Source organism: Nostoc sp. JL23, assembly GCF_017115065.1.
GTDB classification, from domain to species: Bacteria; Cyanobacteriota; Cyanobacteriia; order Cyanobacteriales; family Nostocaceae; genus Nostoc; species Nostoc punctiforme_A.
In genome coordinates this window covers 1-84,324 of the sequence record NZ_JABXKN010000041.1, presented here as the reverse complement: position 1 = coordinate 84,324, position 84,324 = coordinate 1, and the positions used below count along the sequence as shown (strand labels likewise).

At 42.6% G+C, this 84,324-nt stretch carries 75 protein-coding genes and 3 pseudogenes; 44 read left to right on the top strand and 34 right to left on the bottom strand.

Features of this window, described 5'->3' with window-relative positions; all coding sequences use genetic code 11:
* The 3 genes from HWQ42_RS08640 to HWQ42_RS08630 all read right to left on the bottom strand — a co-directional run.
* Positions 1–1,544 (bottom strand): tetratricopeptide repeat protein (locus HWQ42_RS08640; protein WP_292810996.1); only part of this gene is annotated, 1,544 nt, incomplete at its 3' end.
* 60 nt (positions 1,545–1,604) lie between these two features.
* The gene (locus HWQ42_RS08635; RefSeq protein WP_292810994.1) at positions 1,605–2,039 is read right to left on the bottom strand and encodes a hypothetical protein; all 435 of its coding nucleotides are present in this window, start codon (positions 2,037–2,039) and stop codon (positions 1,605–1,607) included.
* A 109-nt stretch (positions 2,040–2,148) separates the two neighbouring features.
* The gene (locus HWQ42_RS08630) at positions 2,149–3,531 is read right to left on the bottom strand and encodes a cytochrome P450 (RefSeq protein ID WP_292810992.1); all 1,383 of its coding nucleotides are present in this window, start codon (positions 3,529–3,531) and stop codon (positions 2,149–2,151) included.
* Between the two features lie 262 nt (positions 3,532–3,793).
* Here HWQ42_RS08630 and HWQ42_RS08625 point away from each other — a divergent pair, with 262 nt between their 5' ends.
* From HWQ42_RS08625 to HWQ42_RS08615, 3 genes are read left to right on the top strand one after another with little or no spacing between them, the layout of a single operon-like run.
* Positions 3,794–4,426 carry a ParA family protein gene (locus HWQ42_RS08625; protein WP_099102086.1) on the top strand — a complete coding sequence of 211 codons (633 nt, stop codon included), beginning with the start codon at positions 3,794–3,796 and terminating at the stop codon, positions 4,424–4,426.
* Positions 4,427–4,428: 2 nt separating this feature from the next.
* Positions 4,429–5,079, top strand: coding sequence for a hypothetical protein (locus tag HWQ42_RS08620; protein ID WP_292810990.1), 651 nt, complete (start codon positions 4,429–4,431; stop codon positions 5,077–5,079).
* A gap of 16 nt (positions 5,080–5,095) precedes the next feature.
* A complete protein-coding gene (locus tag HWQ42_RS08615; protein WP_292740728.1) occupies positions 5,096–5,485 on the top strand; it encodes a tautomerase family protein in 390 nt (129 codons plus the stop codon).
* 250 nt (positions 5,486–5,735) lie between these two features.
* Here HWQ42_RS08615 and HWQ42_RS08610 read toward each other — a convergent pair.
* Positions 5,736–6,629 (bottom strand): annotated as a pseudogene (locus tag HWQ42_RS08610) (alpha/beta fold hydrolase).
* A 303-nt stretch (positions 6,630–6,932) separates the two neighbouring features.
* On the opposite strand from HWQ42_RS08610, the gene HWQ42_RS08605 reads away from it, so the two are divergent.
* The 6 genes from HWQ42_RS08605 (at position 6,933) to HWQ42_RS08580 (ending at position 14,237) form a co-directional block, all read left to right on the top strand.
* Entirely contained in the window at positions 6,933–7,244 is a 312-nt protein-coding gene (locus HWQ42_RS08605; RefSeq protein ID WP_094352432.1) for a BMC domain-containing protein, read from the top strand.
* Between the two features lie 81 nt (positions 7,245–7,325).
* Positions 7,326–7,673 carry a carbon dioxide-concentrating mechanism protein CcmK gene (locus tag HWQ42_RS08600; protein ID WP_094352433.1) on the top strand — a complete coding sequence of 116 codons (348 nt, stop codon included), beginning with the start codon at positions 7,326–7,328 and terminating at the stop codon, positions 7,671–7,673.
* Between the two features lie 1,063 nt (positions 7,674–8,736).
* Positions 8,737–9,924 (top strand): HetZ-related protein 2, encoded by a 1,188-nt coding sequence (locus HWQ42_RS08595; RefSeq protein WP_292810988.1) that lies wholly within the window; start codon positions 8,737–8,739, stop codon positions 9,922–9,924.
* Between the two features lie 224 nt (positions 9,925–10,148).
* The gene (locus tag HWQ42_RS08590; protein WP_292810986.1) at positions 10,149–11,417 is read left to right on the top strand and encodes a pilus assembly protein PilB; all 1,269 of its coding nucleotides are present in this window, start codon (positions 10,149–10,151) and stop codon (positions 11,415–11,417) included.
* Positions 11,418–11,606: 189 nt separating this feature from the next.
* A complete protein-coding gene (locus HWQ42_RS08585; RefSeq protein ID WP_292740720.1) occupies positions 11,607–12,290 on the top strand; it encodes a Crp/Fnr family transcriptional regulator in 684 nt (227 codons plus the stop codon).
* A gap of 165 nt (positions 12,291–12,455) precedes the next feature.
* The gene (locus HWQ42_RS08580) at positions 12,456–14,237 is read left to right on the top strand and encodes a M61 family metallopeptidase (RefSeq protein ID WP_292810984.1); all 1,782 of its coding nucleotides are present in this window, start codon (positions 12,456–12,458) and stop codon (positions 14,235–14,237) included.
* A 93-nt stretch (positions 14,238–14,330) separates the two neighbouring features.
* On the opposite strand, the gene pyk is transcribed toward HWQ42_RS08580, so the two are convergent.
* The gene (gene pyk, locus HWQ42_RS08575; RefSeq protein ID WP_292810982.1) at positions 14,331–16,100 is read right to left on the bottom strand and encodes a pyruvate kinase; all 1,770 of its coding nucleotides are present in this window, start codon (positions 16,098–16,100) and stop codon (positions 14,331–14,333) included.
* A gap of 380 nt (positions 16,101–16,480) precedes the next feature.
* Here pyk and crtR point away from each other — a divergent pair, with 380 nt between their 5' ends.
* Positions 16,481–17,371 carry a beta-carotene hydroxylase gene (gene crtR, locus HWQ42_RS08570; RefSeq protein ID WP_292811028.1) on the top strand — a complete coding sequence of 297 codons (891 nt, stop codon included), beginning with the start codon at positions 16,481–16,483 and terminating at the stop codon, positions 17,369–17,371.
* Here the strand turns inward: crtR and HWQ42_RS08565 are convergent.
* On the bottom strand, positions 17,346–17,558 hold the full coding sequence (locus tag HWQ42_RS08565; protein ID WP_292810980.1) for a DUF433 domain-containing protein: 213 nt from the start codon (positions 17,556–17,558) through the stop codon (positions 17,346–17,348). The two genes, crtR and HWQ42_RS08565, sit on opposite strands and share 26 nt — an antisense overlap.
* 194 nt (positions 17,559–17,752) lie before the next feature.
* Between HWQ42_RS08565 and HWQ42_RS08560 the strand changes: the two are divergent.
* Positions 17,753–17,938: pseudogene (locus tag HWQ42_RS08560) on the top strand (hypothetical protein).
* A gap of 29 nt (positions 17,939–17,967) precedes the next feature.
* Here the strand turns inward: HWQ42_RS08560 and HWQ42_RS08555 are convergent.
* Positions 17,968–18,519, bottom strand: coding sequence for an opioid growth factor receptor-related protein (locus HWQ42_RS08555; protein WP_292810978.1), 552 nt, complete (start codon positions 18,517–18,519; stop codon positions 17,968–17,970).
* 67 nt (positions 18,520–18,586) lie between these two features.
* Positions 18,587–18,682 (bottom strand): annotated as a pseudogene (locus HWQ42_RS08550) (chorismate mutase); the annotation flags it as partial.
* 163 nt (positions 18,683–18,845) lie between these two features.
* On the opposite strand from HWQ42_RS08550, the gene HWQ42_RS08545 reads away from it, so the two are divergent.
* Entirely contained in the window at positions 18,846–19,319 is a 474-nt protein-coding gene (locus HWQ42_RS08545; protein ID WP_292740709.1) for a TspO/MBR family protein, read from the top strand.
* A 90-nt stretch (positions 19,320–19,409) separates the two neighbouring features.
* Positions 19,410–19,883: a TspO/MBR family protein gene (locus HWQ42_RS08540; RefSeq protein WP_292740707.1), complete on the top strand. Its 474-nt coding sequence runs from the start codon at positions 19,410–19,412 to the stop codon at positions 19,881–19,883.
* 5 nt (positions 19,884–19,888) lie between these two features.
* Here the strand turns inward: HWQ42_RS08540 and HWQ42_RS08535 are convergent, their stop codons facing one another.
* Positions 19,889–20,596 carry a M15 family metallopeptidase gene (locus HWQ42_RS08535; RefSeq protein ID WP_292810976.1) on the bottom strand — a complete coding sequence of 236 codons (708 nt, stop codon included), beginning with the start codon at positions 20,594–20,596 and terminating at the stop codon, positions 19,889–19,891.
* A 110-nt stretch (positions 20,597–20,706) separates the two neighbouring features.
* On the opposite strand from HWQ42_RS08535, the gene HWQ42_RS08530 reads away from it, so the two are divergent.
* The 5 genes from HWQ42_RS08530 to HWQ42_RS08510 all read left to right on the top strand — a co-directional run bounded on the left by HWQ42_RS08530 (position 20,707) and on the right by HWQ42_RS08510 (position 25,955).
* Positions 20,707–22,176 (top strand): aminotransferase class I/II-fold pyridoxal phosphate-dependent enzyme, encoded by a 1,470-nt coding sequence (locus HWQ42_RS08530; protein ID WP_292810974.1) that lies wholly within the window; start codon positions 20,707–20,709, stop codon positions 22,174–22,176.
* Positions 22,177–22,371: 195 nt separating this feature from the next.
* The gene (locus HWQ42_RS08525; RefSeq protein ID WP_292810972.1) at positions 22,372–23,355 is read left to right on the top strand and encodes a choice-of-anchor A family protein; all 984 of its coding nucleotides are present in this window, start codon (positions 22,372–22,374) and stop codon (positions 23,353–23,355) included.
* 135 nt (positions 23,356–23,490) lie between these two features.
* Positions 23,491–24,510, top strand: a complete 1,020-nt coding sequence (locus HWQ42_RS08520) for an ABC transporter ATP-binding protein (RefSeq protein ID WP_292740701.1) — start codon at positions 23,491–23,493, stop codon at positions 24,508–24,510.
* Between the two features lie 119 nt (positions 24,511–24,629).
* A complete protein-coding gene (locus HWQ42_RS08515) occupies positions 24,630–25,517 on the top strand; it encodes an ABC transporter permease (RefSeq protein ID WP_292740917.1) in 888 nt (295 codons plus the stop codon).
* A gap of 39 nt (positions 25,518–25,556) precedes the next feature.
* On the top strand, positions 25,557–25,955 hold the full coding sequence (locus HWQ42_RS08510) for a hypothetical protein (RefSeq protein WP_292740699.1): 399 nt from the start codon (positions 25,557–25,559) through the stop codon (positions 25,953–25,955).
* Positions 25,956–26,019: 64 nt separating this feature from the next.
* Here the strand turns inward: HWQ42_RS08510 and HWQ42_RS08505 are convergent, their stop codons facing one another.
* Complete coding sequence (locus HWQ42_RS08505) at positions 26,020–26,460, bottom strand: peroxiredoxin (RefSeq protein ID WP_099101976.1); 441 nt, start codon at positions 26,458–26,460, stop codon at positions 26,020–26,022.
* 194 nt (positions 26,461–26,654) lie between these two features.
* Here HWQ42_RS08505 and HWQ42_RS08500 point away from each other — a divergent pair, with 194 nt between their 5' ends.
* The 4 genes from HWQ42_RS08500 to HWQ42_RS08485 all read left to right on the top strand — a co-directional run bounded on the left by HWQ42_RS08500 (position 26,655) and on the right by HWQ42_RS08485 (position 29,421).
* Positions 26,655–27,059 (top strand): Npun_F0494 family protein, encoded by a 405-nt coding sequence (locus tag HWQ42_RS08500; RefSeq protein ID WP_292810970.1) that lies wholly within the window; start codon positions 26,655–26,657, stop codon positions 27,057–27,059.
* Between the two features lie 264 nt (positions 27,060–27,323).
* A complete protein-coding gene (gene cobQ / locus HWQ42_RS08495; protein ID WP_292810968.1) occupies positions 27,324–28,808 on the top strand; it encodes a cobyric acid synthase CobQ in 1,485 nt (494 codons plus the stop codon).
* A gap of 100 nt (positions 28,809–28,908) precedes the next feature.
* The gene (locus HWQ42_RS08490) at positions 28,909–29,145 is read left to right on the top strand and encodes a 2Fe-2S iron-sulfur cluster-binding protein (protein WP_099101972.1); all 237 of its coding nucleotides are present in this window, start codon (positions 28,909–28,911) and stop codon (positions 29,143–29,145) included.
* 57 nt (positions 29,146–29,202) lie between these two features.
* Entirely contained in the window at positions 29,203–29,421 is a 219-nt protein-coding gene (locus HWQ42_RS08485; RefSeq protein ID WP_292810966.1) for a type II toxin-antitoxin system HicB family antitoxin, read from the top strand.
* Positions 29,422–29,653: 232 nt separating this feature from the next.
* Here the strand turns inward: HWQ42_RS08485 and HWQ42_RS08480 are convergent, their stop codons facing one another.
* The 4 genes from HWQ42_RS08480 to HWQ42_RS08465 all read right to left on the bottom strand — a co-directional run bounded on the left by HWQ42_RS08480 (position 29,654) and on the right by HWQ42_RS08465 (position 36,019).
* On the bottom strand, positions 29,654–30,097 hold the full coding sequence (locus tag HWQ42_RS08480; RefSeq protein ID WP_292786899.1) for an SRPBCC family protein: 444 nt from the start codon (positions 30,095–30,097) through the stop codon (positions 29,654–29,656).
* 62 nt (positions 30,098–30,159) lie between these two features.
* Complete coding sequence (zds, locus tag HWQ42_RS08475; protein WP_292810964.1) at positions 30,160–31,599, bottom strand: 9,9'-di-cis-zeta-carotene desaturase; 1,440 nt, start codon at positions 31,597–31,599, stop codon at positions 30,160–30,162.
* A gap of 277 nt (positions 31,600–31,876) precedes the next feature.
* Complete coding sequence (locus HWQ42_RS08470) at positions 31,877–32,053, bottom strand: CopG family transcriptional regulator (protein WP_292740687.1); 177 nt, start codon at positions 32,051–32,053, stop codon at positions 31,877–31,879.
* A 2,334-nt stretch (positions 32,054–34,387) separates the two neighbouring features.
* A complete protein-coding gene (locus HWQ42_RS08465; RefSeq protein ID WP_292810962.1) occupies positions 34,388–36,019 on the bottom strand; it encodes a hypothetical protein in 1,632 nt (543 codons plus the stop codon).
* A gap of 326 nt (positions 36,020–36,345) precedes the next feature.
* On the opposite strand from HWQ42_RS08465, the gene HWQ42_RS08460 reads away from it, so the two are divergent.
* The 3 genes from HWQ42_RS08460 (at position 36,346) to HWQ42_RS08450 (ending at position 37,658) form a co-directional block, all read left to right on the top strand.
* Complete coding sequence (locus tag HWQ42_RS08460; RefSeq protein WP_094352468.1) at positions 36,346–36,702, top strand: iron-sulfur cluster assembly accessory protein; 357 nt, start codon at positions 36,346–36,348, stop codon at positions 36,700–36,702.
* 86 nt (positions 36,703–36,788) lie between these two features.
* Entirely contained in the window at positions 36,789–37,211 is a 423-nt protein-coding gene (locus HWQ42_RS08455) for a hypothetical protein (RefSeq protein WP_292740683.1), read from the top strand.
* A 201-nt stretch (positions 37,212–37,412) separates the two neighbouring features.
* The gene (locus HWQ42_RS08450; protein WP_094352470.1) at positions 37,413–37,658 is read left to right on the top strand and encodes a hypothetical protein; all 246 of its coding nucleotides are present in this window, start codon (positions 37,413–37,415) and stop codon (positions 37,656–37,658) included.
* 102 nt (positions 37,659–37,760) lie between these two features.
* On the opposite strand, the gene HWQ42_RS08445 is transcribed toward HWQ42_RS08450, so the two are convergent.
* The gene (locus HWQ42_RS08445; protein ID WP_292810960.1) at positions 37,761–38,681 is read right to left on the bottom strand and encodes a TIGR01777 family oxidoreductase; all 921 of its coding nucleotides are present in this window, start codon (positions 38,679–38,681) and stop codon (positions 37,761–37,763) included.
* Positions 38,682–38,877: 196 nt separating this feature from the next.
* Between HWQ42_RS08445 and HWQ42_RS08440 the strand changes: the two genes are divergently transcribed.
* Complete coding sequence (locus tag HWQ42_RS08440; protein ID WP_289798874.1) at positions 38,878–39,225, top strand: hypothetical protein; 348 nt, start codon at positions 38,878–38,880, stop codon at positions 39,223–39,225.
* 80 nt (positions 39,226–39,305) lie between these two features.
* Here HWQ42_RS08440 and HWQ42_RS08435 read toward each other — a convergent pair whose 3' ends face one another.
* From HWQ42_RS08435 to HWQ42_RS08400, 8 genes are all read right to left on the bottom strand, one after another.
* Positions 39,306–39,794: an FHA domain-containing protein gene (locus tag HWQ42_RS08435; protein WP_094352473.1), complete on the bottom strand. Its 489-nt coding sequence runs from the start codon at positions 39,792–39,794 to the stop codon at positions 39,306–39,308.
* Between the two features lie 197 nt (positions 39,795–39,991).
* Positions 39,992–42,532, bottom strand: coding sequence for a cation-translocating P-type ATPase (locus HWQ42_RS08430; RefSeq protein ID WP_292810957.1), 2,541 nt, complete (start codon positions 42,530–42,532; stop codon positions 39,992–39,994).
* 203 nt (positions 42,533–42,735) lie between these two features.
* Complete coding sequence (locus HWQ42_RS08425; RefSeq protein ID WP_292810955.1) at positions 42,736–43,068, bottom strand: hypothetical protein; 333 nt, start codon at positions 43,066–43,068, stop codon at positions 42,736–42,738.
* A 57-nt stretch (positions 43,069–43,125) separates the two neighbouring features.
* A complete protein-coding gene (locus HWQ42_RS08420; protein WP_292740674.1) occupies positions 43,126–43,401 on the bottom strand; it encodes an NINE protein in 276 nt (91 codons plus the stop codon).
* An 801-nt stretch (positions 43,402–44,202) separates the two neighbouring features.
* Positions 44,203–45,777 (bottom strand): type II CAAX endopeptidase family protein, encoded by a 1,575-nt coding sequence (locus HWQ42_RS08415; RefSeq protein WP_292810953.1) that lies wholly within the window; start codon positions 45,775–45,777, stop codon positions 44,203–44,205.
* A gap of 853 nt (positions 45,778–46,630) precedes the next feature.
* Complete coding sequence (locus HWQ42_RS08410) at positions 46,631–47,068, bottom strand: DUF29 domain-containing protein (RefSeq protein WP_292810951.1); 438 nt, start codon at positions 47,066–47,068, stop codon at positions 46,631–46,633.
* Between the two features lie 81 nt (positions 47,069–47,149).
* Positions 47,150–47,824 (bottom strand): hypothetical protein, encoded by a 675-nt coding sequence (locus HWQ42_RS08405; protein WP_292810949.1) that lies wholly within the window; start codon positions 47,822–47,824, stop codon positions 47,150–47,152.
* 152 nt (positions 47,825–47,976) lie between these two features.
* Positions 47,977–49,905, bottom strand: a complete 1,929-nt coding sequence (locus HWQ42_RS08400; protein WP_292810947.1) for an alpha-amylase family glycosyl hydrolase — start codon at positions 49,903–49,905, stop codon at positions 47,977–47,979.
* 479 nt (positions 49,906–50,384) lie between these two features.
* Here HWQ42_RS08400 and HWQ42_RS08395 point away from each other — a divergent pair, with 479 nt between their 5' ends.
* The 3 genes from HWQ42_RS08395 (at position 50,385) to HWQ42_RS08385 (ending at position 54,247) form a co-directional block, all read left to right on the top strand.
* Complete coding sequence (locus HWQ42_RS08395) at positions 50,385–51,434, top strand: hypothetical protein (RefSeq protein WP_292810946.1); 1,050 nt, start codon at positions 50,385–50,387, stop codon at positions 51,432–51,434.
* Between the two features lie 411 nt (positions 51,435–51,845).
* Positions 51,846–53,660, top strand: coding sequence for a serine/threonine protein kinase (locus HWQ42_RS08390; RefSeq protein ID WP_292810944.1), 1,815 nt, complete (start codon positions 51,846–51,848; stop codon positions 53,658–53,660).
* 368 nt (positions 53,661–54,028) lie between these two features.
* The gene (locus HWQ42_RS08385; RefSeq protein ID WP_292740664.1) at positions 54,029–54,247 is read left to right on the top strand and encodes a hypothetical protein; all 219 of its coding nucleotides are present in this window, start codon (positions 54,029–54,031) and stop codon (positions 54,245–54,247) included.
* Positions 54,248–54,286: 39 nt separating this feature from the next.
* Here HWQ42_RS08385 and ribD read toward each other — a convergent pair whose 3' ends face one another.
* The 4 genes from ribD to HWQ42_RS08365 form a co-directional block, all read right to left on the bottom strand.
* Complete coding sequence (gene ribD, locus HWQ42_RS08380) at positions 54,287–55,504, bottom strand: bifunctional diaminohydroxyphosphoribosylaminopyrimidine deaminase/5-amino-6-(5-phosphoribosylamino)uracil reductase RibD (protein ID WP_292811026.1); 1,218 nt, start codon at positions 55,502–55,504, stop codon at positions 54,287–54,289.
* Between the two features lie 304 nt (positions 55,505–55,808).
* Positions 55,809–56,426, bottom strand: a complete 618-nt coding sequence (gene mreD / locus HWQ42_RS08375; RefSeq protein ID WP_292810942.1) for a rod shape-determining protein MreD — start codon at positions 56,424–56,426, stop codon at positions 55,809–55,811.
* A gap of 25 nt (positions 56,427–56,451) precedes the next feature.
* Positions 56,452–57,246: a rod shape-determining protein MreC gene (mreC, locus tag HWQ42_RS08370; protein ID WP_292810940.1), complete on the bottom strand. Its 795-nt coding sequence runs from the start codon at positions 57,244–57,246 to the stop codon at positions 56,452–56,454.
* Positions 57,247–57,347: 101 nt separating this feature from the next.
* Complete coding sequence (locus HWQ42_RS08365; RefSeq protein ID WP_292811024.1) at positions 57,348–58,355, bottom strand: rod shape-determining protein; 1,008 nt, start codon at positions 58,353–58,355, stop codon at positions 57,348–57,350.
* A gap of 373 nt (positions 58,356–58,728) precedes the next feature.
* Between HWQ42_RS08365 and HWQ42_RS08360 the strand changes: the two genes are divergently transcribed.
* Positions 58,729–59,091 carry a single-stranded DNA-binding protein gene (locus tag HWQ42_RS08360; protein ID WP_174711502.1) on the top strand — a complete coding sequence of 121 codons (363 nt, stop codon included), beginning with the start codon at positions 58,729–58,731 and terminating at the stop codon, positions 59,089–59,091.
* A 126-nt stretch (positions 59,092–59,217) separates the two neighbouring features.
* On the opposite strand, the gene HWQ42_RS08355 is transcribed toward HWQ42_RS08360, so the two are convergent.
* Positions 59,218–59,961 (bottom strand): SIMPL domain-containing protein, encoded by a 744-nt coding sequence (locus HWQ42_RS08355; protein WP_292811022.1) that lies wholly within the window; start codon positions 59,959–59,961, stop codon positions 59,218–59,220.
* 59 nt (positions 59,962–60,020) lie between these two features.
* On the opposite strand from HWQ42_RS08355, the gene HWQ42_RS08350 reads away from it, so the two are divergent.
* From HWQ42_RS08350 to sds, 6 genes are all read left to right on the top strand, one after another.
* Entirely contained in the window at positions 60,021–60,200 is a 180-nt protein-coding gene (locus tag HWQ42_RS08350) for a hypothetical protein (protein ID WP_292810939.1), read from the top strand.
* A gap of 147 nt (positions 60,201–60,347) precedes the next feature.
* Positions 60,348–61,826: a cation:proton antiporter gene (locus HWQ42_RS08345; RefSeq protein ID WP_292810937.1), complete on the top strand. Its 1,479-nt coding sequence runs from the start codon at positions 60,348–60,350 to the stop codon at positions 61,824–61,826.
* Between the two features lie 640 nt (positions 61,827–62,466).
* Positions 62,467–64,350, top strand: a complete 1,884-nt coding sequence (locus tag HWQ42_RS08340) for an N-acetylmuramoyl-L-alanine amidase (protein ID WP_292810935.1) — start codon at positions 62,467–62,469, stop codon at positions 64,348–64,350.
* 436 nt (positions 64,351–64,786) lie between these two features.
* Positions 64,787–66,703: an N-acetylmuramoyl-L-alanine amidase gene (locus HWQ42_RS08335; RefSeq protein ID WP_292810933.1), complete on the top strand. Its 1,917-nt coding sequence runs from the start codon at positions 64,787–64,789 to the stop codon at positions 66,701–66,703.
* Positions 66,704–66,832: 129 nt separating this feature from the next.
* Positions 66,833–67,699, top strand: a complete 867-nt coding sequence (gene murI, locus HWQ42_RS08330) for a glutamate racemase (RefSeq protein ID WP_292810931.1) — start codon at positions 66,833–66,835, stop codon at positions 67,697–67,699.
* Positions 67,700–68,901: 1,202 nt separating this feature from the next.
* Positions 68,902–69,873: a solanesyl diphosphate synthase gene (gene sds / locus HWQ42_RS08325; protein ID WP_292740644.1), complete on the top strand. Its 972-nt coding sequence runs from the start codon at positions 68,902–68,904 to the stop codon at positions 69,871–69,873.
* 554 nt (positions 69,874–70,427) lie between these two features.
* Here the strand turns inward: sds and HWQ42_RS08320 are convergent.
* A complete protein-coding gene (locus HWQ42_RS08320) occupies positions 70,428–70,901 on the bottom strand; it encodes a hypothetical protein (RefSeq protein WP_292810928.1) in 474 nt (157 codons plus the stop codon).
* 204 nt (positions 70,902–71,105) lie between these two features.
* Between HWQ42_RS08320 and hetZ the strand changes: the two genes are divergently transcribed.
* The 3 genes from hetZ (at position 71,106) to HWQ42_RS08305 (ending at position 75,945) form a co-directional block, all read left to right on the top strand.
* On the top strand, positions 71,106–72,311 hold the full coding sequence (gene hetZ, locus HWQ42_RS08315; RefSeq protein WP_094352496.1) for a heterocyst differentiation protein HetZ: 1,206 nt from the start codon (positions 71,106–71,108) through the stop codon (positions 72,309–72,311).
* On the top strand, positions 72,304–73,281 hold the full coding sequence (locus tag HWQ42_RS08310; RefSeq protein WP_292810926.1) for a PatU: 978 nt from the start codon (positions 72,304–72,306) through the stop codon (positions 73,279–73,281). The genes hetZ and HWQ42_RS08310 overlap by 8 nt, the downstream gene beginning before the upstream one ends.
* A 351-nt stretch (positions 73,282–73,632) precedes the next feature.
* Entirely contained in the window at positions 73,633–75,945 is a 2,313-nt protein-coding gene (locus HWQ42_RS08305) for a DUF3488 and DUF4129 domain-containing transglutaminase family protein (RefSeq protein ID WP_292810924.1), read from the top strand.
* A 113-nt stretch (positions 75,946–76,058) separates the two neighbouring features.
* Here the strand turns inward: HWQ42_RS08305 and HWQ42_RS08300 are convergent, their stop codons facing one another.
* A complete protein-coding gene (locus HWQ42_RS08300) occupies positions 76,059–76,256 on the bottom strand; it encodes a hypothetical protein (protein WP_292810922.1) in 198 nt (65 codons plus the stop codon).
* A gap of 295 nt (positions 76,257–76,551) precedes the next feature.
* Between HWQ42_RS08300 and HWQ42_RS08295 the strand changes: the two genes are divergently transcribed.
* A complete protein-coding gene (locus HWQ42_RS08295; RefSeq protein ID WP_292810920.1) occupies positions 76,552–77,886 on the top strand; it encodes a hypothetical protein in 1,335 nt (444 codons plus the stop codon).
* A gap of 141 nt (positions 77,887–78,027) precedes the next feature.
* On the opposite strand, the gene HWQ42_RS08290 is transcribed toward HWQ42_RS08295, so the two are convergent.
* The 3 genes from HWQ42_RS08290 to HWQ42_RS08280 form a co-directional block, all read right to left on the bottom strand.
* On the bottom strand, positions 78,028–78,465 hold the full coding sequence (locus HWQ42_RS08290) for a response regulator (RefSeq protein WP_292810917.1): 438 nt from the start codon (positions 78,463–78,465) through the stop codon (positions 78,028–78,030).
* A 170-nt stretch (positions 78,466–78,635) separates the two neighbouring features.
* Entirely contained in the window at positions 78,636–80,027 is a 1,392-nt protein-coding gene (locus HWQ42_RS08285) for a DUF3370 domain-containing protein (protein ID WP_292811020.1), read from the bottom strand.
* Between the two features lie 31 nt (positions 80,028–80,058).
* On the bottom strand, positions 80,059–80,580 hold the full coding sequence (locus tag HWQ42_RS08280; protein WP_292810915.1) for a peptidase C15: 522 nt from the start codon (positions 80,578–80,580) through the stop codon (positions 80,059–80,061).
* A 58-nt stretch (positions 80,581–80,638) separates the two neighbouring features.
* Between HWQ42_RS08280 and hisH the strand changes: the two genes are divergently transcribed.
* Both hisH and rsmD read left to right on the top strand, forming a co-directional pair.
* Positions 80,639–81,274, top strand: coding sequence for an imidazole glycerol phosphate synthase subunit HisH (gene hisH, locus HWQ42_RS08275; RefSeq protein WP_094352505.1), 636 nt, complete (start codon positions 80,639–80,641; stop codon positions 81,272–81,274).
* 84 nt (positions 81,275–81,358) lie between these two features.
* Complete coding sequence (gene rsmD / locus HWQ42_RS08270; protein WP_292810913.1) at positions 81,359–81,904, top strand: 16S rRNA (guanine(966)-N(2))-methyltransferase RsmD; 546 nt, start codon at positions 81,359–81,361, stop codon at positions 81,902–81,904.
* A gap of 187 nt (positions 81,905–82,091) precedes the next feature.
* Here the strand turns inward: rsmD and petG are convergent, their stop codons facing one another.
* Complete coding sequence (gene petG, locus HWQ42_RS08265; RefSeq protein ID WP_063721252.1) at positions 82,092–82,205, bottom strand: cytochrome b6-f complex subunit V; 114 nt, start codon at positions 82,203–82,205, stop codon at positions 82,092–82,094.
* Between the two features lie 209 nt (positions 82,206–82,414).
* On the opposite strand from petG, the gene HWQ42_RS08260 reads away from it, so the two are divergent.
* Entirely contained in the window at positions 82,415–82,789 is a 375-nt protein-coding gene (locus HWQ42_RS08260; RefSeq protein ID WP_099100046.1) for a cytochrome c, read from the top strand.
* A gap of 647 nt (positions 82,790–83,436) precedes the next feature.
* Positions 83,437–84,201, top strand: a complete 765-nt coding sequence (locus HWQ42_RS08255) for a peptidylprolyl isomerase (RefSeq protein ID WP_292740621.1) — start codon at positions 83,437–83,439, stop codon at positions 84,199–84,201.
* Positions 84,202–84,324: the final 123 nt, after the last annotated feature.

Below are 84,324 nucleotides of genomic sequence, written 5' to 3'. Positions count from 1 at the left end.
TTGTTGAGGCTAGTGGCAACATCTAGATGTTCTTCACCCAGCAGCTTGCGCCTGAGTGTTAAAACTTTTTGGTACAGGGGTTCAGCTTGGCTGTATCTGCCTTGGGAATCGTAGAGTGCTGCTAGATTGTTGAGGCTAGTGGCAACATCTGGATGTTCCTCGCCCAGTAGCTTGCACCAGAGTGCTAAAGCTTCTTGGTACAGGGGTTCGGCTTTACTGTATTTGCCTTGGGAATAGTAGAGTCTCGCTAGGTTGTTGAGGCTAGTGGCGACATCTGGATGTTCTTCTCCTAAACGTTTTTTGGTGATTTCTAGACACTGCTGACACCAAGATGCTGCCTGAGTATACAATCCTTGACCATTGTAAAATTTAATATTACCCATGAAAACCGAAATTGAATCTTCATCGCTAACGAATTGAATAAGATTATTCACTACTTCTGCTAGATGAGATATGGCGGGAGTAATAGCGGTGATTTCTTCAAGGGTAGGGGTTTGAGAAATCTCTATTGCAAGTGCTACCATTACCCGGCAAAGCGATCGCTTTAATTCCTCTGCCTGTTCTAAACCTGTAAGCTTATATTGGAAAAACTCCCGCAACAGTGGATGTAATTGGTAGATTCCCTTACCTTTGCGCTGAAGTAAATGCAAATTCAATAATTTATCATCCCGAATTTCCTCTAACTCTTCCTCATCTTCCTCTGGTAAACACTGTTTCACCAAATCCCAAGCTATAGGCGCGGCTGCAAATAAACTCAATAAACAGCCCAACTGCTTATCATCGTCGTTTAATTCCTGCCAACTCAACTCAAAGGCTGCTAACACACCCCGTTGTGCTGTCATGTCGCCTTCTGGTTTAACAAGTGCAGGTTGTTCTAGTCGCTTTTTCTCTAACCGTCGCAACATTTCTGTTAAAGAAAGGTCTGGTTTGCGCTTCAGATATCGCCCCACTAATTCCAAACCCAAAGGCAAATATCCCAACCACTCACACAACTGATTTGCAACAGCTAATTCTTGCTCAATTCGCTGCGATGTTTCTTTAAAAAACGACTTTAATAACTCCAGCGCCGCTTCTGGTTGCAATACATCCAGGGATAATTGCTTAATAGATGCTCCCAAGTATTGGCGCGTGGTAATCAACACTTTAAACCGAGAAGATGACGAGGGTAAATAAGGCTTAACCTGCTGAAATTGCCCAACATCGTCTAACACTAGCAGCACATTACCCTCGCGCCAATTCCGAAAGCAGTATTGCACTTGAGCAAGGATATCTAAACCTTCTGGTGGATTTAAATCAAGATGAGTTCTGACAAACTCCACAACTTGAATGCCCACATCACCAGATTTTGCCAGCAACCAGCAAATTCCACCCTTGTAAGTTTCGCGGTGATTCCTGGCATATTGTAGGGCAAGTTCTGTTTTACCAACTCCACCCATGCCAGCAACAGCAGCTATTATCACCTGTTCATTGTCCTGCAAAAACTGGTGGAGATTTTGCAGGTCTTTTTCACGTCCAAGAAACTCCACCACCCCACTTAAGGGCAAATTTTGCGGTATTTCGGTAGCGAGATTTGACTTTACCTGTTCTCCTCCAGGCGAATGCAGTCAGAAAATATTAGTACCAGTGAAAATACTTCCTTGAATGACGGTTTTAATAGACTCAGCTAACTTTGTAGAATTGATGATAGTTGCTGGTTGTGAGTTCAGCCCATTTGCTAAAGCTTGGACTTTTGACGCTATTTGAGGATCGGCGTTTGCTGCGGCTTCCACCTCCCGCACTGATTGAGCAATTTCGGTATCTGTGTCTGCTGCGGCTTTCAACTCCAGTACCGCTTTACCATAATCTAACGGCGGCTGTGTATTTTCTGGTGTCGCCTCTGCTAACAAGGGCAATTTATTTTTATTACGTAGCTGTGCGATTAATTTACCACTTGCTTCTAACCCTGCTTCCCCAAACTTTTCGCCAGTTTTTTCTAGCGCTTTAGTTAAAACTATAGTAGCGATCGCAGTTGCAACAGCCCTTAGTGTTACAGGTTCCATAATTTTATGAATAACAACCGAAATTCCACTGAAAGCTATTCTAGCCTAGTCTGATTGCCACATTATTACCCCATAGTAGGGTGGGCATTTTAATACCCACCCTACTTACCTAAACTAACGCTGGTGTATTCGCACGCTTAACTTGAGGTGTAGCAACCATCCTCATTCCGGCTGGTGCAGCTAAAGTTAACCCACGGCGCACAGGACGCACGGGACGTTTATTCACTAGCGAAACTTGGAATTCTGACAAAACAGTTGCCAAGACAATTTTCATTTCATACTGGGCAAATGCCATCCCAATACAGCGACGATTGCCGCCGCCAAAGGGCAAATATTCATAAAGTGAATATTGTCTTTCTAGAAAGCGTTCTGGTTTAAACTGCTTGGATTGTGGGTAAACTTCTTCCCGATGATGCGCTAAATAAATACTGGGGATTATTACCGTTCCCTCTCGCAGTTCGTAGCCCATAATTGTAATTGGGGTTTTCACAATCCGGGGAAAAGCAGTCATGACAATTGGGTAAAGTCGCAATGTCTCTTGGCAAACTGCTGTCAAATAGGGCAATTTACTTACACTACTCAAATCGTGGTTAACTCCAATGGTGTTGAGTTCCTGTAACAACTTCTCACGCACCTCTGGTAAACGATCGATCCAGTAAAAAGCCCACGTCAATGCCGAAGCAGTAGTTTCATGTCCCGCAACTAGCAGCGTCATTAACTCGTCGTGTAATTCTTCATCTGACATACCTTGACCATCATCGTAACGAGCCGCCATCATCAAACTTAGGATATCTTGGCGATTTTGATCGGCTTGCTCCCGACGTTCTCGAAGTAAAGCATAAATCAGTCGATCGATTTTTTGCCGTTGTTGCAGAACCCAACCCCACGGACTCCACGCACCGAAATCTTTTTGCATAAACTGGAAAAAGAAGGCGCTGGACATTACAGGCGAAGTGATGAAGTCTAATAAGTCACTTAGCGATCGCCTCAGTTCCTCAAACAGTTCTCCATCATTCAAACCAAATACAACCCGCAAAATAACACGCAAGGTAATTTCTTGCATCGACTCACGGATCTTAAAAGGCTTACCAATTTGCCATTCATTAGTCACCTGTCGGGTTATTTCCCGAATTTCCTCGCCGTAAGCCCGCATCCTTTCGCCATGAAAGGGAGGAGCTAATAATTGCCGTTGCCGTTGGTGGCGATCGCCATCCGCTAACATAAAGGAGCGATCGCCAAGTAAAAATCTTAGTCCTGTGTTCCCTCTGCCAACCTCAAAATGGCTGGAATCAGCAGTAAAAATCTGCTCCAGTGCTTGGGGTTGACTAAAATACACAAGATGGTTATCAGAGCTACTACTCCAGATCGTGAAAGTGTCACCGTAGATTTGGGCAAAATCATCCACATATTTCACTGGCTGAGTAATAAACTTGATCATCCGCAGCCAGCGCGGCATTTGAGGCCCATCAGGTAGATTGTAAGTAGTTGTCATAGAATTTTGTGGAGTTGTTGGCTTCTGAATTTTATTGTTACGACTTTTCATGTTACTTAAGGTTACAGAAAGCGGTATATTCATGATTGGGGACTAGAAACTGGAGACTGAAAACTGAAAAGAAGACAAAGAGGATAATAATAGCTCTTGTACAGACGCGATTAATCGCCTCTCTACTCCTAACTCAGCACTCAGCACTCCTAACTCAGCACGGGCTAAACGCCCCGCTACCGCTAAAAAAAGGCAGCATCGGAAGCAAGCAGTGCCAAAAATCATCGCTATTCTCAACGGTAAAGGAGGAGTCGGTAAAACGACTACCGCAGTCAATCTGGCTGCAAACTTTGCGAAGAAAAAAAAGGTGCTGCTGATTGATGCAGATATTCAAGGTTCTGCCAGTTGGTGGTTTGGGCGCAGTCAGCAGGGAATGGGATTTGATTTATCTCAAGAAACTGATCCCGCACTTTTAAGTGATTTAGCAAAGATAACAGGTTACGATTTAGTAGTGGTGGATACACCTCCCGCCCTGCGCTCTGAAGCATTAGTGGCGGTTGTTGCGATCGCAGATTATCTAGTTTTGCCGACACCCCCATCTGCAATGGATTTAGCAATCCTCGTGGAAACAGTCAAGGAAGCCGTCATCCCCTTGGGAACCCCCCATCGGGTATTGCTCACCAAAGTCGATACCCGCAGTTTGGGGGAAGCACAAGAAGCAAAAAACACTCTGACCCGCTTAGGTATTCCTACTTGTAATACCTTCATCCGTGCCTATAAAGCTCATGAACGAGCAGCACTTGAAGGTGTAGCGATTACCCAATGGCGAGGAGGAAACGCACGGGAGGCGGAATTAGACTACCGCCGTGCAGCTGATGAATTACAGCGTGATTGGAGAAAATAAGAATGGCTAGGAAACAAAGTCTCTCTGACTTACTACAAGAAGAGGCGCAAAAATTTACACCCTCAGAAGGTGAATCTGCGATCGAAGTTACAGCCGAAAAAATTGTCGAAGAACAGGCTGCATCTGATGAGGAATCGTTAGGGCAACCACTTGAGCCGACTTCTACTAAACGCAGTCCTACTAAGGCTGATTTAGAAGCAACTGTCAAAGAGTTGACAAGTAATTTAGAAACAAGCAACAAAAAAGAAGCATCTCTTGGACAAGAAATTGCTGATTTGCAATCAAAATTATCTAAACAAAAAACCTTTGCATCAGAACAAGAATCATTACTAGAACACCTAACAAAAGAACTTGATGAAACCAAAAAAACAGCACTGCAACTTGCAGAAGCAAATTCCCTGCTTATAGAAGAAATTAATTCTTTAAAACAAAAAGCAGAACAAAAAGCAGAACAAAAAGCAGAACAAAAAGCAGAAGAGAAATCTAAACTTGTTGTCAAAGAAGCTAGCGCGATCAAACCAGTAAAAGACCACTACAATCCGCTTAACTACAAAAAATCACATCGTTCATCGGAAACACTCGCTCAAAATCAACCTCAGAATCAACCAAATGAGTATCCTGATAGTTCTAATGAGATGTGGTTACTTGACTAGAGTCAGTTAAAGGTTAATGGTACAAATCAAAATCTATGGCACTGCTTCATTTATCCGTCATTCTCGCAGTGCCATTTCTGACACAATTCATTCTTGTGTTGTTGAAGCTTTAGCATATCCTCAAGACAAGCGTACCCATCGGTTCTTTCCTCTCGAACCCGATGATTTCATCTACCCTGTAGAACGTTCAGAGAAATACATCATCATTGAGATTAGTATGTTTGAAGGACGCACTATTGAAACCAAAAAGAAACTAATTAGGTTGTTGTTTTCTAGCTTATCTGAACAAGTTGCAATTGCACCTATAGATATAGAAATCACGATTACAGAAACCCCAAAACACAACTGGGGTATCCGGGGAACAACAGGAGATGAATTAAACCTAAATTACCAAGTGCAAGTGTAAATCTTTGGAGCTTGTAGGGTGGGCATTATAATGCCCACATTAATGCAAGACAGGTTTGCGTTAGCGTTCGCGAAGCGTCTCGTAGAGAAGCTCACCGAAGGTATCGCTCTAGTTACAGAGGTTTCTAAAATTATGTGAATTATGTGAAAATAACATGATCCAAGAGAAAAATAGTAGCTATAACAGAAGCCATTAACAACAGATAAAAAGCTTTCCAGATCCGTGTTACAGAAAATTATTGAGAGTTGGGCTATCTTTCAACTCGAAAGTCTAAAATATGCTGCGCGGTAATTTGTGGTTGTTCCAAGTGTGGAAGATGACCACAATCTTGAATCCAAGTGAGAGTAGTGTGTGGAATCGCCTTTTGAAACTTTGTGGCATCCTCAGTACCCAAAATTTTATCGGAATCGCCCCATAAAATTAGCGTTGGTTGCACAATTTGTGATAACATCTCCAGTCTAAAAGCACTGTAACCACCACTTTTAGTGAAAGAAATCAGAGCTTGATTCTAACTCGGCATTTGTAGATGTAATGCGCCACAACATAACGCATCGATAGAGGCAAGAGTTTGATTTTTATATCCAATGCGAGAAACGCGATCGCGCACTTTCATATTACTCAAAAATCGAGTTGCTAAATAATCTAATGGGGGAAACATAAATTTGCTCAATGGCGAACCACCTGCTAACCCCGCACTATCAATTAACACCAGCTTTTCTACCACTTCTGGATAAGCCAAGGTAAAATCAATCGCTGTCGCACCCCCCATTGAAGCGCCCACCAAAATTACAGGTTGGTTAATTAGGCTTTTCCAGAAATAATAAAGATGGGTTTTAATCGCTGTTGGGCTATAGGCAATTCCTGAGAGTCTATCTGTAAACCCAAAACCCAATAAATCCACTGCCCAAGTTTCATTATCTTCAGAAAGCAGTGGCAAAAGCCGTCGAAATTCTAATACAGAACTATCAAAGCCGTGAATTAATAAAATTGGAGTTCCACCATACCCTTGCTTGACAAATGCTGTGGTAACTGCTTGATTAGTTAAAGGAGTAGCGATCGCAGTTGTTTGAATACTCCGAGCTAGTGCGATCGAAGTAGGTTCTGTGAGTTGCTCAACTGCCGTAGGAAGAAAATTCGGAAACATAAATTTCAGTTTATTGTACTAGCTTGCTTCCACCCATAATTGATTTTGTTAAACAATAAAGTTACACAACCTAAGATGCTGAAGTATTATTTGTAATTTATATATAAAACATAAGCTAGGTAATATCAAAATATTCTAACTCCCAACAGACGCGATTAATCATTTACAGGACAGACATAATTAATCGCCTCTCTACTCTCCAAAAAAAATATGGCATCAAAGAAAGTTTTCCAAAATGTCAAAATGGGGACTAAAGCCACGTACAATTAAAATCGCTTATCCCTTAATCCAGGAGCTAATGCCATGCCAATGGCGGTTGGCGTAATTGAAACTTTAGGTTTTCCGAGTGTCTTAGCAGCAGCAGATGCAATGGTCAAAGCTGCCGCAGTCACAATTGTGTATTATGGTCAAGCGGAAAGTGCTCGCTTGTTAGTCGCCGTCCGGGGACACGTTTCTGAAGTAAATAGAGCTGTTGAAGCCGGAATCGTAGCTGGAGAGGAAGTAAAAGTTGGTACAGTAATTACCTACTACATCGTTCCTAATCCCCCAGAAAATGTGGAAACCATATTACCAATCCATTTCACTGAGGAATCAGAACCTTTCCGTATGTTCTAAGCAATTTTGCTATCAAAATCTGTAGCGAAGCTTCGTACAATTAACTTGTAGCCCCCAGTTTATTCATACAGGAGATTAATAATGTCATTACAGGCAGTTGGAGCACTTGAAACTAAAGGTTTTCCTGCGGTGCTAGCAGCAGCAGATGCTATGGTAAAAGCTGGTCGAGTTACCCTCGTTGGTTATATCAGAGTAGGTAGCGCTCGCTTTACAGTTAATATTCGTGGCGATGTTTCTGAAGTAAAAGCCGCTATGGCTGCCGGTGTTGAAGCCGCAGAAAATGTTTATGGCGGTACACTTGAATCCTGGGTAATTATTGCTCGTCCCCATGAAAACGTTGAAGCTGTTCTGCCAATTGGTTACACAGAACAAGTCCAAGGGTATCGAGAATCTGTAGAAAATCCCATTGTTAGAGCGAACAATCGATAGATTCAACCTCCTGCGGGGGAATTCAAAACAAAAAATTCCCATAAATGAATTTACAGAAAAGTTTATTGTCAGGCTTCTGACTATTAAAACTTTAGAGAAATGCATTCTTCCTGTTTTTAGATTTTGCATAAGTTGAATTTTGAAGCACAGGGAAAGTAACAGTCAGAGTCAATAGTCAAAACTAATATTGACTGTTGACTGTTCATTTTTAGGAATATATAAGTTTTAAGAATAACTTACCAATATGAAAGGTGTAGTTGTGACTGAAGCTAGTTTAAAAAACAGACACTTGCCTATCAATCTCTACTATTCAAAATAGCGTAGGCGTAGCCCGCTTCTCTACCAGACGCTGCGCGTAGCTTGCTTCCACAAAGTGGTACGGCAGACCTAAGTGACCATCGTAGACATCGCCACATAGGATACTCAGACTAATTCCACGCTATGGCGATAGTATTTATTTAAGATTTTATACAACGACTTAGCAAACAACCTTTTAAACGCTAATTACCGTATATACACTTAAACAAAATCATAAAAAATTAACTGAACACGATTCAGTTAAAGCCCAATCCTCCTTGAAAAGCAGAGAATTAAGCTAATTTATCTGAGGGGTTAGGGAATCTTCAGGGCAAAATCTCATTAACACTAAGGATATTGAGATTCAACTAAATATTCTACTACGTAATGCTTTGTACAGAGTTGAAACTTATACTGGTGGAATAACGTCCAACTTTAAGTTAAATTAGATTCGTTCTTCGGATCTGTTACAAAATGTCAGATTTACCTGATAAATTTTGTCAAAGGCGTATCCTCCCCACTTTAAGCAGATTTCTGTTCTCAACTAAAAAAAACATAACTTTACAAAAAGTTTAAATTGGCATAATGCTCTAAATGCTTGCTATATATTGGTTTTGGGCTTTTTCAAGTAAAAGCAAAACATCAATGTAGAAATTTCTGCATAATTCTAGTGAATTCAGACGTAATAAAAGTAGAATCACTGAGCTATTTTCATGAAATTCATGAAATCTGGCGCAGCTGCCAGTTAAACAATTAGGTGGGACGAATGGGGGTTGTGATGCAAACTTCAAAATTGAGTTTCGAGGAATGCAATCTCACTATGACAATAGATGTGGAAAAACTGGCTCTAGATTGGCAAAAGCGCTTGGCTGTAGAATGTCCAGACCAAAATGAAGCCACGAGGCAAAGCATTATTCTCTGGCTGTTGGGATCTGACTCAAAACGGTTCGATCTGTTTAATCCTAAAGAACTCGATATCGCCAAGCAAGCGATGGAATATCGCTGGAGAATTTTACGTCAACGCTACTTGGGGCTGGGGCGAGAACGTGCTTATCGCAACTTGATAACCCGATTGGGGAGTTTAGTAACATTACGAAATAAGATTCAGACTTGGGTTTCCCTCAGCCGCGATCGCCAGCGTAGTGTAATGGATGTGTTGCAAGAAGTACTCCAAGAATTACTCCAAAACGACAGCCAGATGCAACAGCAAATGGCTGATATTGCCAAATATACAACCGATAGACGATTGGGGGATGCTCTGCTATTTGCCAGTTTAGAAGAATATTGTCTGCGGCCAGTACGCAATCAACCCCTATTAGCTTACCGATTTGTAAATTATTTGCGTCGCACTCAGCGCGGTGGTTTAACCCAAGTGCCAGGGCGTGATTTGGTTCGACTAGTCTCAGAAGAAGTTCTTACAGACGACAGTGACAATCGAGTTAACTTAGTCGATAGTCAGGCGATCGCAGAATATCAAGAAGCACAACAAATAGAGGAACAACAGGTGCTGCGCCAGACAGTACAAAAAGAATTTGAAAATTATTTACAAGAAAATATCGGTACAGAAGCAGTGGAATGGCTACGGCTGTATCTGCAAGGTAAATCCCAGGAAGAGATCGCTAAAAGACTGAATAAGCAGACTAAAGAAGTCTACCGTCTGCGAGAAAAAATTAGTTACCATGCTGTACGTGTTTTTGCCCTCAAAGGTAAACCAGAACTCGTAGACAGCTGGCTCTCAATTTCCTTGCAAGAACATAACTTGGGATTAACGCAAAACCAATGGCAACAACTGGATGAAAAATTAACTCCTCTAGGGCAGCAGATCCTAAATTTGCGGAGAGCGGGAAATTCAATAGAAGCCATAGCCGAACAGTTAAAACTCAAAACCCATCAAGTGCTTGGCGAATGGACGAAAGTCTATCTTGCAGCCCAAGCTTTAAGAACCCAGGAGTAGCCTGTAGTGGGAAATGGGAAATGGGGAGTAGGAAGCAGGGGAGAATAATTAATACCGAATACCCAATCCTCAGTATTATCCCCAGTCCATAATCTAAAATTCATATTCTACTTACATTTACTTAAGTATATATAATTGAAATTTTAACAATCTAACAAAGTATCTTTATTAACTACCTATTGAATTGGAGTCAAAATATAAGTAAACACCAACGAATCAAATCTATGTTGTCTTCAAAGGGCGAACTAAATGATACCGCAGCAAATGGACAGCAAATGCTAACTGCCGCTCAAACTAGGTGGGAGGAAAGAGGCGATCGCGAACAAATATTCTACCTGATTGATCATCTCTTGTCCTTTGAAGCTTGCCTCTACCACCAAATTTTGCCCTTTGAATTAGAAGACAAAAACCTCTTGCTAGGCATGGTTAATCCACAAGAAAGCGAAGCTCTAGATTACGTTGGTCGTATTTTGTCTTCTATCAATTGCACAATGGTGATTGAGGCGATCGCAGCCGATGCCCACCGCAGAATACTATCAGCTTACCTCAACCATAAGAATACATCTCAGCTAGATGCCCAACAAGTGCATCAGCCAACAGTGGACTTTCCCGCAACAAATAGCCCAGCTACGATTGCTAACATACCTAATCCTTCCTTAGATGCCGACTCGGAATCAAATCAACAACCAGTATTGATGGTGTTTCAGACGCAAAAGCGTCAAAATTCTGGGCAACGGGTAGACTTGCCTCCTATCCCAGAGCTAGACCAATCATCTCAAACTACGACGTTCTTGACCCCTATTCCCACAACTCAAGCGCAAGAGGATTCTGAAGCCACATCATCAAACAATTTACCTATTTTTCCCACACAAGCTTCTGAACTACTGAGTCCGATTGAGTTGCTAACAACACTACCACCAAAAAAATTATTAGAACAATTACTAGGGCGAATCCTGGCTGGGGGAATTGGTCGGCTGTACTTAGAAAGACAAGCTTACGAAGGCAGAATACTGTGGAGTGACAATGGAGTTTTGCAGTCTGTATTAGACAAACTGCCGCTCTCAGTTTTCCAAGGAGTACTGAATGAATTAAAGCGGTTTGCTTCCCTGCCTGTAACCACGGTTGCAGAACCAAAACAGATAGAAAAGGAATACGTATATCAAAAAAACCGCTTATTATTACGCTTGCGAGTTATGCCGGGAATCTACGGTGAAGAGGCGACACTCCAAGTATTGCGGGGAGCAGCATTAAAATTCTATCAACAACAGCAGTTAACACGTCTAAGCCGCGATGCTTTAGGAATTTCTCAGCAACTAAGCATTAAGCTACATGAACTACAAGAACGATTTTTACTGAATCCTAGCCTTGATTCTCAGCAATTAGAGGCTTTAGTTACCCTGAATCAATTAGTGAAAAATTTAGACCAACAGATCAAAATACTGGCACTAGATAGCAATCTACCGACAAAGAGTAAATCATCGATCAGTAAGTAAAAACGCTGATTTCGTTAGCATACATAATTGTTATGTTGTAATTGAATCCTAGACTGATAAAGCTTAGAGACTCATCTCTAAATAAATACAAATTTTGCGATCGTATTCTGAGTAAGATTACGGTTTAAACAAACTTAATAGTAGCAAAGTTAGTTTCCCCCTCTTAAATCCTATTGTTGCAAATATTTCATGTTAACTGAGGTTTTTAGTGAACTTTTCCCCTTAATGAGTACAGCCAATCCACAAACTTTGGAATGGCTACTCAACGTTGCAATTGAACATGAATACCCCTCTGGGCGAGCCGTTGTGATGGAAGATGCTTGGGGTAACGCCGTTTACTTCGTGGTTTCTGGTTGGGTCAAAGTCCGGCGTACCGTCGGGGAAGATTCAGTAGCTCTGGCAATTTTTGGGCGTGGCGATTTTTTTGGAGAAATGGCAATTTTGGATGAATCTCCACGCTCAACTGATGTCATTGCTCTTTCACCGGTGAAGTTGCTTAGTATCTCTAGAGAGCGGTTTATTCAAATATTGTTTAAAGATCCACAGTTACATCACCGAATGTTGCAACTGATGGTAAGGCGATTGCGGCAAATTAACCTGCGCTTACAAATGCGGTCTTCACCACCAGCTGTCAAACTCGCCCATACCCTAGTGACTTTGGGTGAAAGCTATGGTCAGGAATCAGACTTAGGAAGAGAGATTTTTAACATTCCCTTTAAAGATTTAGCAGAGGTAACAGAAATCAGCATTGAAGAAACCACCAAAATCATGGAAAAACTCCATGAAAAAGGGTGGATAAAAATTGATAGCGTCAACAACATCACTTATCTTGTGAACTTCAAGCAGTTGATGAACTTGGCTGGCAAAGTGTGATTTTTTTATCCGATTCTCTATGAGACGCTTTGCGTAGCTTGCTTCTTGGTAAGTTTAACGCCAGAGATTTGGGATGATGAACGAAAGACGGTTTGTGTGCGATGTTAAAAACAAATTTGTCATGATAGGGGAAATTACCCATTGATTTTTAACTCAGCACGCAAGATGACTGAAGCAACAGCAACTCGCCCCAACACCCACCGCCAAGAAACCGAGCCAACGATTCATTACCTGGTGGCAATGTCCCAACCAGAAACCCATCTGTTTGAGGTGACTTTACAGCTTGTCGATTATTCCTCACCGATTCTCGATTTAAAACTGCCAGTGTGGACACCTGGTTCCTATTTAGTCCGGGAATACGCCAAGAATTTACAGGATTTTGAGGCTTTTGCACAGAATAAGCCTTTAACTTGGCGGAAGCTCGGTAAAAATCACTGGCAGATAGAGAAAATAGGTATTTCAGAATTAACTGTACGTTACCGCATTTTTGCCAATGAGCTATCGGTACGAACAAATCACTTAGATAGCACCCACGGTTATTTTAACGGTGCGGCACTATTTTTTAGAATACCTGGCTGGGATAAGCAACCCATTCGCGTCACCATCGTACCACCACAGCCGGAATGGCAGGTAACTACTGCCTTACGACCCGTTGGTGAACAAAGGAATACTTTCTTAGCTAGCGATTTTGATACTCTGGTGGATACTCCCTTTGAGATTGGTAGCCACCAATTATATAAATTTGAGGTATTGGGAAAACTCCATGAATTGGCAATCTGGGGGCAAGGTAATTACCAAGTTCAGCAGTTGATTGCTGATATTCAAAAAATTATCCAAGTCGAAGCGCAGATGTTCGGCGGTTTGCCATATCAACGATACGTGTTTCTGCTACATTTATTTAGCCAAGCTTTTGGTGGTTTGGAGCATAAAGACTCTTGCTCCTTGATTTACCAGCGTTTTGGGTTTCGCGCTCAGGATAAGTACGATCGCTTTCTTCAATTAGTCGCACACGAGTTCTTTCACTTGTGGAATGTCAAGCGAATTCGCCCAAAAGCATTAGAGGTTTTTGATTACGACCAAGAAAATTACACACCATCATTATGGTTTTGTGAAGGTACTACTAGTTACTATGACTTGTTAATTCCTTTACGGGCGGGAATTTATGATGTTAAGTCCTATTTGAATAACTTGGGTAAGGAAATTACCAGATATGAAATGACACCGGGGCGCAAGGTACAACCCGTTTCCGAGTCGAGTTTTGATGCCTGGATAAAACTCTATCGCCCAGATGCCAATAGCGGTAATTCTCAAATTTCCTACTATTTAAAAGGAGAAATGGTATCGTTGTTGCTGGATTTGCTGATTCGCTCTACTCACAACAATCAGCGCTCCCTTGATGACGTGATGCTGAAAATGTGGCAGCAATTTGGGCAAGATGAAATTGGCTATACCCCAGAACAGTTGCAAGAAGTTATCGAATCTGTTGCCGGAATCGATTTGACTGATTTCTTTAAACGCTACGTTGATAGTACTGATGATTTGCCTTTCAATCAGTATTTAGAACCCTTTGGCTTGCAGTTGGTAGCCGAACAGCAGGAAGAACCTTACCTGGGTGTGAGAATAAATACAGAAAATGGACGCGAGATCGTTAAGTTTGTGGAGACTGGTTCACCTGCACAAGTAGGGGGAATTGATGCAGGTGATGAGTTGTTAGCAATTGATGGGATTAAGTTAACGGCGAGTGGTTTAAGCGATCGCCTAAAAGATTATCAACCAAACGATACCATCCAAGTCGCAGTTTTCCACCAAGACGAACTCCGTACTTATTCCATCACCCTGGCATCACCACGTCCAACTAGATATCAGGTAAAGCCTGTTGAGCATCCTAACTCCAAACAGCAACAAAACTTTGCTGGATGGCTTGGGGCTGCGATCGCAACTGTTTGATAAAGGGATTGGGCATTGGGCATGGGGTATTGGTTATTAATTCTTCTCCCTCTTGCACCCTGCCCCCTGCCCCCTGCTCCCCACTCCCCACTTCTAAGCCGTTCTCACCGCCCCAGAGTAAATCAAACCCCGTTGCAGATCCAGCGTTATAATCGCCCCATCTCGAATCACCTGCGTTGCCTGCTTCACACCAACAATCACTGGTACACCAAGACGCAACCCAATTACTGCCGCGTGACTTGTGAGACTTTCTTCTTCGGTAATAATTCCGGCAGCTTTCCGAATTGCTTCAACAAAATCGGCACTAGTGCGGGATGCAACCAAAATATCTCCGGGATTAAAGTTACTCACATCCATGCCAGTATTAGCCACCCGTGCGCGACCACTTACTGAACCTTGTCCTAGCCCAATTCCGTGACCTAGTACTGCCGTCACCACCTCTACCTTAATTAAATCTGTAGAGCCAGAAATACCCTGGAGTGTACCAGCGGTCATCACTACTAAATCTCCCTGGGACAGTAACTGAAGTTCCTGAGCCACGTTAATCGCAGCCTGAAATGTCTGACCAGTGGAAGGTAATCCTAGTACCAACAGCGGTTTGACACCCCACACCATCTGTAGCTGCCGCGCCACATTTACATGGGGTGTCACTGCCAAAATTGGTGTATGAGGACGGAACTTAGAGACATTGCGAGCTGTTGCCCCCGTTTGCGTTAGGGTCATAATTGCCGCTGCACCTAGTTGTTCGGCAATTTGACCGACAGCTTGACTAATCGCATTGGGAATGGAGCGTCGGGCATCTCTCGTAGAACGTAGGTTTAAGTGTTGGGCTTCTTCCTGCTCCATACGTTCGGCTATTCGCGCCATCGTTGCCACTGCTTCTACAGGGAAGCTACCCACGGCGGTTTCATTGGAGAGCATCACCGCGTCTGTGCCGTCTAAAATCGCATTTGCCACATCCGATACTTCAGCACGAGTGGGACGGGGATTACTCACCATACTGTCTAACATCTGAGTAGCGGTGATGATCGGAATCCCCAAGCGATTTGCTGTCGCAATTAGCCGCTTTTGGAGTACCGGCACATCTTCTGCTGGCAATTCCACCCCTAAGTCACCTCTGGCAACCATCACGCCATCACACAAAGCCAGAATCGCCTCCATTTGTTCAATGGCTTCGTGCTTTTCAATTTTGGCAACCACTGGCACTTGCTTGCCTGTACTAGAAATTAGTTCTTTAATTTCGATCATGTCCTGGGGATTGCGGACAAAGGAAAGTGCCACCCAATCGACACCCTGATCGAGACCAAACATTAGATCCTCTCGGTCTTTGTCGGTCATTGCCTTAATTGACAGGTAAACGCCGGGAAAGTTTACGCCTTTATTGTTAGAAAGCTTACCAGGCACGGTGATCCGACAATGCAAATCACCTTTGTCCCGATTAATTTCCTCCACCAGCATTTCTACTCGTCCATCATCAAGGAGGATTTTTGCCCCGACTGGGACTTCTTCGGCTAAATAATCGTAGGTGACACAGCTAATTTCTTGCGTACCTACCACCGGACGATTTGTCAAAGTGAAGGGATCGCCTTTTGCCAAAACTATAGACCCGTTATCAAACTTCCCCAAGCGAATTTTTGGGCCCTGCAAGTCTTGGAGAATAGCCACTGGCTGATTTAATTCAAAAGCGGTTTGCCGAATTAAGCGAATACTACGCTGATGGTCGGCATGAGTTCCGTGGGAGAAGTTTAGCCGCAGCGTCGTGGCTCCCGCTTCAATAATCGCCTTGAGCATTTCAGGACTGCTAGTAGCGGGGCCAATAGTAGCGACAATTTTTGTCCGGCGCAGAGAATCTCGTAATTGCATAGGGGCTGAAGTTAGGGAGCTATCTGGGAAGTCATCGTAACTTAAGTGGCATCTCCTTTTCAGTCACTGCTATATCAATAAGATATAAGCAGTTAGATGAGGGTTTATTGGAGAATGGGGCTGTGGGATAGACTAGATATAGTACATCAATCTTGTATCCATCCTCCCTACGAAGGAGTTTGTTCCATAAACTTTCTGCCGATTGTCATACCCCACTTATCAGTAAAGACTAGGCTTCGTCTGGAATCATAGCGTTATTCATCTGCTGATATGCAAAGCTGTGGATAAATATTGCTATACAAAAATTTGCAAAACTTTATTATTCAATAATATTTATCGTATATTCGTAATGTCTGCTCAAGAAGGAGTCAATGTTAGAGATGATCGCATCGGAGGCACAAAAGCCACTGACAATCCCACCCAAGGAATTTTTAGCGCCTCCTGGTGATTTTAATCCGACGCTGCTGTTGTTTTCTGTAGCTGTATCCATGTTGGTGTTATCTAACTTTGGTTACTGGCTTTGGGAATGGCCGCACTGGCTATGCTTTTGCGTTAATACTATTGCCTTGCATTGTGCTGGAACAGTAATTCATGATGCCTGTCACCAATCTGCCCATCGCAACCGGGTAATGAATGCAATGTTAGGACATGGCAGTGCGTTGATGTTAGCTTTTGCTTTTCCAGTCTTTACGCGGGTGCATTTACAGCATCATGGTCATGTCAATCATCCTAAAGACGACCCGGATCATTATGTCTCTACGGGTGGGCCTCTATGGCTGATTGCAGTGCGGTTTTTGTACCACGAGGTGTTTTTCTTTCAACGACAACTGTGGCGTAAATATGAGCTACTAGAATGGTTCATCAGCCGCTTAATTGTTGGTGTAATTGTTTATATCTCAGTGCAATACCACTTTTTGGGTTATATTCTCAATTTTTGGTTTTTACCGGCTTTTGTGGTGGGGATAGCACTAGGATTATTTTTCGACTATTTGCCCCATCGTCCTTTTGCGGAGCGCGATCGCTGGAAAAATGCTCGCGTCTATCCGAACCAAGTTCTCAATATCCTAATTATGGGACAGAATTACCACTTAATTCATCATTTGTGGCCTTCTATTCCTTGGTATAATTACCAACCTGCATACTATGTGATGAAGCCTCTGTTAGATGAAAAAGGATGTTATCAAACTTCAGGATTGTTGCAGAAAAAGGACTTTTTTGAGTTTGTTTACGACATCTTTTTAGGAATTAGATTTCATCACCAAAAAGGATAGAATTATTGCATAAAGCGATCGCTTGCTCACGGCTGACACTGGGAAAGTGATCTAAAAACTCATCCAGTGAGTCACCAGCTTCTAGATAATCGAGTAAGGTTTTTATCGGCACACGAGTACCAACAAAAACAGGAGTTCCCCCCAATATATCGGGGTCGCTATGAACAACATGCGATGCGGATGTCATATAGTTAGCATCTGTTCGACAGACTACCTTTTGAGCCTAATTCTCATCGTCTCGGAAATCTCAGCATATATTCCATTGTCACTTTGCAGAGCGCGATCGCTACCTGGCAAAACTGCATCATGACCAATGCTAGCCTGCTGGCAGAATACCTTAACATAGAAGCAAATACGATATCTTAATTATGGAAACTTGAAATGGATGCTTTAGTCCAATAACTTGACACAAAACTATGTCAATGGCAACCTGACATTGCTCAACAAGTGCGGCAATGCCTTGTAGAGATTATTAAACTGGCAGACCAGGATGCTCTAGATATTCTTCGTTTGAGAGTGGTTGAACAAGAAGTATTGGATTTGATTGATGAACCCGAAACCTCGTGAAGTGTGGCTGGTCGATTTAAGACTTGCTGTTACATTGTTGCATTAGGTTTGACTGCAATTGTCCAATACTGAAATGTTTCACCTCCAATCCGATCGCTATTCTCACGGTAGATTTCCCCCAAGCATTCATAAAATGCTTGGGCTTCATTCTCCAATCCAAATGTTATCAAGCACTTTAATATACGGGTGATGCGAAGATAATTGTGGTTAAATATACAGACCCATTCGTGTTTACGATTCAAATAGTCTTCTGACTGGCTAACAAGTATTTTTCCGTCATTACTCTGGTGGCCTTGCAACCCATAAAATTTAAGCATGACTGTGAAGGAACGCAGCAAATTCTGACGTAGCTGTGGGTTGCTTTGAAATGCTTGAATTACTTCCTCATCAACGATGGGTGCATCAGAATTGAATGCACTTCTCTCAGGTAAAGGGAACAACCACTGAATGTAATCATGGGTACACTCCAATTCTTCAAAATCCCAAGTCCACATCTCTTGAATTGTCCGACCTTCTGAATCTTGTTGCTGCCCTAAATAGAAGGGAACAAGCATTGCACTGAGTTGTTTTTGATGATTCATTGCAAACTCCCTTCACAAATCAACATCTTGATTTTGGGCGCGTTCGCCTACAGATAGCTTCAAAGGTAACATTATCCCAAGCAGGACACGATATAGCGATCGCATCTGGAAAAATAGCATCCAAATCGCGTGTCACTAAAAAAGTCACACGAATCATGTCCTTTCTACTTTTTGTGCCATTCCCAATGCCCATAATTTAAAATCCTGCCAAACGATGTGAAGGTTTCAAACTCAGGGATGATGAGTAATTAGCAATTAAATTGACAAAATCACACTATAAAGAGTGATATTAAGCGATAGATAGCGCTGGTAAAGGAATAACGGGCATGATTAAATCTTGGATGGTGATTGGGGGCGTGGCTTTCTTGGTTGCTTTAGCTGCGAACGTGATTACGCCTAGCGATCGCCAATGGTTCAAGCGTTTACAACGACCAAGATGGCTAACTTTTGAGGGCGCAATTCCGATTATTTGGACTGTAATATTTATTTGCGGTGCTTGGTCAGCCTATATTGTCTGGGAAAAAGACCCAGGAAGCACCTCAACCTGGTTAATCATGGGTTTATATCTGCTATTAGAAATTGTTACCATTGCCTATACGCCTGTAATGTTTAAGCTTCGCAGTCTGAAAGTCGGCACAATTCTCGGTGGCACAGGTTTAATCATTTGTGCTTTATTGATACTTGCAGTCTTAGGTTTTTCTGGTTGGGCAGCCCTATTACTAGTTCCTTATTTGCTCTGGAGTCCCATTGGTACTTATACCACTTGGCAGATGATCCGTCTCAATCCTCAAGATGCCTAAGAATCGCCCTAGAGAATGATTAAACATATAGCCTAAATTGTCACACTTGCAGTGTATGACTTGACAAAATACACAAAGCTTAAGTGCATTATGATTCCATCTTGGATAATAATTGGGGCTGTAACTTTCTTCATCGCCCTTGGTAGTTTCTTGATCGCGCCGCGTGATGTTAAATGGTTTGCAAAGTTAAGTCGCCCTCGCTGGCTAGTTTTTGAGCCACTGATTCCGGTCATCTGGACTGTGATTTTTATTTGCGGTGCAGCTTCAGCTTATATTGTCTGGGAAAAAAATCCCGGAGGCATCATTACTTGGCTACTAATGGCTTTGTATCTTTTGGTGGAAATTATCACCGTCGCCTACATACCTATAATGCTGAGGTTTCGCAGTCTCAAAGCTGGGGAAATTCTTGGGCTGATAGGTTTGATTTCAGGTGTTGTCCTGGCAATCTGCGTTTTACCGATTTCTCTAATGGCGGCTCTGTTACTCCTTCCCTATCTGGTTTGGACTCCCATTGGTACTTACACCACCGACGAGTTAAAAGAACTGAATCCTCAAGATGCATAACGCATCTATGTAAGCCGCCCATAACGTGCTGTGACAGGATTGGCTGGATTAGATTGATTATTCAGCCAAGCCCACATTTGATCGCCAACAGAAAAATGCCACCACTCTCTAGGATTGCGTTGAAAGCCGGCTTTTAACATTACATCTCGCAATAATTGACGATGAGGATGATACTTTTGCGTTTCAGAGCGATCGCTATTGGCATAATAATCTGGATGCGATCGCTCTGACATTTCATCAATCGGCGAACCCATATTTACTATTTGCCCTGCATCATCCACCAGCGTTACATCCACTGCCCCACCTGTACTGTGAGGAGGCGGAGTTTTTTCATCTAAACTTGGTGCAGCCCAAATTGCATAAACTGCTTCCCAAATCTCTTGGCGTTGGTTTGGTGATAACTCCACCTCAGTCAGTCCTCTATCCCGAACTGCTTGGGCGAAGCTGTAATCTACCATAAACTGCTGAACTGCGATCGGGCGATAGGCATCAAAGATTTGGATATGCCAGTTGGGATGCAACAGTTGAAGATAATTTTGCGCTTGGATCAAATTTTCAATAACGCTTTGACGGAGATAATAGGGGGAGCGATCGCCATAAGGCGCACCTAATTTTTCATAAGGATGGGGAAATTCCACCGCAAACAATTCTAAAGGAATCTTGATTAGCGGTTCACTACACTCGAAAATTGGGATTTGATGATAAGGCCTCATCTAGTCAGCCACACAAAAAATTACGGATTTTAACGAAAGCATAGCATTCTCTGTAACGAGTCTCTTTTTCCTCTGTGCCCTTCGCGCCTCTGCGGTTTGTTTCTCCAAAAATGCTCAATCAAAACCAAACACCTCTATTAGATGCCTTAAAAGCCAATGCAGCAAGACTTCATGCACCTTTTTACACTCCAGGACATAAACAAGGTGAGGGAATCTCTCAACCCTTGGCTGATTTATTTGGTAAAGCTGTCTTTCGCGCTGATTTAACCGAATTAGCAGATTTAGATAATCTTTTTGCGCCCCAAGGTGTTATTCAAGAAGCACAACAACTAGCCGCTGAGACATTTGGCGCTTCGCAAACATGGTTCCTTGTCAATGGTTCAACCTGTGGTGTTGAAGCGGCAATTCTCGCTACCTGTGGCACAGGCGATAAAATCATTCTGCCTCGCAATGTGCATTCTTCGGCGATCGCAGGTTTAATTCTCTCTGGTGCAATACCAATTTTTCTCAATCCTGAATACGATCCAGTTTTAGATATTGCTCACAGCATCACGCCCAATGCTGTACAATCTGCACTCCAACAGCATCCCGATGCCAAAGCAGTGTTGGTAGTTTATCCAACATATTACGGTGTTTGTGGAGATTTGAGTGCGATCGCCAACATTACCCAGCAATATAATATTCCTCTACTGGTAGATGAGGCACACGGCGCACACTTTGCCTTTCATCCCGAATTACCCACTCCGGCTTTAGCCGCAGGTGCAGATTTAACTGTACAATCCATCCACAAGGTACTCGGTGCGATGACACAGGCATCGATGCTGCACGTCCAAGGTAATAGGATAGATTGCGATCGCATCAGTAAAGCTTTGCAACTGGTACAGTCTACCAGTCCTAGCTATTTACTTTTAGCTTCTTTAGATGCAGCGCGTCAGCAAATGGCAATACACGGAAAAATGCTGATGTCTCGCACTTTGCAACTTGCTGAGGAAGCTAGAACCAGAATCAGTCAAATTCCTGAATTATCAGTTTTGGAAATGCCTCAGTTGGAGGAATCTCCCGGCTTTGTAGCTTTAGACAAAACGCGACTAACTGTCACTGTTTCTGGTTTAGGTTTAACCGGATTTGAAGCAGATGAAATTTTGGATGAAAAATTTGCCGTTACTGCTGAATTTGCCTCACTACAACATCTCACCTTTATTATTACTTTGGGCAACACCCCAGCCGATATTGAAAAATTAGTACAAGGTTTCACAACCCTTGCCAAAGAATATCGCCAAAGCAACTTGACTGTTAAAAACCAGGTTGGGCTAAATCTAGACAGAACACTAGATTATGCTTTAGAACTTTCTCCCCGTGAAGCTTTTTTTGCTGTCAGTGAAATACTACCTTTGACACAAACCAATAAACGCATCTGTGCTGAAATCGTTTGTCCCTATCCTCCAGGAATTCCTGTGTTAATGCCGGGAGAAGTCATTACCAAATCAGTTCTTGAATACCTACAACAAATCCAGGCTATGGGTGCATCTATCAGCGGTTGCAATGACATTAGCCTCAAAACTTTGAAAGTTGTGAAATAACGTTATAACGACTGAATTCCTCTTCATAAAATTTTAATTGATGAAGTCAGTAGTAAATGTGCGGTTTTTCAAATAGATTTAGGTAAAAATATACAGTAGTTCTACTATTGTGAAACTTCAATAAAATAGCTATTAAACTAGTGCAATCTTTGATTTATACCCATAGGATCATCTTGATGATTCCTAAACTATAAGATGAAATCAAAAACCTATTATATTTGGGGGCAAGTAGCAGCTCCGATTGTAGTCACTCTAGCGCTGGGTTTCTCAGCAAGAGCGAATGCAGTTGAGTTAGGCGCTGCCTCTGATTACAATGTATTTGTTTTGGGAGATATCTCTCAAAAATATACAGATATCGAAGGAAAAGTTGCTGCTGGCGGTAACATAAATTTCGTCGGCGGACTTGGAAGCAAACTTTCTGGTAATAGTGGCAACGTAGTAGTCGCTGGACAGAATTTAACTCTGAGCAACGGTCAAGTCTACCACGGTAATGCTGTCTATGGAGGCAGCGCCAATGTATCCAGCAATGTGGGATTTCCTCAAGGAACTCTCAGCCAGGGTAATCCCATCGACTTCAATGAAGCAGGGAAAGAACTGCGAGGACTATCTGAATATTTGGCAACCTTGACTCCTACTGGTAATACAACAGTTCAACCTTGGGGTGCTATTAACCTTAGTGGCAGTGGTACTGCTTTCAATGTTTTTAATCTTGCAGGCTCATCTGTCTCCAAGACAAACTATTTTGAAATTAAAGGGGACGCAAATTCAACTATCGTTGTCAATATCAGCGGTAAGGATGTGTCGCTGCAAAACTTTGGGTTTAATATCATTGGCGCAGATAAACAAAAAGTAATCTACAACTTCTATGAAGCGACAAACTTAACTGCTAGTGGAATTGGCATCCAAGGTAGTATTCTTGCGCCTTTGGCTAATTTCAATTTCAATAATGGTCAAATTAACGGCAATGTAGTGGTAGCTTCTTTGACAGGAAATGGTGAGTCTCACAACTATCTATTTAATGGCGATCTGCCAGATGTCCCAACGAAGTACTACAATCCGCCTAAGCCTCCCACTCGTATTCAGGTTCCAGAGCCTGCAAATCTTCCAGGTTTAGGATTAGTTGCTGTAGTATTTGGTTTGTTTCGCTACAAACGCAATCAAGCGACTTGTTTAGAATAATTAAAAATTTTTGGCAGCATAGCGCATGACGCGAATTTGTTTACAGATTTTCGCTCATGCGCTATTTCCTTGCTCTCTACCTTCTACAATAAGGATAGACTTTATTGAGATTTGTATAGTTGGGGATCGGCTGTCATGGCTCCCGCCGTTTTCATTCAAAATTTGCAAAAGCGCTACGGTACAGTGGTTGCCGTCCAGGATGTTTCCTTTCAGGTAGAACCAGGAGAAATTTTTGGTTTACTTGGCCCCAACGGTGCTGGGAAAACTACTACCTTGCGTGCTTTGTGTACGCTGACCACACCGGATGCTGGCAAAATCGAAGTATCTGGCATCTCTGTGTTAGATAATCCGAGAGTTGCAAGACAACGATTAGGCTATGTGGCTCAGGAAGTCGCTATAGATAAGGTGTTAACTGGAAAAGAACTGCTGCAATTGCAAGCAGCACTTTATCACCTTCCAGGCGCAGTAGCCAAACAGCGTATTGAGACGGTGTTAGATTTACTTGGTTTGCAAGAATACGCTAATAAAAAGACAGGAACCTACTCTGGCGGTTTACGCAAGCGCCTAGACTTGGCTGCTGGGTTGCTCCATGCACCGGATGTTTTGGTGTTGGATGAGCCAACTGTAGGGCTTGACATAGAAACTCGTTTTGTGGTATGGGATTTCCTGAGAAAATTACGCGCCTCTGGGACGACGGTAGTAATTACCAGCCATTACTTAGAAGAAATTGACGCTTTAGCCGATCGCGTGGCAATTATAGATCGCGGCGTTGTAATTGCCAGTGGTACACCTTCGCAATTGAAAGATCAAGTAGGGGGCGATCGCATCACCTTGCGAATCCGCGAGTTTTCCCCCATTGAGGAAGCTGAAAAAGCTAAAAACCTTCTGAAACCTTTACCCTTTGTCCAAGAAGTCATCATCAACAGCGCTCAAGGTAATTCACTCAATTTGGTAGTGACACCTCAGAATGATGTTCTCGTTAACATACAGCAAGCGCTGAATACCGCTGGCTTGCCCATATTTGGCATTGCCCAATCTCGCCCCAGCCTCGATGACGTTTATCTCGCTGCCACGGGACGTACCTTATTGGATGCAGAACTCGCAGCCGTCGCCACCCGCGATCCCAAAGCTGAGAAGAAGCAGAATATGAGATAGGAAATGGGGAGTGAAGAAGGGAATAGGTGACAGGTTACAGGGTACAGATTATTCCCTGTCACCTGTCACCTAATCCCAATCCCCAATCTAAAATCCAAAATCCAAAATCCAAAATTACTATGAGTGTTACTCCTAAGTCTGATATCAATTGGCAACCATTAGCATCGCCACAAGCAGATGCTAATACTGCACCTAACTTTTTCGGTGAATTGGTACAAGAGACGTTGGCTTTAACTCGTCGCTTGTTTATTCAGTTGCAACGCCGTCCCTCATCTTTAATTGCTGGAATTATTCAGCCGGTAATGTGGTTAGTGCTATTTGGTGCTTTGTTCCAAAATGCTCCCAAGGGTATATTTGGCAATACAACAAATTACGGCCAATTTTTGGCTGCTGGCATCATTGTGTTCACAGCTTTTGCTGGGGCGCTGAATGCTGGTTTACCAGTAATGTTTGACCGCGAGTTCGGCTTTTTGAATCGTTTACTCGTAGCACCCTTAGCATCACGGTTTTCAATTGTTTTTGCTTCGGCAATCTTTATCATCAGCCAAAGTTTGTTGCAAGCAGCGGTGATTGTAGCAGCAGCGGCGTTCTTGGGGGCTGGACTTCCAGATTTAGCAGGTTTAAGTGCGATCGCTCTAATTGTCTTACTCTTAGCTTTGGGTGTAACAGCCATCTCCCTCGGTTTAGCTTTCGCTCTACCCGGACACATTGAATTGATTGCAGTGATTTTCGTCACTAATCTACCATTATTGTTTGCAAGTACAGCTTTAGCACCTCTATCCTTCATGCCTAAGTGGTTGCAGGTTGTAGCTACCCTGAATCCTCTCAGCTATGCGATCGAACCAATTCGCTATCTCTATTTCCACAGTAATTGGGGACTAGGTAGTGTAGTGATGCAGGCTCCTTGGGGCGACGTTACCTTTGGGGGAGCCTTGCTGGTGTTGTTTGGCTTTGCCCTAGTCGCCTTAGTAAGTATTCAACCCCAACTGCGGCGGACTCTGGCTTAAAAGGATAAAATAGATAAATTTTAGGTAGGGTCAAAACCCATGAAAAAACCATTTTTACAAATTACTAGACTCTTTATAGCTACGGCAGCAGGAATTAGCTTTGCTTCCTTGCTTATGGCTCAACCAAGTTCGGCTCAAGTCAGCAGCCCAACCGATGCTTTCCCCAGTAATAGTACAACAGACCAAAATACCGATCCTTTCTCCCGTTCCAACTCAGACAATTTCAATATGTTCGATTTGATTCATCGGGCAAATTTCGGGACTCTCAACTGGGATTCTAACCAACAGAATGAAGAACTAAACTCAGCAGCAGCAGCCTTTAAAGCAAGGCAACAAAAACTAATTCAAGGTCAACAACAGCAACCAACCCTCAGTTTGCCAACAGTTACACAACCATCAGTTACGCCGCCATTGGTGACACCACCATCAGGTAACTGAATCAAACAAAGAACCCCAAGCCTCTAGAGGCTTGGGGCTAAGACTATTTAAAAATCCTGAATTATCAGATCAGCCCAAGTGCAGCTAAAACATCGCTAGCATGGGTGGTGGTATTTACAGCACTGTCAACATGGGTAATTTTGCCGCTAGGGTCAATTACGTAGGTGACGCGCTTGGCATAACCGCCGCCATCCACATCGAAAGCTTTGATTAGGGATTTGTCGCTGTCAGCCAGTAGGGGAAAATTCAAGTTATATTTTTGGGTGAATGCTTGATGGGAGACTTCATCATCTGCACTGACGCCCAAGATTACAATATCTTTACCTTGATATTGAGACTGGGCATCTCGAAAACTACAGGCTTGTTTGGTGCAGCCTGGCGTGTCATCTTTGGGGTAAAAATACAAAACAACCGTCTTTCCGGCAAAATCAGATAACGAGACTGTGTTGCCGTTTGTATCTTTGGCGGTAAATGCAGGTGCATCCGTACCAACTGCTAGAGGCATAATTAACCTTTCCTGTTTCAGATTGTTGATGCACTTGAAATTTTACATTAATTTATAATGTTTAAATATAATTACTAAAAAATAGGATAAATACACTTTAGGTAACTAGTTTTGGTTAAATCAGGTATTTGGTACTAGAAAAAATATATTATTAAATTAATCTTTACTAGAAGAAAAATTTATACCCATACACGATGCCTGCTGTTGATTCCCAAAACCCAAATATTTTTGTCTATCCTCAAAGCACAGTAGAAAGAGCCGAGCGATCGCTAGTGTGTTCGCCTTTTAATGTATCTTTATTTGAAGTGATGGGCCACCAGAGTGTATCAGTAACTGCGATCGCTCTGGAAAATGGACTCAAGCAGGGCTATACTAAACGCCCTTTATCAGAATTAGCTTGTGATGACGCTTTGGGCTGGTTGATTCAAGTAGGTGTATTGCGCCGAGAAGTGGATGGTCAGGGAATTACAGATAGTTTTCGTCTAACTCCCTTGGGACGCCAGTTAGTGGAACAGTACCAGGGTAAAAGTTGGCGTCCTCCTTCATGGCGCGATCGTTTGTATGATGCAGTGATTCGTTGGTTACGGATACCTTTTTAGAATAAAAAATCCCAGAGTTAGGATTAGGGAATCAAAGGGAACAATATACACGGAAACATCACATCTATTCATGAAGTCTTTACCATAACCATCCAACTATAATTTGTGATGGTTATAGTAGGCATTGGGTATAGGGCGTTGGGCATTGGGCACAAAAGCCAGAGGTGCAGAGGGGAAAAACTTACTGCAACTTTCTCCCCTGCTCCCCTGTTGTTCATTCCTAAAAATTAACCTGTATTTTGAAAAACTAAGTGATAAGCAACTATGAAATCAATTATGGTAGTGGGGACAACATCCCATGCAGGGAAATCACTTTTAACTACAGCTATTTGTCGCATTCTGTCGCGGCGTGGTTGGCGAGTGGCTCCCTTTAAAGGTCAAAATATGGCTTTAAATGCTTATGTCACTGCCAGTGGTGGAGAAATTGGCTATGCCCAAGCAGTGCAAGCTTGGGCTGCGGGAGTCGTGCCTTGGGTAGAAATGAACCCAATTTTACTCAAACCCCAAGGAGATATGACTTCCCAAGTAATTATTAAAGGTAGGTCTGTTGGTAAAGTGAGTGCCTCAGATTACTACGAGCAATATTTTGAATTGGGGTGGCGGACAATTGAAGAATCGCTACAGCATTTAGGAACAGAATTTGACATGGTGGTTTGTGAAGGTGCCGGTAGTCCAGCAGAAATTAATCTCAAACACCGCGACTTAACTAATATGCGGGTGGCAAAATATTTAAATGCGCCAACGATGTTAGTAGTTGACATTGATCGAGGTGGTGCTTTTGCTCATGTTGTTGGAACCTTAGAGTTATTGGAACCAGATGAACGCGCCTTAATTAAAGGTATAGTAATTAATAAGTTTCGAGGGCAGCGATCGCTGTTAGATCCGGGGATAAAATGGTTAGAAGAACGCACAGGTATCCCCGTTATCGGTGTTATACCCTACTTGCAAGAAATGTTTCCAGCAGAAGATTCTCTTGACCTGCTAGAACGTCAATCGTCCACGAATAAAGCCCAAACTGACCTCACCATTGCCGTCATCCGCTTACCAAGAATTGCCAATTTCACCGACTTTGACCCACTGGAATCAGAAAGTACAGTTTCAATCAAGTACTTAAGCCCTAAGCAAGATTTGGGACATCCTGATGCCGTGATTATCCCAGGTACAAAGACCACAATTGCTGACTTGCTACTGTTGCAAAAAAGCGGTATGGCAGAAGCGATCCAAAACTACGCTGCTTCTGGGGGAACGATTTTAGGTATCTGCGGTGGCTATCAAATGCTCGGTCAAATCATCGCCGACCCAGAAGGGATAGAGGGACAAGCTGGCAGATTTCAAGGGTTAAATCTTTTACCAATCAGAACTGTCATTACAGGGCAAAAAATCGCCCGCCAGCGCCAAGTTAGCTCAAATTATCCCCAACAGGGCTTGCCAGTCAATGGCTTTGAAATCCACCAAGGGCGATCGCGCATCGAACAGCAAGGCATAGATCCTCAATCCTACCATGCCCTATTTGACGATATTAATTTAGGGTTAGTAGATAGTTGTCAATCAGTGTGGGGAAGTTACCTCCACGGGCTTTTTGACAATGGGCCTTGGCGACGGGCTTGGTTAAATCGCCTCCGTCAACAGCGGGGTTTAAAATCTTTGCCTACCGGTGTTGCTAACTATCGAGAACAGCGAGAGCAGATTTTGGACTCTCTAGCCATTGAAGTTGAAAGCCATTTAGACTTAAGTCTGTTTTTGTCTTAAGCTAAAATGCGTTGAAATGTCATTAGTCATTGGTCATTGGTCATTTGCAAAGGACAAAGGACAACTGACAAATGACAACTCTCTTAAATGCGTACCATTGATGATTGTTCGTGTCCGCTTTTTACCAGATGATGTCACAGTAGATGCCGAAGTGGGAGAAGCCCTCTTAGATGTAGCAGACCGGGCTGGGGTGTTTATTCCCACCGGTTGTCTCATGGGGTCTTGTCACGCTTGTACCGTCGAATTAGAGGATGGAGAGATTATCCGCGCTTGTATCACCGGAGTACCGCCACGCGAGGAATTGACGATTAATTTATTTAGCGATCCAACTTGGTAGTTTTTTAACCCTCTAAGTTCAAAATATCAGATGAGGAAGTAGAGGAGAAAAAACAAGATGAGTAAGCTTAAATACCAAATGGTTATTCAGTGGTCTCAGGAAGATGATTGCTTCTTAGTAGGATTTCCTGATTTTCCAGGACAACGCTGGCGGACTCATGGGGATACTTACGAGTTAGCTGTGGCAAATGGGATTGAAGCCTTAGAGTCTCTAATTATTGCTTACGAAGCTGTAGGTGATCCACTTCCAGAACCAACAGTAAGTAGAGTGCGTTAAAGCAATTGAGTAGGTTGTAACTAATGCCGCACAATTTGCGCGCTCGCAGTTTATTTTGGTTGGAATAGTATTTTTGTGTATTATTACGGTTATTTTGTATTTAAAAAAATTGTATAGTTTAGTCAATAAAAAGCTTGCTGTAAATACATATTTAAATGAGGTAATGAAAGTGCCATTAGGCAGTAAGAAACTTTGATATCTTGTTTCCTACTGCCTGTTTTTGCTATCTATATCAATTAGCTTTAACATTCAGCGCGTATTCTTTAAACCTTTCCAAATCAGCTTGAATCGTCGATTCAACTATCCGCCCCAAAAACAAGTTATCCATAATTTTGCCAAGAATGCCGGGGATAGCATAGGAAATAGTCATTTTGACAATGCTACTATTGTGGCGATCGTAAAAGCGAATCGCTCCCTGATTCGGCAAACCATCAACCGATTCCCATTGGATAATTTGGTTAGGAATAACTTTGAGAATTCGGGATTGCCAATTAAATTCTAGACTGCCCGTTTTTAATTTCCAAAGAGATATATCTGGATTATCTGGCGGAATTTTCACTGAATCAATCCACTTCATCCACCGGGGCATTTGCTCTAAATCAGACCAGAGGCTCCATACTAAATCTATGGGAGCCTCTACTTCTACCTGCACAGTATGCTCTAACCAGTCTGGCATTTCTCTTTTTCCTTTTCTACGAGATGCTTTGCGATCGCGTTCTTTGCACTCTTTGGAGTTTGTTATTTCTTTAAACTCTCCAAAATCACTTTTGCCGCACGTCGTCCAGAAATAGTAGCACCTTCCATGCTGTCGATGTAGTCTTGCTGAGTATAACTGCCGGCAAGGAAGAAATTATCTACTGGTGTTTTTTGGTTGGGACGGTACGCATCCATCCCTGGCGCTTCTCGGTAGAGAGACTGAGCAAGTTTTACCACACTGTACCAAGTCATATTTAGCTCCCGCGATGAGGGAAATAGTTCATGGACTTGTTTGAGGACATGGTGTGCGATCGCTTCATTACTTTGGGCAATAAACGGATCTCCCGGTGTCAGCACTAGCTGTAACAAAGACCCTTGTCCTGGGCGATAATAATCAGCAGGGCTAGTCAACGCTAAATCGGCAAAACAAGAAAAGTCAGCATCGGCTGTATAAAGTAAATTATCGATTCCAGCCGCATGGTTTAGCTGTTTACGTTGCTCTCCATCGTTCAGTTCTGTTACCCAACCATCAAAGCGTAACTGCACTGTAGCCACTGGCACTGCATCTAGTTTGTAAATATTGTCAAATTCTGACCACTTACGCCACTCCTGGGGTAGGATGCGTTGAATTCCTGGAACATCACAGGCAAAAACGTAAGCATCAGCAGCGATCGTTTCTACTGCATCACCTTGGGCAACTACTATACCAGTGACACGGGTTTGTTCAGCTGACTCAGTAAACTGAATTTCCCGAACTTGTCGGCGCGTGTAAATTTTGGTGCCTCTAGCTTCCAGATATTCCAGAATGGGCTTGTGTAAATATTCAGATGGAGAACCTTCCAGCATTCGCAAAACTGAAGCCTCAGTTCTAACTGCAAATAGCTGAAATATGGTTAACATACAACGGGCAGACATATTTTCGCAATCAATAAATCCCAATGCGTAGGCAATGGGGTTCCACATCCGCTTGATGCTGCCATTACTTCCACCATGACTGCGAAACCAATCGGCAAAGCTAACTTTATCTAAATTGCGGATAGTTTTCATCGCCCCATTAAAGTCTACCAACCCGCGAACTATGGGACTAGTACCCAAAGCGATCGCATTTTGCAATTTATCCTGCAACGATAGTTGAGAAGTAGTGAAAAATGCCTTTAACCCATTGAAAGGCGCACCTGTAATAAAACGAAAATCTAAAGCACCAGTGCGCCCACCTTTATTAATAAAAGTGTGGGTATGTTCCTTGAGGCGTAAGTTTTCTAACACCCCCACTTTTTTCATTAAGTCAAATAGTTGGTAGTAGCACCCGAAAAATACATGTAACCCCATTTCTAGATGGTTGCCATCTCCATCAACCCAACTGCCAACTTTACCGCCGACAAACGGACGAGATTCAAAAATCTCTATTTCACAACCAGCATCAGCTAGATCTACTGCGGTTGCTAGCCCAGCCAGTCCCGCACCTACGATTGCAACACGCATTCCGTCGTTCCTTTTCAGTTTCTTTACAGATTGTAACTGTGTTGGTGTCGGAATTTGCTACTTAATATCAACTCCAGCAGCATATTAAGGCTTGCCAATATCGATACTAAAACTTCTTTGATTACTTTTTTTAGTCCCGGTAAATGACCAGACGCGATAAAAACGCGTCTGTATCATCTAGACAAACTTTTGTCCATAGTGACGGACTCTCAAAAGTATCAGAGATATTTTTTTAGTGGCAAAGCAGTTTTCTGGATAATGTTGTGAAAGTAACTTTTTAGTTGTTTGTATCTTTGCTGTCGTCGGAGACAGGCAAACTTCTAATCAGTTCACGAATTACGTCAGTTGCAGGTCTACCTGTTTGTTGGCAATATTTTTCTAGTTTTTCCGCTTCCTGCGTTGCGAGATTAACTGTTATGCGTTTAACGGCCCATTTTTTATTTGTCATTATCATGCTATCTGCTGTATATTTAGCTGGTCGAAAGAGTCTAAATTAAAGAGGGAACCGATAAGGTTATCAGAGTTTGTCTCAGGAAACAAGTAATACCATTAATATTAAAAATGTTTGTTTGGTAAAAGGATTGATCATTTTCTAAAAAAATCAAAATACTACACTTTATTTGTTACTATTGTGACAGCATAAATAGCACATAGTTGCTTTTGAAGATAATAACCCTACTAACAGCATGAGTAAAGCCTGACCATGAAATTTTATAAAGGAATTCGAGACACCTAATGTTGACTCAATGAAGATTTCCAAAGTTATTCTCCATTGAAAGCATTTGACCTTCTCTCTTAACTAAGTTCGCCAAACTCACTTGGAGAGAATATCCGCTAGAACACCAAAAAATAAAGCTTCAGAATCATTATCATACCGAAATGCTGGTTTACAGGCGGGTTATAGGGGTGTGTATAGAGCCTGAATAGTGACTTAGAAAGTAGGCAAATAAGCGATCGCTTTAAAACAAACACCCATCTGTAACCAAGAACTTAAGAGCTACTTGAACTGTTAGGAATTTTGGCTTACCTTGATCAAGCTGATTGCTTTTCACTGCCAATATAGTAGCCAGAAAAAAAGGTGTAAAACTCAGTCTACTGAGTGTAAATTGCCAAGCATGTTGGTAAATTTTGACAGAAACATCTGTAATTTCACACAGATGGATTTATCCAGAATATATGTGATGCTACTAGACTGTTGCAGATAATAATATTTTAGTTTTGTTTCATACTTTTACAATAAATTATCGTCAGAATGCAATGAAGTATTGCATATTTTTTATCTTCTTTCTAGCGATATAGCTTGCTTTAAAATCAGCTATTTTTTACGATTTTTCATCTTCACCGATCTGGAGGTTATATAAATCGTTTTTAGCCAATTAGGGCGTTATAAGTTTGACATAAATTTCTTTCCTCATATCTAAACCAAGATATAAATTACTACTAATAAAATTTTGATCGCAACTATTTTTATCTGGTAAGTATACCCATAAAGAGAGTAGTATATTTTAATTTTTTCGGTAGTGTGTTTATTATAGCTATTATTTACGCACTTTAAATAATCTTCATTTAGACATTAACAAAGCTATTTTTTATCCTTTATCAAAAAATTACAAAGAAAAACATATGTATCTGAACTTTTGCTTAATGATATTGATATATAACAGGATGCTAAACTCAAAAACATGTTAAAAATAGGATTTCAATATCTAAGTGCATCAGTTAGGTTTGATTCAAACAATCTTTATAGAGCGCTTTTTAAGTGGTCGTAGTTATTTATACTGAAAAATTTTACATAAAATAACTAGAAAACTATGAAAATACAGGTACTTCATGAAATTTAAGTAAAGTTAGCTTCTCAAGATTGGTCGTATATTAGTATTGACATATACATGAATATTCATTACAAAGTGCCGCGTCCTGATCGGTACACGGATGATGAAGACTGAGTGGAACTGGAACGCTCTGCCTCTACTTAAAAGAGTGCCTAACGCTCTTCCATCACTCTTAGAGTAAGCAATCGTTGCAAGGCATACGAGACTTCATTTTCCAGATTTTGGCTACATTTTTGAATTTATATTAGAAAATAAAGCCTCAAACCTTGATTTAGTCATAGTTTCAGTTTTGCTTCGATTATTCTTTTCTGAGAGTGATGGAAGAGCGCTAAGTAAGTCGGCATAATAAAACCAAACTATATAAAGAAAAGTAAACAAGGCTCAAACCCTTTTTCCCCCTGTCCCCTGCCCCCTGCCTTCTGCCTTATCCCAACGATAATAATTTACGCCGACCTACTTACAAGGGATGGGGTATATACCAATACGGTTTAGTTAAGGGTTATTGGTGTAGATAAATGGTCTTTCAAGACGCGATAAATTGCGTCTCTACATCTGGTTTTTATTGCTCATTCTGAACTGTATTAGGGTATATACAAAAGTGAAAATCCTGAGTACTTTTTACTTCCCTGAAACAGTTACTCCTTAATTCAGAATTCTGAATTAAGGAGTAAAACACGCTTGATGTCTGGGTAAAAGACTTAGCTTGTGTAACTCACCAACTTGAAACCTGCTGTAAATGATGCACTCTTACTTCAATCTCCACGTTTTGCTATGGGGCAAGACAGTACTCAGCACTGGTAAATCAACACTCCGTGGGTAAAAAGAAAAGGGATGAACGTTAAAAGGCAAAGCCCTGCCCTTTTCCCGTCTTAAATGCAAATTTAAGTCAATATGCCAATCAACTTAATTTCTCATACCGATAATTTGAGATTTAGAATTGCGGCAATTCAATGCAATTACTCAAATTTAAGTTGAGGCATAAGTTGGAGAGTGCCAATACCTAAATTTTGTGGTGAAAGCGATCGCCCTTCAAACAAAGCCATCATATCTCGTAACTGAGGATTGCCACGGGAGGCTCCCGTTAGTCCTTTGGCAATGATTAAGCCACAGTAGCCCTTAGTATTTTTACACCGCTGATTCCATTTTTTTCGGGCTTCGACATGAATCGGATCTTCATCTAAAAATTCACCGAATAGGAACAATTCGCCATTTTGAGTTTGCAATAAACCCAGGTCGTAGCGATCGCCATCAAAGGGATCGGCACCTGGATTAAAGCAAATTGCTCTCAGTCCGCCTGCTGCTTCAATTCTTTCAATTACAGTCTTTGCCTTGGGCCGAGAGGTTTGAATTAGAATCACAGGCAAACCGTCACCCACTTGTTTGATTTCACTAGCCTGGTGGTAGCTGACCCCCTTTCGCAGAGAATCCAACATTTCCCAAGACACTACACCTAAGCTGAGGAAGGAATCTTCTGGTATCAAGTCATCTCGCAATGATTGAAAATCAAGGTTGTCAATCTCCTCACCATCAATATCAAAGCCTGCCATTTCCTCTAATTCTGTTGCTAACTGCGGCATGGTAGAGACTGTTACAGGCACTGATTTAGTTGATTCTTCCGACTGCGGTAGAGAAATGCGATAGCGACGGCCCAGAGTAGGGAAGATATCCTCATGAAGTTGGCGACGGTGATCGCGAATAAAGCGGCTGAGGCTTTCTATAGCAACCAAGATTACCAATGCTTCTTCGTCATACAAAACAGACCGTAGTCCTTCTAAAGGATGGATATTACCAAAAGTAGGGTCAATTTCTGATAATGGTAGATCCGCCAAATCATCTTCTTCATCCTCATCTTCATCGGTTTCGTCAACGCTCTCAAAAGTGAGAAATAAGCAATCTTGCTTAAGGAAGGCTTCTTCTAGATGCTCCGTTGATTCTTCATCTGTTAAAACTGCGGCGCGAAACTGTTTTAAAGACTCTTCTGAGCGATAAAACAAAATCCCATACTCCATTCCCAGCATTCCCATAACTGAGGCGTAGAGTGTGCCAACATCCCACTTATTAATCTCGATTGACAAAATTTGCTGTTCTTCCAAAAATTCCCAAGGTGCTGCTTGCCAAATTGCAAATGCTTTCTCTCGCAAGATTTGTGCATACTGTGGAGGTAAGTCCGGGGTTTGACTATCGAGGATGTCGGCAAATCCACGAAATAGTTCGTCAATTAAAGGCAGTTCTGGTGCGTAATCAATGGCGATATCCAAATCTTGCAGCACTCCCCGCAGGTAAAATTGGATCTCGCGGTCTTTGACTACAATTCTTTGAGGTCTAGCAGGTCTTGCCGGACTTTGAGGATGCTCCATTGCTTGCATTAAGGTGCGAACTATTGCTTCTGGACCAATATCTGAAGCTACCACGTCCATTCCTCGGACAACACCTTGGGAGAAATCTACCCAAAGAATGCATTCTCCCTTTGCCTCTGAGTCTGAGTGCTGGTTTGGTGATGACAACGGACGGCGATCGCCCTCCCATACAGAAGGAATTTGAGTTAATTTCTTCAACCGACGACTGGTAGAGCGATTAAAACTTGTCATAGAGATCAAAAGAAGCAATTTGGAAGTAAACTTTGGGGGCTAGGGCTAGCTAGCCTCGGATTAATTTTTATGGCTGCACCTGAAGGGTGGTTGCTTCTGTTGCTGCCGTAGGGCTTAAATTTTAAGAATACCGAATGTATAAACACATTAAGTCTCTCAATTCTAGAATAAAAATCTTTGGCTACTTTTGACGGAGTGTTTACAATTTGGCATCTAGCAACATCTAAGCCGCTAGAATGAATACAAAAACACTTAACGAGCAACCCAGAAGCATTAACAAGCCGATATAGGGTAACGCTTATACTAATTAAGGAGTTGAAAAGCAGATGACACAAGCAATTCAGGCTCAACAACGCGGAATTCTGTTGAGCGAAGCCGCATTGCACCAGGTAAAATCCCTCCGGGACAAGCAAGGCACAGACTTTTGCTTACGGGTAGGAGTACGTCAGGGTGGCTGTTCTGGGATGTCTTACATGATGGATTTTGAAGATACCAGCAAGATTACCCCTGATGATGAAGTTTTTGACTATGATGGCTTCAAAATTGTCAGCGATCGCAAGAGTCTGTTATATCTCTACGGTTTGATGCTCGATTACAGCGATGCCATGATTGGTGGTGGTTTCCAGTTTACTAACCCCAATGCTAATCAAACTTGTGGTTGCGGCAAGTCATTTGGGGTGTAATATTGTCAGTTGTCATTTGTCCCTGGTTATTGGACGAAAGACAAATGACAATTGACCAATGACTTATGACTCATGATTAATTTACTATGACTCAAACAGTTGAATCCCTGTTTGATACAGGCTTAGAACGCTATAAAGCAGGAGAATCAGTAGAATCTTTAATCCCTGTGTTTAAAGAAGTGTGCGATCGCGCTCCTAAAACTAGTGCAGCTTGGGTTTGTTTAGCGTGGTTGTATCTACTCGATAACAAACCCAATTTGGCTTACAAAGCTGGACAGAAAGCAGTCAAGTTAAATCCACAAGATCCCCAGGCTAGAATCAATCTCGCCTTAGCAATGCTGGAAACAAAGCAAAAAGGTTTGCGCGAACATATTGATATAGCACAGCAGTTAATTTTTGTCAATGAAGAATGGAGTGATGAAATAAAAAATAGTATTGAAGACGGTTTAAGTAGAAAACCAGATTGGCAGAGTTTGACAAAAGTCAAAAATTGGCTGTTTGAAAAGTAAAAGATGGGGAGTAGGGAGAAATCAATTAAAAATTAAAAATTAAAAATTAAAAATTGAAGAACTCCTCCTTCCTGTTTCCCAATGGCCAATACAACTCTTGGAGAGGCTGCGCCAACTACTCCTTTCGACTTGGCTCAAGGCAAGTCGCTCAGTAGAAGTGCCCAATGCCCAATGTCCAATGCCCCATTTTCCACTCCAATCATGAAAGATAAATTGTTAAATTGGCTAAACATGGTTTTAGTCGCCGATGTTTTTTTGGTTTTGTTTGGCTTTGGCTGGTTAGCGATCGCTGCGATCGGTGATGCCGCCGGAGTAAACCTGGGTTTGGATTTGTGGCATCAACTGTGGCAACCCTTGTTTAACCCAGCAATTGGCATTCTCATGGGTGGTGCCATTCTCAGCGGTATTATCAGTTGGGTTTCCAAAAAATTTCTTTCTAGTCAATAGTCAAAGAATAAGGCATATTTTGGATTTGAGATTTTGGATTAAATTTCAATCTAAAATCCAAAATCTCAAATCTAAAATTCTTACTCCCCACTCCCTTTGAATCTATGTAAGAATTTGTGTTAATGCCGATTGCAAATTAGGATATTTGTACTCAAAACCTGTTTGCACAGTTCGTTTTGGGATAACTTGCTGACCTTCTAAAACTACTATCGCCCCGTCTCCTAAAAGAGCCTCGATCGCAAAAGCAGGAACAGGCAACCAAGAAGGGCGATTCATCACTTGTCCCATAGTTTGGCTTAAATCTGCCATTCGGACTGGGTTAGGGGCAGTGGCATTATATACACCTTCTATTTCCGGTTTAGTTAAAGCTTGCAGAATCAGGTTAACTAAATCGTCTACGTGAATCCATGAGAACCACTGCCGACCACTGCCAATAGGCCCACCAGCGAAGAGTTTGAAAGGTGGAATCATTTTACCTAAAGCGCCACCATTGCCCAGAACAATCCCAAAACGCAAAATTACCAGTCGCACACCAGCATCTTTTACTTTTCCCGCTTCAGCTTCCCACGCCTGGCAGACTTGGGCAAGAAAATCGTTACCAGATTGACTGGTTTCATCAAAGGTAGCCGTTTCACTGGTACCGTAGTAGCCAATAGCCGAAGCGTTAATTAACACAGATGTTTTAGGATTAGCGTTGGCTATTGCTTCAACTATTTTTTGTGTACCTAACTTTCGGCTATTGAGGATTTCTTGTTTCCGTTCTGGTGTCCAGCGCCCTTCACCAATAGGTTCTCCTGCCAAATTAACGACGCCATCACAACTAGCGATGACACTTTGCCAAGAGTCAGATGCATTTGGTGTATAGGCGACAATCTCTACATTAGGGAAAGCCTCAGAGGGAAAAACCTTTTGAGCAAAGGTTGTGTTACGAGTTAATACAACTATTTTATGACCTTCTCCCTGTAATCGTTGTACCAAACGACTACCGACAAATCCTGTTGCCCCAGTAATTGCGACTTTCATTTTCTACCTCAGCCAAACCTTTATTGTAAAGTTTTTGATCAAACTTTCAGCTTACGGCAATTTCCTTGTTGATAGAAGAGGTTTGACTGTATATCTGGTAATACCTGCTCTCAAAAACTTTGATTTTTTAATGACTTTATATTTAGATACTTCGGTATTATAGGATGGACGGAGTGTTGCAATGCTTGGGGCTATTATGGCTCGCTATACCTGTTCATTTATTGTTTCTGTTCCTAGTGACCATCTGTTGCCGTTACTTGTAGAACTTCTACAGGACTGTCAGTTGGATATTCAATATCACACAGCCGAATATATTATTGGTCGTGAGGTTCCTGGAAACGTTCCTTTTCCTAAATTAATAACGGTAGAAGTACTGATTGATAAATCAAAATCTACTGAAACAGAAACCCGGATGAGTATTGTGATTAAAAATGAAGAACTACCAATTCACCTAGATAATTACTGCCGACAAATGTTTGAGTTAATCAAGCAATCTATTGAAAGTAGCCGTCATTGGCATTTGATTGAAAGTATTGCAGGATAGCTTTGGCGATCGAATTGATACTCCCACGGCTTGAAGCTGTGGAAGTGTCAGACTGTGATTGGTAGTTATAATTCAATATCCTACTCCTCTAAATCCTCGGCCATACCGGGGTTTATTAGTGTAATATCATACTCACTCGAATCCGTTTGTCCTAAACGCTGAGTGTTTCTTAAAAGGTAATAAATGGCACGTACTTGAGGCCCAAAAACGATCTCGTCTTCATTTCTGAGATCGTGGGCTGGTATCTTGCGTCCATTAATCATCAAACCGTTGGAACTAGGCTTACCTTTGGCATCGCCATCTACAATCCGGTAATAGTAGCTATGACTATTATGCTCTCGTGGCAATCTCACTAATGTGGCATGGCGGCGGGAGACAAACTGCGACATTAAACGGATATTACATTCGCGGTCTCTACCGATAGAGTAGACGGGGTGCTCCAGAGAAAATTCTTTGCGACCTTGATCGTCTTCAATAATCAGTAGATGGTTTTCATTGGTTTCTGCTGCCATTGACAAATCGGTGGAACTGTAATTGATTAAGATTTGTTTAGTATCGTATCTTGCCATTTTCGCGCACCATAAGTCTGTGGTGCTAATCTAAATAAGCTTTAAAATTGCATAATACCTTGAAAGAGTAGAACATGGCCGTTCTACTCCAGTAGCTATGATAGCTTTGGTAAGTGTCTTAATTTGACGACTGACTCTTGAATTGTGTTTTGATAACCAATATTTGTGGTGGCAAATTGGACGTGTAAAGGAGTATTCTACGGGCGATGAGCGAATCGCCGTAATAATATTGAGTTGGTGACGACGCTAACAGAACTAAAAGCCATTAATGCAGCAGCACCAGATGGGTTAAGCACAAAACCCAGACTAGGGAATAAAACACCTGCTGCTAAAGGAATGCCAAGTGTATTATATGCAAAAGCCCAGAATAAATTTTGGCGGATTTTGTTGAAGGTGGCGCGACTAAGCTGAATAGATTCGACGACATCGTTTAGGCGATCGCGCATTAAAATAATTTCAGCAGTTTCCATCGCTACATCTGTCCCGGAGTGTAAAGCAATTCCTACATCAGCTTGGGATAAAGCTGGAGCATCGTTGATTCCATCTCCTACCATTGCGACTACCGAGTGCTGAGTTAGTAGTGAGGAGTTAGGAGTTTTCTTTGCCCCCTTGTCTCCTTGTCCCCCTTGTCCCCTTGTCCCTTCTAACTGGAGAGACTGTATTGCCGCCGCTTTTTTAGCTGGGGGAACACCTGCGATTACATCAGCGCTATCTAATCCTAGTTGTTTGGCTATAGCGCTAGCTGCTTCTTGGCGATCGCCACTGAGCAACATTACCCGTAAGCCCATCTGACGCAACTTATCTACCGTGGATCGAGCATCCGATCTGAGGGTATCAGAAACACCAATTAGTCCGGCTAAAGTTCCGCCAATTGCGACGCAAACGACTGTTTTACCATCTGTTGCTAAATCCTGTGCTACCTGTTGTGCAGTTTCGTTAATGGCAATGCCGTGCCAACTCAACCATTCCCAGTTACCCAACAATACAACTGTGTCCTCCACCACAGCAGATACCCCTAGTCCTGGTTCCGTGTGAAAGTCTACAGCCTTTGGAATCGATAACTCTTGCCGCTGTGCCTCTTGCTGAATCGCTTTTGCTAGGGGATGGTGAGTACCGCTTTCTACGGCTGCTGCTAGTTGAATGAGGGATTGGGCATTGTTATTCTTCTCCTGCTCCTCTGCCTCTTCCCCATTACCCCTTATCCCCAGAGGGGGCCCCACCTTCCCCAATTCCTCAATTAACAGACAATCTGTGACGATGGGATTACCTGTGGTCAGAGTGCCAGTTTTATCAAAGACTACGGTGTTTAACTGATGTACTCTTTCTAAAACATCGCCACCTTTGATTAACAAACCTCGTTCTGCGCCCATAGCAGTTCCAACCAGAATGGCTGTTGGTGTGGCAAGTCCCAAAGCACAGGGACAGGCAACTACCATAACTGCGATCGCGAGTTTTAAACTAATTAATAAAGGGGAATGGGGAGTCGAGAGTGGGGAGTGATGGGCTTCATGTGTAGCGTGGTTCATCATTTCCATGCCACCAGACATGGTGATATCAGTCCAGATGTGAGTACCGAAAAAGTACCAAAATCCAAATGTTAAGACAGATGCTGTCAGCACCCCGTAGGTAAAGTAACCAGCTACTGTATCTGCTAATTTCTGTACTGGTGCTTTCCGAGTTTGGGCGGCTTCTACTAGGGCGACAATTTGAGCTAGAGTTGTATCACTTCCAATCCGGGTTGCCTGAATAGCGATCGCTCCTGACTGGTTTAGTGTCCCCCCTGTCACCATATCTCCTGGTTTTTTGATTACTGGCACTGCTTCTCCAGTTAGCATTGACTCATCGACCGTTGTTTGACCAACTACCACTTCACCATCAACGGGGATTTTATCGCCTGGCAGCACTTGTAAGCATTCACCGACACGCACTTGTTCAGCGGGAATCTCAACACTAGAAGAACCCATTCCGGTTTTCTCTGGGTTGGCAATTAATCGCGCTAAGAGTGGCTGGAGTGCTAGCAATTTCCTAAATGCGGCAGCCGCGCGACCTCTAGCTTGTTGCTCTAATGTCCTTCCTAAGAGAATAAAGCCTAGCATCATTACTGGCTCGTCAAAGAAGCACTCCCAACCCAATTGGGGAAAAAGCAACGCTACTAAACTAGCAATGTAGGCTGTCAGCGTTCCCAATCCCACCAGGGTGTTCATGTTAGGCGCATTTCGCCGCCAACCCAGCCAGCCATCTACTAAAATCGGGCGACCGGGAATTAATAGCGCTACTGTCGCCAGTCCACAGTGAAACCAGATGTTATTTAGCACTGGCAGCACAGAGCTACCAAGATTACCAAAATGTCCACTTCCCGACAATATCAGCAACACCGCTGCGATCGCCAACTGCCATAAAGAAGAACGCATTTCTCGGCGTTGTCGTTCTGCTGGATCTGGTAAGGTCGATATTTCGCCCGCTACTGTGCCATTAGCTTTTCGGGGTTGAGTCGGGAATCCAACAGATGTTAATCGCTGTGCCAGTGCATCTGCATCTATTGCACCAACTTCTGACTCTACAACTGCTACCTCTGTGGCCAGGTTCACACAGGCACTCTTGACTCCTGGATGTTGGGTCAGCTGTCGTTCTACAGCGTTCACACACCCAGCACACTTCATACCCCCAACATCTAGAATAATCTTCTCTAGGATTGGGTCAAGTTCTAGGGCTGGCTTAGTTTTCGGGACAAGTTGCATGGCTTGTGTTTAGATTCGCTACAGAAATTCAACGCCTGACTAAAAGCGTCTCTAATTCGAGCGTAGGCTAAATATGGAACTATGACTCAATGTCAACCATATTAAAATTATTAATTTATCGTACTTTGTTGAGCATGAACGACTATCGCTGTACTTAATTCAAGGTTCCAAGTCCCCAGATTTATCTGTAGAGTTTTTAATTTTTAATTTTTAATTTTTAATTTCCCTAGAGGGGGTTGACATTTCCAACGTCGATAAGTGACATAAATAATAGCTGCCACCTGTATTGGCGCGATCGCAATCAGATTTTTTAAGAAATAGTTGATTTCTAAATGAGACATAACACTGAAATATCCAAAGCCTAACAAGAAGAACATTGCCCAGTTAAGCTGTTTAGGTTTGAAAATGAGCATATCAATAAAAATAAATATAGAAGGTAGAAGTGCTGTATAACTTCTGCTAAAGGTAAAGGTGAAGCGGAAGGGAAAAGGATGTTTTTTTGGTTGTTGCCCTTTATCCCTGCGCTTTTGCTGCAATCCTAAGCTGGGAAGTAAGTATCATTCTCTGCTTCCAGTAAGAAAGCTATTCTTGCACTAGAACCAGCCCTGCTTATTCACAAAATAGGTATTTACAAATCCTTCAGGGGATTTATTTAAGTAGATCATGCCTTCAATTAGACCTACGAGTTGCATAACTAACAAAGCAACGCCGTAGGTAAAAGAACCCCCAATTACAGAAATCACTAACATGATAAAGCCTTCCGAAGCGTATCCTAGAATAAACTTATGAACCCCAAATGCTCCCAGGATAATGCCACAGTAACCAGCTAGAAGTTGTTTGGTAGGGTGACTGGGGTTGAGATTTGCCATATAAGTGCTGCTCCTTGATAAGTGAGTATAAAAATAAAATCTTTATTGTAATGGAAGCAAATACATTTACTTACTTAATAAATAGATTTTTAATTTTTCACTATGAGTAAGTCCCAAGATGAATAATTAAAATCAGTGTGCTTCTATTCCAGAGGAGACGCCAAGATGTCTTGCAGTATAGGCCGATCTGGCGCTCCTTGATGACTTTTGGTGGATTTGACGATCGCCAACCCTGGTGCAGCAGTTTTGCAGATTTTTAGCTCAGGCGTTTATCTTGAGCAGAATAAATCTTAAATAATCAAGAAAAGCTGCTACATACACCACTTTTTACAAGTCCATCAGTATTATTTCCGGATGTTTTTGCGTAGGCGTAACCCATTGTAGACATCGGTTTCAGCAGATGTGAAACGCCATCGCACCAATGGCAACGCAACTGCGCGGCTAGTGGGAATCTAGAAGCGCAAAAGGCATCTTCCATATCTTTCTAACCACTTTTTAGTTACCGATCCCCACTTCCATGAGCGCAAACCGGAATTTTATTCCAATTCATGACAGCTGAAAATGGTTCAAGAAGACAATTAACATCTCGAAAATGGCTAAAATCTACCCGAATGAGAATAAATGCTTAACTAGATAGTTTGCTGTCTATGTTAATAGCATTCTTTAATTTGCTTTTGCCATTATCTTAATTGGGTTTTCAGCTAGTATTTATGCTTATAACCAATTATCACTAGGAAATTGTCTCTACCTATGGAGATAAAATCAGATATTTTTGTTTTTGGCAACAGTAGTGTACTTGTATTAATTACTGCCTAAAACAAACAAGCTTAACAGTGTACCACTATTCCAGAGGCTGTGGAGGAGCATAGGAGCGAGGAGATTGCGCGATCGCGTGTAGACTACTCCCAACACAATGCCCAATGCGGTCAGGGGGAGAATTTCCGATAAGCTGAGGTGAGCGATCGCAAACAACAAACTACTGATCAAAATCGATCCCCACACGGGTAAGTAACGAGTTAGAGAGGGTAACAAAAAACCGCGAAATAGGATTTCTTCAAAAAATGGAGCTGCGATCGCCGCTGTGGAGAAAAATATACCAAGTGCGATACCATCTTGGCTTTCTAGGGCTAGTTGTAACAGAGGATTACTCCCACCCTGTCCTTGCCATAGCTGTTGATTAATCAAAGATACCACCACAACTACGGGTAAAGCCGTGCAATAGCCTCCCAGTCCCCACAAAAACCAGTTATCTTGAAAACGGAAGCGAAACCAGAATTCTGGTAGTGGAAAAAAGCGCTTGAGAGAGAAATACAGTACTAATAGCGCACCTAATGCCACCAAGAAGTAACTAACCAACACAGAAAATGCCTGAAGTCGCACATCCACAATAGGACGTGGAATGGGTAGCAGTGATATCACCAAAGGTACAAAAATTTGCCCCATGAAGAAAAAGCCGATGATAAAAACCTGCAAAACCGTTTCACCACCCCAAGGTGTTGACCAAGGGATATCAGCATTTTGAGCTAATAAAGAGGCTTTTCCTTTCAACAAGCGTTGAGCAAATAATAAAATCAGCAGTATTAAACCAATTAAAGCTGCCAAAGTGGGAATAGTGCCAATAACTGCCAATTTAACTACTGCTTGAGTAGAAGATTCTTGTTGTGCAGCTTTTACTGCTGATAACGCGTCTTGTCGTTGCTGGAGTTGGTATAACTTAACCAAAGCTGTAGAGCGAAACCAACCTTCTAAATTCTTTTGAATTGGTTCTTGAGCATTTGGGAGGATACGGGGAGGATTGCTCCACAGTCCAGTCAATACAGCGGCGGTTTCCCCAAACCCTGGATTAATATCTGAACGTTGTTGTAATTCGCTCCAAGTCTTGAAGGCTGTATCAGTTTGTCCTTGCTGTGCTTGTAAGATTCCCAAGCGCAGGTCTAATTCAGCCAGTAATTTTTGTAATTGCTTAAAAGACTGCTGTAACTGTTGCTGTCCCTGTTTAGAGGTTTTAATAGTGGGAGGAGCATCCGGTAGAGGTTTCGGAGGTGTGGGAGTTATTTCAGCCTGAGAGCGTAATTGTGCAAGTTTACTATTAACTTTGTCTAAATTAGCTTGAACTGATTGACGCGCCTCCTGATACTGCTTTGTAGCGCTTTCTAGGGGTTGCTCACCAAGTATTGCTTCCCGAATCGCCTGGAGTTTGTCATCACCACTATCTTCTGATTGCCAAGCTTGAGCTTGTAAAGCAATATTTGTTTGGTATAGTTCCAAACGACTTTGAAATTGAGGTTCTTGCCAACTGCCGAATAAAGCCGAAACTGCTAACAGAACTGCTATCGGCGTCATTACAAAAAATAAAACCAACCGCTTGAGTGTCATCTATCCCCCTTTGACTGACCAGTGGAGAGCGCGTCTCCCTTGGGAATTATCGCAATAAAAAGTCAGAGGTGGATAGATATCATCAATATTATAAGTTTGCGATGCCTGTGGTTTTTGCTAGCCTATGCACGCACAATGTTAAATTACACTAGTGTTCCCCCACCTTGAAGAAGCCGCTCATCTTTGTTTTGAGCGATAAATCATATCATGTCCGCTTGATTGCTTATTAAACCCGAAGAACCCCACCCCGCCAAAGCTACGCTTTGTCTCCCCTCCTCGCTTGCGGCAGGGTGGTTTTATACGAAAAAAGAAAAATATGGAAGTCTTTATTTCTCGTTTAGAACCATAGATTTTGACTCCTCTCCAAACCTCTCTCTGATGCGGAGAGAGGCTTTGAAACCCGGTTTTAGTTTTTCTCTGCTTGTATGAAACCACCCTGCCTCCTCGCTTGCGGGGAGGGGTGTGATGACTGTGGTTAGCATAACTAATTATGCGGAGATGATATCACTCACTACAAACTAGGATTTTATATTTAATTATGCCTATTATTCCTAGTTACTGAGTCTCACCAGTTTAACTTAATATAGCATTTCATTAATTTGTAGCGAATTAAATTTGACAATACCTTGCAATGCCATTGCATCTCGATACAATGTTAATGCGTGCCTCTGCAATGCCATTACATCCCGATACAATGTTAATGCTTGCCTCTGCAATGCCATTGCATCCCGATACAATGTTAATGCGTGCCCTTACAATGCCATTGCATCCCGATACAATGTTAATGCGTGCCCCTACAATGCCATTGCATCCCCCTGCATTAAAAACGCTACGCTTTTACGCAAAATCGTACTTAGATAAATTCATGATCGAGAAGTTGTTCCATAGTGAAAGGACACTCAACGGGAAAAGTTTCTATTGGCTTTTGAGTCTCATTTGCAGCATCTCGACGAGCGCGGCGATAATATTTCTGTATCCACTCCCAGTCTTCTAGAAGGTGCTGCAAACTGGGAGTATCTTCTAAGCAATCTTGAATTTGGTTTCGGCAGTTTGAGATTGTGTTAACCCAACTTTTAGTTTTTCGCTCTGGTTGATATTGGCATTTGAGTAAGTGCATTAAAAGCACCTGTAAATAACTTCCAAGTTCCTTTTGTTCACTCCGACCCAAAGCCTCTAGTTCCTCTACCAAATGTTCAACATCTAACTCAGCCCAGCGTCCTTTCTTCAGGCACTCAGCTTGTTGCTGCGTCCACACCAGAAAGTCCTGATTGTAGAGTGTCGTTTTACTCATCAACAGTTACCCCTTTGTTTTCAGCAACATTTTGCCTATTTTTGCTCAATGTTGACCCACGAATAATCTCACAAAAGTAATCTAGCAATTACTTCTCTCATCAGCATCGTCATCTTGCAGGTTGCGTTGGGCACAGCAACCGCTGATATCTGGGTTTAAGATAAATTCCTTTTTGAGTTGAGGTTCACCATGTACTTGATTAGGCGTGTAACCTAAATTATCGATCCAAGTTACAAATGGTATTACGTGTGGCTGATTTGCTGTCGATTTGTGTCCTTGGTTTTTATGAACAATTGAAGTGAGCGGTTCAGGCAAATGAACAGGCTTGTCACCGAAGTAGTAGAAGTGCCGTGACATCAAAACATTTATACCGCCTAAATCTGTTTCTTGATTACTGATGTCATGAACACTTGGTCGCAATACTGATTGTTCTCCTTGGCTGTAATCGTAGATGCAATCGCCAACACGATACTCAAATATTTCGCTGTTCCACTTAGGAATTTTGTGAGGACTATGAACTCGGCAAAACTCGTCGTATTTTCGCAATGTCATCTTGTCCGTTACCTGCATTGCATATACAACGCAATCGGTAATATTCCCAATTGGTGATTGTGTAGAACCAAGTCCTACAACCCAATCTCCAATGTTTGCGGCTCGTCGGATAACAGGCTTGCAAATTGCGAGGGTGCAAAGTTCCCAGAATGGGTTAGGAGCCGCACCATCATCATAACGTAGGCAGTAAGAGAAGAGTCTCATTAGTACAAAATTACTAAAGCATCTAACTACTACACTATGGCGCACACTGCGGTTTGATACGCTTGTTTATGTATTTTTTGTTACTGAAAATTCCAAAATAAAAGAGTGAAGAATCAAAATTTGAATCCTTCACTCTACGTTATTCTATATTTCTAAGATTCTCTTCCAGATGCCCAGGTATCACGCCATTTGACAGTACCTTCTTTCGCAATCACCCAGCGGCGATTTACAAGATTTTCGCGTAGAGGCGATCGCCCTTCCCGCCACATGGCATATTTATAAGCAATCAGCTTACCAGCACTTTCATCAAAGGGAATCTCCGCAGACCAGGTATTCGAGTTAATGTACTCTAAAGGATACGCTTTGCTGATATCCCAGTTACCCAACTCTGGGCAATCTCCTGTCACCACAATGATTTCACCAGGTTGAGTATCAACGCCATTGAGTTGGATGCGGACAATTGTCTGTGCTTTAATCCGTTCGCCAACGTGGCTGAAAACAATCACTCCCCGTTCTTCTAATACCAGGTTATAAATCTTGCCATCTTTCACCTCATACTTGTTGCGAGTCACCACGCAGGTATGTTCGCCATCGGGTAATTCTGTTTCTACTTCTGGGAGAGTAACTTCTCCTCCCCGGTTTAAAGCTACAAAACATAGAGAATCACGATAGCGGCGGACATAACAGTAAACATCTGGTGTTAAGTATTTTTGCCAGTGGCTACCCATTGATATGGCTGGATTCAGTCGCCGTAAGCCAGACAGCAGCCTGATGCAACGATAAATCTCACTCTCAACATCCCAATTTTCCATCATCGGGCGGTTATATGGGTCATTACCGCCATCGGTATCGTCATGCAGATACTGTTCTGTACCGTAATATATGCAAGGAATACCGCGAGATGTCATAATTAAGGCGATCGCAACCTTCAACATCGCTGGATCAGGGTTCAGCGATTGGAAGCGGGACATATCATGGTTATCGATGAAGGTAATTAGCTCTGTTGCCCCGTTATAGCGATAATCCTGATCAAAAATATACTGAATTGTTTGGAATCCCATTTCTGAACCTTGTCCCAGTGCGGCTCGAATTGCCACACACAAGCCAAAGTCTAGAAGCGTCATGCCTGAATGATTGGCAAATTCCACTGAGCGATCGTCACTCGGATTACTATAAATCCATTCACCAAAAATGAATACATCTGGTTTGTGATTGGTCATCTCGCCTGTGAATTCTTGCCAAAACCAGATCGGCATGTGCTTGACAGTATCTACTCGCAGTGCATCCACACCCCGGTCTAGCCATTGTTTGATTGCTGATTTGATATACTCACGATATTCACTATTGTTTTCATTGAAGGTTGCTAGACCGGATAGTTCACAGTTTTGTACTTGCCAATCGTCTTCCCAGTTTTGCACTTCGCCATAGTGGTGATACCAATTATTGACATCATTATTGAAATCAGCAATTTTGACGCCATCATCAAATAATTCGCCTTTGCTACCGCTGGTATCAGGGCTGCTATGGTTGCAGACAATATCTAGCACCAGCTTCATATTTCGCTTGTGCAGTTCTGTAATTAACCGATCAAAGGTCGTATTTTTTTCTTCTTGAGTAGCGTTTAAAGAAGGATTTTCTCCATCAGCAATGTAGCGAGGATTAATCCGTTTAAAATCTTTTGTCCAATAGCCATGCATCGCCGCATTGCTAATAAATAACTCTTCCACCTGCTCGAATAGTGGAGTTAGCCAAAGGGCGGTAACTCCCATATTTTTGAGATAGTCTAACTTATCGATGACACCTTGTAAGTCGCCACCCCAGTACTTACCCCACTCTTTTCTAGTTGGATCGTACAGTTCTGAGTTTGCACCTTCGCTATTATCTGGATCGCCATCATAAAAGCGATCTACCACTAGAAAGTAAATAGTTTCCTGACGAAATTCAATATCTCTGGTGTAAAGAAACTCTAGGTCAATTTCAGTTTCTGATGGTGGGGTTTCTATAATAGCGTCTACTTTCTCTTGTGCAGAATCAACCTTGTATTGATCTGGTGAAAACTGGGATGGAGGGGTTTTTACCATAAAAAAACTCAAAATTTCATGTAATTCACATTTGTAGAACCAACAGTACAACGTTTCGAGTATTGTGTGTCACTACAAACTTCGGTATTGTGACATCCTGCCTACGGTGTATGTATCTATCGCTAGCTAGTTTATAATTCTATCGATAGATATAATTCATCTGCTAGAGGATAAAAGTAAAGGAATGTAGCAGTTATTAACGATAATTGCTCGATCGCAAAAATTTACAATATTTAATTAAATTGACTTGTGGTAAATATTGAGCGTAGCTCGTGTTTAAGTGTATATTCGACAACAGATTTTAGAAAACCTCAATTCCTGTGAGATTAGTTGTCAACAAGGTTTTGTTACACCTGAGCAATACCGAGCAAACCACGTATAAGCCAACTTTTTCTCTAGAAGATTCGCTCCATTGGTAAACTGACCATTGTCACTTTCAATCTGTTATTACTATCAAGGAATTAATTTAGGTAGCAATTATGACCAAATATGACAAGGTTTTTAACTCACCAAAGACATCAGAGGAATCACTCAGTCCAGAGGAAGCGGTGGCGGCGATCGCAACTGTGACTGCGATCGCTGATTCATTTATTGAAGAGGTAGATGCAGAAAGTTTAGCGGGTATCCTCTGGGAATTCGAGGTTTTCGAGGAATACTCAGAAGATGAAATTGCAGAAATAGTTGATAGACTGATCGCCATTGCCGAAGAAGAGGGAATTGGGCCCCTGTTTAATACCGCCAAAGTATCTCTCTCAGATGAATTAGTGCTAGATGGTTTTGCCGCTGGGGTAATAGTGCTTTTAGACGATGACCTCGCCATTCCCAAACCGAAACAAGCCTACCTGAAAAAGTTACAAGCAGCTTTAGAACTGGAAGATGAAGAAGCAGAGGAAATCATCAAGGAGGTAATTGCAGCTTTTAAAGAAGCAGAAGATGAAGAATATACAGACGATGAAGATGAGACAGTAGTCATCGAAGATTTTAGCGAACAGGCCTATCAATCCCCTTTAGGTAATTTTACTGTACCGATTCCGGTCGATCCGCAGCAGGGCGGTAGAATTCAAAGCCAGGAAGGAGTAGTTGGCTTTTCTGATGACATCGGTACTTTGCTAAGAATCGATTATTATCCTTTCCCCCTAGAACAGTTAGAGGAATTGGAGTCTGTTGGACAAGAAGAATATTTACAAACAATTTTAGTAGATAAGTATGTACCTCAAGCGATTTTCGCTAATGTACCAGATGCTTCTGTGGAATATACCGAATATCTGGAAAATACTTTGCGAGGCGCTTACTACGTGTTAATTGATATGCCCAAAGGTTCCACAATTTCTAAGCAAGAAAATAATGGAACTGCAATCAGATTAGATGCGTACCGAGGATTGCTCACCTTTATCAGTGGGGAATTTTTGTACATAGTTAGTAGTCAGCACAGCTTTATTGATGGCGAAACTCCCGATTCTGTTGAGGAAGAGGCTGAAGATATCAAAGAAAGTATTTTAGAGTTTGTTGAGACTATAGAGTTCGCTTAGTACAGTATTTTATTCATTCGTAGCGAATTAAATTTGGCAAGATTCTGCGATACCAATGCATCGGCTTGCATTAGATACGGCAGAATTCAGAATTCAGGAGTCAGAATGGGCTATGCCCTGCTGCGCTAACAGAAGTAAAACTAAAACAGGCTTTGTACCTGGCTTTGAGACTTAGTTTGTGTACTTCACTTTCCTTGAAATCCACTGTATGTGCTGAAAAAGAATGGAGGGACGTGGCAGTGCTACGTCTCTACAACGGTTCTGGATAACGCATATTTAATTTCACCAGAGTATATTCGCCCTGGCTTCGCTCATGTGATGTACATTTGGAAAGGGCGATGTCTGACGACAAGTTCGGAGAAGACAAGAAATCTCCGGCTCCGCACTGGGTGTCTACGCTTATAATTTTTCATGACAATAACCCTGCTGAACAATCGCTATCAAGTTATCCAGGTAATCGGCGCTGGTGGGTTTGGCGAAACCTTTCTAGCAGAAGATGTCCACATGCCTTCTCGCCGTCGCTGTGTAATCAAGCAACTAAAACCAATAACCAATAATGACCCGCAAACCTACCAACTTATCCAACAACGGTTTGAACGGGAAGCCGCAACCTTGGAGTATTTGGGTGAAAGTAGTCACCAAATTCCCAAACTCTACGCCTACTTTTCTGAAAATGGACAATTTTACCTCGTCCAAGAATGGATTCACGGCCAAACTCTGACAAAAATTGTCGAAGCCAAAGGATTTGAGAGTGAAACTGCTGTTCGGCAAATTCTCTTGAGTCTGCTTTCAGTTTTAGATTATGTTCACAGTAAAGGCATTATTCACCGAGATATCAAGCCAGATAACATTATTCTGCGTTCTGTTGATAACAAGCCAGTTTTGATTGATTTTGGTGCAGTCAAAGAAACAATCCGTTCAGTGGTGAATTCTCCAGGATACCCCACGCGATCGCTTGTCATTGGTACGCCTGGATATATGCCTAGCGAACAAGCCGTTGGCCGCCCAGTTTACGCCACTGATATCTACAGTTTAGGTTTAACGGCAATTTATCTGCTGACTGGCAAACACCCGCAAGAACTAGTAACCGATCTAAAAACTGGGGAAATACTTTGGCAGCAGCACGCCCCTAACGTCTCTTCCCAATTGACGGCAGTACTTAATCAGGCAATTAAGCCTCATGCTGGCGATCGCTACAGCACTGCTAGTAAAATGCTATATGCCCTGCAATCTGCTAGTAATATACCTACTGAGTTAGCTGCAAATACTTCCACAGTCAGGTTTTCTCCCAATGCATCGGCTCGACAAACCCAGCCACTATATTCTCCGCAAAACAATTCTGCGATTCCAGGATCTTCCACTCCTAGAAACTGGCAAAAACCTGCTGTGATTGTTGGTAGTTTACTCATAGGCGGCTTGATTGGTGCAGTAGCAATTCCTAGCATCATTCGTCAGCAACAACCAGAAACAACCATTGGCACAACTTCCACACCATCGCCAGAATCTTTTCCGACTCCTGAATTAACTGAACCGCCCGTTTCCTCCCAAACTTCTCCAGTTCCAGTTATCCCTAGCTCATCACCACGACAGCGACCAACCTCTAATTCCCCAGTTGTACCCATACTACAGCCAGAAAAAGAGCCTATAACTTCAGAGACTCCAGCACCTGTAGTAACATCCACACCACAGCCAGAACCAGAGAATGAGGCAAGTGCTGTTCCCACACCAGAAGCGCGTTCCACACCACAAAACAAGCCGCGCAGTAAATTAGCTGCCACTGCCAGCAGACAAAGCGTTCCCGCATTCCCTACAGGTACAACAAGAAACATCGTAGAAGCTACCCTCGGCAAACCAAATCAAGATTTAAGAGGCGCATGGGGCAAAACTCGTGCTGTCGTTTACAAACTTGTGCCAAACAAAATTGACCTTGGCTACTTATTCGATCGTAATTCTAAAACGCTGCGCCAAACTGAGGTATCTTTTGCCCAATCGGTAGACCCAGAAGTAATGGAGACTACCTTGAATGGAATGTTAGCAGGGCAAGCCACTGAAGAAATTAAGCAGGGACTCAAACAGGTACAACAGCGCCAATCGGATAATTTTAGTTTTAAGAATGGCTCAGTCAAAGGCCAAATTATTCGCCAACAATGTGATTTTATTTACATTAGCATTTGGGATGCAGATTTACATGATTTTGTAAATCCATCTACAGCCAAACAATGTTAATTTTCTGGCAAACACCATTCTCAAAAGTTAGGTTTTTGTATCCTACAAGACAGACTCAGTATTCAACATAGTGATTAAAAAACTGATTTTATTCGGCTACAATCAAGATAATTTCAGTCTTCCCAAACACAAAAACCCAATTTTTAGAATTAGCGCATTTGTTTTCTAGATTTTGCAACTAAATCCATAAAAATCTGTTTTTCCCATTCCCCATTCTTTATTTTCAATTCTTAATCTTCATAAAGTTATAAATACCATTATTAAGTTTTTAATAATACTTGTCTCAGCTTCTACATTCATGTCGTAAAGTTCGATTGGAATTGTGTAATCTGAAGACTAGGAAAGCTAAATTATTCAATTGAGGTCTGATGACTCCTACAATCATGCGTCAGCTTTGGTCAGTGGTTGAAACCGCTCAAGCCAAGCTCCTTTTACAACTGGATGATGCTAGCTTAGTGCAGTGGTTAGTGAAACAAACCGAAACGCAAGTGTTGTTAGATTCTAACGAAACTGATTTTCTTAGCCACTACATTCAATCTCGACTAGCCCTTATACGCGATCTTGCCCATGAACGACAGTGTTCATGATTGCAAAATCAAGATAAATAGATTGATCGTCAAGCGTTATTACTGTTGACTATTAGCTTTTTGGGAAAAATAACCTTCTACTAAGCAGTCAGAGCCTACTACACGCCAACGAACACGTTCTAAAGACAACGCCTCAGTCATGGTAGTAAAACCTAAATCGCCCACTGGTGTGGGAGCAATACTACCACCAATGATTTTTGGGGCAATAAATGCTAAAACTTTTTGCACTGCTCCTTGAGCGATCGCACTAGCAGCTAAAGTACCACCACACTCCCACAGCACGCTACAAAAACCTCGTTCATATAAGTACGCCATTGCCTTATCCGGTGTCAGTGATGCTAATTCCAGCACCTCCACACCCTGTTTGAGCAACAGTTCTTGAAAATCGGGGTTAGCACCCTTCTGTGTCAACACCAAAGTTGGAGCATCCGCAGTTTGCCACAGATGGGCACTTGCCGGTAAGTTGAGATGGCGACTCATCACCACCCGCAGGGGATTATGTGCCCCCACCTGATGGCTGGTTAAATAAGGATTATCTTGTCGGACTGTATTACCGCCGACAATTATGGCATCACAAGCCGCCCGCACTAGATGTACTTCGCTGCGGGCTTCTTGACTTGTCACCCAAGCGCTATGACCAGAGGTAGTAGCAATTTTGCCATCTAAAGTCATGGCATATTTTAAAATTCCCAAAGGTCGCTTATGGAGAATGCGATGCACAAAAGCTTCATTTAGCTGACGGCAAGCTTCCTCTTCTACTCCTACCAACACTTCAATCCCCGCTGCCCGTAAACGGGCGATGCCACCTCCAGCCACCAGTGGATTGGGATCAACCATACCTACCACTACTTTTGCCACCCCTGCTTCGATCAATCCTTCCGAACAAGGGGGAGTACGTCCGTAGTGATTGCAAGGTTCGAGGCTGACATAGATTGTTGCACCACGAGCGAGATCGCCTGCTTCCCTCAAAGCAAACACTTCTGCATGAGGCTCACCTGCGCGAGGATGAAATCCAACGCCTACAATCTCGCCATCCTTGACAATCACCGCTCCCACTAGCGGATTTGGCGAAGTCCGCCCTAAAGCGCGGCGAGCCAGTTCCAAACACCGTAGCATCATGCGAGAGTCAAAGTCAGTTCCTACCTTTGGTTTCGGTGGTGAATTTGAGCCAGCTGCTGACTCCACTATTGGTGTATTTTCCTGAGTGTGATTTGGTAAGGATGCATCTGCTTGAGCGACCACTGGGGAATTATCCATAATTTTAGGCAACACTGTAAATATTCTGCACGCGATCGCGCAGCCTCTCCACAAGAGAATCGCGCTTTGCTCCTGATAATTAAACAGTAATACTAGGCGCTATTATTAGCTGTCTTAACTGACATGAGCCTGTAATATTCACACTTACAGTTAACTGTAGCTTGAATCAATATTGTCAGAGGTTGCCCAAATTCCATAAAGATTTAGGTTACAGGGTACAAAAGATAATTTTCTTTACTGTCACCTGTAACCTATCCCCTTCCTAACTCTTGTACAGACGCGATTAATCGCGTCTCTAACTTTACTATTGCTCCAACAATTTCATCCGCTGCCACCAAAGATTCAGGGGATAATAGACCACAGGTGCCCACAGACTACTCAGAATGGCAGAGGCAAGAGCGACGCGCTGATAATATGTCCAAATATCTGTCATCTTGCGCTCATTACCGAGCAAAGTTAATTGCAACCCAAAGATAGTTTCTGCCAAAACTGCCAAAACAAAGACAATTACAGCAATCGAAATAAAATCTTCTTCGATAAAACGCTGTTTCTGGAGCAGACCAGTTAAAGCCCCCACTATACCTAAACTGATGGCATGAGTCGGATTAGGTGATGTCATTGAATCTTGAAGTAGCCCCAGAACTATACCTGCCAATGCTCCGGCAAACACCGTGCGCTTTACACTCCAAGCTACCACCCAAATTAATAACCAGTTAGGGCCAATTCCCAACAATTCCATACCTGGGAATCGGGTTGGTAATAATAGTAAACATAATAGTACAGAACTAGCCGTCACGAGCCAACCCAACAACTGACGTATACTGGGATGCCAACGAGCAAGCGGCTGGATTCGGAATTTCGATTTTCGCTCTGACGATTTTGGCTTTTTCTGCCTGCTAGCACCAAATGCAGGAATCTTCATTTTTCTATGGATTTTTTCAAAGAATTTACTTAGACTTTTGCGGCACTTGATTTGCCGACTCTTGGTTTTCTGGCTTGGGATAAACAGCTACCCAATCGAGAGAGCGGATTGGCGGAAAAAGCTCAATTTTTGCTACTGATGCCGGGAGTTTCTTTAAATCCAGCGACTTAATTCGTCCTACTGCCAAACCGGAGGGAAATTTCTGACTGTAAGTAGATGTGGAAACTAAATCTCCTACTTTCACATTTGGAACTTTTTCATAAAATTCCAATACAGCTTCAGCAGAAGAATCTCCTCGCAAAACGCCTTTAGCTGCTGTGCGACTAACCGATACACCCACTTGACTTTTGAGATCGCTGATTAACAACACGCGGCTAGTATTAGGAGTTACACTCTCCACCAAACCCACCAATCCGCCTTCTGCCTTGACTATGAAACCCTCCTGAATCCCAGCATTCGCACCGCGATTCAGCGTAACTTGCTGCCACCACTGGTCAGCACTACGTCCTACCACCCGTGCTGGAATTGGACGTGATGCCAGCGGCTCTTTTTCCACATAGCCTAATAAATCTTGTAACTTTGTCTTTTGACTTTCCAAATCTACTATACGAGTTTGCAATTCCATTATCCGGGCATCTCTAAGACGTTCTTCTGGAGTTGGCCCTGACTGCAACATCTCTAATGGACGAGTAATTGCCTGGTATGTCTCAAGCACTAGTTCACCTTGAGTCTGTCGCAATATCCAAGCACTACCAAGTACTAAAGCTAACAACCCAATTTGCAACCCTTTACGATCCCACCAACGCCGTATTGTCACCATATATACCTGAATGTACTTATATAAATTAAGTTCTACTTGGATTCTATTTATATAGAACCCAAATAGAACTCAAATAGAACTCAATTCTGATATTTTTTTTGCTACATATTGCGAGAGCTTTCGGTAACAACTCGTTCCAACTGTTTAAAGTTTTCTAACACACGACCTGTTCCCAGCACAACACAGCTCAAAGGATCGGCAGCAATGTGGGTAATAATCCCTGTTTCATGGCTAATGAGGGTATCTATGCCTTTGAGCAAAGCACCGCCACCAGCTAACATAATACCTCTGTCAATAATATCTGCTGCCAGTTCTGGCGGTGTGCGTTCTAATGTCCGCTTCACAGCTTCTATGATTACTGATAGCGGTTCCAACATGCTTTCACGGATTTCTGGGGCTTTGATGGTTACAGTTCGCGGTAGACCCGAAAGCAGGTGTAAGCCTCGAACTTCCATCATCGCTTCATTATCATCATTAGTCGGATAGGCAGAACCAAGCCTAATCTTGATTTCCTCGGCAGTACGTTCACCAATGACTAAGTTATGAACTTTCTTAATATACTGAACGATCGCATCAGTCAGTTCATCTCCAGCAATGCGTACTGATTCGCTAATCACCGTACCTTGAAGACTCAGCACTGCAACTTCTGTTGTGCCACCGCCAATATCGATGATCATGTTGCCTGTAGCTTCGGCAACTGGTAGTCCTGCACCAATGGCCGCAGCTACAGGTTCATCGATTAAATAGACTTTTCTTGCTCCTGCTTGGTGAGCTGCATCCATCACCGCTCGTCTTTCTACTCCTGTGACACCACTGGGAATACCAATGACAATCCGAGGTAAAATCAAAGACCTACCTTCATTTACACGCTGAATAAAGCTTTTCAGCATCAGCTCGGCTATCTCAAAGTCAGCGATTACACCATCCCGCAAAGGGCGGAGGGCAATCACATTTCCCGGTGTGCGACCGAGCATTTTTTTGGCTTCTTCACCTACTGCTAGTGCTACCTTTTCGTTGACATCGATAGCAACTACAGAAGGTTCTTGTAGTACAATACCTTTACCAGATACATAAACCAGGGTGTTCGCGGTACCGAGATCGATACCCATATCCCATGAAGTGCGAAAGTTCCTAAAAATACCCACGCGTCTGCAAGCCCCTTATGTGCGATACTTCTTTACTAGAACGGTAAGAGTTAATCGTGCTTGATTCGATTATGTTTGTATCCTGAGTTGAGTTAACTAGACTATATTTTTATATGATTCCCAGGAATATTTAGTATGTCTCAAGCTCCGTACTTTTTGATATTCTCTGGTTAGATTAGTATATCCGTATATTTTTCTGTGTTTCTCCAAATAGTGTGTATAAATTTTCAAGTCAATTATATTGTTAACTGTTTAACACATTATTTTCAAGTCTTTCACAATTCGCTATGATGAAAGTCGGAATTAACAAGTACACCTGTACTGAAAGGTAAAACCTATGAGTATCAATATTGTCACTCTTGTTGGCCGTGTAGGCGGCGACCCAGATATAAAATATTTTGAGTCTGGTAGTGTTAAGTGTAGATTGACACTAGCGGTAAAAAGGCGATCGCGCAACAGCGACGAACCTGACTGGTTCACTCTGGAATTATGGGATAAAACTGCAGAAGTAGCAGGTAATTATGTGCGTAAGGGCAGCTTAATCGGCATCAAAGGTTCCTTAAAGTTTGACACATGGAGTGATCGCCAAACAGGAGCAAACCGTTCTACACCAATTATTAGAGTAGACCAACTGGAATTATTAGGCTCTAAGCGCGATGGAGAGGGCGGTGCAGGAGATATGTCTTCAGAACATTTTTAATTAATTTGGAATTGGGAATTGGGCATTGGGCATTGGGCATTGGGCATTGATTATTAGTCCTTTGCCTTTACAAATGACAAATGACAAAGGACTAATGACAAATGACCAATGACTAATGACAAATGACTAATAACTAATTTGCAGCGTCACCGATGCTTCTACTTGCTGTTCACCACCAACAATAGGGGTGGAAGCATCAGCCGACTTGGCAGCCTCAGCCCGTAAAAACATTGGTGGTGGTGGAGGCGCACTGGCATTATTAACTTGAATGCTCACTATTTCTTTGGATTTAAAACCTAAGGCACTGAAAACTGCATCAGCTTGCTGCCGCGCGTCTTGAGTAGCTTCTTTTAATGCTTGCTTTTGAGCCGCTGCGATCGCTTCATCTTTCGCAACAAAATTAATGCCGTTAATTTGTGTTGCACCGGCTTTGACTGCATCATCTAATAATGTCCCAGCTTGCTCAACAGGAATACTAAAACTCACAGTGTTATTGGCAGAATAGCCTGTAATCCGCTGTACATTATTGGTGTAGCTGTAAACTGGGTTGAGACGGACACCGGTAGTTTGTAATTTTTCAACATTTTTGCTCTTGAGAAACGCAACCACCGCAGATGACCTCTGAGCGGCTTCTTGCTGTACCTCCTGGGCTGTTTTCCCTTGAATCTCCACTCCTAAACTTACTTGTGCCAGAGTTGTCGGAATTGTTTCCACTCCGCGACCACTGACACTAAGGGTTCGCCACAATTTATCTTTTTCTTGTGCGAATGCAGGTAATACAAAAGTTGCACATACAAGCATTGCTAAAGGCAGTATTTTCCACAGGTTTCCAGATGGAAACTGAGAACCAGGTAAAGCGGCTCTAGTCATCATATTTGCACTCCTCAAAGTATCCACAGATGTTTTGAATAAAGGTATGTAGCAATCTTATGGTGGTTGTTGAGAGCCAACAGCCACCATCAGTTTTTCACAACTTAAGTGCGATCGCTAGATACGATTTGTATGTTCTTACTTTGACACTGCGATCGTCAAAAGCTGAAATGGTTACATTTTTGGAAACTAAAAAAATTACACTAGTACTTTCTCAAGCTAGTTTTAATAGTTTGTAGTAAGCACTTTAGTGCTTATAAATCAAAGACTGAAGTCCTTACTGCGGACTTGGCACAAATTAATTTAAAGAAGTTGCCAATAGCATTTCCATAGGATGTTTTTCAGAAACGCGTCAGAATCAAAGAGAAGGATTTTCAGAGAACCTAATGCATTTGTTAGATCCAATCAACTTCTCTTTTCCTCTGCTGGCTAGCGCAACAGAAGCCGCAGACAGTTCAATGGTAGTCGAAGCAGTACTACTAAGCTTAGTAGTCGTTTATCTCGCCAGCAAAGTTGGTGGAGAATTATCAAACCAAGTGGGTTTGCCGCCTGTTTTAGGTGAACTCGTTGGCGGTGTAGTAGTTGGCATATCTGTTTTCCACCTTTTGGTGTTTCCAGAGGGCGGCACAGACAGTTCTAACTCTTTGATTATGTCCTTCCTTCAAACCACCGCTGGTTTAACGCCTGAAGCCACTCCAGCGGTGTTTGCAGCCCAGTCCGAGGTCATTTCCGTTCTGGCAGAATTGGGTGTGATCATTCTGCTGTTTGAAATCGGCTTGGAGTCGAATTTAAAAGATTTAATGGCAGTTGGTATCCAAGCCACTGTTGTCGCAATAGTTGGGGTAGTAGTACCCTTTGCGGCTGGTACTGTGGGTCTAATGACTTTATTTGGGATTGGAGCTGTACCCGCAATTTTTGCAGGGGCGGCTTTGACTGCTACTAGTATTGGTATTACTTCTAAAGTGCTGTCAGAACTGGGGCGACTCAATTCTAAAGAAGGGCAGATTATTTTGGGTGCTGCTGTAATTGATGACGTACTAGGCATCATCGTTTTAGCGGTAGTTGCCAGTTTAGCTAAAGACGGCGTGGTAGATGTCAGCAAAGTCATTTATTTGATTATCAGCGCCACTGGTTTTATTTTGGGAGCAATCCTACTAGGCAATGTTTTCAATAAGTCCTTTGTAGCGATCGCCGATCAACTCAAAACACGCGGTGGACTAGTAATCCCAGCATTCATTTTCGCCTTTGCGATGGCATACCTTGCCGCCGTCATCCACTTAGAAGCAATTCTGGGAGCTTTTGCAGCTGGTTTAGTCTTAGAAGAGACAGATAAGCGTAAAGAACTGCAAAGGCAAGTTTGTCCCATTGCCGATATGTTAGTGCCAATTTTCTTTGTGACTGTTGGCGCAAAAACCGATTTGGGAGTATTAAACCCAGCAATTCCCGACAATCGAGAAGGTCTAATTATGGCAACTTTCCTGATCATAGTAGCCATTCTCGGTAAAGTTATCACAGGCTTAAGCGTGTTTGGTCAACCGGAAATCAACCGTTTAGCGATCGGTGTGGGGATGATTCCGAGAGGCGAGGTTGGGTTAGTGTTTGCTGGTGTCGGCGCTGCCAGTGGCGCTCTCTCAAAACCATTAGGAGCAGCAATTATCATGATGGTTATCTTGACAACCTTTTTAGCTCCTCCATTGTTACGATTTGTGTTTCCAGATCCCAAAACCGTGGACGGAAACTCAGAGCAACTAATTTTAGACGGTTCCTCTGGGACTTCGTTGGTAATTGAAACACCTCAGTCGAAGGTGCCAGCATCAAATGACAGCAGCAATTTGGGAGTAACTCCAGATTCTGGCGATCATTAATTATTGGGAATGGGGAATGGGGCATTGGGCATTGAGCATTGAGCATTGAACATTGGGCATTGGGAAGAGAGGAAGAAACTTGTTCAATATAATCTCCCCTGCTCCTCTGCTCCCGTGCCCCTCTGCTCCCCTGCTCCAATCATGCAGTGGAAACTTCTATCCTCAAATCTCCGTCCCGTGTGATTGTAGAATAATCATTTGTTTATAATTTCTACCAACATTCAGAATGTTACTTAATTTCTAGTTTCCCTTGGCTTGTGAGCCTTTATCTGAATATTTTCCAGATAATTGGGGAGTAACACCCATAAATCTTGCTAGATCGTTTGACAGTAATGGGAATTATTTACTCAGTGCATTGATGGCAACAAAGAACAAACACTTATCAGTAAACAGCTATCAATTATCAGTTTCCTAGCTATATTGGGAGTCAGAGTTCTCCACCTGTAAAGGTGGAAGGTTTCGCATGGGGATTTAAACTTAATTTGAAACCCGATAAATGATTTAAGTTGTGTCTAAATATCGGCTTAAAAATCAAACAAGGGATTCAGAGGTCAAGTTTAGGTGGTGATGGTGTGATGATGATTTACCAATGAGTTGAGATATTGACGGCTCCCATGAATGTGAATTAGGAGAAAGGACTGTGAAATTACACTGGTTACTACCCAGTACTATTGGAACTATCTTCATGCTATCGTCGCCAGCAATGGCCGCGAGACTTGAATCTTGGCGCTTTGATGCCAATCAAAACAGGCTGGAAATTAATACTGTAGGAGCAGTTCAACCCCAAGCACAACTAATTTTCAACCCAACTCGGCTGGTAATTGATTTGCCGGGAACTACATTTGGTCGTCCACAGTTAACCCAACAGGTGGGTGGTGGAATTCGCTCAATCCGTGTTGGACAGTTTGATGTAGATACAACACGCATAGTTGTCGAACTGGCTCCTGGTTACAGTTTAGACCCGAAACGAGTGCAATTTGTTGGTACAACTGGCGATCGCTGGACAGTGCAATTACCGAAGCCAGAAGTTGAAAAAGTCGCTGTTTCTCCTAGAAATGCTTACAGTGTAGTTACCCCAGACTCCGAACGTCAATCTAATATTTCAAGGGTTGCTACTACTAGACGAGGGGCAACTCAAATTGAGAGCTTACAGGTAACAGGTGATGGGTTGTTCATTCGTACCAGTGGTGGTAATCCGCCGATTCAGGTAATTCGCAGCCGCGATCGCGCTACCATCTTCGTAGATATCTCTGGTGCATCTTTATCATCACGTCTGACGCAGCAGAGTAATATACCCGTTAACAAACATGGTATTAGCCGCGTCGAATTCACCTCATTGCAAACCCAACCTCCTGGTGTCCGCCTAACTTTGCGGGTAGATAAAAATAGCCCAGATTGGCGAGCAACTAATAGTAACGATGGTGGTTTGATAGTTCTACCTAGTCGGGTTGTCAGATTGCTTGGAAGTAATAATTCGGACAATCAGTCAGAAGCCGTTTCCTTCCCCAATAGACCATCTGCCAATAACTCGCCAGCAACAATTGAGTCTGTGCAACTTGCCGATAATGGCAAACAACTGTTAATTAGAGGCAGCCAACCTTTATCTGCTACGGGAATCTGGGATAGATCCTTAGGTATTTTCCGCGTCACAATTACCAATGCTAAGTTAGCTCCGAGAGTTATAGGGCCTACTTTTGCTCCCAATAGCCCCATTCTTCGGGTACGTCTGCAACCTCAAGCATCCACCAATACAGTGGTTGTTTTAGTTCAACCCGCAGGAGGAGTGCAACTTGGGCAACCCCGGCAAATCGGCGACCAGCTTTTGGCTTTACCAATACAAGGTTCTCGGCGAGTTGTCACCCTCCCCGGAAGACCACCATTTGCTTTACCTGGGCTACCACCGCCAAACCGCGGGCCATTCCCTGACCCAAACAATCCAAATCCTCAACCCTTAAGACAACCACAGCGCCGAGTTACCAATGGGCGAGTGGTAGTTATTATTGACCCCGGACATGGTGGTAAAGACTCAGGAGCGCTTGGCATTGGGGGGGCACGCGAAAAAGATGTTATTTTGCCTATTGGTAAGAGACTTGCTGAGATTTTGCAGCAAAATGGCGTACAGGTTATTATGACGCGGGATTCTGACTATTTTGTTACCCTTCCAGGACGCGTGCAATTAGCAGAGCGAGCGAATGCTGATGTGTTTGTTAGCATTCACGCTAATTCAGCAGGTGCGAGTCGTCCCGATGTTAATGGCTTAGAAGTATACTATTACGACAGTGGGCTGAATCTAGCTCGTATTGTCCGTAGTAGCATTCTTCAAAGTATTGGTACTCTCAAAGACAGAGGAGTGCGGCGAGCCAGATTTTATGTCCTCAGAAAAAGTTCCATGCCCTCCATTCTAGTGGAAACGGGTTATATGACTGGTCGGCAGGATATGGCTAGGCTCAGAACTTCAGCTTACCAAAATCAAATGGCAGAAGCGATCGCTCGTGGCGTTCTTCAGTATCTAAAGAGAAGATAAGTAATTTAGTCTAAATTTCTAAATTGTTGAGTAAATACATCTAATCTTTACCATTTTTATCCAATTTAGTAGTAAAACAATTTAAGTATTCTTGCGGCGGGATAAGAGTAGCTTCTTTGTTATTGTCATTTGATACTTTGCAAGTCAACAAATTTTGGATTTTAGATTTTGGATTTGTATCACCTACAACAGGTGTTAGTGTAGCAAGGCGCTAGTCTGGCAAAAAACTAAAATCGGGAATCTAAAATTTAAAATTGGCAGTCAAACTTATATAGGCTAATGGCATGGCAAAATCAGAGGAGCGTGCTATATTTTACGCCATTAGCTGTGTCTTAATAACAGCGCCAAACTCAAGTGTGCGCGATGACGGTGTGAGGATTTGCCAATATGTTGAGATGTTGACGGCTCCCATAAATGTGAATCAGGAGAAAAGACTGTGAAATTACGCTGGTTACTATCCAGTACTATTGGAACCATCTTCATGCTATCGTCGCCGGCAATGGCCGCGAGACTTGAATCTTGGCGTTTTGATGCCAATCAAAACAAGCTGGAAATTAATACTCAAGGGGATGTTCAACCCCAAGCACAATTAATATTTAACCCGACTCGTCTGGTAATTGATTTACCAGGAACCATATTTGGCCGCCCGCAGCTAACCCAACAAGTGGGCGGTGCAATTCGTTCTATTCGTGTTGGGCAGTTTGATGAACAAACAACGCGTATAGTTGTTGAACTGACTCCTGGTTATAATTTAGACCCCAAACGAGTGAAATTTGTGGGTACAACTGGCGATCGTTGGACAGTGCAATTACCTACGCCAGAAGCCGACAATGTACCTGCAAGAAACACTGAAGGGCAACCAGAACAAGCTATAGCCACAGATACTTCACCCAGAACATCTACACAAACATTCCCTCCCAGGAATATTTACAATGTGGTGACAAGCGGCTCTGTAAATCCACTGAACAACAGACCATTGAACAACAGAATGGTTGTCGCCAAAGTTACTCAAATTGAGAACTTACAAGTCACTGGCGATGGTTTTTTTGTCCGCACCAATGGTGGTAATCCTCAGATTCAGGTAAATCGTAGCAACGATCAGAAGGCAATTAACATCGATATTGCTGGCGCGACTCTATCACCAAGTTTAGAGCAGCGAGATTTGTCGATTAATCGCTATGGTGTTAGCCGTATCCAGTTCACCCAACTGCAAACAAGCCCATCTGTTGTTCGCTTGACTTTACAAGTGGATGAAAATAGTCCAAATTGGCGAGCAACTACTAGCAGTGTTGGTGGTTTTGTGGTTCTACCCAGTCGTGGAGTTGCCCAACTGCCTGGAAGTAACAGTCCACGTCCCATAGCACCAAGTAACACACCTGCTAACATTCAGTCTGTGCAACTGGCTAATAATGGTACACAATTGCTGATTCGAGCCGACCAAACTTTATCTGCTACAGGAGGCTGGGATAGAACCTCTGGTCTGTTCCGCATCACTATCAACAATGCTAAGTTAGCTCCCAAAGTTACAGGCCCGACTTTTAATCCTAATAGCCCGATTTTGCGAGTACGCCTGCAACCACAAGAATCCAACACTGTCACCGTCTTGGTTCAACCAGCAGCTGGAGTACAAATTGGGGAACTCAACCAGGTTGGCGACCAGCTTTTAGCTTTAGAATTACGACGCTCTAGTAGCAGTATCACACCGCCCATTGCTTTACCTCCTCTGCCATCGCCAGACCAAGGTCAATTACCAAATCCCATAGATAATCCCCGTCCAATCTCCCAGTCACAGCCACGCCCCTCAACTCCCAGAGGGAAATTGCTAGTAGTTATTGACCCAGGACATGGTGGAAAAGACTCAGGTGCCCCTGGTCTAGGGGGACTTTTAGAAAAGGATGTAATTCTGCCTATTGGGAAAAGGGTAGGAGCAATTTTAGAGCAAAACGGTGTACAAGCGGTATTAACGCGGGATGCCGACTTTTTCGTAGAACTTCAGGGACGGGTAGATATTGCCAAGCGGGTTAATGCGACTTTGTTTGTCAGCATTCACGCTAATTCCGTTGATAATCGCCCTGATGTCAATGGCTTAGAAGTTTATTATTACGAGAGCGGTTATGGTCTGGCTGAAGTAGTTCGTAAAACCATTCTCCAGGACATCGGTACTATCAAAGACCGAGGAACGCGCAAAGCCAGATTCTATGTTCTTAGGAAAAGCTCCATGCCTTCGATTTTGGTAGAAACAGGCTATATGACTGGTTACGAGGATAATCCCAGATTGGGAACACGAGAATATCAAAATCGGATGGCAGAAGCGATCGCTCGTGGCATTCTAAAATACTTACAGCAGAGGTAATATAGTACAAATTACTAATTAAAGAGGTGGTATTTAAACTTCTTTGACGCGCAGAATTTAGTGGTCAATTTGGAGATTGTCTGCTAAATTCTGTATTTTAAATCCCAAAACCTAAATATATATCTGCCTGTGTATTCATCTTCCATTTTTGAAGGGAATCTTGACGATTTTTCCGAGCGAGAACCCCAACGTGCCCCAATTGGCATCTTTGATAGTGGTGTGGGTGGGCTGACAGTACTGCGACAAATATATCGACAACTCCCCAATGAATCAATAGTTTACTTTGGGGATACAGCTAGACTTCCTTATGGAATTCGTTCACAAGCAGAAATTTTACGATTTACACGTGAAATTATTACCTGGCTACAACAGCAGCAGGTAAAAATGGTAATTATGGCTTGCAACACCAGTTCTGCTCTAGCCCTAGAAACTGTGCGTCAAGAATTCAACATACCTATTTTGGGAGTAATCCTACCGGGTGCAAAAGCTGCGGTGCAGCAAGGAAAGCGGATTGGTGTAATTGCCACTCCTGCCACAGCTAAGAGTAATGCTTATAAGCACGCTATTCTCGAAATTGCTCCCGATGTCCAAGTCTGGCAAGTTGGATGTCCAGAGTTTGTGCCACTGATTGAGCAAAACCGCATTCACGATCCTTACACTGTGGAAGTAGCACGAGCCTACCTAGAGCCTTTATTAGAGCAGGAAATTGACACCTTAGTTCACGGGTGTACCCATTATCCCCACCTTACACCAGTACTGCGATCGCTCCTCCCCTCTCAAGTCCAGTTGGTCGATCCAGCTGTTCATGTTGTGGCAGCTTGCGCCCAAGAACTAGACTTACTAGGCTTAAAAAATACTCACCTACCATTGCCAACTCGCTTCGCCGTCAGCGGTTGTCCGCAACAGTTTTCCCAGTCAGGAGTGCAGTGGCTAGGCTATACCCCAATGGTTGAAGAGGTTTCCTTCACTGATATAGCTATTTCCCAACTCCAATAAAACTTAATTAGTCCCTAGTCCTTAGTCCTTAGTCATTTATCAAAACAAATGACGAAGGACTAAGGACAAATGACAAATGACTATTGACTATTAACTGATATCTCCTGCTTATGTTTTCCTTCAGTAGATGAAGGGAAACTTGTAGGAACAGTCTTTGTACCCGTTCGCTTCGCCAGTGCTAATAACAGGTAGACTGTGAACAAATATCCAGAGGCTAAAATAAAAATCATCATAGGTATACTTCCGTAAATCATTGTTCTACTAGCACCCTTCTAAATGAATATAAAATTCCATAAAATTTAGTAGAACCTCAGCCAAGCAAGTGCATTCTTGATGACTGTAGTTTCCTATGGTAAAATTACCTATAGAGACAAAATCCTCTACGGACAAAGAATTTATGAGCTAATGCGACTTCTTGCAGACCATAGATCCCACAGCAGTTAGCTTGCCATTTAGCAATCTAAAACTACGATTCTCAGCGGTCTACCCGATCTGCTTTATTTTTGCTCAAACTGCTGTGAAAAGAGCAATGCTTGCGCTCTACGTGCGCGGAGTACGTGTAGCGGCTTCCCATAGGGATATCACACAGCTCCAAACCAGGAGTTTTACCTATCGTAGGAAAAATTAAAGAATTTCTTCCCTTAATCTAACCGACGAATATTTATTTTAGAGTCACAACACCAACTCAGTAAAATCAACTAGTCGCTGACTTAACTTTTGGGGTGCGAATATCTGACAAAATTTAAAATTCCTATATTTTAGCGTAACACAACGACCCTGAATTTTGAGCTTATTCGGCTGCTAAATTTCAAATTTTTTGAAGAGCTACACCTCACTCTGGAGAAATTTAGTCTTACCTCTTGGCGACAATTTTAGAACGATGCATTTTTGTCAATAAGTAATATTGCTTAAATTATCTTTGGAACTGTGGCAAGAAAGGTGAGATGAGAAACTACTTGACACAATTTCATTTGGAATTTATCCCGTGTACTGAGAATTCATCTTTTAAGTTATTTTAAAGTTTGAGTAGCCACAGATTAAGCATAATTACTTATTGACAAAAGCCTCTACAACCTTAATTATCACCCATAGACTCATAAAAATGGGATTACCTTATGAAAACTTTGCGCTGGCACAGGGTTATCTTAAAATGAGTATAGGATATGTAAACTTTCGTAACCTAAGTCAGAGTCCGCCCATCCATGACCCCAGCCACCTCCCTGTTTACCCCTGTGGAAGCAGACCTGCGACTACTAGCAGATAACCTAAAACAGCTAGTTGGAAACCGCCACCCCATTCTGTTTGCAGCAGCCGAACATTTATTCGGAGCTGGGGGAAAGCGTATCAGACCAGCAATTGTCCTGCTAATATCGCGGGCAACAATGTTAGAACAAGACATTACACCGCGTCATCGCCGTCTTGCTGAGATTACAGAAATGATTCACACAGCAAGCTTGGTACATGACGATGTGGTAGATGAATCAGATGTGCGGCGAGGCGTTCCTACCGTTCATAGTTTGTTCGGGAACCGCATTGCCATCTTAGCAGGAGATTTTCTCTTTGCCCAATCGTCCTGGTATTTAGCAAACTTGGACAATTTGGAGGTAGTGAAACTGCTCTCAGAAGTCATTATGGATCTGGCTACTGGGGAGATTCAGCAGGGACTAAATCGTTTTGATGCTGGTATCTCTATTGAAGCTTACATTGAGAAGAGTTACTACAAAACAGCTTCATTAATTGCCAATAGTTCTAAAGCTGCTGGATTACTTAGTGAAGTCTCACGAGAAACTGTTGAGCATCTGTATAGCTACGGTCGTCATTTTGGTATAGCATTTCAAATTGTTGATGACATTTTAGATTTCACCAGTACAACAGATACCTTGGGTAAACCAGCGGGGTCGGATCTCAAAAGTGGTAATCTAACTGCACCCGTTTTATTTGCTTTGGCAGAAAAACCATCTTTAGAAGTGCTGATTGAACGAGAGTTTGCTCAAGAAGGAGATTTAGAGCAAGCACTAGCACTGATTCAAGATAGTCAAGGTATACAGCAGGCGCGAGAGTTAGCTGCTCACCATGCTAAGTTGGCAATTGAACATCTTGCAGTTCTCCCATTCTCAGAATCCCACCAGGCACTGATTAACATAGCTGAGTACACACTGAGTCGCCTCTATTAAATCAGTTATCAGAGTTTTCAAGTAGAAAGTGGGGATTTAAATGTAGGTGTGTTGTGGCTTACGTAACGCACCGAAAACCTGAAATGTTGTGTTGTATTAACGCTTTAATGCACTAAAGCAGCTTTATGTTTAATTAAATCCACTTATTTAACAGGTAGAAAGTGGGGTTTTTTAGAGTTTCTTAGGGATTTCCAAAAAATAAATTACTACTACTTGTGGAGTGAATAGTGTTTGACTGAGCGCTCACTCTAAAGACTTGCCCGCTTTTGATTACTGGGCACCTCACAATCAAGAATGGGATATTTTTTATGTGAAAGTTTTTAAGTATAAAACTCTGCTTCACTAGGAAACTAAAATTTGAAAACGGAAAAATGTTCACTGATAACTATTTTTTAATCAATTTTAGGTTTCAGCGAAAGTTGAGTCAGTCGTATGGTGTAACGAAAAGAAAAAATTTCTTTTTTTACTGATTTAGAAAACTTTTTTAAAGAAATTTGAGATTTAAAATTTTGGATGTGGGATTGTATCTAAAAAATCCCACATCCAAATTTTTTCTATGCAATATCAGGGGGTATCTGTTTTGGCGATCGCTGTTGTCGTAACTGTTTCTGCATGAGTTTTTCTAGTTCAGTTCGCCGAACTTCGACGGTATGAGTGGTCTTACCCGGCGTCTCCAAAAAAACGATACTATCTACGGGTTCTAATGCCACCATTTGGAACAAAATATGGGTGACAGGAGTAATTTTAGCTAGCATTTGAGGGTCAAGCCCAGCAGGGGAAATTAGAGAGACATCCTGTATGGTAGGGAAAGCGTAAATCACACGCTTTTCCAATCCTGGATTAGCACGATTGCTCAATGTAGTTAAAACCCAGTTTGACTCCGAATTTTGGAGAATATAGTACTGGGAGTAGCGTAATTTTTGAGCGATCGCTCTAAGGGCAGGAGCAATTGCTGCAACAAGATGTGGTGTCATACCATCGCGGGGTGCATTGTCAATCAGCAATTGAATTTGTGCTTCTAAATCCATAATGACTTGTATACGACTCTTGGGTAATGGCAATAACATCTATCAAGTGTGAACAATCCCATCAGAATTGGGAATAATAAAATCAGCCATATCCTCAATATAGGATTGGCCTGCGTTTAGCTTATACGTAAAACCAAACCAGCCAATACCCACAGTCGTACAGGTTGTATTTAAGTAAGTTAGGGTCTTTTGAAAACCGAGACTATGAATTCAGCCGCAACCGCAACTATTCCATCTGCAACTATTCTGGGAGAAAATTCTACAGGCGTGGAGGCGATCTTTCAACTCCTGTCCAAGGAGTTTCAGCAGTCAACCAAAGCTTCGGAACAGAATTGCCACGATGTAGCAAGACGTATTACCACCGAAGTCTACCGGATTTGTCATGAGAGTAAACGTATTCAAGCTTCTGGATCTGTAGAAAGCTCGGCGATGACCCTGGCTCGGCATCGGCTGCAACAGTGTCTCAGGTACTATCAGTTGGGTTCAAATCGGGGCAGGGTCGAATTACACAGTACTCTGAGTGCAATTATTTATCGATACATTAATCCTCCTCAGAAGCAATTGAGCTATCAAGGGCGGCTGACGATAATTGAAGATTTCCTCCAGAGTTTCTATCTAGAAGCATTGAATGCTTTCCGGCGAGAAAATCAACTCGGTGCCACTTATCGCCCTCAGACGCTCTTGGAATTGTCCGAGTATATGGCATTTACCGAGCGCTACGGCAAGCGACGCATTCCCTTACCAGGCCGTCAGCAACAGCTAATTATCCTGCGGGCGCAAACTTTTTCCCAACAGCAGCCTCCAGAAACCAGCGTAGATATAGAACAAGCCGCAGAAGGTAGCAATAATGAAGGTGACGGTTCTTGGGAAGAACCAGCAATTCACCAATTGCGCTCCACAATGGCAACGCAAGCCGAACCCGAACCCGAAGAAGACACCTTGCGTTCCGTTGTGGTTACGGAATTAATGAATTATCTTGAACAACGACAACAATCTGACTGCGCTGATTATTTTTCTCTCCGCCTCCAAGATTTATCAGCACAGGAAATTGAATCGGTTTTAGGTTTAACCCCTCGTCAGAGAGATTATTTGCAGCAGCGCTTTAAGTATCATTTGATTCGGTTTGCCCTGTTACACCGTTGGGAATTAGTTCATGAGTGGCTGGAAGCTTCTCTGCACACAAATTTGGGCTTAACTCCTCAACAATGGCAAGTATACACAGCACAGCTGGACAATAAGCAACGGTCTTTATTAGAGTTGAAGCAACAAGGACAAGCTGATGAAAAAATAGCAAAAACTTTAGGGCTGTCAATGGCACAACTGCAAAAACGATGGTTTAAGATTCTTGAGCAAGCTTGGGAAATTCGTAACTCATTAGTTTCCGGATCAGGTGCATCTACTCATGAATAGTGACTCAGAATCCTTACAACACCGGTGTCTCGATTGGTTATTGACAGATGATGTCAAAAATAACGAGCAATCCGTAGAATGTGAGGAAAATGACGGGGTAAAAAAACTCCTCAATGAAGCCACTGCTTCAAAAAGCAGCGAGCCAAAATTGGGAGGAACGCCCCAGACCTTTCAATTGGGAGAAATTCCTACTGTGCAAGATCGTTTTCAAGCTGTCCTTAAGAATCGGTTACAAATCCAAGCCCAAGACCACCCACCGTTGTTTCCCTGGGAAACACAATTAATCGAATATCCTGATTTTGTTGATGAGCCGTCAATGACACTCGTTCCTAGCTGGGGATGGATGGTACAACAGTCAAAGTTGACCTTGCCGACTCGCTTACCGGAAAGAGTTTTCCAGCAATTGCTAGAACAGTGTCAGGCTTTAGTGACATCTTCAGTGCCGTTGGGGGCAAAATTAGTTCAAGTGGTGGAGAACTTTTTTCCCAATGAGTCTCAAGCACTAAACGATATAGCTGGATTGGTGCTAAGAAGCACCTATCGGTCTGGAAGTACTCTGGAGACAATGCCCGCTATTCAGAGCGATTACTCAGATTTACAACCGCGTCAACAGATGGCTTTGTCGTTGCTAGCAGCTAAACAACTGCTGGAAAATCTGACTCTACCAGTTTCAGCAACCAGTCCAGTGGTAGAAAGACAGTGGCTAACCAGTGTTGGTGCTTTGAACATCAGAGTAGAATACCAGTCTCTAGGTAAACTTACGAAGTTACTTGTGCAAGCTGAGTTACCTGTTAAAGGAACTTTGACGCTGCGGGGAAGTGGCACTTTAGCAATGACAACATCTTCGACTTCGGGATACTTAAATGTAGAGTTAGGCTGCGAGCAACTTAACCCAACTTATACCCTGGAAGTTGAATTTCCAGAAATAGACGAACAGTCGTTGTTGTTTGTGATTAATCCCACGATTTAGGTTAAATTGCCACCGCTAGCACATTATCTCAATCAACGCCGATATATATTAAGAGGATTTTCCTGGTTTTGAAGCTTATCCTATTTTTCAATAAACGGTCATTAGGGTGTCTACGAGAAGCAGTTATTACAAAGACACAGGGACACGGGGATATGGGGACATGGCGATATTGAGAAAGTATTTGATTATTTCTCGATTCACTGCGTTACCCATTTCTCGTGTATTTCCATCTCTACTCTTAAATCTCATTTTTTTAACACAGTGCTAGGGTAGCAAATTACCTCCCTTGCATTGTGTTTGTTGCATCTACATCATTGCTTCTACTAGACTCAAATGTTTAACTTATCCAGGATGAATCGGTTTTGGCGTATCCCTGTAGGTAATTTCTGGCGGCAAAATCCGCAGGGGTCGCCTTTGATTGAAGTGGAAGATTCAATTTTATTGCGGGTGCTGGTGCTAGCGTTGGTTATTTTGGGAATTGTGGCGACGGATATTGCCGCTGAGACTTCATTCAGTTTTTGGGCGTTACCCCTGAGTGTAGTGGGTGCAATTTGGAGTTATTATCGTCGCCGCGATCGCAATATTGCAATTCAATTCTGTATCGCCATCGGCATGTTAGTCGCACTGGGTGCTTTCTTTGGGCGATTAACGGGGGAGTTGAATGATACGCGGTTGGGTTTGGCAGAGTTATTAATTCAACTCCAGGTGTTACATAGCTTTGATACACCGCGCCGTAAAAATTTGGGCTATTCGATTGTGATCGGACTGATTTTATTAGGTGTGGCAGCAACCCTAAGTCAGACTTTAGCATTTGCACCTGTGTTGCTGTTATTTTTAGCGATCGCTCTGCCCACTTTAGTATTAGATTACCGCTCACGCTTGGGTTTGCAGCCATTAAAAACTCAAAAGGAAAAATTCAATCAGAAGAATTCTTCAAGTCTTAATTTTAAATTTTTAGTTCTAACTTTTTTACTAATTGTCGGTCTGGGGCTGGCAATTTTTGCTGTTTTACCCAGATTTCCCGGTTATCAATTACGAAATTTTCCTGTAAGTTCTGCTATTCAAGTAAAAAGTAATTTCACAGGTCGTAGTATCATTAATCCCGGTTATGTCCGCCAAGGTAAAGGTGAGAATCAAGGCAGTGGTAGCGGTAGTACGGGACAAAATAAAACTGGTCAGCCAGGGAAAATAGATAATAATTTTTATTACGGTTTTAATAGCCAAATGAATCAAAACCTGCGGGGCGAGATGAAACCCAAGGTTGTTATGCGGGTGCGATCGCAAGCTGAGGGTTTTTGGCGAGTATTAGCATTCGATCGCTATACAGGTAAGGGATGGGAGGTTTCTCGCAATGAAAATGTTACGACTGTTAGGCGAGCGCCTTGGTCTTACCAAATTTTTCTTTCCCCATCTGTACTCACTGGTAAAACCCAAGAGGTAGTACAAACTTATACAGTGGTGTCGGATTTGCCTAACCTGATTCCGGCGATGACTTATCCCAAGGAAGTTTACTTTCCAGCACCAGTGATCGCTGTTGATAAAGAAGACGGATTGCGATCGCCTGTAGAATTATCAGAAGGTTTTACCTACACAGTGATTTCCGAAGTACCATACCGCGATCGCACTTTGTTAGGTGAAGCTTCTACTAAATATCCAGAACAAATTACAAAGCATTATCTCCAAATTCCTCCCGAAATTGCCGAAAAAGTCCGGCAACGTACCGAAGAAATCCTCGCTAACTACAATCAAGAAAAAGTCGCAAAGTCTGCTAAAAGCCTGGATTCAGCCTACGAAAAGGCTCTCTATTTAGCTCAATATTTAAAGCAACGCTACTCTATTCCCCAAAATCCTTTAGAACTACCTTATTTGAGTGAAAAAGAAGACTTGGTAGAAACTTTTTTGTTTAAGCAAAAGGGAGGCTATCCAGACCACTTCTCTACAGTTCTCACGGTGATGCTACGTTCCATTGGCATTCCAGCGCGGTTGGTAGCAGGGTTTAGTTCAGGAGAATTTAATCCATTTACAGGACTGTACGTTGTCCGTAATACTGACGCTTATGCGATGACAGAAGTGTATTTTCCTAAATATGGTTGGTTTGCCTTTGACCCTATTCCCAATCATCCTCTGATTCCCCCATCTATTGAAGACACTCAGACTTTTAGTGTGTTGCGCCAATTGTGGCATTGGGTTGCTGGCTGGCTACCTTCTCCGGTGACAGGTTTGTTGAATAATGTATTTGAGACAATATTTAAGTGGGTGATAAGAGCGATCGCTTGGTTTTTAGCTTTATTCTCTCAAGGTTGGTTCGGCGTATTGACTGGCTTAATCTTGTCAACTACAGCAGCTTTCTTCGCTTGGCTGGGTTGGGGTCAGTGGCGACAGTGGCGCAATCGTCGATGGTTAAAGAAATTGCCAGCGATGGAGAGCCTTTATCAACAAATGCTGCAATGGACAACCCAAAAAGGTTTAGGCAAACATCCAGCACAAACACCTTTAGAGTATGCCAGAGTCTCATACCAGCATCATGCTCTAGCAACTGCTGAGGTAATAGATGAAATTTGTCAAGCTTATGTTGGTTGGCGCTATGGTGGTCATACGCCTAACTTGCAGCAACTACGACAAAGATGGCAAGGTTTGAAAAAGACTGCTAAAGCTGCTAAGTAATTCATTGATAAATTACGTCAGAAGGTTGTCCATTGGACAACCTTTTTAATTTTAAGAACTGCTTTCTCAGCGAGAGACGAAGGTAAAAAGTAGAAAACTCACCAACATTGAATTCAACCTCGCATCTGCATCAAATTTCCTGAAGCGTAGCGACGCAAACCGTGGTGAAATAGACCTGCGCCAACCAACAGCACAGTAGTTGACCCAACCACTGCTAGTACAGCATGAATCAAAGATAGCGATCGCAATGCCTCAATCGGCAAATAAGTCACAAATCCAGATGGAATCAACCTGTACAACAGTAGCTTCATCGTTCCCTCAAACAAAGTTGCTCAATAAGTACTGAAGGTAAGAATGGCATTTCGCCACTGTTGTGTCAGTCCTTTGGAATTGCCTAGATAAAAGCTGAGGCTACCCTTCAAAATATTAAAGCCGACAAATTCGCCACTGAAACTGTCAATCCAGTAAACAACGCTAAATGCACCGCATCCGGCTTGACAAAAAGCAATTCTGGTAAGTGTGCATCTCCATAAATCTAGCTATTGCTAGATGCTGAAATTCTTTCAAAAGCTATAATCTACATCTGTTGCACCGAGAGATTTACTTGTGGATGTCATATTAGAACGATCGCACGAATTAAAACAAGCCTTAGTTGATTTTGTTCTTGATGCTGAAGGCGAACTGGCACAAGCACTAGAAGTTTACGCAGCAGCACAGTTGCGCCGTGGAAGTGGGGATAGTACGCAGCAGGACTTAACCATCGATAGCTTTTTGACAGATGGAAAAGTCGGTGATAAGTCTCCATTAGAGTTGTTTATCGAAAGCCACCCAGATTTAGCAGAAAGCGATCGCAGCCTGATTAACAGTTGGCATAATACTTTTATTGGCTTATTTGCCATCACTAATCTTTTACCTGATGGCTTGGAATTGACGAACTGGTTGACAGATAAACGCTACATCGTCAAGCCAAACAATACTCAAACATTACAGGCAATATCTCGTTTGAAAGTCGGAGAAATCTTGCTAACTCGCATTTCTCCCGTTACCGATAGCTACTGGATGTTTTCTGGCCCCTACACAATAATGGGTAAATTAGGTAAACCAAAACTTGCCGTAGCAATTGGTAATTTCAAAGAAAACTATAAAAGTAATCTTTACAGCGATGCTCCAGACTTGCTAGAAGAAGCTTGGCAGTCAGTAGAAAAATATCATCAGCAGTTTGTGGACTTTTTTGGTACTGATCAAATCACACTATCTGGATACCAGCTTAATAAAAAAATAGCGGAATTTCAAACAGTAATTACTGAGAAAACCTTTGCAGCCGCAGGAATTGATACTTCTAAATCTTTGGCTGAAGTGGCAGAAGCAGCTGGCATTGGCGACGAGGAAATCAAAGCCGCAGCACAAGAATTCGGGGCTGATTCCAACGTTGTCTCTGAGATGTTTAATAGCAAAAGCAGCAAGAGCAAAATGGTGATGCCAAAGGTTGATTTACCTGCTGAACTCAAGAAAGCAGAACAGGTAACGGCTCTTTCTCATCCCCGTTGGGGACAAATGTTTTTACCAACATATAGTAAGGTACAAGCAATCTTATCGGCAGAGGACTGGCAAAGTGTTCAAGGAGCGGAAAAACTAGTTCGCTATTACCTCGAAGATAAAAGTATTAATGCTTTTGTCTGGCATCGATTAGCGCAACAGTATCCAACTCAATTAGAAAATGTGTTGCAAACATTGTTGCAACGTCCAGAGTTTAAGCTTGAAAGTGACTTGGATACACTTTTGCAAGAATTCCACAAACCTATTGAGCCAGAGTTGCCAGACATTGCCAGTGTGCCCATACATTTGCATAACTTATTTCAGGAAGCTTTAGGAGAAGTTAACAAATCTAAGCCCAAGGGTAAGGGGCAACAAAAGCCAGCAAAGGGTTTTCAACGAGGTTAACAAATATATCCACTTACTCACTTAGGGTTATATGGTTTCATTTTTAAAATGGTTTTTAGGAGTGTATAGCTAGCTGTGCGCTCCCACACAGTATTGTGTGAAATCACGATCAAAAACGAGATCAAGGCTAGCTAGTTATATTTAAAGATCGGTAGATAACAGGTGAACAATCTCATCTACAATTTCTTCTGGACTCTCAAGCTTGACTATAAATCGATCAAAACCAGCATTTAAAGCCTTATAGCCTGAGACTTCCCGTGTATAAGAAGTGACAGCGATCGCAGGCAACTGTCTTAAAAATTGGCGAGAATGCACTCGAATTTGCTCAATTAACCAATTTCCATCATGTTCGGGCAACTTCATGTTGCACACCAGAATATCGGGATGAAGCGATTCAACTGAGGCAAGAGCTTCTTCTGCATCAGTTAAAGCCATCACCTCTGCACCAGCTGCTTCCAAAATGAAGATGAGCAAATCTGCAATATCTGGCTCATCCTCTACCAGTAAAATCAAGATTCCAACAAGCGGCTGGAGCGAATTTAATTCAGTTTCTTGATTCATTTTTTGATCGGTTGCCATGCCGTCCCTTTATTGCCTGCTATAGTCTGCTACTTCTATTGCAATATATGGAGCGGAATAAGTATTCACCCTAAATATAGAAACTTGGGGTGAAAAGCTCTAGAACAGGCTTTAATTATTTTTTGGTAACAGGTAATTAGAAAAAAGCCCTTACCCATTACCATGACTCATTACCGAGGTTCAGCCTGAGTTGAAACTGTTAATACTTGCGGTGGTGTAGCATCCGGTGGATAGAGAAAGTCTACTTCTACCAAAGAGCGATCGCCTGGTTTCATCTTTAATAAAACTAACGGTTCCCCTACTTGACCTCTGTTTTGCACTAAATGCACAAACTGAGTTTGTGGCTGATTTTGGTCATTTTTATAACGTACCCGCACTGTCCCTCGGAAAAATACTTGAGGAGCGGGTGTACTGAGAAAGCGTAACCCTGGTTTGACTAACCGATCCTCCTTAAGTGGTGTTTGTATCGACACGCTAACGGTTTGAGAACTTTGAGTATTGTTGTATAGCGGCAACTTCAGATTATATTGAATTCCATAGTTGCCATGAGCGCGATATGCGGTGTCAGGATAGCGCACTAGCATAGGCGCACTTTGAATTTGACCAGTTCCTAATGTACCGCCATGTAGGGTACTCAGAGCGTAGGAAAACACTTGACCAGGCTGAGGAATAGTTAGATACCTAGCTTTAGGATTATCTACTAATAAGGCTCTCCATCGTGAACCACCGACCACTCCCGCAACACGCCCATAAATTCTTGGCTTGCCAGTTTCTTCTAAGGGAGTGGGAGTTTTATCTCGTGGCCCAGCTAAATCGCCATTATCTAGTAAATTCTGCCACTCTTCTAAGGTAGGCGTTCCCGCTTCGGGTTGCCGTAGGCTTCGCTCACTGCCATCAGGATTCTCCCGTGCAAACATCGCTAGGCTAGCTGCATAGACAGTGCCATCACTTTGCAGTCGCATGAATGTAGACCGACCATTTAGGGGTGGTGTCAATCCCTGCACAGGAAGTGGCAAATTGAGTAACATCCGACTTTGCTTTGGTGGAATCTCAATTTGGGCAGGAAAAATCTCTTGTCGCACTCCCCGAAGCACATCAGACATGACGCGATCGCCTGGCCCGGCAAAAATTTTACCTAAAAGGTTTTGGCTAAAGGATGGTAACTGAATAAATGGTGCATCCGGTTGACTCAAATAACTCGCCGCCTGCCAAATATTTACCTTCACTGGTTCCAAACTAGGGTTATGCAAAATTATCCCTAGATAAAGAGAACGTAAATTCTCGGCTGGTTCAGCTTTAGCGACGTGATGAGCAAAAATATCAAATCGTCCCCGAAAAGGAAAATTCAGATGCGCTGTTGGCACTTTTTTCCCATCTGGTGGAAAGGTAGAAAGTAAGATTCCTTCTTTCAAAACCAATTCTGGACTATTGCTATTAAAAGTTGGCACTGTATCCAACTGACCTGGTAAAGGACGTACTTCTTGTGGTTGCACGACTTCTTCAGGTGGAAGTGTAGTAGGAGTTAATTGGGCAATTGGGAAAATTAGTAACAATGGCAACATATACTTAGAGATTTCTTTCACCATACAGACATTAACAGCTTGATGAAAGTGCCAGTTTGTTAATAATTAATACGAAATCGGCAATAATCCCCATCAAATTTTCTTGATTGAGAAGCGGAACGTGGACAAAAATACAACGTGCTGTGAGTTGATTTTGGCTTAAGTAGTCCAACACTGAATAGTAAAGACCCTCGCAAACAAATTTCCCACAGTCGTGGCTAATCTGAATTTTTGCTGCTCCCACCACTAATTTTTCTAAATCAACTTCTGTCTGCAAAATACTTTCTCCACAGCTAGCAACTGCTTCCACACTTAATTGTGTACGACTTGCAGCCATGCCACAACAGATGATGTAATCAGGTTGGATTGCCTTGATTTTTTCCATTACCTGAGTACTGGCAAGTTGCACATCTACGGGTAATTGGCGTAAAAAAGTTAAGTCATGTGGTATCAACTCAAGTTTGGTAACTTCAAGTAATAAATCATCAGAAGAATTTGACTGTTGATCTTTTAGCCAAGTGTCAAAAGAAGTTAATAGAATTCTTTTCTTCATAACAAATATTATTTAGAATAGAAAAACCCTCCATAATAAATTTACAAGGAGCAGGTAAATGCCAGTAATTGCGGTCGTAGATTATGAGATGGGAAATTTGCACTCAGTTTGTAAAGGCTTGGAAAAAGCTGGGGCAACTCCTAATGTTACTTATTCTCCAAAGGAATTAGAACAGGCAGATGCTATAGTCCTACCGGGGGTGGGAGCATTTGATCCAGCAGTGCAACACCTGCGATCGCGTGGTTTAGAACAACCTATTAAAGAAGCGATCGCATCTGGTAAACCTTTTTTGGGAATTTGTTTAGGATTGCAAATTCTCTTTGAATCAAGTGCAGAAGGTACCCAACCAGGACTAGGAATTATCAAAGGAAAAGTGCGGCGGTTTCGTCCCGAACCTGACATCACTATTCCTCACATGGGTTGGAATCAACTGGAAGTTACTCAACCAAAAAGTATTTTGTGGGAGCATTTACCGTCAGATCCTTGGGTGTATTTTGTCCATTCCTACTATGTTGACCCAATAGACCCGCTAATCCGTGCAGCAACTATCACTCACGGTACTCAAACCGTCACAGCTGCGATCGCTCATGAAAACCTGATGGCAGTACAATTTCATCCCGAAAAATCCTCTAATATTGGATTGCAAATCCTGTCTAATTTCGTTGCTCAAGTCCGCGAAAAAATTCCTGCCTAATATTCTTTTTGTCATTTGTTCTTTGTCTTTTGTCTAAAACTAATGACCAATGACTAATGACTAATGACCAATGACTAATAACCAATGAGCTTGAGAATTTACGGTAATCGCCAGCTAAAAACTTTACCAGGAAAAGAAACTAGACCCACTAGTGCGCGAGTAAGAGAGGCAGTCTTTAATATTTGGCAAGGAGAAATTGCAGGTTGCCGCTGGCTAGATTTGTGTGCCGGTACTGGTTCAATGGGCGCAGAGGCTTTGTGTAGAGGAGCCAGCCTAGTAGTGGGAATTGAACAATCGAGCCGAGCCTGTGCCACCATCCAACAAAATTGGCAGCAGTTAACTAATGCCGACCAAGAATTTCGGGTATTGCGGGGAGATATTACCCAGCAGTTAAAGACTTTATCAGGTAAACAGTTTGATAGAATCTACTTCGATCCACCTTATGCCAGTGGATTGTACCAGCCAGTATTAGAAGCGATCGCTCACCATCAATTTTTAGATCCTAGCGGCGAAATCGCAGTTGAACACGCCTCACAAGGTTGGACACCGCCAGACATTCCCGCTTGGGAAATTTGCCGCCAGAAAGTTTACGGCAACACATCACTTACTTTTTACAGAATTGTGCAATGACAGGAATGGGGAATGGGGGAGAAAACTTGCTTCCTTGTCCTCCTTATCCCCCTTCCCTCATCCTACTCAGCAACGCCAGTTGTTCTCCTCTAGGAGACGCTACGCGTAGCTTGCTTAAGAGCAGGGGTACAAGTCGGCAGAACTGCCCAACGCACTGGCTCCTCAGCACTCAGCACTGGGCACTCCCTCATCCCCCCAGCTGATTGGGGCGCTTGTATTGCTTATATGCAGCGTAAAAAAGTCCGGCGAGAGTGACGAAAACTAGACCAAGGACAATACCTGATAGCAGGGGTTCAACCACTGTAAATCTCCTCTTTGTAATTATTAAATATTCGTTGCCTGTTTTTGATTTTACCAAATTTCGTATGAATCCTGCGCCCTACAGCCTTTTGGAGGGCGACTGTCCACAAAAAAATAGTCTTCTGTGCTTGCAGACACAATCAAGAACTTTTAAGCTATGTGTAGGAAATGAAAACTTTTTAGCACACCTAGACTTTCACAGCAAACCTTTTGGATAACCAGATTACCAAACCTGAAATTTTGATTCAGCGGATCGTTTTATTGACGCTGGCTATACTGCTAGCAGTCCCTTTGGGCTTTTTTGGTGTTCAGTTGGTTCAAGCCTCCGATCCATACGTCAAGAGCGTTCTATCCCTCACAGGAAACCCAGTTCAAGGACACGCGATCTTCCAAATTAACTGTGCTGGTTGTCATGGCTTGGAAGCAGACGGGCGAGTGGGGCCCAGTTTGCAAGCTGTTTCAAAGCACAAGTCTCGGTATGGGCTGATTCACCAAGTGATCAGTGGCGAAACACCGCCAATGCCCAAATTTCAACCTAGTGCTCAAGAAATGGCGGATCTTTTGAACTATTTAGAATCATTGTAAACCTAAGAACTTTTGGCTGTAGGATACGTAAATACCCTTATGTGAAAAGGTAGTAAGTATGTATTTTTTTACACTATTGGCAACTGTAAAGGACCCCTAGATAACTCGATAGCGTTCGCGTAATCTCTCCTAGAGACGCTTTAGCAACGTAGGAGCGTTGCCCTTGGCACATCATGCCTGCTCTACTTGAGAAAATTCCAAACGCTTAGGTGCGAGACGCTGCACGTAGTTTGCTTCCCCTTAAGGCTACGCGGACTCATTAACGTCCTTGGCGTCTCCCCCTATCCACCAAACAAACGCTCTTTCGAGGTTGGGGAATCACGACACTAATACCACTGTGTGTCTACGCATAATAATAGAAACCTCAAAACAGTCTAGCTCCGTCTGATAAATTTCGTCTTTTAAAGTTCTAGTGGTGAGAACTATCTTTTGTCTTTATCTTCACATCTGCTAGTATTTGCGTAGAATCTTTGATAAAAACTCATATAAACTGTATATTTTTAAGTATGTTAGCAAATAACTATTTAATTATTGTGAAAGTGAGGTTAGCATACCTAACTCGGCAGGTTAAGGCAAAAGCTCTTAGTAAATGGGCTACGGTATAGCTTCTTTAACAGACTAAATATTCTTGAGATGCCCGAAAGCTAATGACTGAAACGATCCAAATCGGTAATCGTACAATCACAGCTAGTGAACTGATTTCCTTACTGGCAAGTTACCAAATGCTGCCACAGTTGCAGCGAGAATTGATCATTGATGAGGCAATAGAACAAAACTCGCGCTCTGCCAAGATAGTAATAGAGTGTACACCAGAGGAAGTAGCCCAAGCTAAACAGCAGTTTTACGCCGAAAAACAGTTCAAAAATGAAGAAGATATCCAGGCTTGGATGGCACATCAAGGGCTGAATCCAGATCAACTAGAAGTTATCACCACTCGTAAGCTGAAAATTGAAAAATTCAAACAAGCCACTTGGGGTAATAAACTGGAATCTTACTTTTTTCAGTCCAAGGCAAAACTGGATAAAGTAATTTATTCCCTACTACGAACCCAAGATGTGGGAATTGCCCAAGAACTATACTTCAGAATTCAGGCAAAAGAAAACTCTTTTGCTGATTTGGCGCGGGAATACTCACTCGGACCGGAAGCCCAAACTGGTGGCTTGGTAGGCCCGATTGAACTGAATGCACTACATCCCATAATGGTGCAAATGCTCTCTAGCAGTCAACCAGGTCAGATATTGCCCCCTACCCGTATCGCTGAATGGTTTGTGATTTTGCGTTTAGAAAAATTTATTCCAGCACAACTGGATGAATTTATGAAAATGCGCCTGTTGAATGAACTCTTTGAAAACTGGCTACAAGAACAGCAAAAGCAAATCATGTCTGCACCAAAAGCGGAGGGGGATACATGATAGGCGATAAACCTTTAACCAATCGAATACCGTCTAAAAGTGTTGTGTGACATTAGTAGCGCAATTCCTGATAAACAAAAAGCCCCAGGCTGTGGAGCGTGGGGCTTTTTGTTTGTATAAATG

Bases quoted from the DNA above. Each gene is read 5' to 3' on its own strand.
- crtR (WP_292811028.1), top strand. From the start codon at position 16,481: ATGATCGCATCGGAGGCACAAAAGCCACTGACAATCCCACCCAAGGAA.
- HWQ42_RS08585 (WP_292740720.1), top strand. From the start codon at position 11,607: ATGTTAACTGAGGTTTTTAGTGAACTTTTCCCCTTAATGAGTACAGCC.
- HWQ42_RS08285 (WP_292811020.1), bottom strand. From the start codon at position 80,027: ATGTTGCCATTGTTACTAATTTTCCCAATTGCCCAATTAACTCCTACT.
- HWQ42_RS08365 (WP_292811024.1), bottom strand. From the start codon at position 58,355: ATGGGTATCGATCTCGGTACCGCGAACACCCTGGTTTATGTATCTGGT.
- HWQ42_RS08545 (WP_292740709.1), top strand. From the start codon at position 18,846: ATGATTAAATCTTGGATGGTGATTGGGGGCGTGGCTTTCTTGGTTGCT.
- HWQ42_RS08400 (WP_292810947.1), bottom strand. From the start codon at position 49,905: ATGGTAAAAACCCCTCCATCCCAGTTTTCACCAGATCAATACAAGGTT.
- hetZ (WP_094352496.1), top strand. From the start codon at position 71,106: ATGAATTCAGCCGCAACCGCAACTATTCCATCTGCAACTATTCTGGGA.
- HWQ42_RS08620 (WP_292810990.1), top strand. From the start codon at position 4,429: ATGGCTAGGAAACAAAGTCTCTCTGACTTACTACAAGAAGAGGCGCAA.
- HWQ42_RS08255 (WP_292740621.1), top strand. From the start codon at position 83,437: ATGACTGAAACGATCCAAATCGGTAATCGTACAATCACAGCTAGTGAA.
- HWQ42_RS08555 (WP_292810978.1), bottom strand. From the start codon at position 18,519: ATGAATCATCAAAAACAACTCAGTGCAATGCTTGTTCCCTTCTATTTA.
- HWQ42_RS08430 (WP_292810957.1), bottom strand. From the start codon at position 42,532: ATGCAACTTGTCCCGAAAACTAAGCCAGCCCTAGAACTTGACCCAATC.
- HWQ42_RS08480 (WP_292786899.1), bottom strand. From the start codon at position 30,097: ATGCCAGACTGGTTAGAGCATACTGTGCAGGTAGAAGTAGAGGCTCCC.
- ribD (WP_292811026.1), bottom strand. From the start codon at position 55,504: ATGGATAATTCCCCAGTGGTCGCTCAAGCAGATGCATCCTTACCAAAT.
- HWQ42_RS08410 (WP_292810951.1), bottom strand. From the start codon at position 47,068: ATGAGTAAAACGACACTCTACAATCAGGACTTTCTGGTGTGGACGCAG.
- HWQ42_RS08415 (WP_292810953.1), bottom strand. From the start codon at position 45,777: ATGACACTCAAGCGGTTGGTTTTATTTTTTGTAATGACGCCGATAGCA.
- HWQ42_RS08445 (WP_292810960.1), bottom strand. From the start codon at position 38,681: ATGAAAGTCGCAATTACTGGGGCAACAGGATTTGTCGGTAGTCGTTTG.
- HWQ42_RS08520 (WP_292740701.1), top strand. From the start codon at position 23,491: ATGGCTCCCGCCGTTTTCATTCAAAATTTGCAAAAGCGCTACGGTACA.
- HWQ42_RS08305 (WP_292810924.1), top strand. From the start codon at position 73,633: ATGAATCGGTTTTGGCGTATCCCTGTAGGTAATTTCTGGCGGCAAAAT.
- HWQ42_RS08395 (WP_292810946.1), top strand. From the start codon at position 50,385: ATGACCAAATATGACAAGGTTTTTAACTCACCAAAGACATCAGAGGAA.
- HWQ42_RS08345 (WP_292810937.1), top strand. From the start codon at position 60,348: ATGCATTTGTTAGATCCAATCAACTTCTCTTTTCCTCTGCTGGCTAGC.
- HWQ42_RS08355 (WP_292811022.1), bottom strand. From the start codon at position 59,961: ATGACTAGAGCCGCTTTACCTGGTTCTCAGTTTCCATCTGGAAACCTG.
- HWQ42_RS08515 (WP_292740917.1), top strand. From the start codon at position 24,630: ATGAGTGTTACTCCTAAGTCTGATATCAATTGGCAACCATTAGCATCG.
- HWQ42_RS08590 (WP_292810986.1), top strand. From the start codon at position 10,149: ATGTTGTCTTCAAAGGGCGAACTAAATGATACCGCAGCAAATGGACAG.
- cobQ (WP_292810968.1), top strand. From the start codon at position 27,324: ATGAAATCAATTATGGTAGTGGGGACAACATCCCATGCAGGGAAATCA.
- HWQ42_RS08460 (WP_094352468.1), top strand. From the start codon at position 36,346: ATGACACAAGCAATTCAGGCTCAACAACGCGGAATTCTGTTGAGCGAA.
- HWQ42_RS08565 (WP_292810980.1), bottom strand. From the start codon at position 17,558: ATGACATCCGCATCGCATGTTGTTCATAGCGACCCCGATATATTGGGG.
- HWQ42_RS08580 (WP_292810984.1), top strand. From the start codon at position 12,456: ATGACTGAAGCAACAGCAACTCGCCCCAACACCCACCGCCAAGAAACC.
- HWQ42_RS08605 (WP_094352432.1), top strand. From the start codon at position 6,933: ATGCCAATGGCGGTTGGCGTAATTGAAACTTTAGGTTTTCCGAGTGTC.
- pyk (WP_292810982.1), bottom strand. From the start codon at position 16,100: ATGCAATTACGAGATTCTCTGCGCCGGACAAAAATTGTCGCTACTATT.
- HWQ42_RS08600 (WP_094352433.1), top strand. From the start codon at position 7,326: ATGTCATTACAGGCAGTTGGAGCACTTGAAACTAAAGGTTTTCCTGCG.
- HWQ42_RS08310 (WP_292810926.1), top strand. From the start codon at position 72,304: ATGAATAGTGACTCAGAATCCTTACAACACCGGTGTCTCGATTGGTTA.
- mreD (WP_292810942.1), bottom strand. From the start codon at position 56,426: ATGAAGATTCCTGCATTTGGTGCTAGCAGGCAGAAAAAGCCAAAATCG.
- HWQ42_RS08360 (WP_174711502.1), top strand. From the start codon at position 58,729: ATGAGTATCAATATTGTCACTCTTGTTGGCCGTGTAGGCGGCGACCCA.
- HWQ42_RS08300 (WP_292810922.1), bottom strand. From the start codon at position 76,256: ATGAAGCTACTGTTGTACAGGTTGATTCCATCTGGATTTGTGACTTAT.
- zds (WP_292810964.1), bottom strand. From the start codon at position 31,599: ATGCGTGTTGCAATCGTAGGTGCGGGACTGGCTGGGCTAGCAACCGCA.
- HWQ42_RS08490 (WP_099101972.1), top strand. From the start codon at position 28,909: ATGATTGTTCGTGTCCGCTTTTTACCAGATGATGTCACAGTAGATGCC.
- HWQ42_RS08485 (WP_292810966.1), top strand. From the start codon at position 29,203: ATGAGTAAGCTTAAATACCAAATGGTTATTCAGTGGTCTCAGGAAGAT.
- mreC (WP_292810940.1), bottom strand. From the start codon at position 57,246: ATGGTGACAATACGGCGTTGGTGGGATCGTAAAGGGTTGCAAATTGGG.
- HWQ42_RS08450 (WP_094352470.1), top strand. From the start codon at position 37,413: ATGAAAGATAAATTGTTAAATTGGCTAAACATGGTTTTAGTCGCCGAT.
- HWQ42_RS08390 (WP_292810944.1), top strand. From the start codon at position 51,846: ATGACAATAACCCTGCTGAACAATCGCTATCAAGTTATCCAGGTAATC.
- HWQ42_RS08535 (WP_292810976.1), bottom strand. From the start codon at position 20,596: ATGAGGCCTTATCATCAAATCCCAATTTTCGAGTGTAGTGAACCGCTA.
- HWQ42_RS08455 (WP_292740683.1), top strand. From the start codon at position 36,789: ATGACTCAAACAGTTGAATCCCTGTTTGATACAGGCTTAGAACGCTAT.
- HWQ42_RS08435 (WP_094352473.1), bottom strand. From the start codon at position 39,794: ATGGCAAGATACGATACTAAACAAATCTTAATCAATTACAGTTCCACC.
- HWQ42_RS08510 (WP_292740699.1), top strand. From the start codon at position 25,557: ATGAAAAAACCATTTTTACAAATTACTAGACTCTTTATAGCTACGGCA.
- HWQ42_RS08440 (WP_289798874.1), top strand. From the start codon at position 38,878: ATGGCTCGCTATACCTGTTCATTTATTGTTTCTGTTCCTAGTGACCAT.
- HWQ42_RS08320 (WP_292810928.1), bottom strand. From the start codon at position 70,901: ATGGATTTAGAAGCACAAATTCAATTGCTGATTGACAATGCACCCCGC.
- HWQ42_RS08505 (WP_099101976.1), bottom strand. From the start codon at position 26,460: ATGCCTCTAGCAGTTGGTACGGATGCACCTGCATTTACCGCCAAAGAT.
- HWQ42_RS08630 (WP_292810992.1), bottom strand. From the start codon at position 3,531: ATGACAACTACTTACAATCTACCTGATGGGCCTCAAATGCCGCGCTGG.
- HWQ42_RS08420 (WP_292740674.1), bottom strand. From the start codon at position 43,401: ATGGCAAATCTCAACCCCAGTCACCCTACCAAACAACTTCTAGCTGGT.
- HWQ42_RS08470 (WP_292740687.1), bottom strand. From the start codon at position 32,053: ATGATAATGACAAATAAAAAATGGGCCGTTAAACGCATAACAGTTAAT.
- HWQ42_RS08350 (WP_292810939.1), top strand. From the start codon at position 60,021: ATGGTGGTTGTTGAGAGCCAACAGCCACCATCAGTTTTTCACAACTTA.
- sds (WP_292740644.1), top strand. From the start codon at position 68,902: ATGACCCCAGCCACCTCCCTGTTTACCCCTGTGGAAGCAGACCTGCGA.
- HWQ42_RS08290 (WP_292810917.1), bottom strand. From the start codon at position 78,465: ATGGCAACCGATCAAAAAATGAATCAAGAAACTGAATTAAATTCGCTC.
- HWQ42_RS08385 (WP_292740664.1), top strand. From the start codon at position 54,029: ATGACTCCTACAATCATGCGTCAGCTTTGGTCAGTGGTTGAAACCGCT.
- HWQ42_RS08465 (WP_292810962.1), bottom strand. From the start codon at position 36,019: ATGACAAGTTTTAATCGCTCTACCAGTCGTCGGTTGAAGAAATTAACT.
- hisH (WP_094352505.1), top strand. From the start codon at position 80,639: ATGCCAGTAATTGCGGTCGTAGATTATGAGATGGGAAATTTGCACTCA.
- HWQ42_RS08595 (WP_292810988.1), top strand. From the start codon at position 8,737: ATGGGGGTTGTGATGCAAACTTCAAAATTGAGTTTCGAGGAATGCAAT.
- HWQ42_RS08540 (WP_292740707.1), top strand. From the start codon at position 19,410: ATGATTCCATCTTGGATAATAATTGGGGCTGTAACTTTCTTCATCGCC.
- HWQ42_RS08615 (WP_292740728.1), top strand. From the start codon at position 5,096: ATGGTACAAATCAAAATCTATGGCACTGCTTCATTTATCCGTCATTCT.
- HWQ42_RS08500 (WP_292810970.1), top strand. From the start codon at position 26,655: ATGCCTGCTGTTGATTCCCAAAACCCAAATATTTTTGTCTATCCTCAA.
- HWQ42_RS08280 (WP_292810915.1), bottom strand. From the start codon at position 80,580: ATGAAGAAAAGAATTCTATTAACTTCTTTTGACACTTGGCTAAAAGAT.
- HWQ42_RS08635 (WP_292810994.1), bottom strand. From the start codon at position 2,039: ATGGAACCTGTAACACTAAGGGCTGTTGCAACTGCGATCGCTACTATA.
- rsmD (WP_292810913.1), top strand. From the start codon at position 81,359: ATGAGCTTGAGAATTTACGGTAATCGCCAGCTAAAAACTTTACCAGGA.
- HWQ42_RS08525 (WP_292810972.1), top strand. From the start codon at position 22,372: ATGAAATCAAAAACCTATTATATTTGGGGGCAAGTAGCAGCTCCGATT.
- HWQ42_RS08405 (WP_292810949.1), bottom strand. From the start codon at position 47,824: ATGAGACTCTTCTCTTACTGCCTACGTTATGATGATGGTGCGGCTCCT.
- HWQ42_RS08530 (WP_292810974.1), top strand. From the start codon at position 20,707: ATGCTCAATCAAAACCAAACACCTCTATTAGATGCCTTAAAAGCCAAT.